The organism is Enterobacter sp. 342 (assembly GCF_036663495.1).
Lineage (GTDB): Bacteria > Pseudomonadota > Gammaproteobacteria > Enterobacterales > Enterobacteriaceae > Enterobacter.
The window spans coordinates 1-113838 of record NZ_JAWUEI010000005.1 but is presented as its reverse complement, the minus strand read 5'-3'; the positions used below and the strand labels follow the sequence as shown (position 1 = coordinate 113838).

Genomic DNA, 113838 nt, shown 5'->3' with positions numbered 1-113838 from the left:
CACCACTGAAGTGGTTATCAAACGTGACTTCGTAGCTGCCGTTCTGCCGAAAGGCACTATGAAGGCGCTGTAATCCCAACTTTTCCCAAAGGGAACTGCCGTGTTAAACCGTTATCCTTTGTGGAAGTACATCATGCTGGTCGTCGTGATTCTCGTCGGCCTGCTGTACGCGCTTCCCAACCTGTATGGTGAGGATCCGGCTGTTCAAATCACTGGCGCGCGCGGTGTCGCCGCCAGTGAGCAAACGCTGATCCAGGTCCAGAAAACGTTACAAGAAGAAAAAATTACCGCTAAGTCTGTGGCTCTGGAAGAGGGTGCAATTCTTGCTCGCTTCGACACCACCGACACGCAGCTCCGCGCCCGTGAAGCGCTGATGGGCGTGCTGGGTGATAAATATGTCGTGGCGCTTAACCTTGCTCCTGCAACCCCTCGTTGGCTGGCTGCGCTGAACGCAGAGCCAATGAAACTCGGTCTTGACCTGCGTGGTGGTGTTCACTTCCTGATGGAAGTGGATATGGATACCGCGCTGGGCAAACTGCAGGAACAGAATATCGACAGCCTGCGCAGCGATCTGCGTGAAAAAGGCATCGCGTACACTACCGTGCGTAAAGAAGATAACTACGGTATGAGCATCACGTTCCGCGACAGTGCGGCGCGCGACCAGGCTGTAACTTACCTGTCTCAACGTCACCGCGATCTGGTGATCACCTCTTCAGGCAGCAACCAGCTGCGCGCGGTGATGACCGATGCGCGTCTGAGTGAAGCGCGTGAATACGCTGTTCAGCAGAACATCAACATTCTGCGTAACCGTGTAAACCAACTGGGTGTGGCTGAGCCTCTGGTACAGCGCCAGGGTGCTGACCGTATCGTGGTCGAACTGCCAGGTATCCAGGATACCGCACGTGCGAAAGAGATTCTGGGTGCGACCGCAACGCTGGAATTCCGTCTGGTTAACTCCAATGTTGATCAGTCCGCTGCCGCCGCAGGCCGTATTCCGGGTGACTCCGAAGTGAAACAGACCCGCGAAGGTCAGCCTGTTGTGCTGTACAAACGCGTGATCCTGACCGGTGACCACATCACTGACTCCACTTCCAGCCAGGACGAATACAACCAGCCGCAGGTTAACATCTCGCTCGATAGCGCGGGTGGTAACATCATGTCTAACTTCACCAAGGACAACATCGGCAAACCGATGGCGACCCTGTTTGTGGAGTACAAAGACAGCGGTAAGAAAGATGCCAACGGCCGTGCGGTACTGGTGAAAGAGGAAGAGGTGATTAACATCGCCAATATCCAGTCTCGTCTGGGTAACAGCTTCCGCATCACAGGTATCAGCAACCCGAACGAAGCGCGTCAGCTCTCTCTGCTGCTGCGTGCCGGTGCGCTGATTGCACCAATCCAGATTGTTGAAGAACGTACCATTGGTCCTACTCTGGGTATGCAAAACATCCAGCAGGGTCTGGAAGCGTGTCTGGCCGGTCTGGTGGTCTCTATTCTGTTCATGATCTTCTTCTATAAGAAGTTTGGTCTGATTGCGACCTCCGCGCTGCTGGCTAACCTGGTGCTGATCATCGGCATCATGTCCCTGCTGCCGGGTGCGACGCTGACCATGCCGGGTATTGCGGGTATCGTTCTGACCCTTGCGGTGGCGGTCGACGCCAACGTACTGATCAACGAGCGTATCAAAGAAGAGTTGAGCAACGGTCGCTCTGTGCAGCAGGCGATTGAAGAAGGCTATAAAGGCGCGTTCAGCTCCATCTTCGATGCGAACGTAACAACACTGATTAAGGTTCTTATCCTGTATGCAGTGGGTACTGGCGCGATCAAAGGCTTTGCGATTACTACCGGTATCGGTGTTGCAACGTCGATGTTTACCGCTATCGTCGGCACCCGTGCCATCGTGAACCTGCTGTACGGCGGCAAGCGCGTCAAAAAGCTGTCTATCTGAGGAGTGCGTTGTGGCACAGGAATATACTGTTGAACAATTAAACCACGGCCGTAAAGTCTGGGACTTTATGCGCTGGGACTACTGGGCCTTCGGCATTTCAGGTTTTCTGCTGATTCTGTCCATCGTCATTATGGGCGTGAAAGGCTTTAACTGGGGTCTCGATTTTACCGGTGGTACGGTAATTGAAATCTCCCTGGAAAAACCGATTGATATGGACCAGATGCGCGAATCGCTGCAGAAAGCGGGCTTTGAAGAGCCGCTGCTGCAAAACTTCGGCAGCAGCCGCGATATCATGGTGCGTATGCCTCCGGTACACGATGCCAACGGCAGCCAGGAGCTGGGTAGCAAGGTTCTCAACGTCATTAACGAATCGACCAGCCAGAATGCGGCTGTGAAGCGTATTGAGTTCGTCGGCCCAAGCGTAGGTGCTGACCTGGCGCAGACCGGTGCGATGGCGCTGATGGTGGCGCTGATCTCCATCCTGATCTACGTTGGTTTCCGCTTCGAGTGGCGACTGGCGGCAGGTGTGGTTATCGCACTGGCGCACGACGTGGTGATCACCATGGGCGTACTGTCTCTGTTCCACATTGAGATTGACCTGACTATCGTGGCATCCCTGATGTCCGTTATCGGTTACTCACTGAACGACAGTATCGTGGTATCTGACCGTATTCGTGAAAACTTCCGTAAGATCCGTCGCGGTACGCCGTACGAAATCTTTAACGTGTCGTTGACCCAGACGCTGCACCGTACCTTGATCACATCCGGGACAACTTTGATGGTTATCCTGATGCTGTATCTCTTCGGTGGTCCGGTGCTGGAAGGCTTCTCGCTGACCATGCTTATCGGTGTGACTATCGGTACGGCGTCTTCTATTTACGTCGCATCCGCACTGGCACTGAAACTCGGCATGAAGCGCGAGCACTTGCTCCAGCAGAAAGTCGAGAAAGAAGGGGCGGATCAGCCGTCAATTCTGCCGTAAGACGTTTATCGCGTTATCGAAATCCCGGTCTGATGACCGGGATTTTTTTTATCTGCTCCTGACAAACACTCCTGACAGTATGCTGTCAGGAGCCCTGTCGTAGACTCTTTTCGAACCCAAACAAACAGTCAGGAGGATGTATGAAAAGTGTAATTAACTGGTTTGAAATCCCGGTCACGGATATGGATCGCGCGATTACTTTTTATGAGCCAGTGATGCAGGTTTCGTTAAAACGCGAGAAAATGGACTGCGCTGAGCTGGCCGTTTTCCCGCATGAGGATCCGGGTACCGGCGGAGCGCTGGCAAAATTTGAGGGCATTGTGCCGTCTCACGAAGGCGCTATTATCTACCTGCATACTGACAATCTGCCTGCCACGCTCGATCGTATCGTTACCGCAGGCGGTGAGTGTGTATTCGGCCCACTGGAATTACCTCGTGGGATTGGCACTATCGCATTGTTTACCGACAGTGAAGGTAATCGCGTCGGTCTCCACCAACCTGCCTGAGAGTTAACGAAGATATGACCCGACGCGCTGACCGTTTGTTTCAGATTGTGCAGATCCTGCGGGGCAGGCGTCTGACAACGGCAGCGCATCTGGCGGACAGGCTTGGCGTGTCTGAGCGAACGGTCTACCGCGACATCCGCGACTTGTCACTTTCCGGCGTGCCGGTGGAGGGTGAGGCGGGAAGCGGCTATCGGCTGATGTCGGGTTTTGATTTACCGCCGCTGATGCTGACAAACAAGGAGTCCGAGGCGTTAATGGTGGCGATTCGCCTGCTCAAAACCTGGGGAGGAGAATCGCTGTCGCGCGAGCTGGAGTCGGCTCAGGAGAAGGTGTTAGCGATTCTGCCTGAGGAGAGTCGTCGAAAGGCGGAGCAGACGCGGATCTACGCCCCGGATTTTTGCATGCAAAGCCACTCCCGCAGCGATTTTGACATGATTCATCAGGCAATTTCCGCTCAGCGCGTGCTGGCGTTGCATTACCGCGACGAAGTTGGGCAGCTCTCACAGCGTGATGTTCAGCCGTTAGGATTGTTCTTCTGGGGTGAGCGCTGGCTGCTGGCGGCGTGGTGTGAGCGGCGCGATGACTATCGCTGTTTCCGGCTCGACAGATGTCTCAACATTGTGATGACGGAGAGGCGGTTTAGCGAGAGTGCTGACAAGTCTTTGGCCGATTTTTTGCGGAAGGTTAAGCAGTAAAAAAGCCAGCTCCTGAGCTGGCTTTTTGCCCGGCGACTACCACAAGGTTAGAAGTTGTAACCCACGACCAGGTAACCACCCCAACCGGTAGAACGAACGCTGAAGTCACCATTACCGAAGTTCAGGCTGGCATCGTCGTTCCACTGACCACCGTTGTGCCAGTAACGAGCAACAACAGAGTAGTGCCAGTGATCGTAGTTCAGGGCCAGGATGTGGCTGGAAGCGATAGAGTTGCTGGTGCGAGCGTGCTTCCCGTTGTTGTCATAGAAGTTGTCGTCACCCAGATCTGAACCCCAGTCGAAGTTAGTGAAACCGATGTAGCTCAGGTTACCGCCCCACAGCTGAGTCAGCGGAACAAAGTATTTCACTTTGAAACGGTATCCATCCCACTCGTTTTCGTTGGAGGCACCGTAGTTCTGCCACTGGTATTTCGCGTAAATGTTCATGGACAGGCTCATCGGCAGGCCAGTGTCGATGTCGGTACCCAGACCCATATACCAGGTGCTTTGTTCCTGAGAATCGTTGCGACCCATGTCATAGATGTAGTTGTTCGCGAAGTACCACTCTTTGAACGGACCGAAGCTCAGATCGGTGCCGGTCAGTTTATCGATAGAGAAGCGTGGTTCGATTTCCATGAACAGCGGGGAACCGTTGTTCCAGATACCTTTCGCATCGGTATTACCACCGAAGAATACCGGCAGATCCACGTAACCGTAGAAATCAAACCAGTCTTTCTTGGCGAACGCTTCGTACTCCAGGTAGGTATCGTTGCGGATCTGTGGTCCGAAACGGGTGTGGTAGCTGCCGACGACGTTAACGCTCTGGTGCCACCAGTCGGAGAGGTACTGTGGTTTATCGTTTTCCGCTGCGTTAACAGTGAAAGAGGAGGAAAGTGCCAGCACAGCGCCGGCTGCAAGTAATGTTTTTTTCATAATCATGCCACTGATTGAAATTCCCTTCCGGGAGTGAAAAATGCGCGAATTGCGTTTCTAAATATTTCGTGTTTCTGCGGTGCCTATTATAGGAATCCCTGCTCACAAAAATATGTGTTGTTTCACATATCTCTCACACGCGTAATCGATTGCGTTCACGTTTGCGTACTTTAAACGGCCGGGATTGTAGCGACAATCATTTATGTTGCCAATCCATACGAAATGTAAATGTTAGCGGAGTGACATTGCACTCCGCTGAAGGAGGGGTTACTGCGCGGCGGGCTGGATATCGTGGATGCGGATAAAACCTAACTGATCTGGCGTGAGTCCACTCAGTTGAAGCGGGATATCAACATCGCTGGGTGCCAGTATACTCGCGGGAGCAGTGAACAATTGGTTCTTCACATTCACTTCCTGATAGCTCTCGGTTGTGCCCTGGATCTGGCCCCACTCGACGGTGCCACTGAAGGCCGGAAGTGGATCGTTGGATTCTCCCTGGATGCGTAATGTTGCGCGAGTACCATCTGCATTCGCCGCAACGTTCACCAGTGACATTTTAAGCGTGCCAATCTGGCTGTTGAGCCGCGCAGCCGTATTGGCACCTGGCAGCAGATACACCCCGCTGCTGGATTTTGCGTTCAGCGCGTTTTGTTGGGTAATCTTCACCGTTTCTTTGTTCAGTTTGTCCATCGCCGTATTGAGCGTGTTGACGCTTTGTTTCATCTGGCGAACTTCGGTTTGCTGTGCACAGGCGCTAAGGGTGAAGAGGCTCCCCACCAGCAAAATCTTCAGGTAACGTCTTGTCATTGCGTTTATTTCCTTTAAATAACGGATCCTCATTATGGTAGTCAGCATCCACCTGTCAGACATAGATCCTTTGTCTCAAAAAGCTCTTCCTTTGTTGTCAGGCCAGATCAGGGTAAAATGAAATGAGTTAACCAGATAACAGGGATACCGTATGCATTGCCCATTCTGCTCCGCTGTGGATACCAAAGTCATCGACTCTCGTCTTGTGGGCGAAGGGTCTTCTGTACGCCGTCGTCGGCAGTGTCTGGTGTGTAATGAGCGTTTTACGACCTTCGAGGTTGCAGAGCTGGTTATGCCGCGCGTGGTAAAAAGTAACGACGTGCGCGAGCCGTTTAACGAAGAGAAGTTGCGCAGCGGAATGCTTAAAGCTCTGGAAAAACGCCCCGTCAGCGCGGATGACGTTGAAATGGCGTTAAATCACATTAAATCTTATCTTCGTGGTCTGGGTGAGCGTGAAGTGCCAAGCAAGATGATTGGCAACCTGGTGATGGAGCAGTTGAAAAAGCTCGATAAGGTCGCCTATATCCGCTTCGCCTCGGTCTACCGGAGTTTCGAAGATATCAAAGAGTTTGGCGAAGAGATCGCCCGCTTACAGGATTAAGCTCATGCAGGATGAGATTTACATGGCGCGAGCCATGAAGCTGGCGCAGCGCGGTCGTTTTACCACCCATCCTAACCCGAACGTCGGGTGCGTTATCGTCAAAGATGGCGAGATTGTGGGCGAAGGTTTTCACTATCGTGCGGGCGAGCCGCATGCTGAGGTTCACGCGTTGCGCATGGCTGGTGAGAAGGCGCGCGGTGCTACGGCCTACGTCACGCTGGAGCCCTGCAGTCATCACGGCCGTACGCCACCGTGCTGCGAAGCACTGATTGCGGCGGGTGTTTCACGCGTCGTCGCGGCGATGCAGGACCCGAACCCGCAGGTTGCCGGTCGCGGTTTGTATCGTCTCCAGCAGGAAGGGATTGACGTCAGCCATGGGCTGATGATGCAAGACGCGGAAGCGATCAATAAAGGCTTCCTCAAGCGCATGCGCACCGGGTTCCCGTACATCCAACTTAAGCTGGGCGCCTCTCTGGACGGTAGCACGGCAATGGCGAACGGTGAGAGCCAGTGGATCACCTCGCCGCAGGCAAGGCGCGATGTGCAACGTCTGCGTGCGCAAAGCCATGCTATCCTCACCAGCAGTGAAACCGTTCTGGCTGACGATCCGGCCATGACCGTGCGCTGGAACGAACTGAATGCCGATACCCAGGCGCTTTATCCGCAGGAGAACCTGCGTCAGCCGCTGCGTATTGTCATTGATAGCCAGAACCGCGTCACACCTGAGCACCGCATTGTGCAGCAGCCTGGTGAAACCTGGATTGCGCGCACTAAAGAAGATTCACGTGACTGGCCGGAAGGTGTTCGCAGCATCATGGTGCCGGAGCATAACGGGCATCTGGATCTCGTGGTGCTGATGATGCTGCTTGGCAAACAACAGGTAAACAGCATCTGGGTCGAAGCGGGTCCAACGCTCGCCGGTGCGCTCTTACAGGCCGGGCTGGTGGATGAGCTGATTGTTTACGTTGCGCCTAAACTGTTGGGTAGCGACGCGCGTAGCCTGTTTGTGCTGCCCGGCCTTGAAAAACTGGCCGATGCACCACAACTCAAATTTAGCGAGATTCGTCCGGTGGGTCCGGATGTCTGCCTCCATTTAACGACAGCGTAATTGCTCCTGAAATAGGGAAGCAGTGCGCAAAGTATTATGATAAAATCCGCCCCCCTGCGGGGCCAAATGAACCCGTAAAGGAAGAGTATGAACATTATTGAAGCTGCTGTAGCTACCCCGGACGCTCGCGTCGCCATCACCATTGCGCGTTTCAACAACTTCATCAACGACAGCCTGCTGGAAGGTGCCATTGACGCCCTGAAACGTATCGGCCAGGTTAAAGATGACAACATTACCGTTGTTTGGGTTCCAGGTGCTTACGAACTGCCACTGGCAGCAGGCGCGCTGGCAAAAACCGGTAAATACGACGCGGTGATTGCTCTGGGTACTGTTATTCGTGGCGGCACTGCGCACTTCGAATACGTTGCGGGCGGTGCAAGCAATGGTCTGGCACACGTTGCACAGGATGCTGAAATTCCTGTCGCGTTTGGCGTGCTGACCACCGAAAGTATTGAACAAGCCATCGAACGTGCTGGCACTAAAGCCGGTAACAAAGGTGCAGAAGCTGCACTGACCGCGCTTGAAATGATCAATGTATTGAAAGCCATCAAGGCCTGATTTTTTTGTAAGGGGAATTCCGTGAAACCTGCTGCTCGTCGCCGCGCCCGTGAATGTGCCGTTCAGGCACTTTACTCCTGGCAGTTGTCCCAGAACGACATCGCTGATGTTGAATACCAGTTCCTGTCAGAACAGGACGTGAAAGACGTTGACGTTCTGTACTTCCGTGAACTGCTGTCGGGAGTGGCGACTAATAGCGCGTATCTCGATGGTCTGATGAAGCCATACCTGTCTCGTCTGCTCGAAGAGCTGGGTCAGGTTGAAAAAGCAGTGCTGCGCATTGCGCTGTTTGAGCTGTCTAAACGTGATGATGTGCCGTATAAAGTGGCCATCAACGAAGCGATCGAACTGGCGAAAACCTTCGGCGCTGAAGACAGCCACAAGTTTGTAAACGGCGTACTTGATAAAGCAGCACCTGCGATCCGTCCCCACAAAAAGTGATCCGCAAACCGGAGTTCTGCATTGCCTGATGGGCAGTGCGGCTCCGGTTTTTTCTTTTATTTGCTGAGGCATAACGTATGGCATGCGGCGAATTCTCCCTGATTGCCCGTTATTTCGACCGTGTCAGAACCTCTCGTCTTGATGTTGAAACCGGCATTGGCGATGACTGTGCACTTCTCAATATTCCCGAAAAACAGACGCTGGCAATCAGCACCGACACCTTAGTGTTCGGACGTCATTTTTTACCGGATATCGATCCTGCCGATCTGGCGTATAAAGCACTGGCGGTGAACGTCAGCGATCTGGCGGCGATGGGTGCCGATCCTGCATGGCTGACGCTGGCTCTGACGCTGCCAGAGGTAGATGAAGTCTGGCTGGAAGCCTTTAGCGATGCGTTGTTTGAGCAGCTCAACTACTACGATATGCAGTTGATTGGCGGTGATACCACTGGCGGGCCCCTGTCGATGACGCTGGCGATCCACGGCTATGTGCCGCTTGGTCGCGCGCTGAAACGATCGGGTGCAAAACCCGGCGACTGGATCTACGTGACCGGTACGCCAGGAGACAGCGCCGCGGGTCTGGCGATCCTCCAGGACCGCTTAACCGTGAAGGATGCTGACGACGCGGCATACCTGGTGAAACGCCATTTGCGGCCAACGCCACGTATTCTGCATGGCCAGGCACTGCGCGAGCGGGCTAGTTCGGCTATCGATCTCTCTGACGGGCTGATTTCAGATCTCGGCCATATTCTGAAGGCCAGTGGCGTGGGTGCGCGTGTTGACCTGGATCACTTCCCGCTGTCAGAGCAACTGCTTCGCCATGTAGAGCCTGAGCAGGCGCTGCGCTGGGCACTCTCCGGTGGAGAAGATTACGAGCTGTGCTTCACGGTGCCTGAGCTCAACCGTGGAACGCTGGACGTGGCGTTAGCGCATCTCGGCGCGAAATTTACCTGCATCGGGCAGATCATGCCGGAGAGCGAAGGGCTGAAGTTTGTGAGAGACGGTGCGCCCATTACGTTGGACTGGAAAGGATACGATCACTTCGCGTAAGTTTGTGCGCTCTGTATTGCCGGGTGGCGGCTTCGCCTTACCCGGCCTACGGATTAGAGGGTGAGGGCTTACTTAAACCCTACCACCGGATGCTGTTGATATGGTGTCTCCAGCTCGGCAATCTGCTCCGGCGTCAGCGTGATGTCCACCGCATTCAGCAGTTCATCAAGCTGTTCTTCCCGCGACGTCCCAATAATCGGTGCCGCAACCCCTCGTTTACCCAGCAGCCACGCCAGCGCCACCTGGGCTCGGGTGGCACCGGTTTCGTCAGCAATCCCGGCTAAACGTTCGGCAATCAACGCATCGCTGGCCTCTGTGCCTTCATACAGATTTTTTCCCACTTCATCCGATACCAGGCGGGCCGTGGTTTCCCCCCACGGACGAGTCAGGCGACCGCGTGCCAGCGGGCTCCACGGGATCACCGCCACGCCCTCTTGATGGCACAGCGGCAGCATCTCACGTTCTTCTTCGCGATAGATAAGATTGTAGTGATCCTGCATGGTGACGAAGCGCGCCCAGCCATGCAGTGCCTGGAGAGCGAGCGCCTGTGCAAACTGCGACGCGTGCATTGATGAGGCGCCGATGTAGCGTGCTTTACCCGCTTTCACCACGTCGTTGAGCGCTTCAAGCGTCTCCTCGATCGGCGTGTTGTAATCCCAGCGGTGGATTTGCAGCAGATCGACGTGATCCATGTTCAGGCGTCTGAGGCTGTCATCAATGGAACGCAGGATCTGCGCGCGAGAAAGTCCCTGAGCCAGATCGCCCACCGGGTAATACACCTTGGTGGCGACCACAATTTCATCACGACGGGCAAAATCGCGCAGGGCACGGCCGACAATCTCCTCGCTGCTGCCGTCGGAGTAGCTGTTGGCGGTGTCAAAGAAGTTAATGCCACCTTCGATGGCGCGTTTGATGATCGGGCGGCTACTCTCTTCCGGCAGCGTCCAGGCGTGATTACCCCGGTCAGGCTCGCCAAAGGTCATGCACCCCAGGCAAAGTCGGGAAACGTTAAGATCTGTTTTTCCTAATGTCGTGTATTGCATGGTTCCACTCCTGCTTTTTAAACAATACGTTTAAGCATAGCAGGAGCGGAAAAGGGGAGGGATCAGGCAAGCCAGGTACGAATTTTGGCTTCAATGCCTGCAGCATCCAGGCCAATCGCCGTGCGGGCTTCGTCCTGAGTACCTTGCGGAATGAAGTGATCCGGCAGACCGAGGTTCAGCACCGGAACGGCTTTACGGTTCGCCATCAGCACTTCGTTCACGCCGCTGCCCGCGCCGCCCATGATGGCGTTTTCTTCCAGCGTCACCAGCACGTCATGGGTTTCCGCCATGTTCAGGATCAGGGATTCATCGAGCGGTTTTACAAAGCGCATATCCACCAGAGTGGCATTCAGCGATTCAGCGACCTTTGCTGCTTCTGGCATCAGGGTACCAAAGTTCAAAATTGCCACTTTCTCACCGCGACGCTTCACCAGACCTTTACCTATCGCCAGCTTCTCAAGCGGTTGCAGCTCAACGCCTACCGCATTACCGCGCGGGTAGCGAACCGCGCTTGGGCCGTCCTGATAGTGGTAGCCGGTAAACAGCATCTGACGACATTCGTTCTCGTCGGATGGCGTCATGATGACCATATCCGGGATACAGCGCAGGAACGACAGGTCAAAAGCCCCCTGGTGTGTCTGACCGTCCGCACCGACAATGCCCGCACGATCGATAGCAAACAGCACTGGCAGTTTCTGAATAGCAACGTCATGGATCACCTGATCGTAAGCGCGCTGCAGGAAGGTGGAGTAAATCGCGACAACCGGTTTGTAGCCGCCAATTGCCAGGCCTGCTGCAAACGTCACCGCGTGCTGCTCGGCAATGGCCACGTCAAAATACTGATCGGGGTATTTTCTGGAGAACTCCACCATGCCAGAGCCTTCACGCATGGCCGGGGTAATCGCCATCAGCTTGTTGTCTTTTGCGGCGGTTTCGCACAGCCAGTCACCAAAGATTTTCGAATAGCTCGGCATGCCGCCGCTGCTTTTTGGCAGACAACCACTGGACGGGTCGAATTTCGGTACCGCGTGGAAGGTGATCGGATCTTTTTCCGCCGGCTCGTAGCCACGCCCTTTTTTGGTCATGATGTGCAGGAACTGCGGGCCTTTGAGATCACGCATGTTCTTGAGCGTCGACACCAGCCCCAGTACGTCATGGCCATCAACCGGGCCAATATAGTTAAAGCCCAGCTCTTCAAACAGGGTTCCCGGCACGACCATGCCTTTGATGTGTTCTTCGGTACGCTTGAGCAGTTCTTTGATCGGCGGTACGCCAGAGAAGACTTTTTTCCCGCCTTCACGCAGCGAGGAGTAAAGCTTACCGGAGAGCAACTGCGCCAGATGGTTGTTCAACGCGCCGACGTTCTCGGAAATCGACATTTCGTTATCGTTAAGAATAACCAGCATGTCTGGCTTGATATCACCTGCGTGGTTCATAGCCTCAAAGGCCATGCCAGCAGTGATGGCCCCGTCACCAATCACGCAGACGGTGCGGCGCTGCTTGTTCTCTTTTTCGGCGGCAACGGCAATACCGATACCCGCTGAAATAGAGGTGGACGAGTGGCCGACGCTCAGCACGTCATACTCGCTCTCACCGCGCCACGGGAACGGGTGCAGGCCGCCTTTCTGACGAATGGTGCCAATTTTATCGCGACGCCCGGTCAGAATTTTGTGTGGATAGGCCTGGTGACCCACGTCCCAGATGAGCTGATCGAACGGCGTGTTATAGACATAGTGCAGCGCCACGGTCAGCTCTACCGTGCCAAGCCCGGAGGCGAAATGACCGCTGGAGCGGCTAACGCTGTCGAGCAGGTAACGACGCAGCTCGTCGCACAGCTTCGGCAGGCTCTCTTTCGGCAACAGACGTAACTCCTGGGTGGAGTCAACTAACGCCAGTGTCGGGTATTTGGCAATATCAAAACTCATCAAAGGCTCATCGAGATAGTGTGTTTATTTATCACGCTGGATTATATAGTCCGCTAGCGCTTCCAGTGCCGAAGTATCCAGTGATTGCGCGGCCAGTTGATTCAGCGACTGGCGGGCATCCTCTATCAGATCCCGGGCTTTACGTTGGGCTTGCTCAAGACCCAGCAGGGCGGGGTAGGTACTTTTGCCAAGCTGCTGGTCCGCACCCTGACGTTTACCCAATGTTGCAGTATCGCCCACCACATCCAGAATGTCATCCTGAACCTGGAATGCCAGACCGATACTTTCTGCGTATCTGTCCAGAATCGGCAGGGCTTTGCGCCCTTGCTCACCCGCGCTCAGCGCACCCAGGCGAACGGCGGAACGAATCAATGCCCCGGTTTTATGGCGATGAATACGCTCCAGCTGTTCCAGATTAACCTGACGTCCTTCGGCGTCCAGATCCAGTGCCTGCCCCCCGCACATACCGGCAACACCGCTGGCCATGGCCAGTTCGGAGATCATTGCCAGGCGGTCGCGATCGGCCACTTCAGCCATCGGTGCATCGCTCAAAATCGAAAATGCCAGTGTTTGCAGGGCATCTCCCGCCAGAATGGCATTTGCTTCGCCAAACTTGATATGGCAGGTAGGCTGACCCCGACGTAAGTCGTCATCGTCCATTGCCGGTAAATCATCGTGGATCAGCGAGTAGGCATGGATACACTCAACGGCGGCTGCCGGAGCGTCCAGCGTGTTTTCGCTGATACCAAACATATTGCCTGTGGCATAGACCAGGAATGGGCGCAGGCGCTTTCCACCCAAGAGTGCGCCATAGTGCATGGCCTCAACCAGTGGAGTGTTCTGAAAAGGCTGTGGCTCGATAAAACGGCGCAGCGCATCGTTGGCACGCGCGACGCATGCCTGAAGCTCGTTGGCAAAATCCATTTACTCGGCGTCCGGTGTAAAAGGCGTGGTTTTAGCGTCTTCGCTATCGGACAGCAGGATCTGCACACGCTGCTCGGCCTGCTGCAGTTTGACCTGCCCCTGACGTGCCAGTTGCACGCCACGCTCGAATTCGTTGAGTGCCTCTTCCAGCGGGAGATCGCCGCTCTCAAGACGGGTAACGATTTGCTCCAGTTCACTCAGCGCAGTTTCGAAACTGGCCGGTGCGTCGTTCTTCTTCGGCATAGTGAATTGACTCTTATATTCTCAGCCCCGACATGGTAACGGACTCAGGGCAATTATCAAATAACGCGCAATGTGCACAGGAGTGGCGCGATGGTGGTATACTTGCGCGCCTGGAAGCAGCCTTCGGTTATAGGGGCTGCTGTATTTTTCCATTACAAGCCTTATAAGCTTGCCTAAGAAACATTGCCGCCATGAAGTTTATCATTAAATTGTTCCCTGAAATCACCATCAAAAGCCAATCTGTGCGTTTGCGCTTTATTAAAATTCTCACCGGGAACATTCGTAACGTATTAAAGCACTACGACGAAACCCTCGCCGTGGTGCGCCACTGGGACCACGTTGAAGTCCGTGCGAAAGACGAAAACAAACGTCAGGATATCCGCGACGCACTGACCCGTATTCCGGGCATTCACCATATTCTGGAAGTGGAAGATGTTCCTTTCACCTCCCTGCATGACATCTTCGAAAAAGCGCTGGTGCAGTACCGCGATCAGATCGAAGGCAAAACCTTCTGTGTCCGCGTGAAGCGTCGCGGTAAGCATGAATTCAGCTCCATTGAAGTGGAACGTTACGTTGGCGGCGGTCTGAACCAGCACGTCGAGTCTGCGCGCGTGCGTCTGACCAACCCGGACGTGACCGTTAACCTGGAGATCGAAAACGATCGTCTGCTGCTGGTAAAAGGTCGTTACGAAGGTATTGGCGGTTTCCCAATCGGTACTCAGGAAGATGTGCTGTCGCTGATCTCGGGTGGCTTCGATTCCGGCGTCTCCAGCTATATGCTGATGCGTCGCGGCTGCCGCGTGCACTACTGCTTCTTCAACCTGGGTGGCGCGGCGCATGAAATCGGCGTTCGTCAGGTCGCGCATTATCTGTGGAACCGCTTTGGCAGTTCTCACCGTGTTCGTTTCGTCGCGATTAACTTCGAACCTGTGGTCGGCGAAATCCTTGAGAAAGTCGACGACGGTCAGATGGGCGTGGTGCTGAAGCGTATGATGGTGCGTGCGGCATCCAAAGTGGCTGAGCGCTACGGCGTGCAGGCGCTGGTTACCGGTGAAGCGCTTGGCCAGGTCTCCAGCCAGACGCTGACCAACTTGCGTCTGATCGACAACGTGTCAGATACGCTGATCCTGCGTCCGCTGATTTCCCACGACAAAGAGCACATCATCGACCTGGCGCGTGAAATCGGTACTGAAGATTTTGCCCGTACCATGCCGGAATACTGCGGCGTGATCTCAAAAAGCCCGACCGTCAAAGCGGTGAAGGCGAAGATCGAAGCAGAAGAAGAGAACTTCGATTTCGGTATTCTGGAAAAAGTGGTGGCGGAAGCGTCCAACATTGATATCCGTGAGATTGCCCAGCAGACCGAGCAGGAAGTCGTAGAAGTTGAAACCGTGAGCGGTTTCGGCGCTAACGATGCAATTCTGGATATTCGCTCCATTGATGAGCAGGATGACAAGCCGCTGCAGGTTGAAGGCGTCGAAGTGGTTTCTCTGCCGTTCTACAAGCTGAGCACCAAATTTGGCGACCTCGACCAGAGCAAAACCTACCTGCTGTGGTGTGAGCGTGGGGTGATGAGCCGTCTGCAGGCGCTGTATCTGCGCGAGCAGGGCTTTGCAAATGTGAAGGTGTATCGCCCGTAGTTTCTCGCCCGGTGGCGCTTCGCTTACCGGGCCTACGGGTGTATGCATTTGTAGGCCGGGTAAGGCGCAGCCGCCACCCGGCTTTTCTTTGCACTACTCTTCGTAATAATTATAAATCCCCGCCGGTATCACCAGCGATGACGCCACTTCGTACGCCTTCTCTCGCCCGACCAGCAGGTCAATAATCTTTAAGCCAAAATCAATCGCCGTGCCCGGTCCCTGGCTGGTGAGCAGGTTGACGCGCGGATCCCAGACGACGCGTTTATCCACCCAATGCTCTTCCGGGATCGTATCCTTAAGCCCCGGGAAGCCGGTCATATTGCCGATGGGGAAAATATCGTGCGGAACCAGAACCGTTCCGGCTGCAGCGCAGATAGCCGCGACGATACGGCCGGATAAATGAAACTGGCGCACGGTTTCGACCAGCAGCGGGCTGTCGCGAAAACACTCTGCGCCCTTCAGGCCACCAGGCAGGACGATGATGTCGTATTCCCCGTCGGCCACCTGCACAAGCGGGGCATCCGCGAGGATCTTCACCCCTCGAGAGCAGGAGATTGCCAGATTACCATCGCTGGCGACGCTGGCAGTTGTCACCTTAATACCGCCGCGCACCATCAAATCAATGGTGGTGACCGCTTCTGTCTCTTCGCTACCAGGAGCGAGGCAGACCAGTGCCGACGCGCTCATATTCACTCTCCTTACGTTTAACCAGGTCATACAGACGGGCGTTTTCCGGTACCGCGATGCCGTGCGCGCGGGCGCGTTTTAGCAGATAGCCGGTAATGTAGTCGATTTCAGTGTGGCGTAATGCCCGAACATCCTGCAACATCGAGGAGATATTTTCTGCAGTACTATCAATAACCTGCTCGACATAATAGCGTAAATCCTCCGCCGAGGTATGCAAGCCTTCCCGTTCAATGACCTCCGCGACTTCCGCACACAGCATCGCAACCTCCTGCGGATGATTTTTCAGTTCTCCGTTCGGACAGTTCCACAACGCGGTTAGCGGGTTAATCACGCAGTTTACGGCCAGCTTGCGCCAGAGCTGAGGACGGATATTGTTATGCCAGGCCACGTCCGGCAATACCTTCTGCAGTACGTCGGCAAGATAACTGTAGTCGCCATCCTGTGTTCTGGCAGGGCCGATATGCGTTACACCGCTGGCAACATGTACGATGATATTGCCGTCGCGACGTGCAGCGTGCGTGGTCGTCGCCATCAGCAGGGGCTGTGGGATACTTTTGAGTTCATCAAGCGTCCCCATGCCGTTATGCAGCAGCAGAACAGGGGAAGTGGGGGGGAGCTGAGCGGCCAGTGCTTTTACGGCGTCTGAAACCTGCCATGCCTTGAGCGTCACCAGTAAAAGGTCACTTTGCGCCAGGAAGTCAGGATCGTTCGCGGTGAGAGATTCGTTAAAGATGCTTCCGTCTTCACCAATCAGGTTTACACTGCAATAGGGCTGGGGCACGCGCAGCCAGCCCTGAACCTCATGTCCGTGCTTGCACAGCGCGGTCAACCACAGCTGACCAAGCGCTCCGCATCCGAGCACTGTAATTTTCATTGTTCCTCCTCACCTGCAACTGCGCCAGGTGTTACGGCTTAATTATACAGCTAAGCTTCTGTTGAGTTATGCCTCGTAGCGGGTATTATGCAACGCAACAAAAGTGAAGGGAGAAGAAAAGATGCCATCTTTCGATATTGTTTCCGAAGTTGATATCCAGGAAGTTCGCAACGGCGTAGAGAACGCAACCCGCGAAGTTGAGTCACGTTTCGATTTTCGTGGCGTTGAGGCATCGTTTGAGCTGAACGATGCAAATAAGACCATTAAGGTGCTGAGCGAGTCTGATTTCCAGGTAAATCAGTTGCTCGACATTCTGCGTGCCAAGCTGTTAAAGCGCGGCATTGAAGGGACATCTCTGGATGTGCCGGAAGAGTTTGTGCACAGCGGTAAAAACTGGTTTGTCGAAGCCAAACTGAAGCAGGGTATTGAGAGCGCGGTGCAGAAGAAGATCGTTAAGCTCATCAAAGACAGCAAGCTGAAAGTGCAGGCGCAGATCCAGGGCGAAGAAATTCGTGTAACGGGCAAATCCCGTGATGATTTGCAGTCCGTGATGGCGCTGGTGCGTGGCGGCGATCTGGGACAACCGTTCCAGTTTAAAAACTTCCGCGATTAAGACGAAAATGCCCGGTTAGACCGGGCATTTTTTCAGGCTTTGAGTGCCTGCTCCACTTCAAAGCGGTTGGTCACCTTACTGTCTATTTTGACATAGGCACTACGCTCTTCCGGGGCTATCAGCACTTCACTTACCCCCTCCGTGGTTTCAAGACGCCGTTTTAGCGCGTCGTTGATCTCAACATCATCAGGGATTTCTACTCGCAGACTGCTGACGTAGCGCGGCTCTTTCATGGTGCTGGCGACCAGCAGCCAGACAGTAGCCAGCAGCGCGCCTGCAAGGAACACGGTTTGTGAGTCAAACAGACCATCCACCCAGCCGCCAAGCGAACCGCCAATTGCCACGCCGATAAACTGGCTGGTGGAGTAAATACCCATCGCCGTGCCTTTGTAACCCGCAGGGGATTCTTTACTGATAAGCGACGGCAGTAACGCTTCCATCAGGTTAAACGCAAGGAAGAAGAGTTGCACACCCGCTACCAGTTCCCAGAAGTGCGGGCCGGAGCCCCAGAGCACAATCTCGGCAATCAGTAGTACCGCCACGCAGCCCACGAAAACACGCTTCATCTTGCGTTTCACTTCGGCGTAGATGATGAACGGTACGACAGAGACAAACGAAATCAGCATTGTGACCAGATAGATTTTCCAGTGCTCAGCGGCCGGGAAACCCGCCGCAGCAAGCTGGCCTGGCAGGGCGACAAAGGTCGACATCAGCAGGATATGCAGGCACATAATGCCAAAATTGAGCTTGAGCAGGCGCGGCTCGACAATCACTTTGCTGAAGCAGCCTTTTACCATCCCGGATTCACGGTTGAGGACGTGGTTTTTGCTGTCTGGCACCACCCATAGGGTTAAGACGATACCCATTGTCGCCAGCACGGCAATCATCCAGAACAGGGCGTGCAGGCCGAGTGCATGGGTAATAATGGGGCCGAGCACCATTGCAATGGCAAAGGTGACGCCAAAACTTACACCGATAAACGCCATCGCCTTAGTGCGGTTTTGCTCGCGGGTTAAATCTGACAGCAATGCCATCACCGCAGCAGCTATTGCGCCGGAACCCTGCAAGGCCCGGCCAAGAATAATGCCCCATATGGAGTGGGAGAGGGCGGCAATGACGCTCCCGAGAACAAAAATAAGCAGACCACCGACAATCAGCGGTTTTCGTCCAACCCGGTCAGAGAGCAGGCCGAACGGGATCTGGAATACCGCCTGCGCCAGTCCGTAGATACCGATTGCGAGTCCAATCAGTGCCTCGCTGGCTCCCTGCAACGCCATACCGTACGTGGTCAGAACAGGCAGGACCATAAACATGCCAAGCATCCGTAGCGAGAAGACAGTCCCTAAGCCCCAGGTCGCGCGAAGCTCGCCTGGCGTCATTTTATAATCGTTCATTACCACCTCAGTTCAAAAGCAGGCCATAGTGTAGTGCGGGGAAGGGGCGGGGTAAATAAAGGGTTATTTAACAAATATTACATGCGTTATTAATAGATTCAGTGAATAAAAAAGGGTGCCGAAGCACCCCTTTATTCACCTGTTGTGGCTTACCAGACGTAAGTCAGCAGGTTGTGTGATTCAGGCACCATGAAGTCTACGGACATCATCACGGACAGCGAGGTGATGGCCACAATCGAGAACACAAACAGTTTGCGCGCCCAGACTTTGTCATCTTCCACTTTGTAACCGCGCAGCGCCATACCGAGCCACCAGACGCTCACTGCGGCCGCTACCGCCAGATATTTGTATCCAGCGTAGCCGCCGAGAGAGAGCATCAGTGTTGCCACGGCAAAAGCGATGATGTACAGCGTGATGTGGTTCTTGGCAACGGAGATGCCTTTCACGACCGGCAGAACCGGGATATTCGCTGCCTGATAATCCTTAAAGCGGAAAATCGCGATGGCATAGGAGTGCGGCATCTGCCACAGGCTAAAGATAGCCAGCAGGATAGCTGCACCACTGTCGAACTCGTTCGTGACCGCGCAGTAGCCAATCACCGGCGGCGCAGCGCCGGAGAGAGAACCAATCAGCGTGCCGTAAACGGAGTGACGTTTCATATACAGGCTGTAAACGCCCACATAAACCACGAACCCCATCACCCCCAGCCAGCAGGCCAGTGGGTTAGCACCAAACCACAGCAGCATAAAGCCAGCAATACCCAGCAAGGTGGCGTACACCAGCGAGACGGAAGGGGCGATCAGGCCTTTAACCAGCACCCGATTTTTGGTCCTTTCCATCTTCTTGTCGATATCCATGTCGATGTAGTTGTTAAATACACAACCGGACGCAACAACCAGTGACACACCGACCAGCGTGTAGATAAAGAGGGTGTAATCAATGCTACCTTTAGAGGCCAGCAGGAACCCTCCGATCACAGAGATCAGGTTGCCAAAGATGATGCCTGGTTTCGTTACTTGCAGGTATTGCTTAAACATACTCGCCGCTCTTAGTGAACCATCATGTTGTAGTTGAGGTTCCACATAATCCAGATGGAACCGACTACCAGGATAGCGATGATAATCACGGTAAAGACGAAGGCCGTCATGTTCCAGCCTTCATCGGACTTGGTGTTCATGTGCAGGAAGCAAACCAGATGCACCAGAATCTGAACCACAGCGGTGACCAGGACAGTGCCCAGAATCGCCGCGTGAGAAGCAGAACCGCTCATCACCATCCAGAACGGGATCACCGTCAGGATGATCGACAGGATAAAACCTGTCATGTAGGTTTTTACGCTACCGTGGGAAGCGCCATGATCGGTTGAATGACTCATTACATCGCCCCCATCAGATAGACAACAGAGAACACACAGATCCATACCACGTCCAGGAAGTGCCAGAACAGGCTCAGGCACATAATACGGGTACGGTTAGTGCTGGTCAGGCCGCGACGGGATACCTGGAACATCAGTACCGCCATCCAGATCAGACCTGAGGTTACGTGCAGACCGTGAGTACCGACCAGCGCGAAGAACGCGGACAGGAAGCCACTACGATCAGGCCCGAAGCCTTCCATAATCAGGTGATGGAATTCATAGATTTCCATCCCGATAAATCCAGCACCAAACAACCAGGTCAACGCCAGCCAGGAGACAACCTGGCTCTTGTTGTTTTTGTACATGGCGATAGCCGCCATGCCGTAGGTAATAGAGCTGAATAACAGCAGTGCGGTTTCAACCAGAACGAACGGCAGTTCAAAGATGTCCTTGCCAGCCGGGCCGCCCGCTGTGCCGTTCACCAGAACGGCATAGGTCGCGAACAGACAGCAGAACAGAATGCAGTCGCTCATCAGGTAGATCCAGAAACCGAAGACTTTGGTCGGTCCTGTATCGTGGTGCGCATGGTCATGCGCGTGGGCAGTTGAGTGCGCCAGAGTATCAGTTGCCATTTTTCAGCCCCGCTTTAGAAATCTCGTCGAAATGCTGGTTTTCCAGTTTTTCGACTTCACGGACTGGTACGTAGTAGTCCACGTCCTCGTCAAAGCTCTTCACAATCCAGCTAATGATGACGCCAGCGAAGCTCGCAATCGCCAACCACCAGATGTGCCAGATCATTGCGAAACCAAACACCGTTGCGAAAGCGGCAATCACAATGCCCGCGCCGCTGTTTTTCGGCATATGGATCTCTTCGTAATGAGCAGGTTGCTTGTACGCTTCACCTTTTTCTTTCATTTCCCAGAATGCATCACGCTCATGAACGTGTGGCACGATGGCAAAGTTATAGAACGGAGGTGGAGAAGAGGTCGCCCACTCCAGCGTACGGCCACCCCATGGGTCACCGGTCAGGTCACGGTTCTGATCGCGGTCGCGAATAGAAACGTAGAACTGAATCAGCTGGCATGCGATACCCAGTGCAATCAGCACCGCACCACAGGCTGCAACAACCAGCATTGGGTGGAACTGAGGGTCAATCTGCTGGCTCAGGCGACGGGTCATACCCATGAAGCCCAGCACATACAGCGGCATGAACGCCACGAAGAAGCCGATGATCCACAGCCAGAACGCACGTTTACCCCAGGTCTCGTTCAGCGTGAAGCCGAACGCTTTTGGCCACCAGTAAGTGACACCAGCGAAGCAACCGAAGACCACACCACCGATGATAACGTTATGGAAGTGTGCAATCAGGAACAGGCTGTTGTGCAGTACGAAGTCAGCACCCGGTACCGCCAGCAGTACGCCGGTCATCCCACCCACGGAGAAGGTCACGATGAAGCCGATGGTCCACAGCATTGCTGAGTGGAACACGATGCGGCCCTGGTACATGGTGAACAGCCAGTTGAAGATCTTCACCCCGGTAGGGATGGCGATAATCATGGTGGTGATACCGAAGAAGGCGTTTACGTTCGCGCCGGCACCCATGGTGAAGAAGTGGTGCAGCCAAACGATGAACGACAGCACGGTAATACACACGGTTGCCCACACCAGAGAGGTGTAACCAAACAGGCGCTTACGTGAGAAGGTCGCTGCGATTTCGGAGAACACACCGAAGACAGGCAGAACCAGAATGTACACTTCCGGGTGACCCCAGGCCCAAATCAGGTTGATGTACATCATCATGTTGCCACCCATATCGTTGGTAAAGAAATGGGTGCCCAGGTAGCGGTCCAGGGTCAGCAGCGCGACGGTGACAGTCAGAATTGGGAAGGAGGCAATAATCAGGATGTTGGCGCACAGAGATGCCCAGGTAAATACTGGCATCTTGAACATCGTCATGCCAGGGGCACGCATCTTGATAATGGTCACGAAGAAGTTAATACCGGTCAGGGTTGTACCGATACCGGAGAGCTGAATCGCCCAAATCCAGTAGTCGACACCTACGCCAGGACTGTATTCAATTCCCGAAAGCGGTGGATAAGCCAGCCAGCCGGTCTGAGCAAATTCGCCCACACCCAGTGACAGGTTAACCAGGATTACGCCGACAACCGTGAACCAGAAGCTCAGGTTGTTCAGGAACGGGAATGCAACGTCGCGCGCGCCGATTTGCAGCGGAACGACAACGTTCATCAGACCGATAACCAGCGGCATCGCCACGAAGAAGATCATGATAACGCCGTGGGCGGTAAAGATCTGATCGTAGTGGTGAGGCGGCAGGAAGCCCGCTTCACCCGCAGAGGCAAGCACCTGCTGGCTACGCATCATGATCGCATCCGCAAAGCCACGAATTAACATGACGATACCGACGATGCAGTACATGATACCGAGTTTTTTGTGGTCAACCGAAGTCAGCCACTCATTCCACAGGTAGCTCCACTTACCGAAGTAAGTGATTAAGGCCAGTAAAGCCGCACCACCAATGATAATTGCAGCCACCGTAACCACGATAATGGGTTCATGGTATGGCACTGCATCCAGTGTCAATTTTCCGAACATTTTCTTCCTCGGCCCCTTAGTGAGCGGTTTCCGCGTGGCTCATGTCCATGCCTTCCATACCTTCGTGCGCGCTGTGCTCGCCTTCTGGCTGGGACATGTTCATGCTCTTACCGTGATCCATAAATTTGCCAATAACGTCTTTGAACAAATCTGGTTTCACGTTAGAGAAGTACTCCACCTTGTTGTATTCGCTAGGTGCAGCCACTTTATCGAACGCCGCCATGTCAGACATGGTGTTTTGAGACTGTTTCGCTTTTTCAACCCACTGGTCGAAAGCGGCACGGTCTGGCGTCGCAATAGCTTTGAACTTCATACCTGAGAAGCCCGGACCGCTATAGCTGGCGGAGATACCATCATAGGTGCCTGCTTCATTGGCAATCAGGTGCAGGTTAGTCTGCATACCGGCCATCGCGTAAATCTGGCTACCCAGACGCGGGATGAAGAAGGAGTTCATTACGGAGTTGGAGGTCACTTTGAACTGAACCGGAGTGTTCGCCGGGAAGGCGATTTCATTCACGGTAGCAATGCCCTGTTCCGGATAGATGAAGAACCATTTCCAGTCCATGGAGACCACTTCGATGGTAATCGGTTTTTCATCATGAACCAGCGGTTTGCTTGGTTCGAGGGAGTGAGTGGTTTTCCAGGTCAGCACGGCAAGGAACAGGATGATCAGAATAGGCACTGTCCAGACCACAGCTTCCACTTTATTGGAGTGTGACCAGTTAGGGCTATACTTCGCATCTTTATTGCTCGCACGATACTTCCAGGCGAAACCAACAGCCATCAAAACGGCAGGAATAACCACAATCAACATCAGGCCAAAAGCCGTCAATATCAGTGAACGTTGTTCCAGTCCAATCTGCCCTTTGGGGTCTAGTAGTGCAGAATCGCAGCCACTGAGTAATACAGTGCCCGCGAATAATGACAACCATCCCAAACTTTTATTGTATTTCCCGAGTCTCATTTAACGACCTCAATTCCACGGAGTCTGGTGGCGTTTAAAGTGTGCGGGCATTTTACGGGAAGGTTACATTACTGTAAACATCATTAGGGCTGTGTCAGGAAGGTGTTACCGGGTTCTGCCGCACGTGTCACAAGTGTTGCAAATTATGTCGGTTTTTATGACCGAAGCCGCATGGCAAGGGCTTTATAACGAAAGGACCCCCAAGCATACCCTAAAAGGGGCAATTGGTATAACCATTGTTGAAAATAAACAAAAAATTAACAATTAATTATCAATAAAGAGACATATAAAAAACGAAAAATCAAACTCTCTTATGCTGAATCGGTTAATGAAAAATAGCGTTTTGGAACAGGCTCCAATAATTTCCAAATTTTATCCCGCACAAAACAACAATTATTTTTTTCAGCGGTTGGCGGCTATTTCACCGTTATAATTTCGTTTAGTGATTACAACGGGAAATAACCTTTCGCATTTCTCTTCAGGTCATCTGCGTTTTACGCAGAGCCATGAAATCGAGTAGACCCCCGATCAGGATCCCGGCGACAGCCAGCAGGGCTCCGGCATCCAGCAGGAGGGTATCAAGGGGAAGTGCCAGAGAGGTACTGGCATTAATAATGAGCACCACAAGCCAGAGCACCAACGCGAAGCAACCCGCCATTAACAGACGTAACGCGAAACGGTAAGCGCGGTGATATTCAGTGCGCGGCATAAAGTGTTCTGTCCGTTGAGTGTATTCCAGCGTCTGGCGACAGACCAGTAACAATAAAATACCCGGCACGGCAGCCACCACGGAGAAGAGATAAAACGTCGGCCAGCCGTGGGCTTCGATAAACCAGCCTGCAATCGGCCCAACATACACGCGGCCAACAGCAGAGAGCGCCGAGAGCAGAGCGAATTGCGTTGCGGAAAAGGATTTGTTGCACAGGGTCATCAGCAGCGCGACAAATGCTGCTGTACCCATACCGCCACAGAGATTTTCAAAGAACACCGCTGCGGCCATGCTGATCATATGTTTATCGGTAATCGACAGCAGCCAGTAGCCTGCGTTGGAGGCCCCCTGAAGAATGCCGAAGATCAACAGCGCACGGAACAACGTCAGACGCTGCATTAATACGCCGCCGTAAAGTGCGCCGACAATGGTTGCAAACAACCCGAGCGTTTTGTTCACCACGCCCACTTCCCCCGCATCAAAACCCACACCACGAATGAGGAAGGTGGTGGTCAGGCTCATCGCAAAGGCATCGCCCAGCTTATAAAGGACGATAAGTAGCAGGATCAGCCAGGCATTGTTACGGCCAAAGAAATCACGTAACGGTTCGGCGACGGCCTGTTCCAGCGATCGTGGTACCGGGATCACATCGCTGGGTTCGGGGGCGAACAGTGTTGCAATAATGCAGGGGATCAGCAGGGCAGCCATCAGCCAGTACATACCCTGCCAGCCGAGGTAGCGGTCGGCCAGCCACAATGCCAGGCCACCAGAAACCAGCATCCCGAGGCGATAGCCCAGCACGCTGATGGCTGCACCGGCTCCGCGTTCTTCCGCAGGCAACACGTCCGTCTTCCAGGCATCAAACACAATATCCTGGGAGGCGGAACAGAAGGCGATCACCACCGCAAGGGCGGCCATCCAGCGAAGTTGTGTTGACGGTTCCAGGAAGCCCATGGCGGCAATGGCCAGCAGCAGCAGCACCTGCGTCATAACCAGCCAGCCGCGACGGCGGCCGAGGAACGGTGGGGTGTAGCGATCCATCACCGGCGACCACAGGAACTTAAAGACATATGCCTGGCCGACGAGTGAGAAGAAACCAATAGTTTTGAGATCGATATTCTCGACCGTCATCCACGCCTGAAGCGTGCCGGAGGTGAGCGCGAGCGGTAAGCCGGAGGCAAAGCCAAGGATCAGCAGAATCGCTGATTTCGGTTGCTGGAAAATGCGTAAGTAATGACTGGACATGTTCTTAAAAACTGACCCGGCGAAACACCGGGTCAGTCAGCAGGATTAACGCGCGTTCTGCTTGATGAAGTCGTGAATGCTGGTGTCCTGCGCCATATCGGAGATGGTATCGGTCAGCACGCTGTTCACCGCGTTAGCAATGTTCTGATTAGAGGCCTGGAACGCACCTTCTACGGAGTAGCTGGCGCGATAGTTTTTGGTCATCTTGTTGCCGTTCTTCGCGGTGGCGATGATGGCGATATCAGCTTTGGTGGCGATGTTGTAGCGAACGTTACCCTGGGAAACATCAGCGTACAGGTTGTTGACGATGATCTGCAGATCAACTGCACCGCTTGGGCCAATCATGTAGCCGCGGGAGGTCATCTGTTTCTCCAGCACTTCCTGCAGCAGGAAGCGCAGGTCACGGGAAGCGGTCAACGTCACCAGTTGATTGTCGCGGGTCACTTTCGCCAGGGCCTGATCCTGACGCTGATCGGCACCGTTAATGCTCACGGTAACGCCCATCAGACTTGGATCCTGCTGAGGCAGCGTAATTTTTGGTGAGACATCAATGGTGGTTGGCGGGGTAGCGCAGCCTGCCAGCATAAAAAGGGCTACCAACGGAAAGAAGAGTTTTTTTAACATTTTCGGGTTCTCAACGAATCGTAAGCATATAGAGAGAAAAATTGCCGCCATCATAACATCGCTAACGGCCAGGGGAAGTGGTCAACGCATGTAAATTCATCGCCTTGTCTGAAAACTGACCAGCTTACTCTTTTTCTCAACCTTTGAATGACAAAACGTATGAACCTCACAGTAAACTTCATTCGTTTGAATGAGAAAATCAGACGAAAGCTAAATATTTGTTGTCAAGGTGTAATGGAAACGGTAAAAGCGGCTAATATTTAAAGGGATGGGTGACATCCTGGCGTTGTCGGAGGAGTAATTTCATGATGATACGTGAGCAGATAGAAGATAAATTAAGGGCAGCGTTCAACCCTGTGTTCCTCGAAGTCGTCGACGAAAGCTATCGTCATAACGTGCCGGCAGGTTCTGAAAGCCACTTTAAAGTGGTTCTGGTTAGCGATCGCTTCACGGGAGAACGTTTCCTGAACCGACACCGCTTGATCTACAGCACCTTGACGGAAGAACTCTCCACAACCGTACATGCGCTGGCATTGCATACCTACACCATTAAGGAATGGGAAGGCTTGCAGGATACGGTTTTCGCATCGCCGCCGTGTCGCGGTGCTGGCACCATCGCCTGATAAATCGGATTTGCAACGGCTGGAGCTTTTCCAGTATGTTGCTTAAAGATTTCCTCAAAACGGCCTCCGGGCCGTTTTGTTTTGTCTGAGTTTTGAGCGGATGGAGCGATTTTAAGGCTAAAAATAGCCTTAAAGTGTGAAAAAAGCCGCAGCAACATGCCCCAACCGTTCTCGACTCACCTAAGTGATGCCGCTATAATGCCGCGTCTTATTGAATGTCTTCGGGATGATTCTGGCGACAGGGAATGTGAATCTGCACTAAGAGAGCATCCCGGTATAACAGACAGATTCAGAGTTGACCGAGCACTGTGATTTTTTTGAGGTAACAAGATGCAAGTTTCAGTTGAAACCACTCAAGGCCTTGGCCGCCGTGTAACGATTACTATCGCTGCTGACAGCATCGAAACTGCTGTGAAAAGCGAGCTGGTCAACGTAGCAAAAAAAGTACGTATTGACGGCTTCCGTAAGGGCAAAGTACCAATGAATGTTGTTGCTCAGCGTTATGGCGCTTCCGTGCGTCAGGATGTGCTGGGTGAACTGATGAGCCGTAACTTTATTGATGCGATCATCAAAGAAAAAATCAATCCGGCCGGCGCGCCGAACTACGTTCCAGGCGAATACAAACTGGGCGAAGACTTCACCTACTCCGTAGAGTTCGAAGTATATCCAGAAGTTGAGCTGAAAGGTCTGGAATCCATCGAAGTTGAAAAACCGATTGTCTCCGTGACTGACGAAGATGTTGACGGCATGCTGGACACCCTGCGTAAGCAGCAGGCGAACTGGAAAGAGAAAGAAGGCGCTGTTGACGCGGAAGACCGTGTGACCATCGACTTCACCGGTTCTGTAGACGGCGAAGAGTTCGAAGGCGGTAAAGCGTCTGACTTCGTACTGGCAATGGGCCAGGGTCGTATGATCCCAGGCTTCGAAGACGGTATCAAAGGCCACAAGGCTGGCGAAGAGTTCACTATTGATGTGACCTTCCCTGAAGAGTACCACGCTGAAAACCTGAAAGGTAAAGCGGCCAAGTTCGTTATCAATCTGAAGAAAGTCGAAGAGCGCGAACTGCCAGAACTGACTGAAGAATTCATCAAACGTTTCGGCGTTGAAGATGGTTCTGTAGCGGGTCTGCGTACTGAAGTGCGTAAAAACATGGAACGCGAGCTGAACGGCGCTGTGCGTAACCGTGTGAAATCTCAGGCGATCGAAGGTCTGGTGAAAGCGAACGACATCGACGTTCCAGCTGCCCTGATCGACAGCGAGATCGACGTGCTGCGCCGTCAGGCTGCACAGCGTTTCGGTGGCAACCAGCAGCAAGCGATGGAACTGCCACGCGAGCTGTTCGAAGAGCAAGCGAAACGCCGCGTTGTTGTTGGCCTGCTGCTGGGCGAAGTGATTCGTACCCACGAGCTGAAAGCTGACGAAGAGCGTGTGAAAGGCCTGATCGAAGAGATGGCGTCTGCATACGAAGATCCATCAGAAGTTATCGAGTTCTACGGTAAAAACAAAGAACTGATGGACAACATGCGCAATGTCGCACTGGAAGAGCAGGCTGTTGAAGCGGTACTGGCGAAAGCTAAAGTGTCCGAAAAAGCGACCTCTTTCAACGAACTGATGAACCAGCAGGCGTAATTTAGCCCCAAAGGTTTAAAGTTTGAACAAAAAACCCGTTGCCTTGTGGCAGCGGGTTTTTTTTATCACACCAATAGCCCAGGAAGAGTGCTAAAACGCCCTTTCAGTGTTAGCGTAACAACAAAAGGTTGTTATGCTTGAAATAGGGCACAGTGAACCCCATAAGTGTGTAATCACGATGAATGAGACTGGCTGATAATCCGTCCGTAAGGTTACAATCAGTACAGCAGGTGTTTTCAATTTTGATCCAGGAGACGGAAATGTCATACAGTGGCGAACGAGATAACTTTGCACCCCATATGGCGCTGGTGCCAATGGTTATTGAACAGACCTCACGTGGTGAGCGTTCTTTTGATATCTATTCCCGTCTGCTCAAGGAACGCGTTATCTTTCTGACCGGTCAGGTGGAAGACCACATGGCTAACCTGATCGTGGCGCAGATGCTGTTTCTGGAAGCGGAAAACCCGGAAAAAGACATTTACCTGTACATTAACTCCCCGGGTGGCGTGATTACGGCAGGTATGTCCATTTATGACACCATGCAATTCATCAAGCCTGATGTAAGCACTATCTGTATGGGTCAGGCTGCATCTATGGGCGCGTTCCTGTTAACTGCAGGGGCTAAAGGTAAGCGTTTCTGCTTACCTAATTCCCGCGTGATGATTCACCAGCCGCTGGGTGGTTACCAGGGGCAGGCGACGGATATTGAAATCCACGCCCGTGAAATTCTGAAAGTAAAAGCGCGCATGAATGAACTCATGGCGCAGCATACAGGTCAATCGCTTGAGCAGATCGAGCGCGATACCGAGCGCGATCGCTTCCTCTCTGCTTCAGAGGCAGTTGAGTACGGCTTAGTCGACTCCGTATTGACCCATCGTAATTGATGCCCGCGACGCGAGTGTGCCGCTATACTAAAGTAAGGCGGCACTTTGCCTGAGAGCAGCTTGCGTCTTAGAATGGCATTTGCGTCGTCATGTGCGGCACAAAGAACTTAAAAAGAGGTTTGGACTCATGACAGATAAACGCAAAGATGGTTCGGGCAAACTGCTGTACTGCTCTTTTTGCGGCAAAAGCCAGCATGAAGTGCGTAAACTGATTGCCGGGCCGTCCGTGTATATCTGCGACGAATGTGTCGATTTATGTAACGACATCATTCGCGAAGAGATTAAAGAAGTTGCGCCACACCGTGAACGTAGTGCGCTGCCAACACCGCATGAAATTCGTCATCACCTTGACGACTATGTCATCGGTCAGGAGCAGGCCAAGAAAGTGCTGGCGGTAGCGGTATATAACCACTACAAACGTCTGCGTAACGGTGATACCAGCAATGGCGTAGAACTGGGTAAAAGTAACATTTTGCTGATCGGCCCAACCGGTTCCGGTAAAACACTGCTGGCTGAAACCCTGGCGCGTCTGCTGGATGTTCCGTTCACTATGGCGGATGCCACCACCCTGACCGAAGCGGGTTATGTGGGTGAAGATGTAGAAAACATCATCCAGAAACTGCTGCAGAAGTGCGATTACGACGTACAGAAAGCCCAGCGCGGGATTGTTTACATCGATGAGATCGACAAGATTTCTCGTAAATCCGACAACCCGTCGATTACCCGTGATGTGTCGGGTGAAGGCGTACAGCAGGCACTGCTGAAGCTGATCGAAGGGACTGTTGCCGCCGTTCCGCCACAGGGAGGTCGTAAACATCCGCAGCAGGAGTTCCTGCAGGTTGATACGTCTAAGATCCTGTTCATCTGTGGTGGTGCGTTTGCCGGTCTGGATAAAGTCATTTCTCACCGTGTTGAAACCGGCTCCGGCATTGGTTTTGGCGCGACGGTGAAGGCGAAGTCAGAGAAAGCCAACGAAGGTGAACTGCTGTCGCAGGTTGAACCAGAAGATCTGATTAAATTCGGTCTGATTCCTGAATTCATTGGTCGTCTGCCGGTTGTGGCCACACTCAATGAGCTGAGCGAAGAGGCGCTGATCCAGATCCTGAAAGAGCCGAAAAATGCGCTGACTAAACAGTATCAGGCGCTGTTCAATCTGGAAGGCGTTGATCTGGAGTTCCGTGACGAAGCGCTGGATGCGATTGCTAAAAAAGCGATGATTCGTAAAACCGGTGCGCGTGGTCTGCGTTCTATCGTAGAAGCGGCGCTGTTGGATACCATGTACGATCTGCCGTCGATGGAAGATGTCGAAAAAGTGGTTATCGACGAGTCTGTCATTAGCGGTCAAACCAAGCCGCTGCTGATTTACGGCAAGCCGGAAGCGCAGCAGGCGTCTGGCGAATAATTCACCAAATCATACAAGCAGTTAATCAAAAAGGGGGGATTTTATCTCCCCTTTACTTTTTCCGTAATCATGGCGTTGAATGTGTGGGAAACATCCCCATATACTGGATACATGTTAATGGTTGTGTGAAGTACTGTTACATGACCAGCTTACCTGGCGGACACTAAACTAAGAGAGAGCTCTATGAATCCTGAGCGTTCTGAACGCATTGAAATCCCCGTATTGCCGTTGCGCGATGTGGTGGTTTATCCGCACATGGTCATACCCTTATTTGTAGGGCGGGAAAAATCTATCCGTTGCCTTGAAGCCGCCATGGATCATGATAAAAAAATCATGCTGGTGGCGCAGAAGGAAGCATCAACGGATGAGCCGGGTGTAAACGATCTTTTCACCGTCGGGACCGTGGCCTCTATTTTGCAGATGCTGAAGCTGCCTGACGGCACCGTGAAGGTGCTGGTAGAAGGCCTGCAGCGTGCGCGTATTACCACTCTGTCTGACAATGGCGAACATTTCTCTGCGAAGGCAGAGTACCTTGATTCGCCTCAGCTTGATGAACGCGAGCAGGAAGTGCTCGTACGCACCGCGATTAGCCAGTTTGAAGGCTATATCAAGCTGAACAAGAAAATCCCACCAGAAGTGCTGACGTCGCTGAACAGCATCGACGATCCTGCCCGTCTGGCGGACACCATCGCTGCACATATGCCGCTGAAACTGGCTGACAAACAGTCCGTGCTGGAGATGTCCGACGTTAATGAGCGTCTGGAATATCTGATGGCGATGATGGAGTCTGAAATCGATCTGCTGCAGGTTGAGAAGCGTATTCGCAACCGCGTGAAAAAGCAGATGGAGAAATCTCAGCGTGAGTACTATCTGAATGAGCAAATGAAAGCCATTCAGAAAGAACTGGGTGAGATGGACGACGCGCCGGATGAAAACGAAGCGTTGAAGCGCAAGATCGACGCGGCGAAGATGCCAAAAGAGGCAAAAGAGAAAGCGGAAGCGGAACTGCAGAAGCTGAAAATGATGTCTCCGATGTCAGCTGAAGCGACCGTCGTACGTGGCTACATTGAGTGGATGGTGCAGGTTCCGTGGAACGCCCGCAGCAAGGTCAAAAAAGATCTGCGTCAGGCCCAGGAAATCCTTGATACCGACCACTACGGCCTGGAACGCGTGAAAGACCGTATTCTTGAGTACCTCGCGGTACAAAGCCGTGTAAACAAAATCAAAGGCCCAATTCTGTGCCTGGTAGGACCTCCTGGTGTGGGTAAAACCTCTCTGGGTCAGTCCATTGCCAAGGCGACCGGGCGTAAGTACATCCGTATGGCGCTGGGTGGCGTACGCGATGAAGCGGAAATCCGCGGTCACCGTCGTACCTACATCGGTTCTATGCCGGGTAAACTGATCCAGAAGATGGCGAAAGTGGGCGTTAAAAACCCGCTGTTCCTGCTCGATGAGATCGACAAAATGTCATCGGACATGCGTGGTGATCCTGCGTCCGCGCTGTTGGAAGTGCTTGATCCTGAACAGAACGTGGCATTCAGCGATCACTACCTGGAAGTGGATTACGATCTGAGTGACGTGATGTTTGTTGCAACATCGAACTCCATGAACATTCCGGCCCCGTTGCTGGACCGTATGGAAGTGATCCGTCTCTCCGGCTACACCGAAGATGAGAAGCTGAACATCGCTAAGCAGCACCTGCTGCCGAAGCAGATTGAGCGTAACGCGCTGAAAGCCAACGAGCTGACCGTAGAGGACAGCGCGATTATTGGCATCATCCGTTACTACACCCGTGAAGCGGGCGTGCGTAGCCTTGAGCGTGAAATCTCTAAACTGTGCCGTAAGGCGGTGAAACAGCTGCTGCTGGATAAGAGCCTGAAACACATTGTGATTAACGGCGACAATCTGCATGCCTATCTCGGCGTTCAGCGTTTCGACTATGGTCGCGCGGACAACGAAAACCGCGTGGGTCAGGTGACGGGTCTGGCATGGACGGAAGTGGGTGGCGATCTGCTGACCATCGAAACCGCCTGTGTACCGGGTAAAGGTAAGCTGACCTACACCGGCTCTCTGGGCGAAGTGATGCAGGAATCCATTCAGGCTGCATTGACTGTGGTGCGCGCGCGTGCGGAGAAACTGGGTATCAACCCTGATTTCTACGAAAAACGCGACATCCACGTGCACGTTCCTGAAGGTGCGACGCCGAAAGATGGCCCAAGCGCAGGTATTGCCATGTGTACCGCCCTGGTCTCCTGTCTGACAGGTAACCCGGTGCGTGCCGATGTGGCGATGACCGGTGAAATCACCCTGCGTGGTCAGGTACTGCCAATCGGTGGATTAAAAGAAAAACTGCTGGCTGCACATCGTGGTGGGATCAAAACAGTATTGATTCCTTACGAGAATAAACGCGATCTGGAAGAGATTCCGGACAACGTAATTGCCGATCTGCAGATCCATCCGGTTAAACGCATTGAGGAAGTTCTTAGTCTCGCACTGCAGAATGAACCCTCCGGAATGCAGGTTGTAACCGCAAAATAGTGACCTCGCGCAAAGAGCGTCAATAAAAACAAGGCTGGTAAGTCATTTCGCACTTGCCAGCCTTTTTTTGTATAGCTAATTTAGATTGCTGATTAGGTCAGCCATCAACAACGGGTGTTGTAAGGTCATGGCAGGCCTGATATAACTGCTGCGCGGTCGCGTTGTGAAGGACTCAGGCGCGATATAAATTATAAAGAGAGGAAGAGAACAGTGAATAAATCTCAACTGATTGACAAAATTGCTGCTGGTGCTGATATTTCTAAGGCTGCAGCTGGACGTGCGTTAGATGCATTAATTGCTTCTGTTACTGAATCTCTGCAGGCTGGGGACGACGTTGCACTGGTAGGCTTCGGTACTTTTGCTGTTAAAGAGCGTGCTGCCCGTACTGGCCGCAACCCTCAGACCGGTAAAGAGATCACCATTGCTGCTGCTAAAGTGCCGGGTTTCCGTGCAGGTAAAGCGCTGAAAGACGCAGTAAACTGATTGCTTTCCCGATTCAGGGAAGCTGAATAGTACAAGGGCGCATCATTTGATGTGCCTTTTTTGTTTGTCCAGACCTGATTTGTGCGAGTTTATGCGAGTTGTGGGCTGACAATCGCCCCGTTTTCTTGTCACAATACGACCTTACGCGCGACGGGCAGGATTTTCCGTCAGCGTCAGGTAACCAGTCACCTACAGCGGAGTGTTGTTACACCATGATGGACAGCTTACGCACGGCTGCTAACAGTCTCGTGCTCAAGATTATTTTCGGTATCATTATCGTGTCGTTCATATTGACCGGCGTGAGCAGTTACCTTATTGGCGGTGGCGCAAACTATGCCGCAAAAGTGAATGGCCAGGAAATCAGCCGTGGTCAGTTCGAGAATGCTTTTGCCGGTGAACGTAACCGTATGCAGCAACAGCTGGGCGACCAATTCTCTGAACTGGCGGCGAACGAAGGGTATATGAAAACCCTGCGCCAACAGACACTGAACCGTCTTATCGACGAAGCGCTGCTGGATCAGTATGCCAAAAAACTGGGTTTGGGTATCAGTGATGAGCAGGTGAAAAAAGCCATCTTCTCCACGCAAGCCTTCCAGTCTAACGGCAAATTCGACAACGCACGTTACAACAGCATCGTTAATCAGATGGGCATGACTGCCGATCAATACGCTCAGGCTCTGCGTAATCAACTGACCACCCAGCAGCTCATCAATGCCGTTGTGGGCACCGATTTCATGCTCAAAGGTGAAACGGATGAACTGGCAGCATTAGTGTCGCAGCAGCGCGTTGTTCGTGAAGCGACCATTGATGTGAATGCCCTGGCGGCGAAACAGCAGGTGAGCGATGCTGACGTTAATGCTTACTACGAGCAGAATAAGAATACCTTTGTTTCTCCGGAGCAGTTCCGTGTGAGCTACATCAAGCTGGATGCCGCAGCGTTGCAGGAAACTGCGTCTGATACGGAAATCCAGTCTTACTACGATCAACATCAGGATCAGTTCACTCAGCCGCAGCGTAACCGCTACAGCGTGATCCAGACCAAAACTGAAGCAGATGCTAAGGCAGTTCTGGACGAACTGAACAAAGGCGCTGATTTCGCCACCCTCGCGAAAGCGAAATCCACCGATATTATCTCCGCGAAAAACGGCGGTGATATGGGCTGGCTGGAAGATGCAACGACCCCTGATGAGTTGAAAAATGCAGGTCTTAAAGACAAAGGCCAGCTCTCTGGCGTAATCAAGTCTTCCGTTGGTTTCCTGGTCGCGCGTCTGGACGATATTATCCCTGCGAAAACCAAGCCACTGGCTGAGGTTCGTGATGATATCGCGGCGAAAGTGAAGCAAGAGAAAGCGCTGGATGCCTACTACGCGCTGCAGCAGAAAGTGAGCGATGCAGCCAGCAACGACAACGAGTCTCTCGCAGGTGCAGAGCAGGCGGCTGGTGTGAAAGCGGTTGAGACGGGTTGGTTTGGTCGTGACAACCTGCCGGAAGAGCTGAACTTCAAACCGGTTTCTGATGCCATCTTCAACGGTGGTCTGGTGGGCGAAAATGGCACACCAGGCAGTAACTCTGACATCATTACCGTCGACGGCGATCGTGCATTCGTTCTGCGTGTCAGCGAGCACAAACCAGAAGCGATTAAACCGCTGGCGGAAGTGAAGGATCAGGTTGTCGCCCAGGTTAAGCACAACAAAGCGGAACAGCAGGCAAAACTGGATGCTGAGAAGATTCTGGTTGATCTGAAAGCGGGTAAACAGGACGCGCTGAAAGCCGCTGGCCTGAGCTTCGGTGAGGCGAAAACGCTGAGCCGTACCGGCCAGGACCCAATCAGTCAGGCTGCGTTTGGTCTAACACTGCCAGCAAAAGACAAGCCGAGCTTCGGTACCACAACGGATATGCAGGGGAATGTGGTTCTGCTGGCGCTGGATGAAGTGAAAGCCGGCACGATGCCAGAAGCGCAGAAGAAAGCGATGGTTCAGGGGATTACCCAGAACAACGCCCAGATTGCTTTCGAGGCGATGATGAGCAACCTGCGTAAAGAAGCCAAGATTAAGCTGGGCGATGTGATGACTCAGCAGCAATAATTACGTATCTGCTCGCAGATTTTCGTAACGCTCTGCAAAAACTAAAGGCCGCTTTCGCGGCCTTTTCCATTTCTGTTATCTGTTGTTTGTGCCTGTTTTCCTGGGCGGCTATCGTGGCGTGGCTGTCAACAAACAAGGAGATAACAGCATGAAATGTGGAATTAAAGTACTGCTCATTACACTGATTATTGCCACCACCGGGATGAGCGCTGGGGCTCTGGCTGCAAAAGCACAGGGCGTACAAAGCCAGGCAGAGACACCAGTACAAACGAATGCTCCCGCCAAAACAGCAGAGAGTAACAAAGTGACTGACAATGATGGCTCGCGAGTCAGCATCAATTCGGCATCAGCAGAGGATATCGCTCGTGTGATGAATGGGGTTGGGCTGAAAAAGGCGCAGGCCATCGTCAGCTACCGCGAAGAATATGGCCCCTTTAAAACGATCGACGACCTGAAGCAAGTCCCTGGGATGGGTAGCTCACTGGTTGAGCGCAATCTCTCACACCTGACGTTGTAAATAAGCAATTTCTTGCACAGTGGCAAAAATTTGCCAGGATAATGAGGTCATACCAGTTGTGACCTCTAATCCTATAACAACACTAAAGGCTATTGCGCTATGCAGACAAAAATCAAAGTTCGCGGTTTCCATCTTGATGTATACCAGCATGTCAATAACGCCCGCTATCTTGAGTTTCTTGAGGAGGCTCGCTGGGACGGTCTGGAAAACAGCGAAAGTTTTCAATGGTTGACTGCGCACAACATCGCGTTCGTGGTCGTCAATATTAATATTAACTACCGTCGCCCTGCCGTACTGGGGGATGTGCTGACTGTCACCAGCCAGGTACAGCAGCTAAACGGGAAGAGTGGCGTGTTAAGTCAGGTGGTGACGCTGGATCCCGAGGGACAGGTGGTGGCTGATGCTCTCATTACTTTTGTCTGTATTGATCTTAAAACCCAGAAAGCGCTACCGCTGGAAGGAGAATTGCGTGAAAAGCTGGAGCAGATGATTGTGTAAAATTTTTGTCTTTTATAAAAGACAAATGGTTTTTTCAGGGATAGAATCATGGACAGGGACTACGTTGTGGAGCGTTACCAGACCCGAGACGGAAAAGTGCCGTTTGAGGAGTGGGTGGCGAAGATGAAGCGAAAGGATCCGGAGTTAGTGTTTCGGATCCTTTTACGTATAGACCGGGCGGAAAAAGGGAATTTCGGTAATTACCGATACCTCAGAGATGGCGTCTGGGAAATGAAAATAGATTGTGGTCCCGGTTATCGAGTTTATTTTGCAGTAGAACATCGGGAGATCTTATTGTTACTGATTGGCGGTGACAAAAAGAGTCAACAAGCTGATGTTAAACAGGCAATAGGCTACTGGAAAGATCATCAAAAGGGTAAACCGGATGAGCAGAAGCGAACGAAAATTTTCTAGTTCCATCAGTCACGATGAAGCGGTCGTTAAAATGCTTCGCGAAAATCCATCTTACGCACAGCTTTATCTTCAGGTCGCTCTGGAAGAAATCTATGAAGACAAGGGGATACCTGCATATTTAATTGCGTTAAGACGTGTTATCGAATCCCGCGGCGGTATTGGCGTCATCTCTGCTAAAGCGGGTCTGTCCCGCCAACAGCTATACCGAACGTTATCAGACAACGGTAACCCTACGCTGACAACGTTAATGAAAATCACGCGTGCTGCTGGCGTGAAACTGTTCGACAGCACGGTGAAGTAACTTTATTTCAGTCCGGTTTTTTTCTGCATCGCGGCCATTACGCCAGCTTTATCGGCCAGATAGTGATTAAGCCCGTTAGCGCGCAGATTGCAGGCAGCGCACTGACCACAACCGTTACCTTTGATACCGTTATAGCAGGTGAGGGTTTCACTGCGAACCAGGTCCAGTTTGCCCCAGTAGTCTGCCAGCGCCCAGGTCTCTGCTTTATCCAGCCACATCAGGGGTGTTTCAAAGCGCGTCTCTTTTGCCATCCCAAGATTGACCGCATGGTTTAGTGCCTTCACGAACTCGTCGCGGCAGTCCGGGTAGCCAGAGAAGTCGGTTTCGCACACGCCGGTGATCACCGCTTCGGCTTGCACCTGGTAAGCATAAATCGCCGTCAGGGTCAGGAAGAGAATATTACGTCCAGGAACAAAGGTATTTGGGATACCGCTGGCGTCAGGTACATAGCCAGGTACAGGAATACTGTCGCGGGTGAGGCTGCTGACGGCCAGTTCATTTAACAGCGTAACGTCCAGCACCTTGTGCGCGCGTGCGCCCAGTTTCAGAGCCAGTTCACGCGCAACGTCGATTTCAGCGCGATGGCGTTGACCATAATCGAAAGTGACACAGTGAACTTCATCATACTGATGAAGGGCCTGAACCAGGCAGGTAGTGGAATCTTGTCCTCCGCTGAACACGACGACGGCACGTTTCATAAATCATCTCGATAGTTACGATAAAACGTTATGTTACCGTCTGACCACGACGGCGACCAGCTTCTTCACGATTTGGGAGCGGGCAGCCAGGCTTCGGTAAAATCAAACCAGCCGCGAGTGTTAAGCCGAATTCCGTTGACCCCTGGCGGGGCGCTGATCTGGTATTGATAGTTGAACAGTGGCGTTAGTACAGCTTTTTCCATGAGCTGAGAGAAAATGGCTTTGAGCCCGGCATGTCTGGCCTGTTCGTCGGTCTGGGTCTGTACGGCGTCCAGAGTGGCCTGCAAATGGGCAAATTGCGGCGCGTTCAGCAGGTGTGGCCATAAAACGTCACAGCGCAGCCATTGTTCAAGCGTATATTCCGGCGCTTCGCCAATCAGTCTGTCCCCCATCATGATGTCAGCATCGGCAAGATTCTGACATCCGTCCCAGGTTTTCGCATCGTAAAAGATAACCGTAAGCTCACAACCCTGTTGCGCAAGATACAGTTTTAGTTGGCTTGCCATCGTATGTAACTCGACGGGCAAATGGTAAGCCAGTGTTAATTTTTCCGGCAGAGGTACATTCGTTAAATCAGGCCACTGCGGGATCGCCCAGCCGGGAAGTAACTCCTCTGTCGGGGTAATCAGCCCTTCATCCAGTGGAAGCGTATGCAGAAGCGTGGAGAGATGGATGATATTGATGAGCCGTCGCGCCTGCATTTCACTCAGGCGCGGGCTTTGCTTCAGGGTGAGATAACAAAAACCCAGGCTGGTGCTGTTAGTGACCAGGCGCAGGCGCTCCAGTTCATCCGGCTCGCCAATGGCGATTTGCACCGGATGGCGACAGCTGGTACCTAACCCATAGTCAAACAGCGACGGTGTTATCCAGTATTCGATCGCTTTAAGCAATGGATGGCTGAGATGGTACTGTTCGTGGCTCTCCAGACGCACCAGATCGGGGTCGTACACGCTGAGTCTGAAGGGGCCGCAGCCCGTCATCGGCTGGTCGGGATGCGCAAGCCGGCTACAGTAGGTTGCCAGCCGATGTGCCAGCCAGAAATCCGGTTGATGCAGGATAAAGGTCAGGCACTGGGGATGGGTGACTTCAATACATAAGACACTCTGGAATAGCTTACGCAAGGCAGGCAGTGCAAGCAGCGCTATCAGGCTTTGCTGCAACTGCACGGTTTCGACCTTATCACCGTTATGCCAGTGTAGCGTGGAGCGAATATAAAAATGCCAGCGCAAACCGTCCTCTGACACCTCCCAGTGATGGGCAAGATCGCCAGTTGGTTCACTGCTGTCGCCGTGAAAGCGTGTTAACCCGGAAAAAACCTGCCCTGCCAGGTGCTGTTCTGCCCGGCCGGGTAAAAAACCCGGATGAAGGGGATCCAGTGAGCGGTAATAGGGAATGCGCAGCGTCGGCGTATCGTTTTGCCATTGCCCGCCTAAGAACGGATGCAGCAATGAACGTAACTCTTGTGGTGCAAGCTGGGCCAGCTCAAGCGCGTTGTGCTGCTGCCCATGCTTCAGAGCCTCTTCCATCATCGCATTGCGCAGTGACTCAGGGGTGACGTGGAACGTCAGTTCACCGCGCTTTCCGCGACCAGACTGTGCACGCCAGGTAAGCCATCCCGCCTCATGAGCCTGACGCAGCAGCGTTCGAACATGCCTTTCACTACAGAAACAGCGGGTCGCCAGTTCGCTGATGGTGACGTGTTGTGTCGCGCCAGCGGAAGGCTGCCACAAACGGTGATACTGGTTGAGTCGGTTAAGCTGACGCATGAGAAACCCGGAACAATAATTATCATCTATTCACTATTACTTCCGTATATCTCACGTAATACTGAAGCACAAGTTCACCGCATCACACTTCAGGAGTAATCATGGCTCGGCTCGCTGCATTTGATATGGACGGTACGCTGTTAATGCCGGATCACCGTTTAGGGGAGAAAACCCTGAACACGCTGAAGCGCCTGCACGAGCGTGATGTCACACTGACGTTTGCCACCGGCCGCCATGTGCTGGAGATGCGCCATTTACTGGGGGCGTTTTCCCTGGACGCTTTTCTGATCACGGGCAACGGGACGCGCATTCATTCCGTGGAAGGGGACGTTCTGCACCGTCAGGATCTTAACCCGGAAGTGGCGGATATCGTGCTACACAGTACCTGGGATACCCAAGCCAGCCTCCACGTTTTTAACGATAACGGCTGGTTTACCGGGCGTGAAATACCGGAGCTGTTGCATGCGCATGTCTACAGCGGTTTTAAATATCAGCTTATCGATCTGCGTCGGATCCCTGCCCATGCGGTGACCAAAATCTGTTTTTGTGGCGATCATGACGATCTCTGTCGCTTGCGCATTCAGTTAAATGAGGCTCTGGGTGACAAGGCGCACCTGACCTTTTCGGCGGTGGATTGCCTGGAGGTGCTTCCCGTGGGCTGTAACAAAGGTTCTGCCCTGGCGGTACTGAGTGACCACCTGGGCTTCACACTGCAGGATTGTATGGCGTTTGGCGATGCCATGAATGACCGCGAGATGCTGGGCAGCGTTGGTCGCGGTTTGATAATGGGGAATGCGATGCCGCAGCTAATTGCAGAACTTCCTCATCTGCCTGTTATCGGGCATTGCGGTAACGAAGCGGTGTCCCATTTTTTGACGCATTGGCTGGACAACAACAACCTCCCATATTCCCCCGAATAGTGAGACCCTTCCAGCAAGCCAGACTTCGGTCTGGCTTTTTTTATTTCACCAGCTGTGCAATTTGCGCTTTCCAGGGCTCAATATCGCCGATATTTGCCTGCACCCATTCCGCATTGTAATAGGTCTCAAGGTAGCGCTCGCCGCTGTCGCAGAGCAGGGTGACGATGGAGCCGGTTCGACCCTCTTCACGCATGCGTACTGCGAGCTGCAGGGCTCCCCACATATTGGTCCCGGTAGAAGCCCCGACTTTGCGGCCAAGCTGCGTTTCCAGCCAGTGCGCGGTGGCGACACTTGCGGCATCCGGTACGCGCAACATCTCATCCACCACATCCGGGATGAACGATGGCTCCACGCGCGGGCGACCAATCCCTTCAATTTTACTGCCCACCGGGCTGCGCAGGTCGGCATCGCGATTCTGCCAGTAGTCGAGGAACACGGAGTTTTGCGGGTCAACCACCATCAGTTGGGTGTCGTAGCCCTGACAGCGGATATAACGCCCGATGGTGGCGGAAGTACCGCCCGTCCCGGCGCTCATCACAATGTATGAGGGAACGGGATGCGGTTCGTGGGACATCTGACGGAAAATACTGTCGGCGATATTGTTATTGCCGCGCCAGTCGGTGGCACGTTCCGCAAAGGTAAATTGATCCATATAGTGGCCGTTCAACTCGCGTGCCAGCATTTCGGATGCCGCGTAGATTTCACAGGCACTTTCCACAAAGTGGCAGCGTCCACCATAGAATTCGATCTGTTCGATTTTACGTTTCGCCGTGCAGGAAGGCATGACGGCGATGAAGGGTAAACCCAGCAGGCGGGCAAAGTAGGCTTCGGACACCGCCGTTGAACCGGATGAGGATTCAATGATGGTGGTACCTTCTTTAATCCAGCCGTTACATAAACCGTATAAAAACAGTGAACGCGCCAGGCGATGCTTCAGGCTACCGGTAGGATGGGTGCTTTCATCTTTCAGATAGAGCTGAATACCGTCAAATCCCGGCAGGGAAAGTCGAATCAGGTGCGTATCCGCCGAGCGCTGATAGTCGGCATTGATTTCGCTGATGGCATGTTTAACCCAGGAGCTATTCATCGTAGTTATCCGTTTGTCATTTTGTGCCCAGCATAGCGAAAAGCACAGAAAAAATTGTTGCTATATGACCTTTAAAATAGAATGAAGGGAGAAAAATTTTCTCTGTGAGGTGGGTATGCTAGATAAAATTGACCGCAAGCTCCTTTCATTGCTGCAAAGTGACTGTACCCTCTCTTTGCAGGCACTGGCAGATGCCGTTAATCTGACCACCACACCGTGCTGGAAGCGCCTTAAGAAGCTTGAAGATGACGGGATCCTTCTGGGACGCGTCGCGTTATTAGATCCCGAAAAGCTGGGGCTTGGGTTGACGGCATTTGTGCTGATTAAAACCCAGCATCACAGCAGCGAGTGGTATTGCCGTTTTGTCTCTCAGGTTTCTGACATGCCTGAGGTGCTCGGTTTCTGGCGTATGGCCGGAGAATACGATTACCTGATGCGCGTTCAGGTGGCGGACATGAAGCGCTATGACGATTTTTACAAGCGACTGGTGAACAGCGTACCGGGTTTGTCGGACGTCACCTCGAGCTTCGCGATGGAACAGATTAAATACACCACAGCACTACCTATTGAATAACTTCGTAAAATACCTTCAGGAACAAACCGCGTGCGATTATTTGCCCAATTAAGCTGGTACTTTCGTCGGGAGTGGCAACGCTATCTAGGCGCAATATTCCTGCTTATTATCATTGCCATTTTGCAGTTGATCCCGCCGAAAGTGGTGGGATATGTCGTGGATGGCGTTACTGAACAACATTACACCACCGCACGGGTGTTGATGTGGGTTGGCACACTGGTGCTGACGGCCGTCATTGTTTATCTGTTGCGCTATGTCTGGCGCGTGCTGTTATTCGGTGCGTCCTACCAGCTGGCCGTTGAGCTACGTGAAGATTTTTACCGTCAGTTGAGCCGACAGCACCCAGAGTTTTATCTGCGACACCGCACCGGGGATCTCATCGCACGCGCGACAAACGACGTCGATCGTGTGGTGTTCGCCGCCGGAGAAGGGGTGTTAACGCTGGTGGATTCTCTGGTCATGGGTTGCGCGGTCCTGATTGTGATGTCGACCCAGATCAGCTGGCAGCTCACCCTGCTGGCATTGTTGCCGATGCCGCTGATGGCACTGGCGATCAACCGTTTTGGTGAGCAACTGCATGAGCGCTTTAAGCTGGCGCAAGCGGCGTTCTCTTCACTGAACGACCGTACGCAAGAGAGTATGACCAGCATCCGTATGATTAAAGCATTTGGTCTGGAGGACAGACAATCAGCACTGTTTGCAGCCGATGCCGCAGACACGGGGGCGAAGAACATGCGCGTCGCGCGAATTGATGCGCGTTTTGACCCGACAATCTATGTCGCGATCGGTATGGCAAACCTGCTGGCTATTGGTGGTGGAAGCTGGATGGTGGTACAAGGCTCGTTAACCCTGGGACAATTGACCAGCTTTGCGATGTACCTGGGGCTGATGATCTGGCCGATGCTGGCATTGGCCTGGATGTTTAACATCGTTGAACGCGGTAGCGCCGCCTACAGCCGTATTCGCACCATGTTGGCCGAAGCACCGGTGGTGAATGACGGCAACGAAGCCGTACCTGAAGGGCGCGGTGTCATAAATGTTGACGTCCGTAAGTTTGTTTATCCGCAAACGGAACATCCGGTACTGGAGAACGTTAGTTTTACGCTTCAGCCTGGTCAGATGTTGGGCATTTGTGGCCCAACAGGTTCTGGCAAAAGTACCGTGCTCTCACTGCTTCAGCGCCACTTTGACGTCACGCAGGGCGACATTCGTTTCCATGATATTCCCCTGACGCAACTGTTGCTGGACGACTGGCGAGGTCGTCTGGCGGTCGTCAGCCAGACGCCGTTTCTCTTTTCCGACACTGTGGCTAACAACATTGCCCTCGGACGTCCATCGGCGACACAGGAAGAGATTGAGCATGTGGCGCGTTTAGCCAGCGTACATGATGATATTTTGCGTCTACCGCAGGGCTACGAAACGGAAGTCGGGGAACGTGGCGTCATGTTGTCCGGAGGACAAAAGCAGCGAATCTCAATTGCCCGCGCGCTGCTTCTTAATGCCGAAATCCTGATTCTGGATGATGCGCTTTCCGCGGTGGATGGTCGTACCGAACACCAGATCCTGCATAACCTGCGCCAGTGGGGCGACGGACGTACGGTGATTATCAGTGCCCACCGTTTGTCGGCGTTGGCGGAAGCCAGCGAAATTTTAGTGTTGCAGCACGGGCACATTGCCCAGCGCGGGCAGCATGAAAAACTGGCTGAGCAACCGGGCTGGTATCGCGACATGTATCGTTATCAACAGCTTGAAGCGGCGCTGGATGATGCCCCGGAACAGGACACGGAGGCCGCGAATGCGTAAATTTGGCTCGATGTGGCCGACGCTAAAACGTCTGCTGGCCTACGGTTCACCGTGGCGAAAACCGCTGTCTGTTGCCGTGCTGTTGCTCTGGATTGCGGCGATTGCTGAAGTGAGCGGTCCACTGCTTATTAGCTATTTCATCGACAACATGGTTGCCAAACGTTACCTGCCACTGGGGCTGGTGGCGGGCCTGGGTGTGGCTTACGTTGGCTTACAGCTGACGGCGGCGGGGCTTCATTATGCTCAGTCGTTGCTGTTTAACCGTGCAGCCGTGGGGGTCGTGCAGCAGTTGCGTACCGATGTCATGGACGCTGCATTGCGCCAGCCGCTCAGCGAGTTTGATACCCAGCCCGTCGGGCAGGTGATTTCGCGCGTGACCAATGATACGGAGGTGATCCGCGATCTTTACGTCACCGTGGTGGCAACTGTGCTGCGCAGCGCGGCGCTGATTGGTGCGATGCTGGTGGCGATGTTCAGCCTCGACTGGCGAATGGCACTGGTGGCGATCACCATCTTCCCGGCGGTGTTGATTGTGATGGTTATCTATCAACGTTACAGCACACCCATTGTGCGTCGGGTGCGAGCCTATCTGGCCGATATTAATGATGGCTTCAATGAAGTGATCAACGGTATGAGCGTCATTCAGCAGTTCCGTCAGCAGGCACGTTTTGGCGAGCGGATGGGCGAAGCCAGTCGTTCGCACTATATGGCGCGTATGCAGACGCTGCGGCTTGACGGTTTCTTGTTACGCCCGCTATTGAGCCTCTTCTCCGCGCTGGTGCTCTGTGGCCTGCTCATGTTGTTTGGCCTGACCACTCACGGAACCATTGAGGTTGGGGTCCTGTATGCTTTCATCAGCTACCTTGGCCGCCTTAACGAACCGTTGATTGAGCTTACGACACAACAGTCGATGCTCCAGCAGGCCGTCGTGGCAGGGGAGCGCGTGTTCGAGTTGATGGACAGACCGCGTCAGACCTACGGCAACGATGACCGTGCGCTGCAAAGCGGGGCCATTAGCTTTGATAACGTCTCGTTTGCTTATCGTGAAGACCGGCTGGTATTGCAGGACATTACACTGGATGTCCCGTCCCGGGGCTTTGTTGCGCTGGTGGGGCATACCGGCAGCGGTAAGAGTACGCTCGCAAGCTTGTTGATGGGGTACTATCCGCTAAGCCATGGTGAGATTCGCCTCGACGGACGCCCGCTCGCGTCTCTCAACCATAATGTGTTACGTAAAGGCGTTGCAATGGTGCAGCAGGATCCGGTCGTGATGGCGGATACTTTCTACGCCAACGTAACGCTGGGCCGGGACTATACCCATCAACAGGTCTGGGATGTACTGGAGAAAGTTCAACTGGCAGAGCTGGCACGTGGTTTCAGCGACGGGATCAATACGAAGCTGGGTGAGCAGGGGAACAATCTCTCTGTTGGGCAAAAACAGCTCCTGGCGCTGGCGCGGGTACTGATTGAAACGCCGCAAATTTTGATTCTGGATGAAGCAACGGCCAGTATTGATTCCGGTACCGAACAAGCTATCCAGCAGGCGCTGGCCGCCGTGCGTGACCATACAACGCTGGTGGTGATTGCCCACCGCCTTTCCACGATTGTTGACGCGGATACCATTCTGGTGCTGCACCGTGGACAAGCCGTTGAGCGCGGTACACACCGGGAGTTGCTGGAAGCAAAAGGGCGCTACTGGCAAATGTACCAGTTGCAACTGGCAGGCGAAGAGCTGGCTGCCAGCGTGCGTGAGGAAGAGTCACTGAGCGCCTGATGCACCAAAATGAGGCGACGCACTAACAGTCATTCCTGTTGGTGCAAAACTGAAACGCACCATGCACTGGCATGGTGCGTTTTTTTTCACCCGTTTGTTGATCAAGGCCGCGTAACGCTCCTTGCACCGCGATTCACCCTGTTTTTCATTTCTGGCACATCCCTTGCAATATCTTCTGCGTTAGCTGCGGCCATTACCGAATTCTGACTGGAGGGGATCTATGAAGCTGGTTACGGTTGTAATCAAACCATTCAAACTCGAAGACGTGCGTGAAGCGTTGTCTTCAATGGGTATTCAGGGACTGACTGTCACCGAAGTGAAAGGCTTTGGTCGTCAGAAAGGTCATGCCGAGCTTTATCGCGGGGCGGAATACAGCGTTAACTTCCTGCCAAAAGTAAAAATTGATGTCGCGATTGCTGATGATCAGCTTGATGAAGTCATCGATGTGATCAGCAAAGCGGCCTACACCGGCAAAATTGGCGACGGCAAAATTTTCGTTGCCGAACTGCAGCGCGTCATTCGCATCCGTACTGGCGAATCTGACGAAGCGGCACTGTAAGTAACTCCTGGCACACAGTGATAGGGATCGAGAAAATGAAGATAGCAACACTTAAAACGGGTCTGGGTTCGCTGGCACTGCTGCCGGGCCTGGCGCTGGCTGCTGCTCCTGCGGTGGCAGACAAAGCCGATAACGCCTTTATGATGATCAGCACCGCGCTGGTGCTGTTCATGTCAATTCCGGGCATTGCGCTGTTCTACGGTGGCCTGATCCGTGGCAAAAACGTTCTCTCCATGCTGACGCAGGTTGCCGTGACATTCGCACTGGTCTGCGTGCTGTGGGTGGTTTACGGTTACTCACTGGCTTTCGGCACGGGCAACGCCTTCTTTGGTAACTTCGACTGGGTGATGCTGAAAAATATTGAGCTGACCGCGCTGATGGGCAGCTTCTATCAATATATCCATGTCGCTTTCCAGGGCTCGTTCGCCTGTATTACCGTCGGGCTGATTGTGGGCGCGCTGGCTGAGCGTATTCGCTTCTCTGCGGTGCTGATCTTCGTGGTGGTCTGGCTGACGCTATCGTATGTGCCAATTGCACACATGGTCTGGGGTGGTGGTCTGCTGGCAACGCACGGTGCCCTGGACTTCGCGGGTGGTACCGTTGTACACATCAACGCTGCGGTCGCAGGTCTGGTGGGCGCATACCTGATTGGCAAACGCGTTGGTTTCGGTAAAGAAGCGTTCAAACCGCACAACCTGCCGATGGTCTTTACGGGTACTGCGATCCTCTACTTTGGCTGGTTCGGCTTCAACGCCGGTTCGGCAAGTGCTGCGAACGAAATTGCCGCACTGGCTTTCGTGAACACTGTAGTGGCAACGGCGGGTGCAATCCTCTCCTGGGTATTTGGTGAGTGGGCGGTGCGCGGTAAACCTTCCCTGCTGGGTGCCTGTTCGGGGGCCATTGCCGGTCTGGTTGGTATCACGCCAGCGTGTGGTTATGTTGGTGTCGGTGGTGCGCTGCTGGTCGGTCTGGTGTCCGGTCTTGCGGGTCTGTGGGGCGTGACTGCACTGAAACGTGTTCTGCGCGTTGATGACCCTTGTGATGTGTTTGGTGTACACGGCGTGTGCGGCATCATCGGTTGTATCATGACAGGTATCTTCGCCGCGAAATCTCTCGGTGGCGTGGGTTACGCAGAAGGCGTCACCATGGCTCATCAGTTGCTGGTACAGCTGGAAAGTATTGCTATCACCGTTGTGTGGTCTGCAGTTGTGGCCTTCATTGGTTACAAACTGGCAGACATGACAGTCGGTCTGCGCGTACCGGAAGAGCAGGAGCGCGAAGGTCTGGACGTCAACAGCCACGGCGAGAATGCGTATAACGCATAATAAACAGCAAAACGGCAACTTCGGTTGCCGTTTTTAATGGTTGTTTCCTCAGCCTCTATTACGCATCACCCCTTCCTGTACCGTCGAGGCCACTAGCACGCCATCCTGGGTATAAAACTCCCCACGTACAAACCCGCGTGCGCTTGACGCTGACGTACTTTCCACACTGTAGAGCAACCACTCATTCATGTTGAAAGGACGGTGGAACCACATGGAGTGATCAATCGTCGCAACCTGCATCCCTTTTTCCAGGAACCCGACACCGTGCGGCTGCAGCGCCACCGGCAAGAAGTTGAAGTCTGACGCATAACCCAGCAAATACTGATGAACGCGGAAGTCTTCTGGCACATTACCGTTAGCCCGGATCCAGACCTGGCGCGTCGGCTCGGCGGTGTGACCTTTCATCGGGTTATGGAACTCGACGGGACGGATCTCAAGCGGCTTGTCACAGAGGAACTTCTCTTTGACCTGCGGTGGAAGCAGGTGCGCCAGCGCGCGGGCGATGTCGGTTTCAGATTTCAGCTCGTCGGGTACCGGTGCCGGAGGCATCGCCTTCTGGTGCTCATAACCGGTTTCAGGTGCCTGGAAAGAGGCGGTCATGTAAAAGATTGGCTTACCGTTCTGAATGGCCGCTACGCGTCGCGCACTGAAACTGTTGCCATCTCGTAATACTTCGACGTCATAAACAATCGGTTTTGCGCTATCGCCGGGGCGTAAGAAGTAGCTGTGGAATGAATGCACCAGACGGTCTGCCGGGACAGTCTCCTTTGCTGCGTACAGCGCTTGTCCTACGACTTGCCCACCGAAGACCTGGCGTAAGCCCAAATCTTCGCTCTGTCCGCGAAAGAGTCCTTCCTCAATTTTTTCCAGATTCAGTAATGTCAGCAGATTGTTCAGTGCCTGACTCATAGTTGTCCTCAATAAACGCCGTAGCGAAAGATAGGCAGAGTATAACGCAGAAATGAAAGTGGTCCGATGGGTAGAATAATCTGAATATCGGGACGATCTCAGGCATTAATCAGTGATTTGTGCCACACTTGAATACGTTATGTGATTGAAACGACATCGGATGGGATCGATCCCGCTGGTGCATTGATGATAAGGAGACTTCAATGAAACTCGTGCCCATGCTAAGTGGTGTAGCTATTGCGGTGGCGTTGTCCGCCTGTGCCGGTAAGAGCGCCCAGGTGCCAGTGCCAGCAGCAGATCCATACGGGATTAATACCCTTTCTCAGCAATCCATTCAGCAGCCTAACGTTTCCGGTACCATCTGGATTAAACAGAAAGTGGCGTTACCGCCGGATGCGATATTAACGGTCACTCTTTCTGATGCTTCTCTGGCAGACGCGCCGTCGAAAGTACTGGCGCAGCGTGCCGTACGTACTGAAGGTAAGCAGGCACCGTTTAGCTTCGTGTTGCCGTACAACCCATCAGACGTGCAGCCGAATGCCCGTATCCTCATGAGTGCAGCGGTAACGATCAACGGTAAGCTGGTCTTTATCACCGATACGGTCCAGGAAGCGATCAACAACGGTGGGACCAAAGTCGACCTGAACCTGGTGCCGGTGCAGCAGACCGAAGTGCCTGTGGCTCCGCAGACGAACCAACCGTCTGTACCAACCCCACCGACTCAGCTGTAATTTATACCCCTCTCCTTTGGGGGAGGGGTCAGTATACCCAGCGATACTTCTGTAAATCGATCTGCCCTGACCCAGACACCTGCACACCTTCTGAGAGTAACGCCTGACGTTGACGCTGGAGATCCGGACCCGTCAGCGAGATGACTCCATGACGGTTGACCACCCGGTGCCAGGGCAGGGTACTCCCTTCCGGTAGTCTTTTCAGAACACCGCCCACCTGCCGCGCTGCGCGCGGAGAACCCGCCAGACGCGCGACTTCACCATAGGTGGTGACATAGCCTTCCGGAACAGAGGCCACGATTTGCCATACACGCTGTGGAAATGAGTCGTGTTCGTCCATACGTTCACCTGTGGGATTTACTGGACAGCCATGTTATACGAAGAACGGCAGGATTGCTGCGCCAGTTTGCGCAAGAAACCAGCATCCGGTTCCTGGCAGCTTGCAATTGGGCGTTAGCACAGGGATAATGCGCCAGCGCGTTGGTTATCAACGCTCTCAATGGGGGCTCTGTTGGTTCTCCCGCAACGCTACTCTGTTCACCAGGTCAGGTCCGGAAGGAAGCAGCCAGGGCAGACGACGTGTGTGCCGGGATGTAGCTGGCAGGGCCCCCACCCACTTCTGGCTCCGCAAGATTTTCCCTGCATCTCCTTTTCCCTTAAACGGTTAGTCTGCAATATTTATGCGCCTATATCGTGTAATATATATTTCATCGCATTGAAATATTATTGTCATAAACCTGTAATAATAGACTGTCATTTTATCATTGGATGTCTATTTTCTTCCATAACTCAAAAAAATATATATCTGGATAACATTGTTAACTTCGTGTATTAAATAAAGCACTTATTCCTAAGGGAAGTGACAAACATGGCTACTGCGGTATTAAACGTTAAAATTGATGGCGCGCTAAAAGAAAGACTTCGTCACTATGCGGAAGTGAATAACGAGAATTTAAGCGTGACGACAGAGAAACTGCTGCTGCTGGCATTTGAAGCAGTAGAAGAGGCGGGAGTATCGGAAGAGGATATTGATAATCAGCATACGGAAGAAGAGAGTGTTACTCCTTTTACTCCTAAAGAAATCAAAGCTCTACGTAAACTTCTGAAGAAGAGAAAATGAAACAACAACTGTCTACTGCCAGTGACTACAAAGAGGCCTGTGATTTGTTGCGTTCAGGCTACGTGAAGCATGTACGTCTTGGCTGGAATGTCGGAAGTGATGAGTTCTTTCGTATTGCGTCTGACTGGTGTGATACCGGCGCAAAAATAAAGAAAGACGGTGAAAGCTTCGTTATTTCACTGAAAGGTTTTCCTATTCCTCCTCAGCACTAAATCCTGACAGGTGAAAACTGCTGACTGCATGTATTACAGTCAGCAGTTTTTATTTTATGATCTACTTCAAATTTTTAAATATTACACCAGACTGCGTTTTACTGACGGCGCGTTTTTATTCAGAGCGAGCCAGAGTGGTTTGATCCTCAGTAAAGCCTGTTCAAGCTCTGTCGGTTCGAGCGAAAAAGGCATCCGTAAATAGCGGTCGAATGCCCCCGATAAGCCAAACCGTGTGCCAGTCCCCAGGTTGATCCCCAGTATTTCTGCTCGTGCGGCTAACTGTGTTGCCTGCATACCAGGTAGTTCGATCCAGTATGAGAGCCCACCTTCCGCTTCATGAAATTTCCATTCCGGGAAATGTTCACGTAGCAATTCACCACATCGATCACGTCGTTCTGCCAACATTTTTCGACGAGCAGGGAGAAACGTCTCGCTATTGTTAATCAGCCACAGCGTCGCCAGTTGCTCCAGCAGCGGAGAACCCAGATCCAGGGTATCTCGGGTCTGAGCGAGTGTCGCGATGGTGCGCGAAGAGGCGCGGATCCAGCCGAGACGCAACCCTCCCCAGAAACTTTTTCCGGCAGAACCTAGCGTGATTACGTTGGCTTGCGGGTTAAACGATGCCAGTGGTGGCGGTGGCGGTGAGTCAAACCAGAGATCGACCATCGTCTCATCCACCACCAGCGCCGTGCGGGTTTGCGCGGCGATATCAGTTATTGCCTGACGCGTCGCGATATCCATATATCGCCCGGTCGGGTTATGAAAATCTGGCATCAGATACGCCAGACGAGGCGCCGTCTGGGCAAGCGTTGCCGCAAAGCCATTTGTATCCCAGCCGGTTTCCGGCAGTGACACTCCCACGGGCCGGCATTGCGCCCCCTGAATGGCGGCAATCGCCAGCGGATAGGTGGGATGATCGACCACGACACGATCCCCCGGCCCGGTCATCATCCGCAGTACCAGCGCAAAACCACTGACGGCTCCATTAACCACCATCACCTCGTCCGCCCGGGTCGGAAGACCACGCGAGGTATAGCGTGCAGCGATGGCTTCCCGCAGTGACGGCAACCCAAGCTGATCGTAACCCGTCAGCGAGAGATGCTGGGTAATGGCCGTGAGCGCATGGGTGTAAGCCTGGTGGATCTCTGGCCCGGCATTGAGCGCGGCAGTGGAGAGATCCAGCGCGGCGCTTGCCGCTGAAAGCGTTGGAACCGCGCGCGTATCCGGGAGGATCACGCGTGATCCACTGCCGTGTCGGCTTTCGAGGTATCCCTCTTCGCGCAGATGGGCGAGGGCGCTGCTGATAGTCGTCCGGCTCACATCCAGCGCGGTGGCCAGTTCCCTTTCGCCTGGTAGCCGCGTATTCAGTGCCAGTCTGCCATCAAGGATTAACAGACGCAGCGCGTCGGCCAGCTGACGCCAGAGTGGGGTGCGGGATGAGGTTTGCTGCCAGTGGCCTAAAAGACGTACCATAGACTGGCTTCCGAAGCGACGTGATGACATATGCAGTCCACTATTTGAAAACTGGACATTAATCATAGTGCCATTTTAGGTCAGGATGAAAGTCTGGTTCACTGGAGAAGATAAAAAATGGTACGTCGTCTGCTACAACTTTATGTTGGTTTAGGGCTGTATGGGCTTTCAACCGCGATGTTTATTCGTTCTGATCTGGGTGTTGATCCATGGGATGTTTTCCACCTTGGGGTAGGGATACAACTGGGGATGACTATCGGGACGGTGATCATTGTGACCGGCGCTGCGGTGCTGCTGCTGTGGATCCCCCTGCGTCAGATGCCGGGTCTTGGCACAATCAGTAACGTGATTTGTATCGGTCTGGCGGCGGACGCCAGCATGGCGCTTATCCCGGAACTTGATTCCTTATCCATTCGAATCGCTTTCCTGGTGTCGGGCATCGTGATGAACGCGATTGCGACCAGCATGTACATCGGTGCCGGTTTCGGGCCTGGCCCGCGCGATGGTTTGATGACGGGTATTCATGCTCGTATGGGGTGGTCAATTCGCAGCGTGCGTACGTCAATTGAAGTGTCCGTCCTGCTGATTGGGTGCGTGCTTGGCGGCACGTTTGGTGTGGGAACCGTCTTGTATGCCCTGACCATTGGCCCGCTTATCCAGCTCTGTCTGCCCTGGTTCCGCCACAAGCCACGCATTGAGAAAGTACCTCAGCCGGAACGGGTTGTTTAATTTTGCGAAGCGCTCACATGCTTTAACGGCGTCGCTGTGCCAGAATAGAAGCTTCTAAAATTGCGATGCCAGAATGCATGAAAGCAATCACTCTCTATGATGTTGCCCTCCATGCGGGGGTTTCTTATCAGACCGTGTCCCGTGTCATTAACGATGCGGAACATGTCTCTGCCCGAACGCGGGAAAAGGTGCAGCAGGCGATGGCGGAGCTGCACTACGTTCCTAACCTTCGGGCACAGCAGCTGGCGGGTAAACGCACCCGTACGCTGGGTCTCATCACTACCGACCTGGCCCTGCACGCGCCTTCGCAAATTGTGTCGGCGGTAAAATCGCGTGCGGCGGAGCAGGGGGCGAGCGTCCTTATTTCCATGGTTGAGCAACCGCAGCAGTGTCAGATCGCGCTTCAGGCGTTGCTGGCGCAGCGTGTGGAAGCGCTGCTGGTGAATGTTCCGCTTGACGATCATCACGCTGAACAGCTCAGGGCGCTGGCGTCACCCGTCCCGGTGTTGTTCCTCGATGTATCGCCTTCAGCGCAGGTGAACAGCCTGGTGTTTAATGCCGAGCAGGGGGCACGTCTGGGCGTTGAGCATTTACTTTCATTAGGGCATCAACGCATTGCCCTGCTGAGCGGACCGGAAAGCTCGGTTTCTGCGCGGTCGCGTATGGCGGGTTGGAAAGCTACGCTGGCACAGGCTGGTCTTGAAGCTAACGCGGTGGCATATGGTGACTGGAGTGCGGCGTGTGGGTATGAGAAAGGACATGTGCTGTTATCGGCGGCGGAATTACCTGATGCCATTCTGGTGGCGAACGATCAAATGGCGCTCGGAGTAATGCGTGCCTGCGCAGAAAAGGGGATATCTATTCCCGGCCAGATATCCGTGGTTGGGTTTGACGATACCGCAGACAGCGCCTGGTTTTCTCCGCCGCTGACGACCGTTCGTCAGGCGTTTCGTGAGGCGGGAGAGCAAAGTGTGGAATGGCTGCTGGCGCCCACTCAGGGTGATGAGTGCTGGCAGGTTCAGTTGTCTGTTACGCTGGTAACCCGTCATTCCAGCGCGCGCCGTGTACCGCAGCAGGCAGAATATGAGGAACTCGCGCAGCAGCTCAGAAGCCTGGCGCTACGGGCCGAACAACTTGCCCGTAAATAAGACTTTTGTGATCTGACTCGCTACCCCACGATCGAACACTTTACCGTAACTCAGTGCCAGGGCATGTTAAGCAAAATTGTGAGCGCTTCGCAAAGAGGTCGATATGCCCAACACACCATCGCTGACTCTCAGCGCAATACTGGCCCGTCGGGACTGGGAAAACCCAGGGGTAACTCAGTGGAACCGCCTGGCTGCACACGCGCCGTTACACAGTTGGCGTCATGAACAACCAGCCCGGGATGATGCCGGTTCCCTCAGCAAGCACTCCCTTAACGGAGAATGGCAATTTAGCTACTTCCCAGCTCCGGAGCAGGTTCCCCAGACATGGGTGACAGAAGATTGCGCGGATGCAGTCGCGATGCCCGTACCGTCTAACTGGCAGATGCAGGGGTTTGACACCCCCATCTACACCAACGTTACTTATCCTATACCTGTTAACCCACCTTTCGTTCCTCACGAAAACCCGACCGGTTGTTACTCGCTCACATTTGAAGTGGATGATGCCTGGCTGCATAGCGGGCAAACCCGGATTATCTTTGACGGCGTGAACTCGGCGTTTCATCTGTGGTGCAACGGGCAGTGGATGGGGTATTCCCAGGACAGCCGACTGCCCGCCGAATTTGATCTCTCGGCGGCATTACGCCCCGGACAAAACCGGCTGGCCGTTATGGTATTACGCTGGTGCGACGGTAGTTATCTGGAAGATCAGGACATGTGGCGCATGAGCGGCATTTTCCGCGATGTGACGTTGCTGCATAAACCCGAGACGCATATTGCCAATTATCAGGTGGCGACAGACCTGAATGCAGAGTTGGACCGTGCAGTACTGAAGGTCGATGTCCAGCTTGCAGGTGCTGGTTTTGCAGACTGCGAGGTGGCCTTTACCCTGTGGCGTAATGGGGAAAAATGCGTCAGCGCAACCCAGTGCCCAGGGTCTGCCATTGTGGATGAGCGCGGCAGTTGGGCCGAGCGTTTAACGGTAGCCATTCCCGTTGAGGCCCCGGCGCTATGGAGTGCTGAAACACCGGAGCTGTATCGCCTGACAATCGCGCTTCGGGATGCGCAGGGCAACGTGCTGGAGATTGAAGCCTGCGATGTTGGCTTCCGTCGCGTTGAAATCAGTAACGGTCTGCTGAAACTCAACGGTAAACCGCTGCTGATACGCGGGGTAAACCGGCACGAACATCACCCGGAAAATGGCCAGGTGATGGACGAAGCGACAATGCGCCGTGATATCGAAATCATGAAGCAGCACAACTTTAACGCTGTACGCTGCTCGCACTACCCGAACCATCCACTGTGGTACACGTTATGCGACCGCTACGGGTTATATGTTGTTGACGAAGCCAATATCGAAACCCATGGCATGGTGCCGATGAGCCGTCTCGCTGACGATCCGCGCTGGTTGCCCGCCATGAGCGAGCGTGTGACCCGTATGGTGCAACGCGATCGTAATCATCCTTCTATTATCATCTGGTCTCTGGGCAATGAGTCCGGGCATGGCGCGAATCACGATGCCATGTACCGCTGGCTAAAAACCACGGACCCAACGCGCCCGGTACAGTATGAAGGCGGTGGGGCAAACACGGCGGCGACCGATATTGTTTGCCCGATGTATGCCAGGGTCGACCAGGACCAGCCTTTCCCGGCAGTCCCCAAATGGTCAATCAAAAAATGGATCGGCATGCCGGATGAAACGCGTCCGTTGATCCTCTGCGAATACGCCCACGCGATGGGTAACAGCTTCGGTGGATTCGCGAAATACTGGCAGGCGTTTCGCAACCATCCTCGCCTGCAGGGTGGTTTTGTCTGGGACTGGGTCGATCAGGCCCTGACGAAAAAAGACGAAAATGGCAACACGTTCTGGGCGTACGGTGGAGACTTTGGCGATAAACCGAATGACCGTCAGTTCTGTCTCAATGGCCTGGTGTTTCCCGATCGCACGCCACATCCGGCGCTGTATGAGGCGCAGCGCGCGCAGCAGTTTTTCACTTTTACGTGGGTGAGGACGTTACCACGGGTGATTGCGGTGCGAAGCGACTATCTGTTCCGCCATACCGATAACGAAGTGCTGAAATGGACGATAGCCCGGGATGGGAAAGTGCTGGCTGTGGGTGAGGTGACGCTCGCTATTGCTCCCGGAGGAACTCAGCATGTGGAAATCGATCTTCCGGAGATCAAGCCTGAACCGGGTGAAGTCTGGCTGAATGTTGAAGTATCTCAACCGCGGGCAACACCGTGGTCGCTGGCAAACCATCGCTGCGCATGGGAACAGTGGCCGCTTCCGGCCCCGCTGTTTATTTCACCGCCAGCTCCCACGGGTGTGGCTCCTGTTTTGACGCAAAACGCTCGTATGCTTGAGGTTACGCACCAGCAACAACGCTGGCAGTTCGACCGCCTGTCAGGAAACCTGACCCAATGGTGGCGTAATGGTGTTGAAACGCTGATTTCACCTGTGACGGATAACTTTAGCCGTGCGCCGCTGGACAACGACATTGGTGTGAGTGAAGCGACGCAAATCGATCCGAATGCCTGGGTTGAGCGCTGGAAAGCGGCAGGTATGTACGATCTCACTTCGCGCGTGCTGGTCTGTGAGGCAGAACAGCACGCAGGTGAGGTGGTGGTCACCACCCTGCATGCCCTGGAGTTTGGTGGCAAAGCGCAGTTCCTGAGTCGTAAAATCTGGCGGGTGGATGATCAGGGTGTGCTGCATGGTGATATTCAGGTCGATGTTGCGTCTGATATCCCGGAACCCGCGCGCATTGGCCTGAGCGTTCATCTCGTCGAAGCACCGGAAAATGTTCACTGGCTGGGGTTGGGTCCACATGAAAACTACCCGGACAGAAAGCTGGCGGCGCAGCAGGGGCGCTGGAGATTACCTCTGGAGGCGATGCACACACCGTATATTTTCCCGACGGAAAATGGTTTGCGCTGCGATACTCGCGAACTTGTGCTGGGAAGGCACCAGTTAAAGGGTCGATTCCATTTCTCCGCGAGCCGCTACAGCCAACAGCAGTTGCGTGAGACAACCCATCATCATTTATTGCGTGAGGAGCCGGGTTGCTGGCTCAATCTTGATGCGTTCCATATGGGCGTGGGCGGCGACGATTCCTGGAGCCCCAGTGTCTCGCCGGAATTCATCCTGCAGGAGCGCCAGCTTCGTTATACCTTCAGCTGGCGGCAGAACCTTAACTAACCTCTGAGATGCGGCCACCTGGGGTGGCCGTATGCTTAAGCCAGGATCCCGCTTAATCCATGCAGGCCCATGTAAACCCCTACCAGGGTAATCAGTGCCGCTGAGATCCACGGCGCTTTTCGTGAAATTTTGCTAAACCCGGGCCAGCGTTTTGACGCATGCTTGAGGCTTAAAGCGGCAATTGCGCCGGAAGCCACCAGCGTGATCGCCAGACCAATACTGAAACTGAACACCAGCGTTGCGCCGAGAGCAAAATGCTTCAGTTGCAGGCAGATCAGCAGGACTGTAATGGATGCAGGGCAGGGGATAAGCCCCCCGGTCAGGCCAAACATCGCGATCTGCCCGGTGGTGACATTTTGACCGGTGAAACGTCGGTTAATATCCTGTGCGTGCGCCCGTTGATGGGCGTCCTGCCACTCCTCCTCAACCAGTTGATGTCCATGGTGGTGATGCTCATGGTCATGGTCATGGTGGTGATCGTGATGGTGATCGTGCGGCTGACTCTCTTTCCAGGTTCGCCAGGCCATCCACAAGGCGATTGCTATGATCAATACCCCGGAGATCAGCTGGAACCAGGGCTCGGACGTGTGTGCATCCCATCCCTGACCAAACCATAAGCCAGCCATGGCAATGATCCAGACCACCGCCGTGTGGGAAAGTGTTGCCGCCAGCCCGAGCATCACAGCCTGTTTCATCGTACCGCGGATTGCCACGATAAAGGCGGCCATCATCGTTTTTGAGTGGCCCGGTTCGAGGCCATGCAGCGCGCCGAGCAGGATAGCGCTGGGGACAAACAGCCAGGCGTTGCCCTGCTGCAGGAGTGAAGCAAAATCGTTCATCGAAGATTCCGGAATGGAAAGCGAGATTAAATACTACTCCCCCCCAGTAGGTTAATACTACCCCCCAGTAGAAAAATACTCAGGGGGAGTAGAGCGTGATATGCTTTAAAAGCCAATAAATGAGGAATAAAGAGATGTCACATACGATTCGCGACAAAAAAATGTTATTGACTCGCCTGAAGAAAATACAGGGACAGAGCACTGCCCTGGAAAAAATGCTTAATGGCGATCACGAATGTGCTGACGTGTTACAGCAGCTGGCGGCGATCCGTGGGGCGGTAAATGGCATGATGATGCAGGTGATAGAAGGACATCTGACCGATCATGTGGTGAAAGAGCCAGAAGAGACTCAACGTGAAGCTGATCTTGGCGTGGTGTTACAGGTGATCAAATCCTACCTTAAGTAGAATGCGACCTGAGGTTATTTTCTGCCCAAAAAATAAATTCCGCTTTTGGTAGCGCCTTACTGTAGTACCACCCCTGCCCATACTGCACCCCGTGGCGGTGCAACCAGTCGAGCTGTCCTGCGGTCTCAATCCCTTCCGCAACCATCGCCAGTTTCAGCGATTTTGCTATTTCAATAATGTGCGGGGTGACGTTTTTGTACTCCAGTGCATCCACAAACGATTTATCAATTTTTAGCGTATCGACATCAAGATCCTGCAGATAACTCAGGCTGGAATAGCCAGTGCCAAAATCATCAATATAGACAGAGTGCCCTGAACGACGGAAGGCGGCGATGGCTGGCGCGCTGATTTTAGGGTCGGCAAAGCCACGTTCGGTTAACTCAAGGGCGATTTGTTTAGGATGGATTTTCCACTTATTCAGTAATTGACCCAGCAATGGGGGGAGATCGCCAGAGGTCAAATCAGCTGGCGCCAGGTTGATAGAGATATGCTGTTCTTCGTGAAGGTGCAGCCAGTTGCCCATATCTTCGAATACTTTTTCGATAACTAACTGGGTCAGTTGCGAGATGAGCCCGGTTTGCTCAGCAAGTGGAACAAAAATATCAGGCGCGAGGATGCTCCCGTCTGGCTGAGGCCAGCGTGCCAGTGCCTCGGCACCCACAATTTTTCCGCTACAAAGCGCTACGATGGGTTGATAGTGAACCACAATGTCGCGGTTGTTAATGGCGTCAAGCAGGCGATTGCGCGGCGACTGGATACGGCGCAACACGCGCAAGACAAAGAATGCGGCAAGCAGGCTTATCAGCATGCCAAAGGGGAGCCAGAAAAGAAGTTGCTGATGCCAGGTTTCCGCCAGTGGCTTGAGTGCTGCCCAGGCGACCACCGTAAAACCCAGCTCAGGAATCGGCTTCATCACGTACATGGCGCCGTTGTATTGAATGCTGGTGACCTTCTGGCCCATAACCATGTTACGGATATGCGGATCAAGTTTGTTGGTGCTGGCAAAAATGAGATGTGTTTTGTGCCCCACCAGGGCAGCATTTATCGTGAGCTGACTTAAAGGGATCACATCCACAAGTGAAGCCGGATCAATAAGCACAAGATAATGACCTTTGCCCATGACAGCCATGTAGCGGTTAAAGCCGAGATCATTTTGTGTGGTTAGCCATGTGCTGTAACCATCTTCTGTAATACGCATCGGAGGGGGGAAATAGACCGCTTTGCTGGCTTGCTCAAGGGAAGAGCAGCGGATTTTAAGGTTGTCGACATAGATAACTTCCTGGACATAACGCCACGAGAAAGCGGACCGGCGCATTTCCATCAAATGTGAAGGGCTACAGGAGACTCCCTTAAACGCCTGCAACTGATTTAGCGCTTCTTTTGCCTGCTCCACGACTATGTCAGTACGTACCAGTACACGTGAGGCATACCTGTCCAGCGCATCGACAAATTGTTCTTCCGCCTGGCGATGCGCAAGCCAGATGCTCAGGCAAATGGGGAGCAGCACAGAAAGGATAAGTACGCCAGTCACCAGACTGACCAGATGTCGGGTATTCATGCTGTCGTTTCCTTCCTCATGTGCCCGTTCCTGGGCACCGAGTTCCCTGCCAGAAGAGAAAGATTTTACCGCGAAATGATGTAGTTATAGCACGTGTACGACGTTGTTTTCATTTTATCTAAGGCAAATAAGAAAATAGCATCAGGATAGAGGGGGTTGTTATTTCAGCAAAGCTTCGATATTATTTTGTTATGTTATAACAAAACATAAAGAGCTTACGATGAAACCAGATATCCATCCCGCCTATCGCACCGTGGTTTTCCACGACACCAGTGCCAATGAGTACTTTAAAGTTGGCTCGACGATTAAAACCGACCGCGAAATTGAACTCGACGGTGAAACCTATCCCTACATCACTATTGAGGTCTCTTCAAAATCGCATCCGTTCTATACCGGCAAGCAGAAAACGTTCTCTACGGATGGCAGCGCGGCACGCTTCCGCAAGCGTTTTGGTGGTTTTCTTAATGCGAAACGGGGCTAACTATGCAGGTACTTAACTCATTACGTAGTGCGAAACAGCGTCACCCGGATTGCCAGATAGTCAAACGCAAGGGACGCTTATATGTGATTTGCAAATCTAACCCGCGCTTTAAAGCGGTTCAGGGACGTAAAAAAAGACGCTAGATGCGTGTTTCTCGCCAACTTTCCAGGGATCTTTTCTGTTTGCCATCGGCAGTAAAATTGTCGGTGGCAAGCCAACCTTCAAAGGCCTTCGCCAGCACTGGCCACTCTTTGTCGAGTATCGAAAACCAGTCGGTATCCCGGTTATGACCTTTTGTGACCAGCGCCTGGCGAAAACGCCCCTCAAACTGAAAACCAAGACGCAGTGCGGCCTTGCGCGATGGCTCGTTCAGACTGTTACATTTCCATTCATAACGACGGTAGCCAAGAGTATCGAACACGTACTGCATCAGCAGATATTGCGCTTCTGTTGACTCTGGCGTGCGGCTTAACAGTGGGGAGAAATGAACATGCCCCACTTCCACTACACCGTTTTTAGGATCGATCCGCATCAGGGCCAGTGTTCCGACCGGAGACTGGGTCTGGTTATTAATTACGGTAAAGTGAATGGGATCGGATAATTCACACACGCCCGCTACCCACCCGGCAAACTCACCCGCCGAGGCATCTGGCTCCCGTAGCAGCCATGTCCAGCTGCGGGTATCTTCGGCCCGGGAATAAGCGCTGAACAGTGCGTCGGCATGCTCCACCCGCAGAGGCACAAGTCGACAATATCGCCCCTGAAGAACAACCCGGGACGGGGGCTGACGAGGTTGCCAGTCGATAAGGGGCTCTCCCACTGGCTGACCAAATTGATTGAATGTCTTCATTTTAATATCCGTGACGTTGAAAAGAGCTCCAGATTAGTAAGTTACTGGTTCCATAAAAAGAACCACTCGGCTATGTTTTGGTGGTACCAGCAGGAGGTGGGATGAATATACCGGGTGATGAATTTTATACGTTGCTCAATGCTGCTCTGAAAGTTCGTGGGGAAGAGACGCTTCAACGTACGCTCTATCTAACATTGCGGGAGGCCATACTGTGCGGCAGGTTACAGTCTGGCTGCCAGCTTGCGGGTTCGCGAACGCTGGCGCATCAGCTTTCTCTTTCGCGGAACACCGTGAATGCAGCGCTGGAGCAGCTCACACTCGAAGGATACTTACTGCGTAACCGCCAGGGAACGCGTGTGGCACAGTTAGCTCAACGTTCTGTCGCTCAGGCATTACCGGACGCTGTCATCACGCTCGCAAAGCGCGTCTCCTTGTTACCTGCACCAGTGGCCCGGGATACACCGGTTATGGCGTTCACCCCCGGGACGCCTGCCATCAACTATTTTCCTCTACCGCTGTGGCGACGCTTGTACGATCGCGTATTACGGGAGGAGGGAAGTGGTTTGTTGGGGTATGGTTCCCCTGCCGGGGAGCCGTCGCTGCGGGCGGCTATCGCCCGTCATCTTGCCCTGTCTCGCGGAATTGACTGCGACGCCAGCCAGATTGTAATAACGGAAGGGGCTCTTGAGGGCGTCAATCTTTGTACGATGCTGCTGAGCGAGCAGGGGGATGTTGCCTGGGTAGAAAATCCCGGATATAGCGGGGCAAAAAGTGCCTTTGTGAAAAATGGTTTGAAGATGACGGGAATACCTGTCGATGACGAGGGAATGTACTGGGAAGGGTTGGATGTTCCTTCCCCCTCGCTTATTTTCACCTCCCCTTCGCATCAGTTCCCTTACGGAAGCGTACTCAGCGCACGACGGCGTCTGGCGCTGCTGGAACTTGCCCGGCAACATAACGCCTGGATTATTGAGGATGATTACGACAGTGAGTTCCGTTACACCGGTGAGCCAGTACCGGCAATGTTGGGAATGGTACCTAACGCCCCTGTTGTCTATCTGGGGACATTCAGCAAAACCCTGTTCCCATCGCTCAGAATGGGGTTCATGGTGTTACCCCCGGCGCTGGCAAAGGCGGCTCATCCGGCCATTGGTGCGCTGTTACGCGGTGGGCACCGAGCTGAACAGCGTACTCTGGCGCTGTTTATTGAAGAAGGCCATTATGCCCGTCATTTAGCCGCCATGCGCCGGCTCTATCGTAAACGTTACCGCCAGTTGCGGGAGGTGCTGAGTGGGGAGCTTCATACTCCGCATCGCATTCTTGCGGGTGAGGGAGGAATGCATCTGACGCTGACAATACAAGGTATTGATGACCAGAAGCTGGTGGAGCAGGCGAGGGCGTTTCAGTTGGCCCCCGCTGCATTGAGCGGATATTACCTGGATAAGAAGCAGGGGCAAACCGGTCTGGTTTTAGGTTACGGCAATACCTCTGCTTCTCAGTTTGTGCCGGGGATCCGACGCCTGCAGGCGTTAATTACGCAGCAACAGGGCGAGAAAGGGTAAAGATATCGTAGAAAGAAAGCTGACCTTTGGTAGAGATCATTTTCTGTAGCTTCTCTTTTTGCACGCTTTCGACAGCCGGAGAGTGCATGATGCTGTCGATCAGCTCCGTTGGTACGTAACGGGTGTTGTACCACTCGCCGTTGTAGCAGACCCGAAAATCGAGTACGTCGATATCTTCGTAGCGGTAGCGGGGATTCACGTCGAAAAAGAAAAAGGCGTTAAAAACGACAAACAGCACAACGAGCAGCCAGACGGAGTCCACCAGCGTTTCGGATTTCAGCATCACAATAAGCGTCGCCAGCCAGGCGGCATACATTGCGACAAACAGTCCGGGATGTTTGCGGATAAAGCTAATGCTAAAGCGCGGGCGATTGTCGCGCTTTTCGCGGAGGTTAAGATCGTCGATGGTGGCAGTGAGCAGGCGCTGTATCTCGGTCATTTTTTGCCTTCATGAGAGTTGACAATACAGGGGATCTGCCAATTTTAGGGGAGCCATTTGGTTGAAAAAAGTAACAGTATGGCGCTAAAAGACCATAACAGTTGACTCCCCCGCAGCTTTACAGGTTTTTGATGATTTTTGCCGGATTACCGCCAACGACGACATTGGCCGGGACATCTTTCGTCACGACAGCACCGGAGGCCACCACCACATTATCGCCAATGGTTACGCCTGGATTAATGACCGCACGTCCGCCAATCCAGACATTGTTACCAATACTCACGGGTTTGCCAAACTCCACGCCGCTATTACGTTCCTCTGCGTCCAGTGGATGGGTTGCCGTATAAATATGAACACCCGGCGCGAGCATGCAGTTATCACCTATGTGAATAGGGCACACATCCAGCATCACGCAATCGAAGTTAGCGTAAAACTCCTTACCCAGATAAATGTTATATCCATAGTCGCAGCGGAAGCTCGGCTCAATATAAGCCCCTTCGCTTTGCCCCAGAAGTTCCGCCAGAATGTTCTGGCGTTCTGTTTTTTCATCAGGCGCGGTGTGGTTATAGCGATGAATCAGATGGCGGGCTCTCAGTCGGTCGGTCCGTAATGTCTCATCACCGGGGTGGTAAGGTTCACCTGCTATCATCTTCTGTTTTTCAATGCTCATCCTGGAAACCTCTCTGAACGTAGTTACAGCAGGGTAATCTTAACCGCTCAGCATGGGAACGTTCCCTAATAACCGATGTGACTATTGTCACAACATTGTTGCTGATGAGCACGTTTTACACGGAGGCCTGCTTTTGCACAGGAAACATAACGGGATAGGTGAATACAGTTCAGAACGTGGCGTAGAACTCTACAGACACACTTCAAAGATTAACGGACAAATTTCCATACAGAAGTAGGAATTTTGTCATACAACTTATTCATCGTCAGCTCAGCAAGACGATGGTCAGCAGCTGAATAAAATACCGCCAGTTCATTATCAGAAAGCTCGTATTTATTCTTTTCAATGACACGTTCGAGCGTGTCAATTGACTGACAACGTCGTAAACGCATCAAATAATCGATTTTTGTGAGTGGTTTATCAGACATAAATTCACCTTAGTAATTGTAATAATTTTAACAGGAAAGACTAACCGGGTTAGCTCTGCTCACGTTGACGAAACAGCGGAATAGCCGGTTTCCCGATTTACGCCATTTTTGCAAATCCTGGGCGTTAATGCCGTAACTGCTGAACAACATAAAGGTGTCATCCAGGTATTCATCAATTTGCTCAATGAGCTTATTATCTTCATTGTACTTAATTTTATAATTAAGTGCGAAGGTTGCGATATGCTCTATCAGCTCATTCAACTGTAAATTGATGGCAGACGTTGGGTCGTTCACCCAGCCATGGTTACTTTCATCAAGATTGGCAAGGCAGTCATGGTACAAGGATTCGCAGAGAAATTTCAACTGCGCGATATCATGCCTTTTTGGCGAGTACTCGTCCATAGCGCATCCCCTTCTGAGTGATTTCTTACTCACCGAACAACATTGTCGGGATGGATACAACATACTTAGCCACACGGGTGCTGTGTTCCTGATATCTCTAACTATAAGCCACTCCATTCAAGATTTCACCGCGCTATTACGAAAAATTACAAATAAAACCGCAGACTGCGAGCGTTTACGCAAATGTTTGTCCGGAACTGAACATTTTTCTCTAAATTAACAATAAATTTTTTTCGCTCCCTTACGTTTCATCGGTTTAGCTTAAACGTTGGGAAGACGTCCTGGTCCTGAGTTCTGTTTGTTCGGACTTGCTGTTAGGAATATTCCTAATAACTTAAGCGTGGAAATGAAATTAAAAAAATCCCGAATTCACCGATTAAGTTATCAGTTAATTATGATATGTCTAATAAACATGGCAGGAAATAAATGGAAGCACAATAAGCGTATTTTATGATTTTTTCAGAAAATGAAAAAGGCCGCTAATGCGGCCTTTTTCTCATGTGAAACCGGTATCAGTGATGCTCTACTGAATGACTGTGTTCAACATCTTCATTCTTACGACTGAAGCGGCGGCGAACCACCACGAAGAACACCGGTACGAAGAAGATGGCAAGAATGGTCGCGGTGACCATACCACCCATTACCCCTGTACCTACTGCGTTCTGCGCACCGGAGCCAGCACCAGAGCTGATAACCAGCGGCATAACGCCGAGGATAAACGCCAGCGACGTCATCAGGATTGGACGCAGACGCATACGAACCGCTTCCAGCGTTGCCTCAATCAGGCCTTTACCTTCTTTCTCCATCAGGTCTTTGGCGAATTCCACGATAAGTATCGCGTTCTTCGCCGACAAGCCAATGGTTGTCAACAGACCTACCTGGAAGTACACGTCGTTGGTCAGGCCACGGAACGTTGCGGCAAGCAGTGCACCGATAACCCCCAGCGGAACCACCAGCATGACGGAGAACGGAATCGACCAGCTCTCGTACAGTGCTGCCAGACACAGGAAGACCACAATCAGCGAGATGGCGTACAGGGCAGGGGCCTGGTTACCGGACAGACGTTCCTGATAGGACATACCGGTCCAGTCGTAGCCAATTCCCGAAGGCAGCTTGCTCGCCAGTTGCTCCATCATCGCCATCGCTTCACCGGTGCTTCGACCCGGTGCAGCCTGACCCAGAATTTCCATGGAAGGCAGACCGTTATAGCGCTCCAGACGCGGTGAACCGTATTCCCAGCGTGATGTTGAGAACGCCGAGAACGGTACCATCTGACCGTTACTGCCGCGCACGTACCAGTTATTGATATCGTTCGGCAACATACGGTATTGGGCTTCTGACATCACGTACACTTTCTTCACACGACCACGGTCGATGAAGTCATTGACGTAGCTACCGCCCCAGGCAGCGCCCAGTGTGGTATTGATGTCACTGATGGAAACACCCAGCGCCTGTGCTTTTTCCTGATCGATATCGATCTTGTACTGAGGCGTATCTTCCAGGCCGTTAGGACGCACGCCAACCAGCAGGTCAGGGTGTTTCGCCACTTCGCCGAACAGTTGGTTACGTGCCTGCGTCAGTTTTTCGTGGCCCAGACCGCCCTGGTCAATCAGCTGGAAGTCGAAACCAGTCGCTGTACCCAGTTCAACAATCGCTGGCAGGTTAAAGGCAAAGACCATCGCATCTTTGATCTTCGAGAACGTGCCCATGGCACGGCCAGTAATCGCTTCGACCTTGTTTTCCTTACCTGGACGTTCAGACCAGTCTTTCAGGGAAACGAAGGCAATACCGGTGTTCTGACCACGCCCCGCAAAACCAAAGCCGTTAACCGCAAACACGGATTCAACGTTGTCTTTCTCTTTGGTGAGGTAGTAGTCGGTCATCTCATCCAGCACTTTCTGGGTACGCTCTTGTGTCGCCCCCGCCGGAAGCTGAGCCATACTCAGGAACACGCCCTGGTCTTCGTCTGGCAGGAACGAACTTGGCAGACGAACGAACAGATAGGCCATGCCCACCACGATGATGATATAGAGCAGCAAGTAACGACCGGTGCTGCGCAGGATGTTGCCCACGCTGTCGGTGTAGTGGTGCGTGCTCTTATCAAACATGCGGTTAAACCAGCCGAAGAACCCTTTGTGCTCGCCGTGACCGCCTTTCTGAATTGGCTTCAGCATGGTGGCACACAGTGCAGGTGTCAGGATCAACGCAACCAGTACTGACAGCGCCATTGCAGAAACAATGGTAATCGAGAACTGACGATAAATCGCACCGGTAGACCCCCCGAAGAACGCCATCGGGATAAATACCGCCGACAGTACCATCGCGATACCGACCAACGCGCCCTGGATCTGGCCCATTGATTTACGTGTGGCTTCCTTCGGCGGCAGACCTTCCTCCGCCATGACACGCTCGACGTTCTCTACTACTACGATGGCATCATCCACCAGCAAGCCGATGGCGAGTACCATCCCGAACATCGTCAGGGTGTTTATCGAATAACCGAATATCGACAGGATGGCGAAGGTTCCGAGCAATACGACCGGAACGGCGATGGTTGGAATCAACGTCGCACGGAAGTTTTGCAGGAACAGATACATCACCAGGAATACCAGGATGATCGCTTCTACCAGGGTTTTAACCACTTCGTGGATCGAGATTTTAACGAACGGCGTGGTGTCATACGGGTAGACAATTTTCAGGCCTGAAGGGAAGTACGGTTCCATCTTCTTCAGTTCTGCGCGGATCGCATTTGCCGTATCCAGGGCGTTAGCGCCTGTTGCCAGCTTAATACCCAGACCGGATGCCGGTTTGCCGTTGTACTTCGCGATGATGTCGTAGTTCTCGCCACCCAGCTCCACTTTTGCCACGTCACGCAGGCGAACCTGTGAACCGTCCTGATTCACTTTCAGCAGGATCTTGCTGAACTCATCGGCAGAGGTCAGACGCGTTTGCGCAATGATCGACGCGTTAAGTTGCTGGCCTTTCACCGGCGGCGTACCACCTAACTGACCGGCAGCAACCTGGGCGTTCTGAGCTTTGATTGCACTGATTACATCAACCGGCGTCAGCTGGAAGTTGTTCAGTTTGTTCGGGTCCATCCAGATACGCATCGCGTACTGGGAACCGAACAGCTGAACGTCACCCACACCAGAAGTACGGCTAATGGCATCCTTCATGTTGGCGCCCACGTAGTCGGAAATATCCTCCTGCGTCATGGTGCCATTGGTGTTAATAACCCCGACAACCATCAGGAAGCTACTGGACGATTTCTCGACGCTCACACCCTGCTGTTGTACTTCCTGCGGCAGCAGCGGCATCGCCAGTTGCAGTTTGTTCTGCACCTGAACCTGCGCGATGTCAGCATCCGTACCTGACTGGAAGGTCAGAGTGATCTGTACCGTACCGGTGGAGTCACTGTTTGAGGACATGTACATCAGGTTATCGATACCGTTCATGTTCTGTTCGATAACCTGAGTGACAGTGTCCTGCACTGTTTTCGCATCAGCCCCTGGGTAGGTCGCGGAAATTGTTACCGCCGGTGGCGCAATGGTCGGATATTGCGCGACAGGCAGCTTCAGGATCGCAAGTCCCCCAGCCAACATGATGATTATGGCGATCACCCACGCAAATATGGGGCGATCGATAAAGAAATTAGGCATGTCTTAACGGCTCCTGTTTAAGTTAAGACTTGGTTTGTTCTGACTGGCCAGCGGCCGAAGCTTGTTGTTTATCGTCAGATTTCACTTCCTGTGCTTTGACCTGCGCGCCAGGACGAACTTTTTGCAAACCAGTAATAATCACGCGATCGCCTTCTTTCAGGCCTTCCGTTACCAGCCATTTATCGCCAATCGCCTGTGTTGCCGTGATATTACGCGTTTCGACTTTGTCATCAGCCCCGACAACCAGTGCGCTCGCATCCCCGCGTGGTGTACGGGTCACACCCTGCTGTGGAACCAGAAGTGCGGTTGGGTTGGTCCCTTCTTCCAGACGTGCGCGAACAAACATACCTGGCAGCAGATTTTTGTCAGGGTTCGGGAAAATCGCACGTAAGGTGATGGAACCGGTGGTCTGGTCGACCGTCACGTCAGAGAATTCCAGCGTACCTTCCTGCGGGAACTTGATACCGTCATTCGTCACCAGCTCCACTTTGGCTTTGCCGTTTTCCTGCTTCAGGGTGCCGTTAGCCAGCTCTTGTTTCAGGCGCAGGAAATCGTTGCTCGACTGCGTCACGTCGACGTAGATAGGATCAAGCTGCTGCACGGTAGCCAGCGCAGAAGCCTGACCGTTCTGTACCAGTGCACCTTCCGTAACGGAAGATTTACCAATACGACCGCTAATCGGAGAGGTCACTTTGGTATAGGCCAGATTAATGCGAGCGGTTTCGACTGCCGCTTTTGCTGCCACTACGGCCGCGTTAGCCTGCTGTGCATCTGCCAGGGCAGTATCGTAATCCTGTTGACTGATGTACTTGGTACCGAGGAGTTTTTGGTAGCGGTTCAGCGTCAACTGGGCGATTTTGGCTGCGGCTTGTGCTTTTGCCAGGTCGCCTTTGGCGCTTTCATAAGATGCCTGATAGGTTGCCGGATCAATCTGATACAGAGACTCACCCGCTTTCACATCACCGCCTTCGGTAAAGTTACGTTTCAGGATAATGCCACTCACCTGAGGACGAACTTCCGCAATGCGATATGCATTTGTACGGCCGGGTAATTCGGTAGTGATTTGAAGAGGTTCGGATTTGAGCGTCACAACGCCAACTTCTGGCATCTGCTGAGCTCCTTGTTGAGCCTGTTTATTGTCACATCCTGTAAGCGCTAAGCTGCCTGAGAGCATCAGAACGACCGCCAGAGGCGTTAACCCTCTGTTTTTGTTCATATGTAAACCTCTAGTGTCCGATTTCAAATTGATCAATGGTCCTGAGTCCAAAAACCCATTGCTGCGTTTATATTATCGTCATGCTATGGTACATACATTCACAAATGTATGTAAATCTGACTCCTGTAAATTCACCCACCTATGGCACGAAAAACTAAACAACAAGCGCTGGAAACCCGACAACACATTCTGGATGTGGCAATGCGTTTGTTCTCTCAGCAGGGTGTTTCATCAACCTCGCTGGCACAGATTGCTCAGGCCGCAGGTGTCACGCGGGGAGCGATTTACTGGCATTTTAAAGACAAGTCAGATCTGTTCAGTGAAATCTGGGAGCTTTCAGAGTCCAGCATTAGCGATCTCGAGAGTGAGTATCGGGCAAAATTCCCTGACGATCCACTCTCAGTATTGAGAGAAATATTAGTATATATCCTTGAAGCGACAGTCGTTGAAGAACGTCGCAGGTTAATGATGGAAATTATTTTCCATAAATGCGAGTACGTGGGCGAGATGGCGGTGGTGCAAGAGGCGCAACGCAGCCTCAGCCTGGAGAGCTATGATCGTATTGAACAGAACCTGAGCCTGTGTATGCAGGCAAAGCTGTTACCGGCCAACCTGATGACCCGTCGGGCAGCTATTCTGATGCGCAGCTACATTTCAGGCCTGATGGAAAACTGGCTTTTTGCGCCGCAATCCTTTGACCTCAAAGAGGAAGCCCGCAGCTATGTGGCGATTTTACTGGAAATGCTACAGCTCTGCCCCACGCTGCGCAGCGACGCGCCTTCGCTAACAGCCTGATCCCTTTTCAGGATTTATCTCAGACGATAACGTTCGCGCTATTCTGCTTCCGGCGAGCGTGATATTCTTCACGCCGGACTATTTTCGGTCATCTTCTGACATCATTCATGACTATGCTGCCCATCAATCGCTCGCAACATCCTGTTTTTGCATTGCTCCTTGCGATGCTGTTTTTCTTCACCACGGCACCGCTTTCCTGGGCTCGCGCCGATAACAGCAATGATATCCCCTCGCGCACTGATGTTCAGTCGCAACTCGACACCCTGAACAAACAGAAAGAGCTCTCTCCTCAGGAGAAGCTTATCCAGCAGGATCTGACGGAAACGCTGGAAACGTATGATAAAATTGAACGTGTCAAAGCTGAAACCGCACAACTGCGTCAGAAGGTGGCTCAAGCTCCTGACAACATGCGCAAGGCAACGGATGCGCTGAATGCCCTGAGTGACGTCGATAACGACGATGAAACACGAAAAACACTCGCGACCCTTTCATTACGTCAGCTGGAGTCTCGTGTCTCGCAATCCCTTGATGATCTGCAAACCGCGCAGTCCGATCTCGCAACGTATAATAGCCAACTTGTCTCACTGCAGACCCAGCCTGAGCGCGTGCAAAATGCGATGTACGCCGCGTCCCAACAGTTGCAGCAGATCCGCAATCGCCTGAATGGCACGACGGTGGGAGAGGGCACGCTACGCCCGACACAGCAAACCCTGCTACTGGTTCAGCAGACATTGCTCAATGCGCAAATCGAACAGCAGCGTAAAAGCCTGGAAGGGAATACGCTGCTGCAGGACACGCTCCAGAAACAGCGTGATTATGTCACCGCAAATATTAATCGCCTGGAACACCAGCTCCAGTTGTTGCAGGAGGCGGTTAACAGTAAACGCCTGACGCTGACAGAAAAAACGGCCCAGGAGGCGGTATCACCTGACGAAACGGCTCGCATTCAGGCGAACCCACTGGTGAAACAGGAGCTCGAGGCTAACCATCAGCTCAGCCAGCGTCTGATACAGGCGACGGAAAACGGTAACTCGCTGGTTCAGCAAAATATCAAAGTGAAAAACTGGCTGGATCGCGCGCTGCAGGCTGAACGCAACATTAAAGAGCAGATTGCGGTTCTGAAAGGCAGTCTCCTGCTGTCGCGTATTCTCTACCAGCAACAGCAAACGCTCCCGTCTGCCGATGAACTGGAGGACATGACCAACCGCATTGCGGATTTGCGTCTGGAACAATTTGATATCAACCAGCAGCGAGATGCCCTTTTCCAGAGCGATACTTTCGTCGCCAAAATTGAAGAAGGTCATTCCAGTGACGTGAACCCGGAAGTGCACGATGCGCTACTTCAGGTGGTGGATATGCGTCGCGAGCTGCTGGACCAGCTCAACAAACAACTGGGTAACCAGTTGATGATGGCCATTAACCTGCAGATCAACCAGCAGCAGCTGGTAAGCGTTTCGAAAAGTCTGCAGGAAATTTTGACGCAGCAGATTTTCTGGGTAAACAGCAACAAGCCGATGGACTGGGACTGGATTAAATCCTTCCCAGAGACGCTGAAAACGCAGATCAAGAGTATGAAAATCACCGTGAACTGGGAGAAAGCCTGGCCTGCGGTGATGATTGCCTTCCTGGCGGGGTTACCACTACTGCTGATTGCTGGCCTGATTCGCTGGCGTCTGGGCTGGCTGAAAAAGTACCAGGCGAAACTGGCATCCGAAGTGGGGCAACTGCGAAACGATAGCCAGCTCAATACGCCGAAAGCGATTCTGATTGATCTCATTCGTGCCCTGCCGGTATGCCTGATTATCCTGGCGGTAGGTCTGATTCTGCTCACGATGCAGCTCAACGTCAGCGATCTGCTGTGGGCGTTCAGTAAAAAACTGGCGCTGTTCTGGCTGGTGTTTGGTCTGTGCTGGAAGGTACTGGAAAAAGACGGCGTAGCAGTGCGTCATTTCAACATGCCTGCGCAACTGACCAGCCACTGGCGTCGTCAGATTGTGCGTGTCAGCCTGGCCCTTCTGCCGCTGCACTTCTGGTCGGTTGTCTCTGAACTTTCTCCGCTGCATCTGATGGACGATGTGCTGGGGCAACTGGTCATTCTGCTGAACCTGCTGCTGATTGCCATTCTGATGTGGCCGATGTGCCGCGATAGCTGGCGTGATAAAGAGTCCCACAATATTCGTCTGGCCACGGTAACTGTGCTGGCGATTATTCCGCTGGCGCTGATGGTGCTCACGGCAACGGGCTACTTCTACACCACGCTGCGTCTGTCTGGTCGTTGGATTGAAACGGTTTATCTGGTGATCATCTGGAATCTGCTCTATCAGACGGTGCTGCGCGGTCTGAGTGTGGCGGCTCGTCGTATTGCCTATCGCCGTGCCATCGCCCGCCGTCAGCATCAGGTGAAAGAGGGGGCCGAAGGCGCGGAGCCGCAGGAAGAGCCGACCATCGCACTGGAACAGGTCAACCAGCAGACGCTGCGTATCACCATGCTGGTGATGGTCGCTTTGTTTGCGGTAATGTTCTGGGCCATCTGGTCTGATTTGATTACCGTCTTCGCTTATCTCGACAGTATCACCCTCTGGCAATACAGCGGCACCGAAGCGGGGGCTGCGGTCATGAAGAGCGTCACCATGGGCAGCCTGCTGTTTGCTGTGGTGTCGTCAATGGTGGCCTGGGCGCTGATTCGCAACCTGCCGGGTCTGCTGGAAGTACTGGTGCTGTCACGCCTGAACCTGCGTCAGGGGGCGTCCTATGCCATTACCACCATCCTCAACTACGTCATTATTATTGTCGGGGCGATGACGGTCTTTGGCTCGCTGGGCGTGTCGTGGGACAAACTGCAGTGGCTGGCTGCGGCACTCTCGGTAGGTCTTGGTTTTGGCTTGCAGGAGATCTTCGGTAACTTTGTTTCTGGCCTGATCATCCTGTTCGAACGTCCGGTGCGAATTGGCGATACCGTCACCATTGGCACGTTCTCCGGTACGGTCAGCAAGATCCGTATTCGTGCGACCACCATTACCGACTTTGATCGCAAAGAGGTGATCATTCCGAACAAAGCATTTGTGACCGAGCGCCTGATCAACTGGTCACTCTCTGATACGACAACGCGTGTAGTGATCCGACTCGGCGTTGCCTACGGTTCGGATCTGGATAAGGTGAAAGAGGTACTGCTGAAGGCAGCAAAAGATCATCCAAAGGTCATGCACGAGCCTGCGCCAGACGTGTTCTTCACCACCTTCGGGCCGAGTACGCTGGATCACGAGCTGCGTTTATATGTGCGTGAGCTTCGCGATCGCAGCTACACCGTGGATGAACTGAACCGCTCCATTGACCGTCTGTGCCGTGAAAACAATATCAATATTGCTTTCAACCAGCTTGAAGTTCACCTGCGTAATGAAAAAGGTGATGAGCATACGGAAGTGAAGCGTGAGATTAAGGGTGACGATCCGACACCGGCCTAATCTATATTCCCTCTCCCGCCGGGAGAGGGGCAGGGTGAGGGCAATACAGCCTTCACCTTACCCTCAAAATCTCTTCGCACAATCTCCAGCGCCTTAAGCACGGTTTCTGCGGGGATTTCATGATTCTCCAGCAACATAATCAAATCAACGGCCAGTTTGACCTCATCGGGTGCATTTTCCAGTGACATTTATATGGCTCCTGTTAACGGGTCAAACGGGCAATAACGCGTTCAATTTCATCCAGCGCCTGACGGCAGCGGACGAGGCGTCCTTCCAGCGCGCTAATCTCGCGCATTAAGAGTTGCTGCTCTTCCAGCGTTTCACTGTTGTTCAGGCGTGCTTCCCGCTCGCGCTTCATCTCAAACAACCGACGTTCAAACTCCTGGTTCTCCAGCCGCTTACGCTGCCATTTGTTGAGCCCCGGTGATGCACCGTCCCAGGCACGTAGCGTCCAGGTGGCGATTTCCCGGTGCAGGGCGGTGATTTGCCCGGTGAGATGCTCTGCAAGCCAGGCCACTTGCTGCGTCTGCCCGTGCTCAACCGCGTGGCGAAGCTCATCAAGATGGGCCTGGGCTTCAGCAATATAATCCTGAATAAGCGTGCTTCGGGTGCGAAAAAGTTGCCGGTCAAAGCGCGGCTTCAGCGTGGCGTGCCCCATCAGAGGGGTGGCCTCTGCTCGCAGGGTGGTCAGCTGTTTTTGCAGCGTCTCCAGAAGCAAGGCTGTTTTCAAGGCGCTCTCCAGTGGTAAAGTAGCCGTTCAGTTTGATAACGATTCGCATTATGCAGCGTACTATTTTAATCATCATTGGCTGGCTCGCGGTAGTGCTTGGCACATTAGGTGTGGTTTTACCCTTGTTGCCGACCACACCGTTTATCCTGCTGGCGGCCTGGTGCTTCGCCCGCTCATCGCCGCGTTTTCACCACTGGCTGCTGTATCGCTCATGGTTTGGTGGCTATCTGCGCCACTGGCAAAAACACCGGGCCATGCCGCCTGGTGCTAAACCGCGCGCGATCGCGGTGATCCTCATCACCTTCGCTATTTCATTATGGCTGGTGAAAATGATGTGGGTGCGGATCCTGTTGCTGGTGATCCTGATTTGCCTGCTCATCTTTATGTGGCGAATTCCCGTGGTTGATGAAAAGCAACAAAAGCACTGACGCCTTATAATGTCTGTTGCAATTATCTCGCACAGCCAGTAAATTCGACCGTTTTCGAGCACAGGTGCGCCTGGTTAAAGGTTAAGCAATTGTTATCTTTACCGACTCGTTGCGCGCTGTGAGTAACACTGTTTCATTTAGGCACAAACCGATGACCGCAACTGCACAGCAGCTTGAATATCTGAAAAACAGCATCAAAAGTATCCAGGACTATCCAAAACCTGGCATCCTTTTCCGTGATGTCACCAGCTTGCTGGAAGACCCGAAAGCGTACGCGCTCAGCATTGAACTGCTGGTTGCGCGTTATAAAAACGCCGGGATCACCAAAGTAGTAGGTACTGAAGCTCGTGGCTTCCTGTTTGGCGCACCAGTTGCGCTGGCGCTGGGCGTGGGTTTTGTGCCGGTACGTAAACCACGCAAACTGCCACGTGAAACCATCGCTGAAAGCTATGAGCTGGAATACGGCACTGATCAGCTGGAGATCCACGTTGATGCGATCGTCCCTGGCGACAAAGTGCTGGTGGTTGACGATCTGCTGGCAACCGGTGGCACCATCGAAGCGACCGTGAAGCTGATCCGTCGTCTGGGTGGTGAAGTGACCGACGCGGCATTCATCATCAACCTGTTCGATCTGGGCGGTGAACAGCGCCTGGAAAAACAGGGTATTACCAGCTACAGCCTGGTGCCATTCCCGGGTCACTGATCCCGATTTTCACAACCTCGCTCAATGGGTGAGGTTGTGATAGCATTCCCCTCCATAAATTCACCTTCCAGCGTTGCAGAGCCTGCCCATGAGTTATCAGGTGTTAGCCCGTAAATGGCGACCACAAACCTTTGCTGACGTTGTCGGTCAGGAACATGTGCTGACGGCCCTGGCGAACGGCTTGTCGCTAGGTCGCATCCATCACGCCTATCTTTTCTCCGGCACCCGTGGCGTCGGTAAAACCTCTATTGCCCGTTTGCTGGCAAAAGGTCTGAACTGCGAAACCGGGATCACCGCTACGCCCTGTGGCGTATGCGATAACTGCCGCGAGATTGAGCAGGGGCGTTTTGTCGATCTGATCGAGATCGACGCCGCCTCGCGCACAAAAGTGGAAGATACCCGCGATCTGCTCGACAACGTGCAGTACGCCCCGGCGCGTGGCCGCTTCAAGGTCTACCTGATCGATGAAGTGCATATGCTGTCGCGTCACAGCTTCAACGCCCTGCTGAAAACGCTGGAAGAACCGCCCGCGCATGTGAAATTCCTGCTGGCGACCACTGATCCGCAAAAGCTGCCGGTCACTATTTTATCCCGCTGCCTGCAGTTCCATCTGAAGGCGCTGGACGTTGAACAGATCCGTGCTCAGCTTGAACATATTCTCGACGAAGAGAAAATTGTCCACGAACCGCGTGCTCTGCAACTGTTGGCTCGTGCAGCGGACGGCAGCCTGCGTGATGCGTTAAGTCTTACCGATCAGGCGATAGCCAGCGGTGACGGCAAGCTCTCGACCGATGCGGTCAGTACCATGCTTGGCACGCTGGATGATGATCAGGCGCTCTCCCTTATCGAAGCGATGGTTGCCGCCAACGGCGAGCGTGTTATGTCGCAGGTCGATGCGGCCGCTGCCCGTGGTATTGAATGGGAAGGGCTGCTGGTCGAGATGCTCAGCCTGCTGCACCGTGTAGCAATGCTGCAGCTTTCTCCGTCTGCCATTGGTGCCGATATGGCGGCTATCGAACAGCGGATGCGTGAACTTGCCCGCACCGTACCGCCTGCTGATGTTCAGCTTTACTACCAGACGCTGCTGATTGGCCGCAAAGAGTTACCGTTCGCGCCGGATCCGCGTATGGGCGTTGAAATGACGCTGCTGCGCGCGCTGGCGTTCCATCCGCGTATGCCGTTGCCGGAACCGGACGTGCCGCGACAATCCTTTGCTCCGGTCGCACCGACGGCGGTGATGTCACCGCAGCAGGTACCACCGCAGCCGACGCCGCCGCAGCAAAATGTGCCGCTGTCGGACGCCACCAGTTCGGTGCTTGCCGCACGCAGCCAGTTACAGCGTGCGCAGGGAGCAACCAAACCAAAAAAGAGTGAACCGGCAGCGCCAGGAAGAGCGCGGCCGGTTAACAACGCCGCGCTTGAACGACTGGCCTCGGTAACGGAGCGCGTACAGTCGCGTCCTGCACCGTCCGCGCTCGAGCAGAAAGCCCCGGTGAAAGAAGAGGCTTACCGCTGGAAGGCGACCACTATCATCGAAGAGGTGAAGGAAGAGGTCGCCACCCCGAAAGCGCTGAAAAAGGCGCTGGAGCATGAGAAAACGCCGGAGCTTTCCGCGAAGCTCGCCGAAGAGTCTATTGCGCGTGATGCCTGGGCCGCCGAGGTCAGTAAACTTCAACTGCCGAAGCTGGTGGAGCAGGTCGCGCTGAATGCCTGGAAAGAGCAGGACGGCAATCAGGTGCGTTTACACCTTCGTCCTGGTCAACGACACCTGAATTCACCTGGCGCGCAAAAGGCGCTGGCTGAGGCGCTCGCCACATTACAGGGTTCGCCGGTTGAATTGACTATCATTGAAGATGATAATCCGGCAGTGAAAACGCCGCTGGAGTGGCGTCAGGCCATTTATGAAGAGAAGCTCGCGCAGGCGCGCGAGGCGATTATTGCGGATAACAACATTCAGACACTGCGCCGGTTTTTCGACGCCGATCTGGATGAAGAGAGTATTCGCCCCATTTGATCGTGAGTCTGACTTACGGTTGTAATCCTTAAACGTGAAAAAAGAGAGAAGCCTATGTTTGGTGGAAAAGGCGGTCTGGGTGGCCTGATGAAGCAGGCTCAGCAGATGCAGGAAAAAATGCAGAAAATGCAGGAAGAGATCGCTCAGCTGGAAGTCACGGGTGAATCCGGTGCCGGTCTGGTCAAAGTGACCATCAACGGTGCGCACAACTGCCGCCGCGTTGAGATCGACCCAAGCCTGCTCGAAGACGACAAAGAGATGCTGGAAGATCTGGTTGCAGCCGCGTTTAACGATGCCGCTCGCCGTATCGACGAAACTCAGAAAGAGAAAATGGCCTCTGTTTCCAGCGGTATGCAACTGCCACCTGGCTTCAAGATGCCATTCTGATGCAAACCAGTCCGCTGCTCACGCAGTTAATGGAAGCACTGCGCTGCCTGCCGGGCGTTGGCCCGAAATCGGCGCAGCGCATGGCGTTTACGCTATTGCAGCGCGACCGCAGCGGCGGGATGCGCCTGGCGCAGGCTCTGACCCGCGCCATGTCAGAAATTGGTCACTGTGCGGATTGCCGTACCTTTACCGAGCAGGATGTGTGTAACATCTGTTCGAATCCGCGTCGTCAGGAAAACGGTCAGATTTGCGTGGTGGAGAGTCCGGCGGACATCTACGCCATTGAGCAGACCGGGCAGTTTTCCGGCCGCTATTTCGTGCTGATGGGGCATCTCTCCCCGCTGGACGGTATTGGCCCGGACGATATCGGCCTCGACCGCCTTGAACAGCGTCTTGAGTCCGAAACGATCAAAGAAGTGATCCTCGCCACCAACCCCACGGTGGAAGGGGAGGCAACGGCCAACTACATCGCCGAGCTTTGCTCGCAGTATGGTGTTGACGCCAGCCGTATCGCCCATGGTGTACCGGTGGGCGGTGAGCTGGAAATGGTCGACGGCACCACGCTGTCGCACTCTCTGGCGGGACGCCACAAGATTATTTTCTGACCAAACGGAGGCTGCGTGTGTGGCCTCCGCTTGAAATTTTCCCCCCGTATCCCCATCTCTCCCTCAACGTTTTAAAACCCCATTAAATGGCATTGTTGAGGTCGACATAGATGAAAGGACAAGAAACCCGTGGTTTCCAGTCAGAAGTAAAACAGCTTCTGCACCTGATGATCCATTCCCTGTATTCCAACAAAGAAATCTTCCTGCGTGAGCTGATTTCCAACGCCTCCGATGCGGCGGACAAGCTGCGCTTCCGTGCACTGTCTAACCCGAATCTGTACGAAGGCGACGGTGAGCTGCGCGTGCGCGTCTCTTTCAATAAAGAGAACCGTACTCTGACCATCGCCGATAACGGCATCGGGATGAATCGCGATGAGGTCATCGACCATCTCGGGACTATCGCCAAATCCGGCACCAAAGCGTTCCTGGAGTCTATGGGCTCTGATCAGGCGAAAGACAGCCAGCTGATCGGTCAGTTCGGCGTCGGATTCTACTCAGCGTTCATCGTCGCGGACAAAGTCACCGTGCGTACCCGTGCGGCAGGCGACAGCGCGGAAAATGGTGTGTTCTGGGAATCCAAAGGTGAAGGCGAATATACCGTTGATGACATCACCAAAGCGGATCGCGGGACCGAAATCACGCTGCACCTGCGTGAAGGCGAAGATGATTTCCTGAACGACTGGCGCGTGCGCTCCATCATCAGCAAATACTCCGATCACATCGCGCTGCCGGTTGAGATTGAAAAACAGGAAGAACAGGACGGTGAAACCGTTGTTTCCTGGGAGAAGATCAACAAGGCGCAGGCATTGTGGACGCGCAACAAGTCTGAAATCAAAGACGACGAATACAACGAGTTCTACAAACACATCGCCCACGATTTTACCGACCCGCTGACCTGGAGCCACAACCGTGTGGAAGGTAAGCAGGAGTACACCAGCCTGCTGTACATTCCGGCACAGGCGCCGTGGGACATGTGGAACCGCGATCATAAGCATGGTCTGAAGCTGTACGTACAGCGTGTGTTCATCATGGACGATGCCGAGCAGTTCATGCCGAACTACCTGCGCTTTGTGCGTGGTCTGATAGATTCTAACGATCTGCCGCTGAACGTCTCCCGCGAAATTCTGCAGGACAGCACCGTCACCCGTAACTTGCGCAACGCCCTGACCAAACGTGCGCTGCAGATGCTGGAAAAACTGGCAAAAGACGATGCGGAAAAATACCAGACCTTCTGGAAACAGTTCGGCCTGGTGCTGAAAGAGGGCCCGGCAGAAGACACCGCGAACGTTGAAACGATCGCCAAACTGCTGCGTTTCGCCTCTACGCACACCGACTCCTCCGCGCAGACCGTGTCGCTGGAAGAGTACGTCTCGCGCATGAAAGAAGGGCAGGAGAAGATCTACTACATTACCGCCGACAGCTACGCGGCGGCGAAGAGCAGCCCGCACCTCGAGCTGTTGCGCAAGAAAGGCATCGAAGTACTGCTGCTTTCTGACCGCATCGACGAATGGATGATGAACTACCTGACCGAGTTTGACGGCAAGGCGTTCCAGTCTGTTGCCAAAGCCGATGAGTCCATCGACAAGCTGGCGGATGAAGTGGATGAAAGCGCGAAAGAAGCTGAGAAGGCGCTGGAACCATTCGTTGAGCGCGTGAAAACCCTGCTGGGCGAACGTGTGAAAGAGGTGCGTTTCACTCATCGTCTGACCGATACCCCGGCGATCGTTACCACCGACGCTGACGAAATGGGCACCCAGATGGCGAAACTGTTCGCTGCTGCGGGCCAGGCGATGCCTGAAGTGAAATATATTTTCGAGCTGAACCCGGATCACCCACTGGTGAAACGTGCAGCAGATACTCAGGATGAAGCCCGCTTTGCGGAATGGGTTGAACTGCTGCTGGATCAGTCTCTGCTTGCCGAACGCGGCACGCTGGAAGATCCTAACCTGTTCATTAAACGTGTGAATGCGCTGTTGCTGGCGTAATCGACCCACGCCTCCCCTGGTCTTCTTCCTCTCCCGTGGGAGAGGGCCGGGGTGAGGGCACCAGACTGCACTAACACAAATAATCTCCCCCCATTAACCGTTTCAGCCGTCCTGCCTTCCTTGAGCGATGCCCGTTCTGGTGGTATTGTTTAGCGCTTTTGAAAAATTGAATCGACTTTTGAGGGGATTTTCGCAATGCGTATTATTCTGCTTGGCGCTCCGGGCGCGGGTAAAGGAACTCAGGCTCAGTTCATCATGGAGAAATACGGTATTCCGCAAATCTCCACCGGTGATATGCTGCGCGCCGCTGTTAAATCTGGCTCCGAGCTGGGTAAACAAGCGAAAGACATCATGGACGCAGGCAAGCTGGTGACCGACGAGCTGGTTATCGCTCTGGTCAAAGAGCGCATTGCTCAGGAAGACTGCCGTAACGGTTTCCTGCTGGACGGTTTCCCACGCACCATTCCTCAGGCTGACGCTATGAAAGAAGCGGGCATCAATGTGGACTACGTTCTGGAGTTCGACGTACCGGACGAGCTGATCGTTGACCGTATCGTGGGCCGTCGCGTTCACGCAGCTTCTGGCCGCGTTTACCACATTAAATTCAACCCACCTAAGGTTGAAGGCAAAGACGACGTGACCGGCGAAGAGCTGACCACTCGTAAAGACGATCAGGAAGAGACCGTGCGTAAGCGCCTGGTGGAATACCATCAGATGACTGCACCGCTGATTGGCTACTACACCAAAGAAGCGCAGGCGGGTAATACCAAATACGCCAAAGTTGACGGCACCAAAGCCGTTGCTGACGTACGTGCAGAGCTGGAAAAAATCCTCGGCTAATCGCACCTTTCTCACCCGGATCTCCGGGTGAGAAATATTCCCATCTCTCCTATCGCAGCAATGGGTTTCGTTTAAACGCATTTCCGCTACAATTGACAACCATTCAAATGGTTAAGAGGCGTGAATGAGTCAGGCGAAAACCGGCATCCTGCTTGCCAATCTGGGCACCCCAGAAGCACCCACTTCAGACGCGGTAAAACGCTACCTGCGACAATTTTTAAGCGACACGCGCGTCGTGGATACCCCAAGACTGCTGTGGTGGCCATTGCTCCGAGGCGTCATTCTGCCGATTCGTTCTCCGCGCGTCGCCAAACTCTATCAGTCCGTCTGGATGGAAGAGGGCTCTCCGCTGATGGTTTACAGCCGTCGCCAGGAAAAGGCGCTGGCCGCACGTCTGCCGGATATGCCTGTCGCTCTTGGTATGAGCTACGGTAAACCTTCGCTGGAAAGCGCGGTCGAATCGCTGCTGGCGCAGGGGGTTGACCACATTGTGGTTCTGGCGCTCTATCCGCAGTACTCCTGTTCGACGGTTGCTGCGGTATGGGATGAACTGGCGCGTATTCTGGCGACTCGCCGTCGCATACCTGGCGTGACCTTCATTCGCGACTACGCCGATAACGAACTGTACATCAAAGCGCTTGCCAGCAGTGCTCGTGCGTCGTTTGAACAACATGGTGAGCCGGATCTGCTGCTGCTGTCTTATCACGGTATCCCGCAGCGTTTCGCTGACGAGGGGGATGATTATCCGCAGCGTTGTCGTGATACCACGCGCGAACTGGTTTCTGCCCTCGGCCTGCCACCAGAGAAGGTGATGATGACCTTCCAGTCGCGCTTTGGCCGCGAACCGTGGCTCACCCCATATACCGATGAAACGCTTAAGATGCTCGGTGAGAAAGGGGTGAAGCATATTCAGGTGATGTCGCCAGGCTTCTCGGCGGATTGCCTGGAAACGCTCGAAGAAATTGCTGTGCAAAACAGAGAGTTCTTCCTGGAAGCAGGGGGCACGAAGTACGAATACATTCCGGCACTTAACGACTCGCCAGAGCATATCGACATGATGGTCTCTCTGGTGACAAACAGTCGCTGATCGCACTCCGGGTCGGGTTTGTGCTACCATTCCCGGCCCATATTCTTTGTACAGTTCAGACCATGAAATTTCCCGGTAAACGCAAATCCAAACACTACTTTCCCGTTGATGCCCGCGATCCGCTCCTGCAGCAAATCCAGCCTGAAAATGAAACCAGTGCCGCATGGGTCGTTGGTATCGACCAGACGCTGGTGGACATTGAAGCGAAAGTGGATGATGCGTTTGTCGCCCGTTATGGTCTGAGCGCGGGGCACTCGCTGGTGATTGAGGACGACGTTGCCGAAGCGCTTTACCAGGAACTGGTGCGCGAAAACCTGATCACCCATCAGTTTGCTGGCGGAACCATCGGCAACACCATGCACAATTATTCCGTGCTGGCTGATGACCGCTCGGTACTGCTGGGCGTAATGTGCAGCAATATCGAAATCGGAGGCTATGCCTACCGTTATCTGTGCAATACCTCCAGCCGTACCGATCTGAACTACCTTCAGGGCGTCGACGGGCCGATTGGCCGCTGCTTCACGCTGATCAGCGATTCCGGCGAGCGTACCTTTGCCATCAGCCCGGGTCACATGAACAAACTGCGCGCCGAGAGCATCCCGGAAGAGGTGATTGCGGGCGCATCTGCGCTGGTACTGACCTCCTATCTGGTGCGCTGCAAACCGGGTGAGCCGATGCCGGACGCGACCATGAAAGCGATTGAGTACGCGAAGAAATACAATGTCCCCGTCGTTCTGACGCTGGGGACCAAATTCGTCATTGCCGATAACCCGGAGTGGTGGCAGGCGTTTCTGAAAGAGCACGTCTCGATTCTGGCGATGAACGAAGAAGAGGCGGAAGCGCTGACGGGCGAAAGCGATCCTCTGCTGGCGTCTGATAAAGCGCTGGACTGGGTGGATCTGGTGCTCTGTACCGCAGGACCGGTTGGGTTGTATATGGCAGGTTTCACGGAAGAAGAGAGCAAACGCAAAACCCAGCATCCGTTGTTGCCTGGCGCGATAGCTGAGTTCAACCAGTATGAGTTCAGCCGTGGTATGCGTTTTAAAGACTGTGTTAATCCGCTGCGTATCTACTCCCACATCGCCCCGTATATGGGCGGGCCAGAGAAGATCATGAACACCAACGGTGCAGGTGATGGCGCGCTGGCCGCATTGCTCCATGACATCACCGCGAATGCCTACCATAAAACCAACGTGCCGAACTCCAGCAAGCACAAATTCAGTTGGCTGACCTATTCGTCTCTGGCGCAGGTATGCAAATATGCCAACCGCGTGAGCTATCAGGTACTGAACCAGCACTCCCCGCGCTTAACGCGTGGGCTGCCGGAACGGGAAGACAGCCTGGAAGAGGCTTATTGGGACAGGTAAAAGCAAAACGGCAACTCAGGTTGCCGTTTTGAGTGTTGGTTCCCTCTCCCCGTGGGAGAGGGCCAGGGTGAGGGCATCAGGCCGCACAACTCTTAACCCGTCCCCCCTTCTTCAACCGGCGATTTCTCCAGTAGCGTCAGCATCGTATTTGCAATCTCGCGCTCGCCCATCACGACCTTATCCGCACCGCGCTCGGTAATGTACTCCACCTCGTCGTCATAATGCGCGCGGGCGATAATCTCAATCGTTGGGCATTTCTCACGTGCAGTTGCCACAATTTCGCCCGCTTCATAGCCGTTTGGAATGGTCAGCAGCAACCAGCGAGCGCAGTCCAGATGCGCCAGATTCATGATCTCTTCGTTCGCCGCATTGCCCAGTACCGCACGGATACCGCGCTCACGCAACTCATCGACGCGGGTGCGTGACGTTTCAATCACTACCAACGGGATCCCTTGCGCCATCAGTTTCTCACCAAGCAGGCTGCCTACGCGACCAAAACCGACCAGCAGGGCGTGATTACAAATATCTACCGGGATCTGCTTCTCTTCTTCGATAGCTTCTTCCAGCGTCTGCTCTTCCAGTGTTTCGGTTTTATCGAGGTATTTTTCCAGCAGTGCGAACAAGACTGGGTTCAGCATAATCGACAGGATTGCGCCTGCCAGCACCAGGTTCTGCCCGGCTTGCGGTAGCAGGTTCAGCGCCATGCCCAGACCCGCCAGAATAAAGGCAAACTCACCAATTTGCGCCAGGCTGGCGGCGATGGTCAGCGCCGTACGCGGGGAGTGGCCAAACATCCTTACCAGGAAGAAAGCCGCGAGCGACTTACCAAAGATAATAATCGCCAGCGTGCCCAGCACAGCCAACGGCTGATGAATCAGGACCATCGGGTCAAACAGCATCCCGACAGAGACAAAGAACAGTACGGCGAAAGCATCACGCAGCGGCAGAGTGTCGTGCGCTGCACGGTGGCTCAGCTCGGATTCGTTCAATACCATCCCGGCGAAGAACGCGCCCAGCGCGAAGGAGACATCAAACAGCTCAACGGCACCAAAGGCGATACCCAGTGCCAGCGCCAGTACGGAAAGGGTAAACAATTCGCGTGAACCCGTCGCTGCGCTGCGGGACATGATCCACGGTACCAGACGGCGGCCTACCAGCATCATGATGGCGATAAACGCCACGACTTTACCAATGGTGATACCCATATCCAGCGCCAGTGACGCAAAGCCGACGTTGTCTTTTTCCATCATCCCGGCGACAGCGGGCAGCAGCACCAGCGTCAACACCATCACCAGGTCTTCAACAATCAACCAGCCTATCGCAATTTGTCCGCGCTGGCTGTCAATCAACTGTCTCTCTTCAAGTGCACGCAGCAACACTACGGTACTGGCGGTGGAAAGACACAGCCCAAAAACGATACCGGTCATCAGCGACCAGCCAAGAATTGCCGAAAGTGCCATCCCCAGCAGCGTCGCTACCCCTATCTGGGCAATCGCTCCCGGTATGGCGATCGACTTTACCGCCATCAGGTCCTTCAGTGAAAAATGCAGACCAACGCCAAACATCAGCAGAATCACGCCTAATTCCGCCAGTTCAGGAGCCAGTTTGGTATCCGCAACGAAACCTGGGGTAAATGGTCCCGCCAGGACACCCGCTAACAAATAGCCGACAAGAGGAGAAATACGCAGTTTATTGGCAATCATGCCAAGGATAAAAGCGAGCACAAGGCCACCAACAATGGTGGTGATTAGCGGTGTGGCGTGATGCATTCCGTCTCCTTTCGTTGTGGGTGTTCCTTTTTGGCACAAACCAAAAAACCGAGTAATAGTTTATGACAATTTTTACCCTTATGTTTATGAATAATTGTTGAAGTTTGAATAAAACAGCAATAAGCACCAAAAAAAGCGCATTTTGATAAATTCAGCGGGGAGAGGTAGAAGAAACCCTTATGGCATCAGGGTATCAGGTAGCCAAAGTAAAACTTTGGCTACCCATAATTTACGCTTTGTGGCGGTTATCGGGCAGGAATATGGTCAACATCCCAAGAAGTGGCAGGAAAGCGCAGATTTTATAAACCAGGAAGATGCTGGTGTGATCCGCAACCATCCCTAACACCGCGGCACCAAGCCCACCCATGCCAAAGGCGAACCCGAAAAAGAGTCCGGAAACCATACCGATACGACCAGGTAACAGCTCTTGCGCATAGACAAGAATGGCGGAAAACGCGGAGGCGAGGATAAAACCAATAATCACGGTTAAAATTCCCGTCCACTCAAGGCTGGCGTACGGCAAAATAAGGGTAAACGGTGCTACGCCGAGGATAGAGCCCCAAATAACATATTTACGCCCTATCTTATCCCCCACTGGCCCGCCAATCACTGTCCCGGCTGCGACCGCGAACAGGAAGGCGAACAGGTGGATCTGCGCATTTTGCACCGATAATCCGAATTTTTGCATCAGATAAAAGGTGTAATAGCTGCTGATACTCGCCATATAGAAGTATTTCGAGAAAATCAGCACCAGCAGTACCGAAACCGCGAGGATAACCTTGTTACGCGGTAGAGGATTAATCACCTTCGCTTTAGGTTTACCCTTGTTCACCCGATGTTGAGCGGCATACCAGCGACTGATCTGTGCCAGTACGATGATTGCCAGTAATGCGGCCAGCACAAACCAGGCCACGTTGCCTTTACCGTAGGGCGCGATAATCACTGCCGCCAATAGCGGACCCAGGGAGCTACCAAAGTTACCGCCCACCTGGAAAAGAGATTGCGCCAGCCCGTGGCGACCGCCGGAGGCCATACGCGCCACGCGGGATGATTCCGGGTGGAAGACCGACGAGCCGGTGCCCACCAGTGCGGCGGCGATCAACACCGCTTCAAAACTCCCTGCCATGGCCAGCAGTACCAGCCCACTTAAGGTGAAACACATGCCAATCGGCAGCGACCATGGCATCGGGTATTTGTCCGTCCAGTAACCCACTACCGGTTGCAGTAGCGAGGATGCGAGCTGGAAGGTCAGGGTTATCATCCCAATCTGCACGAAGGTTAGTGAGAACTCGGACTGCAGCAGCGGATAAATTGCCAGAATCAACGACTGGATCATATCGTTGAGCAGATGAGAAAGACTGATTGCACCTAAGACTTTAAAAGAGGTGCGCGATTTCGGCGGTGACGCCGGCACGCCCGGAACGGGCTGGGTTGATTCACTGATTGCCATAGAGAGAATTACCACGTCTTTAGTTATTAGAAATGCAGGATGTAATTATTATCCAACTAACATACCTGTCAGGGGCATTTGAAGAAAGTCGCAATTCTGAAAACTTATTTGTCTATTATTGTGAGTCATTGTAATTTTTGCCTTTGTCTATTGGTCAGGGAGAGAAAAGATGAAGTTAATGAAGCGGGGCGTCGCGCTGGCGCTTATCGCCGCATGGGGCCTGGTAAGCCTGCCCGCGCAGGCATACGAAAAAGATAAAACCTACAAAATCACCATTCTGCATACCAACGATCACCACGGGCATTTCTGGCGCAGTGAATACGGCGAATATGGTCTGGCGGCGCAAAAAACGGTAGTGGATGGTATTCGTAAAGAGGTGGCTGCTCAGGGAGGCAGCGTGCTGTTGCTGTCCGGGGGGGATATCAACACCGGGGTGCCGGAATCCGATTTACAGGATGCCGAGCCCGATTTTCGCGGTATGAATCTGATTGGCTACGATGCGATGGCCGTCGGTAACCATGAGTTTGATAACCCTCTGACGGTGCTGCGCCAGCAGGAAAAACTGGCAAAATTCCCGTTCCTCTCAGCCAATATTTACCAGAAAAGTACCGGCGAACGCCTGTTTAAACCCTGGGCGTTGTTTAAGCGCCAGGACCTGAAAATCGCGGTGATTGGCCTGACCACTGACGATACGGCGAAAATTGGCAACCCGGAGTTCTTTACCGATATCGAATTCCGTAAACCGGCAGACGAAGCAAAGCTGGTTATTCAGGAATTACAGCAGAATGAAAAGCCGGATGTGATTATTGCCACCACCCACATGGGGCACTATGACAATGGCGAACATGGCTCTAATGCGCCGGGTGATGTGGAGATGGCACGCAGCCTGCCAGCTGGCTCGCTGGCAATGATTGTGGGCGGTCACTCGCAAGACCCGGTCTGTATGGCCTCCGAGAATAAAAAGCAGGTTGATTACGTGCCAGGCACGCCGTGTGCCCCAGACCGTCAGAACGGCATCTGGATTGTGCAGGCGCATGAGTGGGGCAAATACGTGGGCCGGGCGGACTTTGAGTTCCGTAATGGCGAGATGAAACTGGTGCATTACCAGCTCATCCCGGTGAACCTGAAGAAGAAAGTCACTTATCCTGACGGGAAAAGTGAGCGCGTACTTTATACCCCTGAGATTGCTGAGAATCAGCAGATGCTCTCTCTGCTGACGCCGTTCCAGAATAAAGGTAAGGCACAGCTGGATGTGAAGATTGGCACGCTCAATGGCCGTCTGGAAGGGGATCGCAGCAAAGTCCGCTTCGTCCAGACCAATATGGGGCATCTGGTGCTGGCAGCGCAAATGGCGCGTACCGGTGCTGATTTTGGTGTGATGAGTGGCGGCGGTATTCGTGACTCTATTGAGGGTGGAAACATCACCTATAAAGATGTACTGAAGGTACAACCCTTCGGTAACGTGGTGGTGTATGCCGATATGAGTGGTAAAGAGGCGATCGATTATCTGACCGCTGTGGCGCAGATGAAGCCAGATTCCGGGGCCTATCCGCAGTTTGCCAACGTCAGCTTTGTGGCGAAAGACGGTAAGCTTAATGATCTCAGGATCAAAGGTGAACCGATCGATCCTGCCAAAACGTACCGCCTGGCGACCTTAAGCTTTAACGCCACCGGCGGTGACGGCTATCCGCATATTGATAACAAACCAGGCTATGTGAATACCGGGTTTATTGATGCGGAAGTGCTGAAGCAGTTCATCGAGCAGAATTCACCGATTGACGTGAATGCGTATGAGCCGAAAGGTGAGGTGAGCTGGCAGTAGTGCAGTTGTTTTGCCGGGTAGCTGCTATGCCTTACCCGGCTTTTCTCTTACTCGCGGCGTGCAATATCCGCAAATTTCGCGTCCAGCATTTTCGCCAGGTCGCCCGCCGCGAGTTCAATATCCAGCCCGCGTTTGCCACCAGAGATAAAAATGGTTTCGAAGTCCTGAGAAGGAGCATCGATCAGCGTTGGCAGCCGTTTTTTCTGCCCGAGTGGGCTGATCCCGCCGACCAGGTAACCCGTGGTTCGCTGCGCAACCATCGGGTCCGCCATATCAACTTTTTTCGCCCCCAGCGCTTTCGCCACTTTCTTCAAATCAAGCTGCCCGGCGACGGGGGTGACCGCGACGGCGAGGTGCTTCATGTCACCATTCACGGCGACCAGCAGCGTTTTATAGACCTGGTCTGCATTCAGCCCCAGTTTGCGCACCACTTCATCACCAAAATTGGTTTCATTCGGATCGTGATCGTAGGTGTGGATCCTGAAAGGAATTTTGTTTTTTTCAAGTAATTTAACGGCGGGAGTCATAGCTATCCTTCTTACGACAGACAATTCATGCTCACAGCATACGCCTGACGCTTGTCTAAAAAATAGCACCATCTTGCGCAATAGTATTGGCAGTGATGGTCACTTTGAGCGACAATCGGCTCAACCGAAGGTCTCCTTCGGCATAATAAAAACGATGAAATTCCTCTTTGACGGGCCAATAGAAATATTGGCCATTTTTTTATTTCAACAGTGACGGCAAATTCCCTTCTCCGTACAAATGTAAAGCACCCACCGCGACAACGTAATGCCCGGCAGGTAAAGCATGCAGCGTCTGCCGCCAGGCTTTGTTACGCGCATTCATCAGCACATCATATAACGATTCACTAAACGTCGACGGTAAAGCCAGTTTACTGTCTGCGGGGGGCGCATCCAGCCACCAGCCGATCATGGTCTGCAGCAGACGCGCGTTGGTGTGCCAGTGGGTCAGGGTATCATCCAGCAGCATCAGACCGTCGTCAGGCAGTTGTCGCAACAGCGCAATCTGGCTGTCCGTACCTTCCAGTTCGATGATCGGCATCCTGCGTGCCCTTGCCATATTCAGTAACTGGTAATCAATGCCGTAATCACCACGCAGACCCAGACGTTGCGCCTGCGTGGCCTGAAGCACCATCGCAATTTGCCAGAGCGGAAGAGCGTCGATCATCGAGAGTGACACGCCCGTCTCATCCGCGACACGCGTCAGTTCCGCGAGCAGAGCCTCATCCAGACGTTCTGCCAGGCTGAGAGTGCTCTCCAGACCGGCAAACGGTGATTCATGGCCCGAAATGTCCGCCTCAACAACCAGCGCATCGGCGCGCTTCAGAAGTTTTATCAGACCTGGAGGCAGGGGAGACATATCCTGCGTACCCATATGGATGCTGCCCACCAGGTGCAGGTGCTGGCCGCCAGGGAGCGAGATATCCAGGCCGGGCCAGGCATAACGGCGGGGGAAAAGGGCGCGAAACGATGTTTTTATACGATTAAACAGACTCATACGCGCTCCATACACCGGAAAGGTTCATGCTAGCGCGTACGAGAACAAGGTTCAATCTTTCGGTTTAAACCGCAACAGTCGGTTGGCGTTGCTCACCACGGTGATGGAGGAGAGCGCCATGGCTGCACCTGCGACCACCGGGTTCAGCAGCGTGCCGGTCAGCGGCCACAAAATTCCGGCGGCAATCGGAATGCCGAAACTGTTGTAGATAAATGCCCCCAGCAGGTTCTGCTTCATGTTGCGCAACGTGGCTTTTGAAATGGCCAGCGCATCAGCAACGCCCATCAGGCTATGGCGCATCAACGTAATCGCAGCCGTCTCGATAGCGACATCGCTCCCGCCTCCCATGGCGATACCGACATCTGCCTGGGCCAGCGCAGGGGCATCGTTGATGCCGTCACCGACCATCGCCACCTGACGCCCCTGGCTTTGCAGTTTCTTGATTGCGTCAGCTTTACCATCCGGCAGTACGCCTGCAATGACCTCATCAATACCGGCTTCTTTCGCGATGGCATTGGCGGTGGTTGGGTTATCCCCGGTTAGCATGACCAGGCGATAACCTGCGCGGTGCAGGCGTTTTAAGGCATCCACACTGTCCTGGCGAAGCGGATCGCGAACGGCCAGCAGCGCAGTCGCTTTGCCATCTACAGCAAGCAGTACCGGAGTCGCTCCCTGAGAGGCTTGCGCTTTAAGTTCACTTTCCAGCGCGGAGGTATCAATCCCGTTCTCATTGAGCAATGCCTGGTTACCCAACAGCAGTGTGTGGCCTTCCGCTTCACCACTGACCCCTAATCCTCGCAGGGTACGGAAGTTGCTCACCTGCGGCAGGCTGGCATTCCCGGCTTTCTCGATGATCGCGCGAGCCAGCGGATGGCTGGAGCCTTGCTCAAGTGCGGCAGCAAGACGCAGAGCGTCATTTTCTATCATACCAGTCGTATTCACGGCCACAACCTGTGGTTTGCCTTCGGTTAGCGTGCCGGTTTTATCAAACACCAGCGTGTCGAGTGTACTGGCGCGTTGCAGGGCATCGGCATCACGCACCAGCACGCCAAACTCGGCGGCGCGACCGACACCGGAGATAATCGACATCGGTGTGGCAAGACCGAGTGCACAAGGGCAGGCGATGATCAGCACCGTGGTGGCAATCACCAGGGTATAAACAATCTGCGGCGCGGGACCGAAAAAGTACCAGATAGCCGCGCTCAGCAGAGCAATACCGACCACGACCGGAACAAAAATGGCTGAGATTTTATCAGCAAGCTGGCCAATTTCCGGTTTGCTGCTCTGCGCCTGGCGCACCATGCGAATAATGCGTGACAGGGTGGTGTGGCTGCCGACTGCACTGGCAGTGAACAGCACGCTGCCGTCCTGTACCACCGTACCGGCATGGACGGCGTCACCGTGGGATTTCTGCTGCGGAATGGGTTCCCCGGTGAGCATAGCTTCATCCAGCCAGGCATCACCTTGTGTGATATTACCGTCAACGGGAACGCGGTCACCCGTAGTCAGGCGCAGAGTCATGCCGGGTTGAACCTCGGCCAGCGGGACGCTCTTTTCACCGTCCTCTGTGACCACACGTGCGGTTGGTGGCGTTAAATCAAGTAATCTTTCCAGCGCTTTTGAAGAACGCTGACGCGCGCGTGCTTCAAGCATATGGCCTAAGTTGATCAGGCCGATAATCATCGCACTCGCTTCATAATAAAGATGTCGCGCTTCCATCGGGAACCACTGAGGCCAGACGTTAACGCTCATTGAATACAGCCATGCTGCCCCCGTACCAAGGGCAACCAGCGTATCCATTGTCGCAGTGCGATTCTTCAGGCTTTTCCAGGCGCTGGTATAAAAATGTCCGCCTGCAATGATCATCACCCCAAGGGTGATCAAACCGATCACCAGCCACAGCGTGCGGTTGTCGTCGGTGACCATCATGTTGTCGCCGAGCATGCCCCACACCATCACCGGAACCCCGACCAGCAGGGCAACTATTGCCTGCCAGCGGAAGCGTTTCATGGTGGCAACAGCCGTTTCCTGCTGACGTTCACGACGTTTTGCATCATCTTCGATAGCTTCAGCGCCGTAGCCCGCTTTCTCAACGGCCTGCACTAATTCTGCGGCGGAGGCACTGCCCATCACCAGCGCGGTGCGCTCCGCAAGATTGACCCGTGCCTGTGCGACGCCCGGTACGGCCTGCAAGGCATTTTGTACCCGGGAGACGCAGCTGGCGCAGCTCATGCCGTTGATCAGCAGCTGTTGGCTGTCATCAATATCATCAGCTACCGGAAGCTCAGGAGTGGCCGCTGTCAGTGCTTCCGACGGGGATGATGACTCTGCCAGCGGTTTAGCCTTTGGGTGGCTCAGCTCCGCCCCGTAACCTGCCTGTTTGATGGTGTCGATCAGCGAATCCGCACTGGCGCTGCCGGTCACGGCGGCATGATCGATGGTGACTTCAGTGCTTTCAACATCAGGACGCTGTTCCAGACTTTCTTTAACGCGTTTGACACAGTGGCCGCAGGAGAGGCCGTCCAGTGTCAGGTCAATAGTGTGAGACATAACTAAACTCCCGTATAATGATCTGGTCAGATGTTGACCGGAGTAACGCTTTTCACTAACTGTTATGAAGGTTAAACCTTCCATCAAGGGGAAGGTCAAGGGGGAAATGTGAATATCAGTGATGTTGCGAAAAAAACCGGCTTAACCAGCAAAGCGATTCGCTTTTATGAAGAGAAAGGGCTGGTGACACCGCCGCTGCGCAGCGAAAACGGCTACCGCAGTTACACGCAACTGCATCTTGACGAACTGACGCTGCTGCGTCAGGCAAGACAGGTCGGTTTTAATCTGGAAGAGTGTGGCGAACTGGTGAATCTGTTTAACGATCCGAAGCGTCACAGCGCTGATGTGAAAAAGCGCACGCTGGAAAAGGTGGCTGAGATTGAACGCCACATCACCGAGTTACAGGCGATGCGTAAACAGCTGCTGGCGCTGGCGGAATCGTGCCCGGGAGATGACAGCGCCGATTGCCCGATCATTGATAATCTTGCTGGCTGCTGCCATCGTAAGGCATCTGTTTAACAGGCTTTAACCCGCAGGGTGATTCCTTCTACCGCAATGACCTCAACCCGTGTTCCGGCGCTGAGGTCATCGTCGGCCACGACAGGCCATGAGCTGTCACCCACGCGCATATGTCCACGCCCGTTCACCAGCGCGGTATCGAGCGTAAAACGCTGGCCGACAATCTGCTGCCCGCGCTGATTAAGGTGCGTATCTAACGGTTTCTGCTCGTTAACCTGTCGGTTAAGCCAGCGCCACCACAGCCATGCAGCTATCAGTGTCAGTACAGCAAACAACGCGCCCTGCCACGCCCAGTCAAGCGGCAGAAGCCACACGAGCAGCCCGGTTATGACGGCGGCGACACCGCTCCAGAGCAGGTAGCCGTTGCCGCCCAGCATTTCAGCGGCCAGCAATAACCCTCCGAGGCTTAGCCAGAAAGCGTGAGGATGTGCGGCAATAAGCTCAATCATTTTTTACGCTCGTTTCCGCTGTCTTTGATCAGTTCTGCTATCCCGGCAATAGAGCCCATCAGGCTGCTGGCATCCAGCGGCATCATGACCACTTTGCTGTTGTTTGCGGAGCCGATCTCTTTCAGCGCGTCGGTATATTTTTGTGCGACAAAGTAGTTCACGGCCTGGATATCACCAGCGGCAATCGCCTCTGACACCATCTGGGTGGCACGAGCTTCCGCTTCGGCTGAACGTTCACGCGCTTCCGCCTGGAGGAACGCAGACTGGCGATCGCCCTCGGCTTTGAGGATCTGCGACTGTTTTTCCCCTTCCGCTTTGAGGATCTCGGCCTGACGAACCCCTTCGGCTTCAAGAATGTAGGCACGTTTGGTTCGCTCAGCCTTCATCTGGGCGTTCATGGAGGCGATCAGTTCAGCTGGTGGGCGAACGTCGCGGATCTCAATACGGGTGACTTTGATCCCCCACGGGTTCGTCGCTTCATCGACAATGTGCAGCAGTCGGGTATTGATGCTGTCGCGCTGTGAGAGCATCTCGTCCAGCTCCATAGAGCCCAGTACGGTACGGATGTTGGTCATCGTCAGGTTGACGATCGCCAGCTCCAGATTGCTCACCTCATAGGCCGCTTTTGGCGCATCAATTACCTGAATAAAACAGACGGCATCAATGGTGACATTGGCGTTATCCTTAGAAATGACTTCCTGAGAAGGAATATCCAGCACCTGTTCCATCATATTGATCTTACGGCCAATTCTGTCCATGAAAGGGACGATCAGGCTTAAACCAGGTTGTAAAGTGTTGGTGTAACGTCCGAAACGCTCGACTGTCCACTGATAACCCTGCGGGACAATTTTGACGCCTGCGCCGACAATAACCAGCGCAACGAAAATAAGGACAGGAACAACGATGAGCATAAAAACCTCCTGTTTTGCATGCTGTGGCGGAAGCCATATGGCTGTTTGTTGACCCTAAGTATACGAGGAAAGTCGCCTTACAATCACTAATAGCCGTAGACTACTGCTAATTATTGGGATGAAGGCAGGAAATAACATGAAGGATAACAGCGCGATTTTGACAATCGCGGATGTAGGCTACCGTGTGGGTGAAACCACCATTCTGAACAATGTCAGTTTTACCGTTTCGCCAGGGGAGTTTCGTTTGATCACCGGGCCATCGGGCTGCGGGAAAAGTACGCTGCTAAAAATCATTGCCTCGCTGCTCAGCCCGACCTCGGGCAAGATTTATTTTGAGGGGAAGGACATTGCAACGCTCTCTCCTGAGGCGTATCGCCAGCAGGTCTCATACTCGGTACAAACGCCCACGCTCTTCGGCGATACGGTGTATGACAACCTGATTTTTCCCTGGAAAATTCGCAATAAGACGCCCGATCCTGAGCGGCTATCTGCCGATCTGGAACGTTTTGGTTTGCCGCAGGAGACGCTGACCAAATCCGTGAGTGAGTTGTCGGGTGGAGAAAAGCAACGTGTCTCGCTGATCCGTAACCTGCAATTTTTACCCAGGGTGTTGTTGCTGGACGAAATCACCAGCGCGCTGGATGATGCCAACAAGCGCAACGTTAACGACATAATTCATCATTACGCCAGTAAGCAGAATGTTGCTGTGCTGTGGGTAACACACGACTCAAACGAAATTACCCATGCGGATGACGTGATTACGCTCCAGCCGCACGGTGGAAAAATGCAGGAGGCTAACCGTGGGTGAGCATAATATTACCAATGAATCCCTGGCGTTTTCGATGGTGCTGGTGCTGATTGCGATTGTGGTCAGCTACCGGGAAAAGCTGGGGCTGGAAAAAGATATTCTGTGGAGTATCTGCCGGGCGGTTATTCAGCTGATTATTGTCGGCTATGTGCTGAAGTATATTTTCAACGTCAACCACGCCGTGCTGACGCTGCTGATGGTGCTCTTTATCTGCTTCAACGCAGCGTGGAATGCGCAAAAGCGCAGTAAGTACATTGATAAGGCCTTTATCTCGTCGTTTATTGCCATAACGACCGGGACGGCGCTCACGCTGGCAGTGCTGGTGCTCTCTGGTTCGATTGCGTTTACGCCAATGCAGGTCATCCCCATTTCCGGAATGATCGCCGGAAACGCGATGGTTGCTGTGGGGCTGTGTTACAACAATCTGGGCCAGCGGTTCAGCAGTGAACAGCAGCAGTTGCAGGAGAAGTTAAGCCTGGGGGCAACGCCTAAAATGGCCTCTGCGCGGCTGATCCGTGAGAGCATCCGTTCATCGTTGATCCCGACGGTGGATTCTGCCAAAACGGTGGGACTGGTGAGCCTGCCGGGTATGATGTCGGGGCTGATTTTTGCGGGTATCGATCCGGTAAAAGCGATTAAGTATCAGATTATGGTAACGTTTATGCTGCTCTCAACGGCAAGCCTGTCCACCATCATTGCCTGTTACCTGACCTACCGGAAGTTCTATAACGCGCGTCACCAGCTGGTGGTGACGCAGTTGAAAAAGACGGGGTAATATCGGCTTTTTTGTGTCAGTAAAGCAGGGCGTAAAGCTGACGGCGATACTTCGACGCCAGCGCGTCGCCGGTGCCCAACGCGGCCAGAATTTCCTGGAACATCTTACGCGCCTGGCCGTCGGCGGCAGCCAGATCTTTTTGCAGATGGCTAAACAGCAACTCCAGTGCTTCTTCATTACGCCCTACCTGATGCAGCTGCAGCGCCAGTTGGCTTGCCAGAGCCGCATCGGCTGGGTTGTCAGCCACCTGCTGTTGCAGCTGCTGAATTTCAGGGGTATCTGCCGCCTGCTTCAGCAGCTCAATTTGCGCGACCAGCCCCTGGTAACGGGTGTCCTGATCCTGCAGTGGAACCGTCTTCAGCACGGCTTCTGCGTCTTCTGAGCGGTGTAGCGCAATCTGCGTTTCCGCCAGCAGCAGACCAATCTGGCTGTTTTGCTTCGACAACTGCCATGCCTCTTTGAGCAGCGGCAGTGCCTCGTCATATTTGCCTTCCTGCATCAGCGCCATGCCTTCCTGCGCTTTCAGCTCTTCTTCACGCGGCAGGACTTTATCCAGCAGGGCGCGAATAGCCTCTTCCGGCTGCGGCCCCTGGAAACCATCAACAGGCTGACCATTCTGGAAAAGATAGACGGTTGGAATAGCGCGCAGGCCAAACTGAGATGCCACCATTGGCTCGGCGTCACAATCCAGTTTGGCGAGAATGAACTGACCATTGTACTGTGCGGCAAGGCTTTCCAGTACCGGCGTCAGCTGCAGGCAGTGCTGGCTACGCTCAGACCAGAAGTAGAACAGCACCGGTTTGGTCATTGACTGTTCGAGGGTCTGTTGCAGGTTTGCTTCAGTAATATTGACGATATTCTGTACGGACATGCGGCTTTCTCTATTTGTCGGTTTGTTCTTTACATGGGGGTGAGCGTCGTTGCTTCAACTCAACCTTGTAAAATTTTGTCCATCATCCGGCCCGGCAGCAGGCGTTTTAACCAGCCTACGGCATGGGTGACCAGCGTCACCGGATAGCGCATTTTGGGATTTTCACTCTCAAAAGCATGGCGCACTTTGGCGACAACCGCTTCTGGACCGAGGGTAAAACGTGCGGCGATGCCAGGGTTTTCGACCGGTTTGTCCGCCTGCGTCTGGTTGACGTTTTCGGTAAAGCGGGTGCGGATGGGGCCGGGTTCAATCAGGCTGACCTTAATGCCGCTGTGCCGTAACTCCATGCGCAGGGCGTCAGACCAGGCCTCCAGCGCATATTTGCTGGCGGCGTAGGCGCCGCGGCCCGGGGTGGAAATTAACCCCATCACCGACGATGTCATCACGATCCGACCTTCACCGTGTGGCAGCATCGCGGGGAGCAGACGCATGGTGAGCTGATGTACACCGAAGAAGTTGGTCGAAAACTGTTTCTCCAGCGTTTCGCGGGAGATCGTATCCAGCGGGCCATACAGGCCGTAGCCGGCATTATTAAAGAGCCCGTACAGACGATTGTCGGTCAGCGCGATGACCTCATCGGCGGCGCGTTCAACGCTCTCCGGTGAGTCCATATCCAGCAGCACGCCGATAAAACCCATCCCGTTCATGCGTTCGACATCGTCGGATTTACGGCAGGCGGCCAGCACCCGAAATCCCTGACGCTTTAATTCGAGCGCGCTTTCCAGGCCGATTCCGCTGGAACATCCTGTAATTAAGACCGATTTTTGCATAACTTTACCTGTCAGGATCTCCGCTTAATCAGGAGTCATGTTTAACTAAAGGAGCCAGCCGCGTTGCCATCCAGTCGGCAATAAACGGCTGCGCATCGCGATTGGGGTGGATCCCGTCGTCTTGCATCCACTGGGGTTTGAGATAGACCTCTTCCATGAAAAATGGCAGCAGCGGAATATCAAACTCTTTGGCAAGCTTAGGGTAGATCGCGCTAAAGGCCTCATTATACCGACGACCGTAGTTAGCGGGCAGGCGAATTTGCATCAGCAGCGGCCGGGCGTTTGCCGCCTTGATATCCTGCAAAATGGTGCGCAGCGTCTGTTCTGTTTGCTGAGGCTGAAAACCGCGCAGGCCATCATTGCCGCCAAGCTCAACCAGCACCCAGCGTGGCTGATGCTGTTTGAGTAGCGCCGGCAACCGCGACAGGCCTTGCTGAGAGGTATCACCGCTGATGCTGGCGTTAATCACAGGCGTTGTGCTCTGCCATTTATCATTGAGCAAAGCGGGCCAGGCCGCACTGGCCGCCATGCGATAGCCTGCACTCAGGCTGTCGCCGAGAACCAGTAACGTGTCCGCTGCCGCCGCGCGGAAGGTCATCAGAATCAAAAACAGGAAGGGCAAATGCCAGCGGAAAACAGTGTTGAAGTTCATCGTCTTAAGAAATCCGTCGGTCAAGGGGAACACGAACTTTCCATCCTCACCGGAGTTGAACTCGTTGTCAAACGCGCCGAAACCATCGCGCTGATTGGTGAATCCGGTTCCGGTAAGTCCACGTTGCTGGCGATTTTGGCCGGTCTGGACGACGGGAGCAGCGGAGAGGTCCACCTGGTCGGGCAACCGCTGCATCAGCTTGATGAAGAGGCGCGCGCTGCGCTGCGTGCGCGACACATCGGTTTTGTTTTTCAGTCCTTTATGCTGATCCCGACGCTGAACGCGCTGGAAAACGTCGAACTCCCGGCGCTTCTGCGCGGTGAGAATAGCCGTGAAAGCCGCGCGCATGCGAAGGCGTTGCTGGAGCAGCTGGGGTTGGGCAAACGCCTCGACCATCTTCCGGCACAGCTTTCCGGCGGGGAGCAGCAGCGCGTGGCGCTGGCGCGCGCGTTTAACGGCCGCCCGGAGGTCCTGTTCGCTGATGAGCCTACCGGTAATCTTGACCGCAAAACCGGGGACAAGATTGCTGACCTGCTGTTTTCGCTCAACCGCGAACATGGCACCACGCTTGTCCTGGTGACGCACGACCCGCAACTTGCCGCCCGCTGTGACCGTCGTCTGCGGCTGGTCAATGGTGTTCTTCAGGAGGAAGCATGATTGCCCGCTGGTTCTGGCGCGAGTGGCGCTCGCCCTCGCTGCTGATTGTCTGGCTGGCGTTAAGCCTGGCGGTAGCCTGTGTGCTGGCATTGGGGAGCGTCAGCGACCGCATGGAAAAAGGGCTCAGTCAGCAAAGCCGGGAGTTTATGGCGGGGGACAGGGCGCTACAAAGTTCACGCGCGGTTCCTCCGGGCTGGATTGACGAAGCGTGCAAGCGGGGGCTTAAGGTCGGGGAGCAGATAAGCTTCCAGACCATGACATTTGCAGGCGATACACCGCAACTGGCGAGCGTCAAAGCCGTCGATGACATCTACCCGATGTATGGCGAACTGCAGACCAGCCCACCAGGGTTGAAACCCAAACCCGGCACGGTGCTGCTGGCGCCGCGCCTGATGGCGCTGTTGAATCTGAAAACGGGCGACAGTATTGATGTCGGTGACGCTACGCTGAAAATTGCCGGGGAAGTGGTCCAGGAACCTGACTCCGGGTTTAATCCGTTCCAGCTTGCGCCGCGATTGCTGATGAATACCGCCGATGTGGTGAAAACCAACGCCGTGCAGCCGGGGAGCCGCGTGACCTGGCGCTATAAGTTTGGCGGTACGCCCGCACAGCTTGATGCCTATGAAAAATGGCTTCTGCCGCAGTTAAAACCGGAACACCGCTGGTACGGGCTGGAGCAGGACGAGGGGGCGCTCGGTAAATCTCTGGAACGTTCTCAGCAGTTCCTGCTACTTTCGGCTCTGTTAACCCTTTTGCTGGCCGTGGCGGCAGTTGCCGTGGCAATGGGGCACTACTGTCGCAGCCGTTACGATCTGGTGGCGGTCCTCAAAACACTTGGTGCGGGCAGAGTACAACTGCGTAAGCTGATTGTCGGCCAGTGGCTAATGTTGCTGCTTTTCTCGGCCTTCACCGGCGGGGTAATGGGGCTACTGTTCGAAAAACTGTTGATGGTGATGCTGAAACCGGTGCTTCCGGCCGCATTACCGCCAGCCAGCCTCTGGCCGTGGCTGTGGGCGATGGGGGCGATGACGGTAATCTCAGTGCTGGTAGGGCTCCGCCCGTACCGGCTGTTGATTGCGACGCAGCCGCTGCGTGTGTTACGCCGTGATGTCGTGGCAAACATCTGGCCGCTGAAGTTCTATCTTCCTGTGATTATTGCGGTGGCGGTTGGGTTGTTGGCCTGGCTGATGGGGGGCAGCACTTTGCTGTGGGCGGTGCTGGCCGGGGCAGTTGTGCTGGCGCTGTTGTGCGGCGTGCTGGGTTGGATACTGCTCAATATCCTGAAAAAAATCACGGTAAAATCGCTTCCCGTGAGGCTGGCAGTGAACCGTCTGCTGCATCAGCCCTGGTCGACGCTCAGCCAGCTTTCGGCGTTTTCGCTGTCGTTTATGCTGTTGGCACTTCTGCTGGTACTGCGAGGCGATCTGCTGGATCGCTGGCAGCAACAGCTACCACCGGAAAGCCCAAACTATTTCCTGATCAATATCGCACCTGAGCAGGTCACGCCACTGAAGGGATTTCTGTCAGAGCATCACATTATTCCTGAGTCGTTCTACCCCATCGTTCGCGCACGCCTGACGCAGATCAACGGTCAGTCGACAGAAGGGAACAAGGACGAGTCGCTTAACCGTGAACTGAACCTGACCTGGCAGGAAAAACGCCCCGATCATAACCCCATCACCGCCGGAACCTGGCCGCCTGAAGCGGGGGAAGTGTCGATGGAAGAAGGGCTGGCGAAGCGTCTGAGCGTTAAGCTGGGAGACAGAGTCACGTTCACCGGGGATACCCAGGATTTTACCGCGAAAGTCACCAGCCTGCGTAAAGTGGACTGGGAAAGTCTGCGGCCCAACTTCTTCTTCATCTTCCCGCCGGGGGCGCTGGACGGGCAACCGCAGAGCTGGCTGACCAGCTTCCGCTGGGAAAACGGCAACGGCATGCTCACCCAGCTTAACCGGGAATTCCCGACGGTCAGCCTGCTGGATATCGGGGCGATCCTGAAGCAGGTCGGGCAGGTTCTGGAGCAGGTGAGCCGTGCACTGGAGGTGATGGTGGTACTGGTGACGATCTGCGGCGTGCTGTTGCTGCTGGCCCAGGTACAGGTGGGGATGCGCCAGCGTCATCAGGAACTGGTGGTGTATCGCACACTGGGAGCAGGTAAACGACTGTTGCGGGCGACACTCTGGAGTGAATTCGCACTGCTTGGGTTGGTGGCGGGACTGGTGGCGGCCATTGGTGCAGAGACGGCGCTGGCTGTCCTGCAGACAAAGGTCTTTGACTTCCCGTGGGAACCTGACTGGCGTCTTTGGCTGACATTGCCTCTCTCTGGTGCGGTGCTACTTTCCCTCTGTGGGGGCTGGCTCGGCACACGCTTGTTAAAGGGCAAAGCCCTGTTCCGCCAGTTCGAGAGTTAATTCAATATCGTGATAATTACGCACTGGTTTTTTATATCAGCGTGTAATGTTTTAACAGCACAAAAAGATAATACACGTTAATTTAGTAGCACAAAACATTAAAAAACCGTCCACACAGACTGATTATTTCCAGTTAATATTCACCCGCTAAATATTTAGCAGCGTGTCTATCAAGGAAAAATAATGACTATAAAAAAATCAGCGCTGGCGGTTACGATCGGCGCGGCAGTGGCATTGACTACTTTCGCTTCTCAGGCAGAAATCACCGTTCTTAAACAGGATCCTCAGGCGGGCGATCCTCTGAGTCGTCTGAACTTCACCGTGGGCGGCAGTATCCGTCCACAGTTCAACATGATGACGGGCGACGGCGACAAAGGTTCCTACAAACGTAATGGCTTCGACGGTGGCACCCGTTTCCGTTTCGCAGCTGATTACTACCTGTTTGATGACATCAGCTGGGTAAGCTACTACGAGCTGGGTGTGAACATCCCTGCGCTGTTCGACTGGGACAACCACTACAAAGAAGGCGCGAACAACACTACTCGCCGTATGTTGTATACCGGTCTGAAGAGCGACACCTGGGGTACACTGACCTATGGTCAGCAGAACAGCGTTTACTATGATGTGGTTGGCGTGAAAACCGATATCTGGGACTACGACATGATCGGTCAGGCACCAGGTAACGGTATCAACGGTGACTACGACGGTTCTTATCGTTCACGCAACATGCTGAAATATAAGAAAACCGTTGGCGATGCTGATATTTATGCATCCTACCTGTTTGAAGACAGCGAATACCTGCCGGGCAACGGCCTGCGTTACAAACGTAAAGGCGGTGGTTCACTGGGTCTGGATTATCACCTGACTAAAGATCTGACCTGGGGTACGGCGTGGAACTACACCCGTGCGGACATGCGTAACCCGGACAACGGCGACAGCAAAACCTACGACCAGAACATCCTCGGTACTGCGCTGAGCTGGAAACCTGACAACTGGACCTTCTCCTTTGGCGGCGGCTGGTACCAGAACTTCCTGACCACCAAAAAAGTGTCTGTTAACGACTACTTTGCGGGCGACGCGTGGGGTATTGAATACTTCGCAGGGTATAAATTCCCAATCAATCAGTATGCGGTTAAATCCATCCAGCCTTACTTCATGGGCGATCGCATCGAGTACGTGAACGGCCGTAACTACCAGCGCATCGATAACGGCGTGGGTATCAGCTTCCAGCTGGATTATGGTTTCCGTGTTGATTACGAACACGTATTCACCTCCAGCACCGACGATCTGGGCGATATGAACCTGGTCCGTCTGCGTTACGACTTCTAAGCCGTTTTGTAGGGTGCGGCCTGATGCCCTCACCCTGACCCTCTCCCACGGGGAGAGGGAACAAATATTAAAAACGGCAACCCAGGTTGCCGTTTTGCTTTTACCTCGCCACCCGGCTTTCTTTTAGCGATTAAGCCAGTCAGCGACCTCGCCATACGTCCCGCGATAGACAATTTTCTCCGCTTTCTTTCCAAGCTGATAGCTGTACATCGGGTCGTAATAATCATTCAGCAACGGGACAAGCCAGCTGAAATGCGCGTCAGTGCTGCCAGAGCGTTGTTGTTCCAGCAGCGCGGAATCTAACAGTGCGGTGAATTCCGCAAAGCGCTGTAACCCCAGACGGCGGCGAATGGCGAACAGGCCGTGGCGCAGGTACTCGCTGTACTCTTTCCAGCCTGCTTCTTCACCGTAAGCGGCAGAAAAATCTGCCCACATATGGTCGAAATACTCTTCGCGAAGGCGCTCCAGACGGATTTCAAACGGGTCGTCGACGACGACAATAGGGGCTTCGACCATGCGGTCGCGCAGGCACTCCGGCAGGTGGTTGGAGCCAATCATCCGACCTTCATCTTCCAGCACCCAGCGTGCAGCGTCTTTTTTCAATAGCTCAACCGCAAGGTGATTTTCAAAGCTGGCCTGGGAAAGCTGCGGCGTGAGCGTGCGGCCAAACGATGAACCGCGATGGTGTGCCAGCCCTTCCAGATCAATGCCCTGGGCATGTTGCTTAACCAGCAAGGTTTTACCGCTGCCGGTACAACCGCCGATAAGTACCATCGGTTTTTGTGACTGCTCGGTTGTCACCTGAATCGCTGTCTGACGCAGGGCTTTATAGCCGCCGCGGATCAGTGGGTAGTCGACACCCGCTTCTTTCAGCCAGGCCTGTGAGATGTGCGAACGCTGGCCACCGCGCGCGCAGCAGAGATAGCCCTCAGGATGGGCAAGACTGGATTCCCGCCAGGCGTTGATCCGTGCCTCACGCGTGGTGCCGTTCACCAGACTATGGCCGAGAGCCAATGCAGCTTCGGGGCCCTGGCGTTTATAGCAAGTGCCGACGGCGGCGCGTTCATCATCATTCATTAAAGGCAGGTTGATTGCCGCAGGCATCGCACCCTGAGCAAATTCGATCGGCGCGCGAACGTCGATTAAAGGGGTATCAGACGCGAGGATCGCGCGATAGTCCGTTCCATCGTTCATGGTTTTTCCAGAAGAAAACTAAGCTGCAATGGGCGGGAATTGTACGCCGGGGAAGGGGAAGGTCAACTCCCCGGCGCAGCTGTGTTACTTAAGCTTAGTCTGTGCCCAGACCATTCCGCTCGCGTATTCCGGCGGCAGGAGAGGGATCAGTGCTTCCAGGGTGGCGCTCAGACGGCCAGTGTCGCTGTCGTTCAGGTTCAGGTGACCAACCTTACGGCCCGGACGAACCTCTTTGTCATACCAGTGCAAGTGTACCAGCGGCAGCTTAAGCCAGTCGTAGTTCAGATCGGTTCCAATCAGGTTGATCATCACTGACGGGCTATTCACCACCGGCTGCGGCAGCGGCAGGTCAGTGATGGCGCGCAGGTGCAACTCGAACTGGCTGATGGACGCGCCATTTTGCGTCCAGTGGCCGCTGTTGTGCACGCGTGGCGCAAGCTCGTTGATCAGCAGACCGGACGGGGTGACAAAGCACTCCATCGCCATTACGCCGACGTAGCCCAGTTCGTGCATGATGGCAGACAGCGTGTCTTCCGCCTGTGCCTGTTGTTCCGCACTGGCCTGCGGAAACGCCACGCTGGTGCGCAGAATACCGTCCTGATGCAGGTTATGCGTCAGCGGATAAAACACAGTGCGGCCATCATGTCCACGCGCACCAACCAGCGACACTTCACCGCTAAAGTTAATGCCCTGCTCAACGATACATTCACCGTAGCAATCATCCGGTAGCTCAGCCGTTTCGTGCGCCCGCAGACGCCATTGTCCACGACCATCGTAACCGCCCACGCGGCGCTTCACGATCGCCAGTTCGCCCAGCATCGCAAAAACATCATTCCACTCGCGTTTATCTGACAGGAGCTGCCACGGTGCGGTCGGCAGACCGAGCTTGTCGAACAGCTGCTTTTGCGTCAGGCGGTCGGCAATAATCGGGAAAACATCGCGGTTAACAAAGGCGTTATGCCGCGCCAGCTCGCGAGTCAGCGCAGTTTCCGGCCAGCGTTCAATCTCGGCGGTAATCACGCTCTGGTGGAACGGTACCGCTTCAGGTTCAGCATCCAGCCCGACAGGCCAGACGGAAATACCCAGCGGTTCACCCGCCTGGCGTAGCATACGGCCTAACTGACCGTTACCGAGGACGCAAACCTGCTTCATGCCGCACCCCGTGGATCCGGATTGTCCAGCACCTCGTCGGTCTGTGCTTTACGCCAGTCAGCCAGACGCTGATGTAAGTCTTTATCATGTGTCGCCAGGATCTGCGCGGCCAGCAGGGCAGCATTTGCAGCACCCGCTTTACCAATCGCCAGCGTGCCGACCGGGATACCCCGTGGCATCTGCACGATGGAATAGAGGCTATCGACACCGCTCAACGCAGCGCTTTGTACCGGTACGCCCAGAACGGGAACCAGTGTTTTAGCGGCAATCATGCCTGGCAGATGTGCTGCGCCGCCCGCACCGGCAATGATCACCTCATAACCGTTTTCTTCAGCGCCTTCGGCGAAGCTGAACAGTTTGTCCGGTGTACGGTGTGCGGAAACCACTTCAACGTGGTGCGGAACATTCAGGATTTCAAAGATTTCGGCGGCGAACTGCATGGTAGCCCAGTCGCTTTTGGACCCCATCACGATGGCGACACGCGCCGGATTATTGCGGGAAGACATGCGTCTTAAAACTCCTGTGGTGCGAAACACACTGCTTTCGAGGGCACAGAGAATAGCATGTAATACGGGGAAGGAAAACGGTTGCGCGGTTAAAACTTGAGCCGTTGTTACCGCCATGACATAACAAAACAGACCGCAATCTGGCGGTCTGTTTTCGTCAATCAGGTGTGATTATTTAGTCAGTTCTGCGGTCATGTACACGCGGTTATTGACCTGTGCGCTGGTGATTTTATAAGACGCACCTTGTTCAGCAGCCTGAGCGGCGATTTTCGCTTCTGCGCGGTCAAGGGTAGAAGCACTCGCGCTGACGCTCTGAGCGAAAGAACCGAAAGAGATCATAGAAAGAGCGGCAACTGCAACGAAAGTTTTGATAGATTTCATGGTCGTATTCCTGAAGTAATTTATCTGGGATAGGGCGTGTTGCCCTGATGCGATAAATAATAGGCTGACCATGGGCTGATTAAAATCGGAACAATTTGCCAATGTTGTTCAAAAAAATAGAATAAGATTTGAAGGGTTAAAACGGAAAAGCGATCAGCTCTACACTCTCTGGTGTGACTTTGACCATGGACCCTTCACTGTGCCAGGCTCCCAGTACGACACGGTTCGCCGGTTCGCCATTGGCGATAAGGGAATGTACATCGGGGCGATGAGTATGACCGTGGATCAGCCACTGGACGCGATGCTTTTCCATCACGTTGACCACCGCCTGCGGGTTAACGTCCATGATGGTCATGGATTTGCTGCTGTTGGCGGCTTTACTGCCCGCGCGCATTCTGGCTGCGATACGGTTGCGGATAAACAGTGGCAGGGCCAGGAACACTTTTTGGATCCACGGGGTGTGGACTTTAGCGCGAAACGCCTGATAACCGGCATCGTCGGTGCAGAGCGTATCGCCGTGCATGATCAGGATCTTTCGGCCATAGAGATCAAGCACCTGTTCTTCCGGCAGCAGTAGCATACCGCTTTCGCGGGCGTAGCGCTTGCCGAGCAGGAAATCACGGTTGCCATGGATGAAGTAGCAGGGAACACCGGAATCTACCAGCGCTTTAATGGCAGCAGCCATTTCCCGGTGCAGCGGGTTAGGATCGTCGTCGCCAATCCAGGCTTCGAACAGGTCGCCCAGAATGTACAGCGCGTCGGCATTTTTCGCTTCACCGCGTAAAAAACGCAGAAAACCGGCGGTGATCGCCGGTTCTTCTGTTTGCAGATGCAAATCCGCAATAAAGAGTGTCGCCACCAATTACTCGCTGACGGTCACGCTGGTAATCACTACGTCTTCTTTAGGAACGTCCTGGTGCATGCCGCTGCGGCCAGTAGAGACGGCTTTGATCTTATCAACCACGTCCATACCTTCAACCACTTCTGCGAATACGCAGTAGCCCCAACCCTGCAGGCTTTCGCCGGAGAAGTTCAGGAAGTCGTTGTCAGCCACGTTGATGAAGAACTGGGCAGTCGCAGAGTGAGGTGCCTGAGTACGGGCCATCGCCAGCGTACCACGGGTGTTTTTCAGACCGTTGTTCGCTTCGTTTTTGATCGCTTCTTTGGTCTCTTTCTGGTGCATGCCAGGTTCAAAACCGCCGCCCTGGATCATAAAGCCGTTGATCACGCGGTGGAAAATGGTGTTGTTGTAGAAACCTTCGCGGCAGTAGTCCAGGAAGTTTTTAACTGTTTCAGGCGCTTTGTCATCAAAGGTTTTGATTACGATATCGCCATGATTAGTGTGGAAAGTAACCATTTTTGCATCCTGTTCCGTTATTGTGGTGCGTCAACCCGTGTTCGGGTTACATATAGGGGCTTGTTATAGCATAACCACAGGACGCGATCACCTTGCATTGTGTGCTGATCCTATTCCGAATTATGGGTATTATAGGGAACAAGCAACCCACACACGTGTTTACATGGAATCTTCGATGTTAAAAATCTTTAATACAATGACGCGCCAAAAAGAGGAATTTAAACCTATCCATGCCGGGGAAGTCGGCATGTACGTGTGTGGTATTACGGTTTACGATCTCTGTCATATTGGCCATGGCCGTACCTTTGTCGCCTTCGACGTTGTTTCACGTTACCTGCGTTTTCTGGGGTACAACCTGAAGTACGTGCGCAACATTACTGACATTGACGACAAAATCATTAAACGCGCTAATGAAAATGGCGAGAGCTTTGTGGCGCTGGTGGACCGCATGATCGCTGAAATGCACAAAGACTTTGATGCATTAAATATTCAGCGTCCGGACAGTGAGCCACGTGCAACCCACCATATTCACGAAATTATTGAGATCACGGAAACGCTGATCACACGCGGCCATGCCTACGTTGCGGATAACGGCGACGTGATGTTCTCCGTGCCGACGGACCCAACCTACGGCGCGCTTTCCCGTCAGGATCTGGACCAGCTTCAGGCCGGTGCCCGCGTTGATGTCGTTGACGTGAAGCGTAACCCGATGGACTTCGTCTTGTGGAAAATGTCCAAAGAGGGTGAACCGAGCTGGCCATCTCCGTGGGGCGAAGGGCGTCCTGGCTGGCACATTGAATGTTCAGCAATGAACTGCAAACAGCTGGGCAAGCACTTCGACATTCACGGCGGCGGTTCGGATCTGATGTTCCCGCACCACGAAAACGAAATCGCGCAGTCCACCTGCGCGCATGGCGGCGAGTACGTTAATTACTGGATGCACTCCGGGATGGTGATGGTTGACCGCGAGAAGATGTCTAAATCACTCGGCAACTTCTTCACCGTGCGTGACGTGCTGAAGTATTACGATGCGGAAACCGTGCGTTACTTCCTGATGTCTGGTCACTACCGTAGCCAGTTGAACTACAGCGAAGAGAACCTGAAACAGGCGCGCTCGGCGCTGGAGCGTTTGTACACCGCGCTGCGCGGTACCGACAAGTCTGTTCCTGCTGCGGGCGGTGAAGCGTTTGAAGCTCGCTTCGTTGAGGTGATGAACGACGACTTCAACACCCCGGAAGCGTACTCCGTGCTGTTCGACATGGCGCGTGAAGTGAACCGCCTGAAGTCAGAAGATATGGCAGCAGCGAATGCCCTGGCTTCACATCTGCGTAAGATTTCTTCCGTGCTCGGCCTGCTGGAGCAGGAGCCGGACGTGTTCCTGCAAAGCGGTGCGCAGGCGGACGATGGTGAAGTGGCGGAAATTGAAGCGTTGATCAAAGCGCGTCTGGAAGCGCGTCAGTCGAAAGACTGGGCGGCGGCAGATGCGGCACGTAATCGTCTGACCGAGATGGGCATCATTCTGGAAGATGGCCCGCAGGGAACCACCTGGCGTCGTAAGTAAGTCTGTAACGCCCGGTGGCGCTTACGCTTACCGGGCCTACAAAATCATGACCGTAGGCCGGGTAAGGCGTAGCCGCCACCCGGCTTTCTTTTACCGCCGCCTCCACCACAGCAACCCCATCAGCACTACCCCCGGTAGCCACACCCACAGCAATTCTGAAATGATCACCTGATGCCCGTACGGCGTGGTATAGCGTGACAGTGCGAACGGTGCGACCTTAATCACCTGCCATGGCGCAAAGAAGCGTTCGTCTGACCACGGCCACAACCAGCCAACCCCTTTTCCCCCCGTGGTAATGGAATCCAGCAGGCTGTGCGACAGTAATGACACAGTTAAAAACAGCCAGCACCGGGTCAGACTAGCTCTGAACCATCGTCGACCGATCAGCACGCAGAGTATCGGCACCACAAAGGCAAACAGCAGGGAGTGAGTAAAGCCGCGATGGCCGAAAACATTGCCATAGGCGACGCCGAACTTAAACGCCAGCACGTCGGCGTCCGGCAACATCGCGAGGACAATTCCAGTAAACAGCAGGCGAGGCGGAATAACTCTGGTTCCCAGGCCTAAGCCCAGGCAAAGCGGAACAGCAGCGTGAGTGATAACGGTGGGCATCGTAATTATCCATGACAAATCATGGAACTATAGCAGCGAATCCTTCGCGCAGACCTGTGCTAAATTCTGATTTTACGCCGACTCGCGCGCGATAAGCTGCCCGGAGAGGGTAATCCGCTGCGTTTGCAAGTCCGGCTCTTTCAGCTTGCGAATAATCAACCCGGCTGCCTGACGGCCCGTCTCTTCACTGGCGGAGGAGACGTAGGTCAATGACGGCGACGTGAGGTTTACGTGCAGCATATCTTCGAAACCGACCAGCGCGACCTGCTGCGTCAGAAACACGTCTTTACCCACCGTACGCCCGACCTGATGAATCGCTGATATGGAGCCGATCATGGCATCAGGTGAGTGGCAGAGCAGGGCGGTGATGGTGTTGTTTTTTTCCAGTAACTGACGAGTGGCAAAACCTGCTGCCAGCGTGTCATCGCTGCAGGCCGGAGAGTATTCATCGCGCCAGACCAGCCCGTTTTGCGTCATCGCGCTGCGAAAACCAAGCAGGCGCTGCTCACGAATAAGGCAGCCCTCACGCCCACCAATGTAGGCGATATTGCGATGGCCGCGCTCGATAAGATAACGCACCGCCAGATTTGCCGCCTGACGGTTATCGCGCATCACCAGGTTGCATTTTTCATCCAGCAGTGACTGAGAGACCGCAACCAACGGCAATGGGCAATGACGAATGTGTTCCGGCAGGGTGGATGTCCGGGTGTCAGAAGCCAGGTAAATAACCCCGGCGACGCCCTGCTGTTTAAACGACAGCAGGCAGCGCTCGAGATGATCATAGTCATTCTGAGGCTGGCCGAGAAACACCATATACCCCTGTTTTTCCAGCTCCTGGACGATGCTCGCCATCACCTTGATGGAGAAGCTGTCGCTGAAGTCACGGAGGATAAGACCGATAAGATTGGAGGTGTTGGCGCGAAGGTTGGCCGCGGCGACGTTATGCACATAGCCCAGGGTATTGATGGCAGCGTTGACCTTCTCGATCGTCGCTTCTGAGATTTTCCCTTTCTGGCGCAGCACCAGTGATACGGTAGAAACCGAAACCCCTGCGAGCTTTGCGACATCAATAATGCTGACTTTCTTCAAAATCACTCCCTGAAATTAACCGATTATCAGCCAGATACAACAATACGTCTCCCAGCGTACAGGAGACGCGTCGTTCAGGCATCTTATTATTTGCCGATCATGGTGGACATGGTCTGGGCGATAAACTGTGCTCTGGCACCGAAAATCACCTGAATACCGTTGTCGCCGACGAAGACCACGCCGCGAGCACCGAGTCCATTCAGGCCGTCTTTATCTACCACCTCGCTTTTTGCCACTTCCAGACGTAAACGGGTGATACAGGAACCGACGGAGTCGATATTATGCGCCCCGCCCAGCAGGGTGATGATCTCAGTCGCGAGTTCTGAATCCGACTTATCGTCTGCGCTGGCGGTCACTTCAGTGCGGCCCGGCGTTTTCACGTCGAAACGGCGGATCACAAAGCGGAACGTGAAGTAGTAAATCAGGCCCATTGGAATGCCGATGATAATGGCATTCAGGAAGTTGGTTTTGTAACCGTTAAACGACGGCAGGATCCCGAATGACAGATAGTCGATAAAACCCGCTGAGAACGATTTGGCGATATGCGCATGCAGCAGATACATGGTCATATAAGCCAGGCCCGCCATGATGGCATTAAAGACGTACAGAATCGGTGCCACGAAGATAAAAGTAAACTCGACCGGCTCGGTGATCCCCGTCAGGAAGCAGGTGAGTGCCGCAGAGAACAGAATACCTGCCGCAATTTTTTTGTTCTTCGTGTGGGCTTCGTGATACATCGCCAGGCACGCCGCAGGCAGTGCGAACAGCATCAGCGGGAATTCACCCTGCATGAACTTACCGGCGTTCTCGTAGGTGTCGCTGCTGAAGGATTTGACCCCTTCTTCCAGCATCTTGAACCAGATGGTCTGGTCGCCATGGATAACCTGTCCGGCCTGGGTCGTGTAATCCCCGAATGAATACCAGAAGGATGGATACCAGATGTGGTGCAAGCCAAGCGGGATCAGCGCACGCTCGACCAGGCCGAAGATAAAGGTCGACGCCGCCTGATTATCACCGTTAACGATCACGGAGAGCGCGTCGATACCGGCCTGGATATGTTGCCAGACGTAGGGCAGCAGCAACCCCATCAGGAAAGAGAGGAACGCTGTGGCAATCGCCACGAAGCGTTTACCTGAGAAGAAGCCAAGAAATTCCGGCAGTTGCATGGTGTGGAAGCGGTTATAACACCAGGCCGCGAGAATACCGCAAATCAGGCCGCCGAAGACGCCCATTTGCAGTGTCGGGATGCCCACCACCATGGCGTATTTCCCGCCCTGTGACGCCATTTCCGGCGTGATACTCAGCACGGTGCTGATGGTGATATTAGTGACAAACACCGAGACCGCAGCAGACAGTGCGGCAATACCGGATTCAGACGCCAGACCGACGGCAGAGCCAATGGCGAACAGCATCGGCAGGTTATCAAAAATAACCCCGCCTGCGTTCATCATCAGCGGCAGGTGGAACTTATCGCCGAAGGCCAGCAACAGGCCCGCAGCGGGAAGCAGTGAAATTGGCAGCATCAAGGCGCGACCAATCATAGACAACTTAGACAGCGATTTAACAAACCCTGATATCAGACTCATGCTGATTTCCCCCGAGTAGCGCTTTTTTTGGCGCTGTTATTGTAAGTAGAACGTTTTAGTAGAACGTTCTACTTATCGTGGGCAAAGTGTGAAAAACGCGCAACTGAATTTTCACTTTTCAACAGAGGAAATAGTGATTATTTGAAGTTGATCGATAAATAACCGTGATGGGTTTGAGGGGATTTTTTATCCCCTCTCCCTGTGGGATGTACAGTCTGGGGACATGGTAGACAGGTGTTCGGGGACATAGTGAACACTTTTTAACATCCTTTACCCATGGTGAT

At 53.7% G+C, this 113838-nt stretch carries 110 protein-coding genes, 1 other RNA gene and 1 other annotated feature (1 of these 112 only partly in view); of the genes, 59 read left to right on the top strand and 52 right to left on the bottom strand.

The window, feature by feature from the left end:
- From yajC to V6E55_RS06075, 5 genes are all read left to right on the top strand, one after another.
- Window positions 1–73, top strand: partial view of a preprotein translocase subunit YajC gene (gene yajC, locus V6E55_RS06095; RefSeq protein WP_000007630.1) — the 3' portion only. The gene continues 260 nt to the left of window position 1, outside the view; 73 of the gene's 333 nt are visible here — the last part of the coding sequence; the start codon falls outside the window, past its left edge; its stop codon occupies window positions 71–73.
- A gap of 27 nt (window positions 74–100) precedes the next feature.
- On the top strand, window positions 101–1948 hold the full coding sequence (secD, locus tag V6E55_RS06090) for a protein translocase subunit SecD (protein WP_072032696.1): 1848 nt from the start codon (window positions 101–103) through the stop codon (window positions 1946–1948).
- 10 nt (window positions 1949–1958) lie between these two features.
- Window positions 1959–2930 carry a protein translocase subunit SecF gene (gene secF / locus V6E55_RS06085; RefSeq protein WP_114977918.1) on the top strand — a complete coding sequence of 324 codons (972 nt, stop codon included), beginning with the start codon at window positions 1959–1961 and terminating at the stop codon, window positions 2928–2930.
- A 140-nt stretch (window positions 2931–3070) separates the two neighbouring features.
- Window positions 3071–3436, top strand: coding sequence for a VOC family protein (locus V6E55_RS06080; protein ID WP_108090709.1), 366 nt, complete (start codon window positions 3071–3073; stop codon window positions 3434–3436).
- A gap of 14 nt (window positions 3437–3450) precedes the next feature.
- Window positions 3451–4131, top strand: a complete 681-nt coding sequence (locus V6E55_RS06075; protein ID WP_114977919.1) for a helix-turn-helix transcriptional regulator — start codon at window positions 3451–3453, stop codon at window positions 4129–4131.
- Window positions 4132–4178: 47 nt separating this feature from the next.
- Here V6E55_RS06075 and V6E55_RS06070 read toward each other — a convergent pair whose 3' ends face one another.
- A complete protein-coding gene (locus V6E55_RS06070) occupies window positions 4179–5063 on the bottom strand; it encodes a nucleoside-specific channel-forming protein Tsx (RefSeq protein ID WP_129996581.1) in 885 nt (294 codons plus the stop codon).
- Between the two features lie 267 nt (window positions 5064–5330).
- On the bottom strand, window positions 5331–5870 hold the full coding sequence (locus V6E55_RS06065; RefSeq protein ID WP_316942385.1) for a DUF3251 domain-containing protein: 540 nt from the start codon (window positions 5868–5870) through the stop codon (window positions 5331–5333).
- A gap of 151 nt (window positions 5871–6021) precedes the next feature.
- Here V6E55_RS06065 and nrdR point away from each other — a divergent pair, with 151 nt between their 5' ends.
- The 5 genes from nrdR to thiL all read left to right on the top strand — a co-directional run bounded on the left by nrdR (window position 6022) and on the right by thiL (window position 9627).
- A complete protein-coding gene (nrdR, locus tag V6E55_RS06060) occupies window positions 6022–6471 on the top strand; it encodes a transcriptional regulator NrdR (protein ID WP_008503337.1) in 450 nt (149 codons plus the stop codon).
- Window positions 6472–6475: 4 nt separating this feature from the next.
- Window positions 6476–7579 carry a bifunctional diaminohydroxyphosphoribosylaminopyrimidine deaminase/5-amino-6-(5-phosphoribosylamino)uracil reductase RibD gene (gene ribD, locus V6E55_RS06055; protein WP_316942384.1) on the top strand — a complete coding sequence of 368 codons (1104 nt, stop codon included), beginning with the start codon at window positions 6476–6478 and terminating at the stop codon, window positions 7577–7579.
- Window positions 7580–7666: 87 nt separating this feature from the next.
- A complete protein-coding gene (gene ribH / locus V6E55_RS06050; RefSeq protein ID WP_006176874.1) occupies window positions 7667–8137 on the top strand; it encodes a 6,7-dimethyl-8-ribityllumazine synthase in 471 nt (156 codons plus the stop codon).
- Between the two features lie 21 nt (window positions 8138–8158).
- Window positions 8159–8578, top strand: a complete 420-nt coding sequence (nusB, locus tag V6E55_RS06045) for a transcription antitermination factor NusB (RefSeq protein ID WP_006809908.1) — start codon at window positions 8159–8161, stop codon at window positions 8576–8578.
- A 77-nt stretch (window positions 8579–8655) separates the two neighbouring features.
- Window positions 8656–9627 carry a thiamine-phosphate kinase gene (gene thiL, locus V6E55_RS06040; protein ID WP_316942383.1) on the top strand — a complete coding sequence of 324 codons (972 nt, stop codon included), beginning with the start codon at window positions 8656–8658 and terminating at the stop codon, window positions 9625–9627.
- Between the two features lie 68 nt (window positions 9628–9695).
- Here the strand turns inward: thiL and V6E55_RS06035 are convergent, their stop codons facing one another.
- From V6E55_RS06035 to xseB, 4 genes are all read right to left on the bottom strand, one after another.
- Entirely contained in the window at window positions 9696–10670 is a 975-nt protein-coding gene (locus V6E55_RS06035; protein WP_316942382.1) for an aldo/keto reductase, read from the bottom strand.
- A gap of 62 nt (window positions 10671–10732) precedes the next feature.
- Entirely contained in the window at window positions 10733–12595 is a 1863-nt protein-coding gene (gene dxs / locus V6E55_RS06030) for a 1-deoxy-D-xylulose-5-phosphate synthase (protein WP_114977923.1), read from the bottom strand.
- A 24-nt stretch (window positions 12596–12619) separates the two neighbouring features.
- The gene (gene ispA, locus V6E55_RS06025) at window positions 12620–13519 is read right to left on the bottom strand and encodes a (2E,6E)-farnesyl diphosphate synthase (protein WP_028017656.1); all 900 of its coding nucleotides are present in this window, start codon (window positions 13517–13519) and stop codon (window positions 12620–12622) included.
- Entirely contained in the window at window positions 13520–13762 is a 243-nt protein-coding gene (gene xseB / locus V6E55_RS06020; RefSeq protein ID WP_008503331.1) for an exodeoxyribonuclease VII small subunit, read from the bottom strand.
- Between the two features lie 191 nt (window positions 13763–13953).
- Here xseB and thiI point away from each other — a divergent pair, with 191 nt between their 5' ends.
- Window positions 13954–15402, top strand: a complete 1449-nt coding sequence (thiI, locus tag V6E55_RS06015) for a tRNA uracil 4-sulfurtransferase ThiI (protein WP_114977924.1) — start codon at window positions 13954–13956, stop codon at window positions 15400–15402.
- 93 nt (window positions 15403–15495) lie between these two features.
- On the opposite strand, the gene yajL is transcribed toward thiI, so the two are convergent.
- Both yajL and panE read right to left on the bottom strand, forming a co-directional pair.
- A complete protein-coding gene (gene yajL, locus V6E55_RS06010) occupies window positions 15496–16089 on the bottom strand; it encodes a protein deglycase YajL (protein WP_114977925.1) in 594 nt (197 codons plus the stop codon).
- Window positions 16052–16963 (bottom strand): 2-dehydropantoate 2-reductase, encoded by a 912-nt coding sequence (panE, locus tag V6E55_RS06005; protein WP_129996575.1) that lies wholly within the window; start codon window positions 16961–16963, stop codon window positions 16052–16054. The genes yajL and panE overlap by 38 nt, the downstream gene beginning before the upstream one ends.
- A gap of 121 nt (window positions 16964–17084) precedes the next feature.
- Between panE and V6E55_RS06000 the strand changes: the two genes are divergently transcribed.
- Window positions 17085–17576, top strand: a complete 492-nt coding sequence (locus V6E55_RS06000) for a YajQ family cyclic di-GMP-binding protein (protein WP_023334701.1) — start codon at window positions 17085–17087, stop codon at window positions 17574–17576.
- Window positions 17577–17608: 32 nt separating this feature from the next.
- Here V6E55_RS06000 and V6E55_RS05995 read toward each other — a convergent pair whose 3' ends face one another.
- The 8 genes from V6E55_RS05995 to V6E55_RS05960 all read right to left on the bottom strand — a co-directional run bounded on the left by V6E55_RS05995 (window position 17609) and on the right by V6E55_RS05960 (window position 26482).
- Window positions 17609–18970 (bottom strand): MFS transporter, encoded by a 1362-nt coding sequence (locus tag V6E55_RS05995; protein WP_316942381.1) that lies wholly within the window; start codon window positions 18968–18970, stop codon window positions 17609–17611.
- 149 nt (window positions 18971–19119) lie between these two features.
- Entirely contained in the window at window positions 19120–20007 is an 888-nt protein-coding gene (gene cyoE / locus V6E55_RS05990; protein WP_028017649.1) for a heme o synthase, read from the bottom strand.
- 11 nt (window positions 20008–20018) lie between these two features.
- Window positions 20019–20345, bottom strand: a complete 327-nt coding sequence (locus V6E55_RS05985) for a cytochrome o ubiquinol oxidase subunit IV (RefSeq protein WP_028017648.1) — start codon at window positions 20343–20345, stop codon at window positions 20019–20021.
- Complete coding sequence (locus V6E55_RS05980) at window positions 20345–20959, bottom strand: cytochrome o ubiquinol oxidase subunit III (RefSeq protein ID WP_129996573.1); 615 nt, start codon at window positions 20957–20959, stop codon at window positions 20345–20347. Before V6E55_RS05980 ends, V6E55_RS05985 begins: the two co-directional genes overlap by 1 nt.
- Window positions 20949–22940: a cytochrome o ubiquinol oxidase subunit I gene (gene cyoB, locus V6E55_RS05975; RefSeq protein ID WP_114977929.1), complete on the bottom strand. Its 1992-nt coding sequence runs from the start codon at window positions 22938–22940 to the stop codon at window positions 20949–20951. Before cyoB ends, V6E55_RS05980 begins: the two co-directional genes overlap by 11 nt.
- A gap of 16 nt (window positions 22941–22956) precedes the next feature.
- Window positions 22957–23904, bottom strand: coding sequence for a cytochrome o ubiquinol oxidase subunit II (cyoA, locus tag V6E55_RS05970; protein ID WP_049007496.1), 948 nt, complete (start codon window positions 23902–23904; stop codon window positions 22957–22959).
- Between the two features lie 478 nt (window positions 23905–24382).
- On the bottom strand, window positions 24383–25858 hold the full coding sequence (gene ampG / locus V6E55_RS05965) for a muropeptide MFS transporter AmpG (protein WP_316942380.1): 1476 nt from the start codon (window positions 25856–25858) through the stop codon (window positions 24383–24385).
- A gap of 45 nt (window positions 25859–25903) precedes the next feature.
- On the bottom strand, window positions 25904–26482 hold the full coding sequence (locus V6E55_RS05960) for a lipoprotein (RefSeq protein WP_114977931.1): 579 nt from the start codon (window positions 26480–26482) through the stop codon (window positions 25904–25906).
- A 305-nt stretch (window positions 26483–26787) separates the two neighbouring features.
- Here V6E55_RS05960 and bolA point away from each other — a divergent pair, with 305 nt between their 5' ends.
- The 11 genes from bolA to V6E55_RS05905 all read left to right on the top strand — a co-directional run bounded on the left by bolA (window position 26788) and on the right by V6E55_RS05905 (window position 37855).
- Window positions 26788–27105 (top strand): transcriptional regulator BolA, encoded by a 318-nt coding sequence (gene bolA / locus V6E55_RS05955; protein WP_013095855.1) that lies wholly within the window; start codon window positions 26788–26790, stop codon window positions 27103–27105.
- A gap of 330 nt (window positions 27106–27435) precedes the next feature.
- Window positions 27436–28734 (top strand): trigger factor, encoded by a 1299-nt coding sequence (tig, locus tag V6E55_RS05950; RefSeq protein ID WP_028017642.1) that lies wholly within the window; start codon window positions 27436–27438, stop codon window positions 28732–28734.
- 260 nt (window positions 28735–28994) lie between these two features.
- On the top strand, window positions 28995–29618 hold the full coding sequence (gene clpP / locus V6E55_RS05945) for an ATP-dependent Clp endopeptidase proteolytic subunit ClpP (RefSeq protein ID WP_020885210.1): 624 nt from the start codon (window positions 28995–28997) through the stop codon (window positions 29616–29618).
- A gap of 127 nt (window positions 29619–29745) precedes the next feature.
- Complete coding sequence (gene clpX, locus V6E55_RS05940; protein WP_080328063.1) at window positions 29746–31020, top strand: ATP-dependent protease ATP-binding subunit ClpX; 1275 nt, start codon at window positions 29746–29748, stop codon at window positions 31018–31020.
- Between the two features lie 183 nt (window positions 31021–31203).
- On the top strand, window positions 31204–33558 hold the full coding sequence (gene lon, locus V6E55_RS05935; protein ID WP_028017640.1) for an endopeptidase La: 2355 nt from the start codon (window positions 31204–31206) through the stop codon (window positions 33556–33558).
- A 210-nt stretch (window positions 33559–33768) separates the two neighbouring features.
- The gene (gene hupB / locus V6E55_RS05930) at window positions 33769–34041 is read left to right on the top strand and encodes a nucleoid-associated protein HU-beta (RefSeq protein WP_002444653.1); all 273 of its coding nucleotides are present in this window, start codon (window positions 33769–33771) and stop codon (window positions 34039–34041) included.
- A gap of 212 nt (window positions 34042–34253) precedes the next feature.
- Window positions 34254–36125: a peptidylprolyl isomerase gene (gene ppiD / locus V6E55_RS05925; RefSeq protein WP_316942379.1), complete on the top strand. Its 1872-nt coding sequence runs from the start codon at window positions 34254–34256 to the stop codon at window positions 36123–36125.
- A 148-nt stretch (window positions 36126–36273) separates the two neighbouring features.
- The gene (locus V6E55_RS05920) at window positions 36274–36642 is read left to right on the top strand and encodes a helix-hairpin-helix domain-containing protein (RefSeq protein ID WP_129996569.1); all 369 of its coding nucleotides are present in this window, start codon (window positions 36274–36276) and stop codon (window positions 36640–36642) included.
- 99 nt (window positions 36643–36741) lie between these two features.
- A complete protein-coding gene (locus V6E55_RS05915; protein ID WP_028017637.1) occupies window positions 36742–37140 on the top strand; it encodes a YbgC/FadM family acyl-CoA thioesterase in 399 nt (132 codons plus the stop codon).
- A gap of 48 nt (window positions 37141–37188) precedes the next feature.
- Window positions 37189–37554 carry a type II toxin-antitoxin system RelE/ParE family toxin gene (locus tag V6E55_RS05910; protein ID WP_129996568.1) on the top strand — a complete coding sequence of 122 codons (366 nt, stop codon included), beginning with the start codon at window positions 37189–37191 and terminating at the stop codon, window positions 37552–37554.
- Entirely contained in the window at window positions 37526–37855 is a 330-nt protein-coding gene (locus V6E55_RS05905) for a helix-turn-helix domain-containing transcriptional regulator (protein ID WP_316942378.1), read from the top strand. Before V6E55_RS05910 ends, V6E55_RS05905 begins: the two co-directional genes overlap by 29 nt.
- 2 nt (window positions 37856–37857) lie before the next feature.
- Here V6E55_RS05905 and queC read toward each other — a convergent pair whose 3' ends face one another.
- Window positions 37858–38553, bottom strand: a complete 696-nt coding sequence (gene queC / locus V6E55_RS05900; RefSeq protein ID WP_316942377.1) for a 7-cyano-7-deazaguanine synthase QueC — start codon at window positions 38551–38553, stop codon at window positions 37858–37860.
- A 65-nt stretch (window positions 38554–38618) separates the two neighbouring features.
- Window positions 38619–40319, bottom strand: coding sequence for an SgrR family transcriptional regulator (locus V6E55_RS05895; protein WP_316942376.1), 1701 nt, complete (start codon window positions 40317–40319; stop codon window positions 38619–38621).
- Window positions 40320–40420: 101 nt separating this feature from the next.
- Between V6E55_RS05895 and cof the strand changes: the two genes are divergently transcribed.
- Complete coding sequence (gene cof / locus V6E55_RS05890) at window positions 40421–41239, top strand: HMP-PP phosphatase (RefSeq protein ID WP_114977941.1); 819 nt, start codon at window positions 40421–40423, stop codon at window positions 41237–41239.
- A 40-nt stretch (window positions 41240–41279) separates the two neighbouring features.
- Here the strand turns inward: cof and V6E55_RS05885 are convergent, their stop codons facing one another.
- Complete coding sequence (locus V6E55_RS05885; protein ID WP_316942375.1) at window positions 41280–42326, bottom strand: PLP-dependent cysteine synthase family protein; 1047 nt, start codon at window positions 42324–42326, stop codon at window positions 41280–41282.
- Window positions 42327–42441: 115 nt separating this feature from the next.
- Between V6E55_RS05885 and V6E55_RS05880 the strand changes: the two genes are divergently transcribed.
- From V6E55_RS05880 to amtB, 5 genes are all read left to right on the top strand, one after another.
- Entirely contained in the window at window positions 42442–42900 is a 459-nt protein-coding gene (locus tag V6E55_RS05880) for an Lrp/AsnC family transcriptional regulator (protein ID WP_316942374.1), read from the top strand.
- A gap of 30 nt (window positions 42901–42930) precedes the next feature.
- A complete protein-coding gene (locus V6E55_RS05875) occupies window positions 42931–44703 on the top strand; it encodes a SmdA family multidrug ABC transporter permease/ATP-binding protein (RefSeq protein WP_114977943.1) in 1773 nt (590 codons plus the stop codon).
- Window positions 44696–46477, top strand: coding sequence for a SmdB family multidrug efflux ABC transporter permease/ATP-binding protein (locus V6E55_RS05870; protein WP_316942373.1), 1782 nt, complete (start codon window positions 44696–44698; stop codon window positions 46475–46477). The genes V6E55_RS05875 and V6E55_RS05870 overlap by 8 nt, the downstream gene beginning before the upstream one ends.
- A 220-nt stretch (window positions 46478–46697) precedes the next feature.
- The gene (gene glnK, locus V6E55_RS05865; protein ID WP_008503304.1) at window positions 46698–47036 is read left to right on the top strand and encodes a P-II family nitrogen regulator; all 339 of its coding nucleotides are present in this window, start codon (window positions 46698–46700) and stop codon (window positions 47034–47036) included.
- Between the two features lie 35 nt (window positions 47037–47071).
- Window positions 47072–48361, top strand: coding sequence for an ammonium transporter AmtB (gene amtB / locus V6E55_RS05860; protein ID WP_114977945.1), 1290 nt, complete (start codon window positions 47072–47074; stop codon window positions 48359–48361).
- A 48-nt stretch (window positions 48362–48409) separates the two neighbouring features.
- Here the strand turns inward: amtB and tesB are convergent, their stop codons facing one another.
- Entirely contained in the window at window positions 48410–49270 is an 861-nt protein-coding gene (gene tesB, locus V6E55_RS05855; protein WP_028017629.1) for an acyl-CoA thioesterase II, read from the bottom strand.
- Window positions 49271–49473: 203 nt separating this feature from the next.
- Between tesB and V6E55_RS05850 the strand changes: the two genes are divergently transcribed.
- Window positions 49474–50001 carry a YbaY family lipoprotein gene (locus V6E55_RS05850; protein ID WP_114977946.1) on the top strand — a complete coding sequence of 176 codons (528 nt, stop codon included), beginning with the start codon at window positions 49474–49476 and terminating at the stop codon, window positions 49999–50001.
- A 28-nt stretch (window positions 50002–50029) separates the two neighbouring features.
- On the opposite strand, the gene V6E55_RS05845 is transcribed toward V6E55_RS05850, so the two are convergent.
- Complete coding sequence (locus V6E55_RS05845; RefSeq protein WP_410493435.1) at window positions 50030–50341, bottom strand: MGMT family protein; 312 nt, start codon at window positions 50339–50341, stop codon at window positions 50030–50032.
- Window positions 50342–50510: 169 nt separating this feature from the next.
- On the opposite strand from V6E55_RS05845, the gene ffs reads away from it, so the two are divergent.
- The 3 genes from ffs to V6E55_RS05830 all read left to right on the top strand — a co-directional run bounded on the left by ffs (window position 50511) and on the right by V6E55_RS05830 (window position 51333).
- Window positions 50511–50607: signal recognition particle sRNA small type (gene ffs / locus V6E55_RS05840), an RNA gene on the top strand.
- A gap of 262 nt (window positions 50608–50869) precedes the next feature.
- Entirely contained in the window at window positions 50870–51121 is a 252-nt protein-coding gene (locus tag V6E55_RS05835; protein ID WP_114977949.1) for a hypothetical protein, read from the top strand.
- Window positions 51118–51333, top strand: coding sequence for a hypothetical protein (locus V6E55_RS05830; RefSeq protein WP_013095877.1), 216 nt, complete (start codon window positions 51118–51120; stop codon window positions 51331–51333). Before V6E55_RS05835 ends, V6E55_RS05830 begins: the two co-directional genes overlap by 4 nt.
- 81 nt (window positions 51334–51414) lie before the next feature.
- On the opposite strand, the gene yczR is transcribed toward V6E55_RS05830, so the two are convergent.
- Window positions 51415–52836, bottom strand: coding sequence for a MocR-like transcription factor YczR (gene yczR, locus V6E55_RS05825; protein ID WP_316942372.1), 1422 nt, complete (start codon window positions 52834–52836; stop codon window positions 51415–51417).
- Between the two features lie 87 nt (window positions 52837–52923).
- Here yczR and yczE point away from each other — a divergent pair, with 87 nt between their 5' ends.
- From yczE to V6E55_RS05810, 3 genes are all read left to right on the top strand, one after another.
- A complete protein-coding gene (yczE, locus tag V6E55_RS05820; RefSeq protein ID WP_316942371.1) occupies window positions 52924–53535 on the top strand; it encodes a membrane protein YczE in 612 nt (203 codons plus the stop codon).
- Between the two features lie 77 nt (window positions 53536–53612).
- Window positions 53613–54683 (top strand): LacI family DNA-binding transcriptional regulator, encoded by a 1071-nt coding sequence (locus V6E55_RS05815; RefSeq protein WP_316942370.1) that lies wholly within the window; start codon window positions 53613–53615, stop codon window positions 54681–54683.
- Between the two features lie 103 nt (window positions 54684–54786).
- Window positions 54787–57879, top strand: coding sequence for a beta-galactosidase (locus V6E55_RS05810; protein ID WP_316942369.1), 3093 nt, complete (start codon window positions 54787–54789; stop codon window positions 57877–57879).
- 35 nt (window positions 57880–57914) lie between these two features.
- On the opposite strand, the gene V6E55_RS05805 is transcribed toward V6E55_RS05810, so the two are convergent.
- Window positions 57915–58718, bottom strand: coding sequence for a nickel/cobalt efflux protein RcnA (locus V6E55_RS05805; RefSeq protein WP_316942368.1), 804 nt, complete (start codon window positions 58716–58718; stop codon window positions 57915–57917).
- A 134-nt stretch (window positions 58719–58852) separates the two neighbouring features.
- Between V6E55_RS05805 and V6E55_RS05800 the strand changes: the two genes are divergently transcribed.
- Window positions 58853–59125 (top strand): metal-sensing transcriptional repressor, encoded by a 273-nt coding sequence (locus V6E55_RS05800; protein ID WP_114977955.1) that lies wholly within the window; start codon window positions 58853–58855, stop codon window positions 59123–59125.
- Here V6E55_RS05800 and V6E55_RS05795 read toward each other — a convergent pair.
- Window positions 59118–60683, bottom strand: a complete 1566-nt coding sequence (locus V6E55_RS05795; RefSeq protein WP_316942367.1) for an EAL domain-containing protein — start codon at window positions 60681–60683, stop codon at window positions 59118–59120. The two genes, V6E55_RS05800 and V6E55_RS05795, sit on opposite strands and share 8 nt — an antisense overlap.
- Window positions 60684–60903: 220 nt before the next feature.
- On the opposite strand from V6E55_RS05795, the gene V6E55_RS05790 reads away from it, so the two are divergent.
- Both V6E55_RS05790 and ykgO read left to right on the top strand, forming a co-directional pair.
- Complete coding sequence (locus tag V6E55_RS05790; protein WP_010428154.1) at window positions 60904–61164, top strand: type B 50S ribosomal protein L31; 261 nt, start codon at window positions 60904–60906, stop codon at window positions 61162–61164.
- Between the two features lie 2 nt (window positions 61165–61166).
- Window positions 61167–61307, top strand: coding sequence for a type B 50S ribosomal protein L36 (gene ykgO, locus V6E55_RS05785; protein ID WP_003859006.1), 141 nt, complete (start codon window positions 61167–61169; stop codon window positions 61305–61307).
- Here ykgO and V6E55_RS05780 read toward each other — a convergent pair.
- Entirely contained in the window at window positions 61304–62014 is a 711-nt protein-coding gene (locus V6E55_RS05780; RefSeq protein ID WP_316942366.1) for a GNAT family N-acetyltransferase, read from the bottom strand. The genes ykgO and V6E55_RS05780 overlap by 4 nt on opposite strands.
- A gap of 101 nt (window positions 62015–62115) precedes the next feature.
- Between V6E55_RS05780 and pdxR the strand changes: the two genes are divergently transcribed.
- Window positions 62116–63576 (top strand): MocR-like pyridoxine biosynthesis transcription factor PdxR, encoded by a 1461-nt coding sequence (gene pdxR, locus V6E55_RS05775; RefSeq protein ID WP_316942365.1) that lies wholly within the window; start codon window positions 62116–62118, stop codon window positions 63574–63576.
- Here pdxR and V6E55_RS05770 read toward each other — a convergent pair.
- From V6E55_RS05770 to acrA, 6 genes are all read right to left on the bottom strand, one after another.
- Window positions 63548–64015, bottom strand: a complete 468-nt coding sequence (locus tag V6E55_RS05770; RefSeq protein WP_316942364.1) for a YlaC family protein — start codon at window positions 64013–64015, stop codon at window positions 63548–63550. The genes pdxR and V6E55_RS05770 overlap by 29 nt on opposite strands.
- Window positions 64016–64133: 118 nt before the next feature.
- Entirely contained in the window at window positions 64134–64685 is a 552-nt protein-coding gene (maa, locus tag V6E55_RS05765) for a maltose O-acetyltransferase (protein WP_316942363.1), read from the bottom strand.
- Window positions 64686–64894: 209 nt separating this feature from the next.
- Window positions 64895–65113 (bottom strand): HHA domain-containing protein, encoded by a 219-nt coding sequence (locus tag V6E55_RS05760; protein ID WP_008499287.1) that lies wholly within the window; start codon window positions 65111–65113, stop codon window positions 64895–64897.
- Window positions 65114–65140: 27 nt separating this feature from the next.
- The gene (gene tomB / locus V6E55_RS05755) at window positions 65141–65515 is read right to left on the bottom strand and encodes an Hha toxicity modulator TomB (protein WP_008499288.1); all 375 of its coding nucleotides are present in this window, start codon (window positions 65513–65515) and stop codon (window positions 65141–65143) included.
- A gap of 512 nt (window positions 65516–66027) precedes the next feature.
- Window positions 66028–69174 (bottom strand): multidrug efflux RND transporter permease subunit AcrB, encoded by a 3147-nt coding sequence (acrB, locus tag V6E55_RS05750; protein WP_114977961.1) that lies wholly within the window; start codon window positions 69172–69174, stop codon window positions 66028–66030.
- Window positions 69175–69196: 22 nt separating this feature from the next.
- On the bottom strand, window positions 69197–70390 hold the full coding sequence (gene acrA, locus V6E55_RS05745) for a multidrug efflux RND transporter periplasmic adaptor subunit AcrA (protein ID WP_114977962.1): 1194 nt from the start codon (window positions 70388–70390) through the stop codon (window positions 69197–69199).
- A 141-nt stretch (window positions 70391–70531) separates the two neighbouring features.
- On the opposite strand from acrA, the gene acrR reads away from it, so the two are divergent.
- Both acrR and mscK read left to right on the top strand, forming a co-directional pair.
- Window positions 70532–71185: a multidrug efflux transporter transcriptional repressor AcrR gene (gene acrR, locus V6E55_RS05740; protein ID WP_316942362.1), complete on the top strand. Its 654-nt coding sequence runs from the start codon at window positions 70532–70534 to the stop codon at window positions 71183–71185.
- 113 nt (window positions 71186–71298) lie between these two features.
- Entirely contained in the window at window positions 71299–74646 is a 3348-nt protein-coding gene (mscK, locus tag V6E55_RS05735; RefSeq protein WP_316942410.1) for a mechanosensitive channel MscK, read from the top strand.
- Here mscK and rsmS read toward each other — a convergent pair.
- Window positions 74643–74834, bottom strand: coding sequence for a pleiotropic regulatory protein RsmS (gene rsmS, locus V6E55_RS05730; protein ID WP_114977964.1), 192 nt, complete (start codon window positions 74832–74834; stop codon window positions 74643–74645). The genes mscK and rsmS overlap by 4 nt on opposite strands.
- 14 nt (window positions 74835–74848) lie before the next feature.
- A complete protein-coding gene (gene priC / locus V6E55_RS05725) occupies window positions 74849–75376 on the bottom strand; it encodes a primosomal replication protein N'' (RefSeq protein ID WP_114977965.1) in 528 nt (175 codons plus the stop codon).
- A gap of 50 nt (window positions 75377–75426) precedes the next feature.
- On the opposite strand from priC, the gene V6E55_RS05720 reads away from it, so the two are divergent.
- From V6E55_RS05720 to V6E55_RS05680, 9 genes are all read left to right on the top strand, one after another.
- Window positions 75427–75804: a DUF454 family protein gene (locus V6E55_RS05720; RefSeq protein WP_316942361.1), complete on the top strand. Its 378-nt coding sequence runs from the start codon at window positions 75427–75429 to the stop codon at window positions 75802–75804.
- A 151-nt stretch (window positions 75805–75955) separates the two neighbouring features.
- Window positions 75956–76507, top strand: coding sequence for an adenine phosphoribosyltransferase (gene apt / locus V6E55_RS05715; RefSeq protein WP_028017607.1), 552 nt, complete (start codon window positions 75956–75958; stop codon window positions 76505–76507).
- An 88-nt stretch (window positions 76508–76595) separates the two neighbouring features.
- Window positions 76596–78521: a DNA polymerase III subunit gamma/tau gene (gene dnaX, locus V6E55_RS05710; RefSeq protein WP_129996548.1), complete on the top strand. Its 1926-nt coding sequence runs from the start codon at window positions 76596–76598 to the stop codon at window positions 78519–78521.
- Window positions 77851–77915: a sequence feature (DnaX frameshifting element), on the top strand. It overlaps the preceding gene by 65 nt.
- A gap of 54 nt (window positions 78522–78575) precedes the next feature.
- Complete coding sequence (locus tag V6E55_RS05705) at window positions 78576–78908, top strand: YbaB/EbfC family nucleoid-associated protein (RefSeq protein WP_003858972.1); 333 nt, start codon at window positions 78576–78578, stop codon at window positions 78906–78908.
- Entirely contained in the window at window positions 78908–79513 is a 606-nt protein-coding gene (gene recR, locus V6E55_RS05700) for a recombination mediator RecR (protein ID WP_014882812.1), read from the top strand. The genes V6E55_RS05705 and recR overlap by 1 nt, the downstream gene beginning before the upstream one ends.
- A 110-nt stretch (window positions 79514–79623) precedes the next feature.
- Complete coding sequence (gene htpG / locus V6E55_RS05695) at window positions 79624–81498, top strand: molecular chaperone HtpG (RefSeq protein ID WP_316942360.1); 1875 nt, start codon at window positions 79624–79626, stop codon at window positions 81496–81498.
- Window positions 81499–81693: 195 nt separating this feature from the next.
- The gene (gene adk, locus V6E55_RS05690) at window positions 81694–82338 is read left to right on the top strand and encodes an adenylate kinase (RefSeq protein WP_006809841.1); all 645 of its coding nucleotides are present in this window, start codon (window positions 81694–81696) and stop codon (window positions 82336–82338) included.
- A 124-nt stretch (window positions 82339–82462) separates the two neighbouring features.
- On the top strand, window positions 82463–83425 hold the full coding sequence (hemH, locus tag V6E55_RS05685) for a ferrochelatase (protein WP_114977969.1): 963 nt from the start codon (window positions 82463–82465) through the stop codon (window positions 83423–83425).
- A 62-nt stretch (window positions 83426–83487) separates the two neighbouring features.
- Window positions 83488–84792 (top strand): inosine/guanosine kinase, encoded by a 1305-nt coding sequence (locus tag V6E55_RS05680; RefSeq protein WP_114977970.1) that lies wholly within the window; start codon window positions 83488–83490, stop codon window positions 84790–84792.
- A gap of 92 nt (window positions 84793–84884) precedes the next feature.
- Here the strand turns inward: V6E55_RS05680 and ybaL are convergent, their stop codons facing one another.
- Entirely contained in the window at window positions 84885–86561 is a 1677-nt protein-coding gene (ybaL, locus tag V6E55_RS05675) for a YbaL family putative K(+) efflux transporter (RefSeq protein WP_316942359.1), read from the bottom strand.
- Between the two features lie 229 nt (window positions 86562–86790).
- The gene (locus tag V6E55_RS05670; RefSeq protein WP_114977972.1) at window positions 86791–88011 is read right to left on the bottom strand and encodes an MFS transporter; all 1221 of its coding nucleotides are present in this window, start codon (window positions 88009–88011) and stop codon (window positions 86791–86793) included.
- Between the two features lie 169 nt (window positions 88012–88180).
- On the opposite strand from V6E55_RS05670, the gene ushA reads away from it, so the two are divergent.
- Window positions 88181–89833, top strand: coding sequence for a bifunctional UDP-sugar hydrolase/5'-nucleotidase UshA (gene ushA, locus V6E55_RS05665; protein ID WP_114977973.1), 1653 nt, complete (start codon window positions 88181–88183; stop codon window positions 89831–89833).
- A 47-nt stretch (window positions 89834–89880) separates the two neighbouring features.
- On the opposite strand, the gene ybaK is transcribed toward ushA, so the two are convergent.
- The 3 genes from ybaK to copA all read right to left on the bottom strand — a co-directional run bounded on the left by ybaK (window position 89881) and on the right by copA (window position 93904).
- The gene (ybaK, locus tag V6E55_RS05660) at window positions 89881–90360 is read right to left on the bottom strand and encodes a Cys-tRNA(Pro)/Cys-tRNA(Cys) deacylase YbaK (RefSeq protein ID WP_114977974.1); all 480 of its coding nucleotides are present in this window, start codon (window positions 90358–90360) and stop codon (window positions 89881–89883) included.
- 199 nt (window positions 90361–90559) lie between these two features.
- Window positions 90560–91354, bottom strand: coding sequence for a TraB/GumN family protein (locus V6E55_RS05655; RefSeq protein ID WP_316942358.1), 795 nt, complete (start codon window positions 91352–91354; stop codon window positions 90560–90562).
- A 51-nt stretch (window positions 91355–91405) separates the two neighbouring features.
- Window positions 91406–93904, bottom strand: a complete 2499-nt coding sequence (copA, locus tag V6E55_RS05650) for a copper-exporting P-type ATPase CopA (RefSeq protein WP_316942357.1) — start codon at window positions 93902–93904, stop codon at window positions 91406–91408.
- Between the two features lie 108 nt (window positions 93905–94012).
- Between copA and cueR the strand changes: the two genes are divergently transcribed.
- Window positions 94013–94423: a Cu(I)-responsive transcriptional regulator gene (gene cueR, locus V6E55_RS05645; RefSeq protein WP_049007462.1), complete on the top strand. Its 411-nt coding sequence runs from the start codon at window positions 94013–94015 to the stop codon at window positions 94421–94423.
- Here the strand turns inward: cueR and V6E55_RS05640 are convergent.
- Both V6E55_RS05640 and V6E55_RS05635 read right to left on the bottom strand, forming a co-directional pair.
- On the bottom strand, window positions 94420–94872 hold the full coding sequence (locus tag V6E55_RS05640; protein WP_129996543.1) for an NfeD family protein: 453 nt from the start codon (window positions 94870–94872) through the stop codon (window positions 94420–94422). The two genes, cueR and V6E55_RS05640, sit on opposite strands and share 4 nt — an antisense overlap.
- Window positions 94869–95783, bottom strand: a complete 915-nt coding sequence (locus V6E55_RS05635; RefSeq protein WP_008499312.1) for an SPFH domain-containing protein — start codon at window positions 95781–95783, stop codon at window positions 94869–94871. The genes V6E55_RS05640 and V6E55_RS05635 overlap by 4 nt, the downstream gene beginning before the upstream one ends.
- Window positions 95784–95919: 136 nt before the next feature.
- Between V6E55_RS05635 and fetA the strand changes: the two genes are divergently transcribed.
- Window positions 95920–96591: an iron efflux ABC transporter ATP-binding subunit FetA gene (gene fetA, locus V6E55_RS05630; protein ID WP_316942356.1), complete on the top strand. Its 672-nt coding sequence runs from the start codon at window positions 95920–95922 to the stop codon at window positions 96589–96591.
- Window positions 96584–97366: an iron efflux ABC transporter permease subunit FetB gene (gene fetB / locus V6E55_RS05625; protein ID WP_028017592.1), complete on the top strand. Its 783-nt coding sequence runs from the start codon at window positions 96584–96586 to the stop codon at window positions 97364–97366. The genes fetA and fetB overlap by 8 nt, the downstream gene beginning before the upstream one ends.
- A 16-nt stretch (window positions 97367–97382) precedes the next feature.
- On the opposite strand, the gene V6E55_RS05620 is transcribed toward fetB, so the two are convergent.
- The 3 genes from V6E55_RS05620 to tesA are packed head-to-tail and all read right to left on the bottom strand — an operon-like array spanning window position 97383 to window position 99719.
- Window positions 97383–98237 carry a co-chaperone YbbN gene (locus V6E55_RS05620; protein WP_023293125.1) on the bottom strand — a complete coding sequence of 285 codons (855 nt, stop codon included), beginning with the start codon at window positions 98235–98237 and terminating at the stop codon, window positions 97383–97385.
- A gap of 59 nt (window positions 98238–98296) precedes the next feature.
- Complete coding sequence (locus V6E55_RS05615) at window positions 98297–99067, bottom strand: SDR family oxidoreductase (protein ID WP_316942355.1); 771 nt, start codon at window positions 99065–99067, stop codon at window positions 98297–98299.
- A gap of 28 nt (window positions 99068–99095) precedes the next feature.
- Entirely contained in the window at window positions 99096–99719 is a 624-nt protein-coding gene (gene tesA / locus V6E55_RS05610; protein ID WP_114977980.1) for a multifunctional acyl-CoA thioesterase I/protease I/lysophospholipase L1, read from the bottom strand.
- Between tesA and ybbA the strand changes: the two genes are divergently transcribed.
- The 3 genes from ybbA (at window position 99690) to V6E55_RS05595 (ending at window position 104116) form a co-directional block, all read left to right on the top strand.
- Window positions 99690–100376 carry a putative ABC transporter ATP-binding protein YbbA gene (ybbA, locus tag V6E55_RS05605; protein ID WP_316942354.1) on the top strand — a complete coding sequence of 229 codons (687 nt, stop codon included), beginning with the start codon at window positions 99690–99692 and terminating at the stop codon, window positions 100374–100376. The genes tesA and ybbA overlap by 30 nt on opposite strands.
- Window positions 100373–102787: a putative ABC transporter permease subunit YbbP gene (gene ybbP / locus V6E55_RS05600; RefSeq protein ID WP_316942353.1), complete on the top strand. Its 2415-nt coding sequence runs from the start codon at window positions 100373–100375 to the stop codon at window positions 102785–102787. The genes ybbA and ybbP overlap by 4 nt, the downstream gene beginning before the upstream one ends.
- 183 nt (window positions 102788–102970) lie before the next feature.
- The gene (locus V6E55_RS05595) at window positions 102971–104116 is read left to right on the top strand and encodes a porin (protein ID WP_236921276.1); all 1146 of its coding nucleotides are present in this window, start codon (window positions 102971–102973) and stop codon (window positions 104114–104116) included.
- A 123-nt stretch (window positions 104117–104239) separates the two neighbouring features.
- On the opposite strand, the gene mnmH is transcribed toward V6E55_RS05595, so the two are convergent.
- From mnmH to ppiB, 6 genes are all read right to left on the bottom strand, one after another.
- On the bottom strand, window positions 104240–105310 hold the full coding sequence (gene mnmH, locus V6E55_RS05590; protein WP_316942352.1) for a tRNA 2-selenouridine(34) synthase MnmH: 1071 nt from the start codon (window positions 105308–105310) through the stop codon (window positions 104240–104242).
- Window positions 105311–105394: 84 nt separating this feature from the next.
- Window positions 105395–106462, bottom strand: coding sequence for a 5-(carboxyamino)imidazole ribonucleotide synthase (gene purK, locus V6E55_RS05585; protein WP_316942351.1), 1068 nt, complete (start codon window positions 106460–106462; stop codon window positions 105395–105397).
- Window positions 106459–106968 (bottom strand): 5-(carboxyamino)imidazole ribonucleotide mutase, encoded by a 510-nt coding sequence (purE, locus tag V6E55_RS05580; RefSeq protein WP_028017586.1) that lies wholly within the window; start codon window positions 106966–106968, stop codon window positions 106459–106461. Before purE ends, purK begins: the two co-directional genes overlap by 4 nt.
- Before the next feature lie 171 nt (window positions 106969–107139).
- Entirely contained in the window at window positions 107140–107349 is a 210-nt protein-coding gene (locus V6E55_RS05575; protein ID WP_028017585.1) for a YdgH/BhsA/McbA-like domain containing protein, read from the bottom strand.
- 136 nt (window positions 107350–107485) lie between these two features.
- Complete coding sequence (lpxH, locus tag V6E55_RS05570; RefSeq protein ID WP_316942350.1) at window positions 107486–108208, bottom strand: UDP-2,3-diacylglucosamine diphosphatase; 723 nt, start codon at window positions 108206–108208, stop codon at window positions 107486–107488.
- A 3-nt stretch (window positions 108209–108211) separates the two neighbouring features.
- The gene (gene ppiB, locus V6E55_RS05565) at window positions 108212–108706 is read right to left on the bottom strand and encodes a peptidylprolyl isomerase B (RefSeq protein ID WP_028017583.1); all 495 of its coding nucleotides are present in this window, start codon (window positions 108704–108706) and stop codon (window positions 108212–108214) included.
- 175 nt (window positions 108707–108881) lie between these two features.
- On the opposite strand from ppiB, the gene cysS reads away from it, so the two are divergent.
- The gene (gene cysS / locus V6E55_RS05560; protein WP_316942349.1) at window positions 108882–110267 is read left to right on the top strand and encodes a cysteine--tRNA ligase; all 1386 of its coding nucleotides are present in this window, start codon (window positions 108882–108884) and stop codon (window positions 110265–110267) included.
- 90 nt (window positions 110268–110357) lie between these two features.
- Here the strand turns inward: cysS and V6E55_RS05555 are convergent, their stop codons facing one another.
- The 3 genes from V6E55_RS05555 to V6E55_RS05545 form a co-directional block, all read right to left on the bottom strand.
- A complete protein-coding gene (locus tag V6E55_RS05555) occupies window positions 110358–110879 on the bottom strand; it encodes a metal-dependent hydrolase (protein ID WP_129996533.1) in 522 nt (173 codons plus the stop codon).
- Window positions 110880–110951: 72 nt separating this feature from the next.
- Window positions 110952–111968 (bottom strand): Mal regulon transcriptional regulator MalI, encoded by a 1017-nt coding sequence (malI, locus tag V6E55_RS05550; protein ID WP_114977988.1) that lies wholly within the window; start codon window positions 111966–111968, stop codon window positions 110952–110954.
- Between the two features lie 86 nt (window positions 111969–112054).
- A complete protein-coding gene (locus V6E55_RS05545) occupies window positions 112055–113554 on the bottom strand; it encodes a PTS transporter subunit EIIC (RefSeq protein WP_114977989.1) in 1500 nt (499 codons plus the stop codon).
- Window positions 113555–113838 lie beyond the last annotated feature (284 nt).

Excerpts from the sequence above, each read along its gene's own strand:
- V6E55_RS06080 (WP_108090709.1), top strand. The coding sequence starts at position 3,071 with ATGAAAAGTGTAATTAACTGGTTTGAAATCCCGGTCACGGATATGGAT.
- V6E55_RS06075 (WP_114977919.1), top strand. The coding sequence starts at position 3,451 with ATGACCCGACGCGCTGACCGTTTGTTTCAGATTGTGCAGATCCTGCGG.
- V6E55_RS06070 (WP_129996581.1), bottom strand. The coding sequence starts at position 5,063 with ATGAAAAAAACATTACTTGCAGCCGGCGCTGTGCTGGCACTTTCCTCC.
- V6E55_RS06065 (WP_316942385.1), bottom strand. The coding sequence starts at position 5,870 with ATGACAAGACGTTACCTGAAGATTTTGCTGGTGGGGAGCCTCTTCACC.
- nrdR (WP_008503337.1), top strand. The coding sequence starts at position 6,022 with ATGCATTGCCCATTCTGCTCCGCTGTGGATACCAAAGTCATCGACTCT.
- ribD (WP_316942384.1), top strand. The coding sequence starts at position 6,476 with ATGCAGGATGAGATTTACATGGCGCGAGCCATGAAGCTGGCGCAGCGC.
- ribH (WP_006176874.1), top strand. The coding sequence starts at position 7,667 with ATGAACATTATTGAAGCTGCTGTAGCTACCCCGGACGCTCGCGTCGCC.
- thiL (WP_316942383.1), top strand. The coding sequence starts at position 8,656 with ATGGCATGCGGCGAATTCTCCCTGATTGCCCGTTATTTCGACCGTGTC.
- V6E55_RS06035 (WP_316942382.1), bottom strand. The coding sequence starts at position 10,670 with ATGCAATACACGACATTAGGAAAAACAGATCTTAACGTTTCCCGACTT.
- dxs (WP_114977923.1), bottom strand. The coding sequence starts at position 12,595 with ATGAGTTTTGATATTGCCAAATACCCGACACTGGCGTTAGTTGACTCC.
- ispA (WP_028017656.1), bottom strand. The coding sequence starts at position 13,519 with ATGGATTTTGCCAACGAGCTTCAGGCATGCGTCGCGCGTGCCAACGAT.
- xseB (WP_008503331.1), bottom strand. The coding sequence starts at position 13,762 with ATGCCGAAGAAGAACGACGCACCGGCCAGTTTCGAAACTGCGCTGAGT.
- thiI (WP_114977924.1), top strand. The coding sequence starts at position 13,954 with ATGAAGTTTATCATTAAATTGTTCCCTGAAATCACCATCAAAAGCCAA.
- yajL (WP_114977925.1), bottom strand. The coding sequence starts at position 16,089 with ATGAGCGCGTCGGCACTGGTCTGCCTCGCTCCTGGTAGCGAAGAGACA.
- panE (WP_129996575.1), bottom strand. The coding sequence starts at position 16,963 with ATGAAAATTACAGTGCTCGGATGCGGAGCGCTTGGTCAGCTGTGGTTG.
- V6E55_RS06000 (WP_023334701.1), top strand. The coding sequence starts at position 17,085 with ATGCCATCTTTCGATATTGTTTCCGAAGTTGATATCCAGGAAGTTCGC.
- V6E55_RS05995 (WP_316942381.1), bottom strand. The coding sequence starts at position 18,970 with ATGAACGATTATAAAATGACGCCAGGCGAGCTTCGCGCGACCTGGGGC.
- cyoE (WP_028017649.1), bottom strand. The coding sequence starts at position 20,007 with ATGTTTAAGCAATACCTGCAAGTAACGAAACCAGGCATCATCTTTGGC.
- V6E55_RS05985 (WP_028017648.1), bottom strand. The coding sequence starts at position 20,345 with ATGAGTCATTCAACCGATCATGGCGCTTCCCACGGTAGCGTAAAAACC.
- V6E55_RS05980 (WP_129996573.1), bottom strand. The coding sequence starts at position 20,959 with ATGGCAACTGATACTCTGGCGCACTCAACTGCCCACGCGCATGACCAT.
- cyoB (WP_114977929.1), bottom strand. The coding sequence starts at position 22,940 with ATGTTCGGAAAATTGACACTGGATGCAGTGCCATACCATGAACCCATT.
- cyoA (WP_049007496.1), bottom strand. The coding sequence starts at position 23,904 with ATGAGACTCGGGAAATACAATAAAAGTTTGGGATGGTTGTCATTATTC.
- ampG (WP_316942380.1), bottom strand. The coding sequence starts at position 25,858 with ATGTCCAGTCATTACTTACGCATTTTCCAGCAACCGAAATCAGCGATT.
- V6E55_RS05960 (WP_114977931.1), bottom strand. The coding sequence starts at position 26,482 with ATGTTAAAAAAACTCTTCTTTCCGTTGGTAGCCCTTTTTATGCTGGCA.
- bolA (WP_013095855.1), top strand. The coding sequence starts at position 26,788 with ATGATGATACGTGAGCAGATAGAAGATAAATTAAGGGCAGCGTTCAAC.
- tig (WP_028017642.1), top strand. The coding sequence starts at position 27,436 with ATGCAAGTTTCAGTTGAAACCACTCAAGGCCTTGGCCGCCGTGTAACG.
- clpP (WP_020885210.1), top strand. The coding sequence starts at position 28,995 with ATGTCATACAGTGGCGAACGAGATAACTTTGCACCCCATATGGCGCTG.
- clpX (WP_080328063.1), top strand. The coding sequence starts at position 29,746 with ATGACAGATAAACGCAAAGATGGTTCGGGCAAACTGCTGTACTGCTCT.
- lon (WP_028017640.1), top strand. The coding sequence starts at position 31,204 with ATGAATCCTGAGCGTTCTGAACGCATTGAAATCCCCGTATTGCCGTTG.
- ppiD (WP_316942379.1), top strand. The coding sequence starts at position 34,254 with ATGATGGACAGCTTACGCACGGCTGCTAACAGTCTCGTGCTCAAGATT.
- V6E55_RS05920 (WP_129996569.1), top strand. The coding sequence starts at position 36,274 with ATGAAATGTGGAATTAAAGTACTGCTCATTACACTGATTATTGCCACC.
- V6E55_RS05915 (WP_028017637.1), top strand. The coding sequence starts at position 36,742 with ATGCAGACAAAAATCAAAGTTCGCGGTTTCCATCTTGATGTATACCAG.
- V6E55_RS05910 (WP_129996568.1), top strand. The coding sequence starts at position 37,189 with ATGGACAGGGACTACGTTGTGGAGCGTTACCAGACCCGAGACGGAAAA.
- V6E55_RS05905 (WP_316942378.1), top strand. The coding sequence starts at position 37,526 with ATGAGCAGAAGCGAACGAAAATTTTCTAGTTCCATCAGTCACGATGAA.
- queC (WP_316942377.1), bottom strand. The coding sequence starts at position 38,553 with ATGAAACGTGCCGTCGTCGTGTTCAGCGGAGGACAAGATTCCACTACC.
- V6E55_RS05895 (WP_316942376.1), bottom strand. The coding sequence starts at position 40,319 with ATGCGTCAGCTTAACCGACTCAACCAGTATCACCGTTTGTGGCAGCCT.
- cof (WP_114977941.1), top strand. The coding sequence starts at position 40,421 with ATGGCTCGGCTCGCTGCATTTGATATGGACGGTACGCTGTTAATGCCG.
- V6E55_RS05885 (WP_316942375.1), bottom strand. The coding sequence starts at position 42,326 with ATGAATAGCTCCTGGGTTAAACATGCCATCAGCGAAATCAATGCCGAC.
- V6E55_RS05880 (WP_316942374.1), top strand. The coding sequence starts at position 42,442 with ATGCTAGATAAAATTGACCGCAAGCTCCTTTCATTGCTGCAAAGTGAC.
- V6E55_RS05870 (WP_316942373.1), top strand. The coding sequence starts at position 44,696 with ATGCGTAAATTTGGCTCGATGTGGCCGACGCTAAAACGTCTGCTGGCC.
- glnK (WP_008503304.1), top strand. The coding sequence starts at position 46,698 with ATGAAGCTGGTTACGGTTGTAATCAAACCATTCAAACTCGAAGACGTG.
- amtB (WP_114977945.1), top strand. The coding sequence starts at position 47,072 with ATGAAGATAGCAACACTTAAAACGGGTCTGGGTTCGCTGGCACTGCTG.
- tesB (WP_028017629.1), bottom strand. The coding sequence starts at position 49,270 with ATGAGTCAGGCACTGAACAATCTGCTGACATTACTGAATCTGGAAAAA.
- V6E55_RS05850 (WP_114977946.1), top strand. The coding sequence starts at position 49,474 with ATGAAACTCGTGCCCATGCTAAGTGGTGTAGCTATTGCGGTGGCGTTG.
- V6E55_RS05845 (WP_410493435.1), bottom strand. The coding sequence starts at position 50,341 with ATGGACGAACACGACTCATTTCCACAGCGTGTATGGCAAATCGTGGCC.
- V6E55_RS05835 (WP_114977949.1), top strand. The coding sequence starts at position 50,870 with ATGGCTACTGCGGTATTAAACGTTAAAATTGATGGCGCGCTAAAAGAA.
- V6E55_RS05830 (WP_013095877.1), top strand. The coding sequence starts at position 51,118 with ATGAAACAACAACTGTCTACTGCCAGTGACTACAAAGAGGCCTGTGAT.
- yczR (WP_316942372.1), bottom strand. The coding sequence starts at position 52,836 with ATGTCATCACGTCGCTTCGGAAGCCAGTCTATGGTACGTCTTTTAGGC.
- yczE (WP_316942371.1), top strand. The coding sequence starts at position 52,924 with ATGGTACGTCGTCTGCTACAACTTTATGTTGGTTTAGGGCTGTATGGG.
- V6E55_RS05815 (WP_316942370.1), top strand. The coding sequence starts at position 53,613 with ATGAAAGCAATCACTCTCTATGATGTTGCCCTCCATGCGGGGGTTTCT.
- V6E55_RS05810 (WP_316942369.1), top strand. The coding sequence starts at position 54,787 with ATGCCCAACACACCATCGCTGACTCTCAGCGCAATACTGGCCCGTCGG.
- V6E55_RS05805 (WP_316942368.1), bottom strand. The coding sequence starts at position 58,718 with ATGAACGATTTTGCTTCACTCCTGCAGCAGGGCAACGCCTGGCTGTTT.
- V6E55_RS05800 (WP_114977955.1), top strand. The coding sequence starts at position 58,853 with ATGTCACATACGATTCGCGACAAAAAAATGTTATTGACTCGCCTGAAG.
- V6E55_RS05795 (WP_316942367.1), bottom strand. The coding sequence starts at position 60,683 with ATGAATACCCGACATCTGGTCAGTCTGGTGACTGGCGTACTTATCCTT.
- V6E55_RS05790 (WP_010428154.1), top strand. The coding sequence starts at position 60,904 with ATGAAACCAGATATCCATCCCGCCTATCGCACCGTGGTTTTCCACGAC.
- ykgO (WP_003859006.1), top strand. The coding sequence starts at position 61,167 with ATGCAGGTACTTAACTCATTACGTAGTGCGAAACAGCGTCACCCGGAT.
- V6E55_RS05780 (WP_316942366.1), bottom strand. The coding sequence starts at position 62,014 with ATGAAGACATTCAATCAATTTGGTCAGCCAGTGGGAGAGCCCCTTATC.
- pdxR (WP_316942365.1), top strand. The coding sequence starts at position 62,116 with ATGAATATACCGGGTGATGAATTTTATACGTTGCTCAATGCTGCTCTG.
- V6E55_RS05770 (WP_316942364.1), bottom strand. The coding sequence starts at position 64,015 with ATGACCGAGATACAGCGCCTGCTCACTGCCACCATCGACGATCTTAAC.
- maa (WP_316942363.1), bottom strand. The coding sequence starts at position 64,685 with ATGAGCATTGAAAAACAGAAGATGATAGCAGGTGAACCTTACCACCCC.
- V6E55_RS05760 (WP_008499287.1), bottom strand. The coding sequence starts at position 65,113 with ATGTCTGATAAACCACTCACAAAAATCGATTATTTGATGCGTTTACGA.
- tomB (WP_008499288.1), bottom strand. The coding sequence starts at position 65,515 with ATGGACGAGTACTCGCCAAAAAGGCATGATATCGCGCAGTTGAAATTT.
- acrB (WP_114977961.1), bottom strand. The coding sequence starts at position 69,174 with ATGCCTAATTTCTTTATCGATCGCCCCATATTTGCGTGGGTGATCGCC.
- acrA (WP_114977962.1), bottom strand. The coding sequence starts at position 70,390 with ATGAACAAAAACAGAGGGTTAACGCCTCTGGCGGTCGTTCTGATGCTC.
- acrR (WP_316942362.1), top strand. The coding sequence starts at position 70,532 with ATGGCACGAAAAACTAAACAACAAGCGCTGGAAACCCGACAACACATT.
- mscK (WP_316942410.1), top strand. The coding sequence starts at position 71,299 with ATGCTGCCCATCAATCGCTCGCAACATCCTGTTTTTGCATTGCTCCTT.
- rsmS (WP_114977964.1), bottom strand. The coding sequence starts at position 74,834 with ATGTCACTGGAAAATGCACCCGATGAGGTCAAACTGGCCGTTGATTTG.
- V6E55_RS05720 (WP_316942361.1), top strand. The coding sequence starts at position 75,427 with ATGCAGCGTACTATTTTAATCATCATTGGCTGGCTCGCGGTAGTGCTT.
- apt (WP_028017607.1), top strand. The coding sequence starts at position 75,956 with ATGACCGCAACTGCACAGCAGCTTGAATATCTGAAAAACAGCATCAAA.
- dnaX (WP_129996548.1), top strand. The coding sequence starts at position 76,596 with ATGAGTTATCAGGTGTTAGCCCGTAAATGGCGACCACAAACCTTTGCT.
- V6E55_RS05705 (WP_003858972.1), top strand. The coding sequence starts at position 78,576 with ATGTTTGGTGGAAAAGGCGGTCTGGGTGGCCTGATGAAGCAGGCTCAG.
- recR (WP_014882812.1), top strand. The coding sequence starts at position 78,908 with ATGCAAACCAGTCCGCTGCTCACGCAGTTAATGGAAGCACTGCGCTGC.
- htpG (WP_316942360.1), top strand. The coding sequence starts at position 79,624 with ATGAAAGGACAAGAAACCCGTGGTTTCCAGTCAGAAGTAAAACAGCTT.
- adk (WP_006809841.1), top strand. The coding sequence starts at position 81,694 with ATGCGTATTATTCTGCTTGGCGCTCCGGGCGCGGGTAAAGGAACTCAG.
- hemH (WP_114977969.1), top strand. The coding sequence starts at position 82,463 with ATGAGTCAGGCGAAAACCGGCATCCTGCTTGCCAATCTGGGCACCCCA.
- V6E55_RS05680 (WP_114977970.1), top strand. The coding sequence starts at position 83,488 with ATGAAATTTCCCGGTAAACGCAAATCCAAACACTACTTTCCCGTTGAT.
- ybaL (WP_316942359.1), bottom strand. The coding sequence starts at position 86,561 with ATGCATCACGCCACACCGCTAATCACCACCATTGTTGGTGGCCTTGTG.
- V6E55_RS05670 (WP_114977972.1), bottom strand. The coding sequence starts at position 88,011 with ATGGCAATCAGTGAATCAACCCAGCCCGTTCCGGGCGTGCCGGCGTCA.
- ushA (WP_114977973.1), top strand. The coding sequence starts at position 88,181 with ATGAAGTTAATGAAGCGGGGCGTCGCGCTGGCGCTTATCGCCGCATGG.
- ybaK (WP_114977974.1), bottom strand. The coding sequence starts at position 90,360 with ATGACTCCCGCCGTTAAATTACTTGAAAAAAACAAAATTCCTTTCAGG.
- V6E55_RS05655 (WP_316942358.1), bottom strand. The coding sequence starts at position 91,354 with ATGAGTCTGTTTAATCGTATAAAAACATCGTTTCGCGCCCTTTTCCCC.
- copA (WP_316942357.1), bottom strand. The coding sequence starts at position 93,904 with ATGTCTCACACTATTGACCTGACACTGGACGGCCTCTCCTGCGGCCAC.
- V6E55_RS05640 (WP_129996543.1), bottom strand. The coding sequence starts at position 94,872 with ATGATTGAGCTTATTGCCGCACATCCTCACGCTTTCTGGCTAAGCCTC.
- V6E55_RS05635 (WP_008499312.1), bottom strand. The coding sequence starts at position 95,783 with ATGCTCATCGTTGTTCCTGTCCTTATTTTCGTTGCGCTGGTTATTGTC.
- fetA (WP_316942356.1), top strand. The coding sequence starts at position 95,920 with ATGAAGGATAACAGCGCGATTTTGACAATCGCGGATGTAGGCTACCGT.
- V6E55_RS05620 (WP_023293125.1), bottom strand. The coding sequence starts at position 98,237 with ATGTCCGTACAGAATATCGTCAATATTACTGAAGCAAACCTGCAACAG.
- V6E55_RS05615 (WP_316942355.1), bottom strand. The coding sequence starts at position 99,067 with ATGCAAAAATCGGTCTTAATTACAGGATGTTCCAGCGGAATCGGCCTG.
- ybbA (WP_316942354.1), top strand. The coding sequence starts at position 99,690 with ATGCCAGCGGAAAACAGTGTTGAAGTTCATCGTCTTAAGAAATCCGTC.
- tesA (WP_114977980.1), bottom strand. The coding sequence starts at position 99,719 with ATGAACTTCAACACTGTTTTCCGCTGGCATTTGCCCTTCCTGTTTTTG.
- ybbP (WP_316942353.1), top strand. The coding sequence starts at position 100,373 with ATGATTGCCCGCTGGTTCTGGCGCGAGTGGCGCTCGCCCTCGCTGCTG.
- V6E55_RS05595 (WP_236921276.1), top strand. The coding sequence starts at position 102,971 with ATGACTATAAAAAAATCAGCGCTGGCGGTTACGATCGGCGCGGCAGTG.
- mnmH (WP_316942352.1), bottom strand. The coding sequence starts at position 105,310 with ATGAACGATGGAACGGACTATCGCGCGATCCTCGCGTCTGATACCCCT.
- purK (WP_316942351.1), bottom strand. The coding sequence starts at position 106,462 with ATGAAGCAGGTTTGCGTCCTCGGTAACGGTCAGTTAGGCCGTATGCTA.
- purE (WP_028017586.1), bottom strand. The coding sequence starts at position 106,968 with ATGTCTTCCCGCAATAATCCGGCGCGTGTCGCCATCGTGATGGGGTCC.
- V6E55_RS05575 (WP_028017585.1), bottom strand. The coding sequence starts at position 107,349 with ATGAAATCTATCAAAACTTTCGTTGCAGTTGCCGCTCTTTCTATGATC.
- ppiB (WP_028017583.1), bottom strand. The coding sequence starts at position 108,706 with ATGGTTACTTTCCACACTAATCATGGCGATATCGTAATCAAAACCTTT.
- cysS (WP_316942349.1), top strand. The coding sequence starts at position 108,882 with ATGTTAAAAATCTTTAATACAATGACGCGCCAAAAAGAGGAATTTAAA.
- V6E55_RS05555 (WP_129996533.1), bottom strand. The coding sequence starts at position 110,879 with ATGCCCACCGTTATCACTCACGCTGCTGTTCCGCTTTGCCTGGGCTTA.
- V6E55_RS05545 (WP_114977989.1), bottom strand. The coding sequence starts at position 113,554 with ATGAGTCTGATATCAGGGTTTGTTAAATCGCTGTCTAAGTTGTCTATG.